Consider the following 109,440-nt stretch of genomic DNA (forward strand, 5'->3'; position numbering starts at 1 on the left):
GTGTTTGAGCGAAGCGAGTTTGCGCGGACCCCGCCTGAAGCGAGCACTGCAGGGCAGCCCGAAGGGCCGGTGTAGCGGGGTCGACCGGCCCGCACCGCCTACCGGGCGCCCCCACCAAAGGGCACGATCCCCCTAAGCCCCCGCCCAAACATCCAACACATACCGCTTCGCAGAAATCATCCCGTCCATCCAAGCGGCCCCATCCTGCCCGTGCTCCCGCGCAATATCCGAGAGTGCACGCCGCACATCAGGCTCCATGCGCGACCCATCCCCGCACACATAGACGATCGCACCGTCGTCAAGAAGCCGCCAGACATGCGCCCCGTGTTCGCGAATCAAGTCCTGCACATAGACCTTCCGCTCGCCCGCACGCGAGAACGCAGTGTGGAGTTGCGTCACCCCGCTTCCCGCCCAGCCCTTGAGTTCGTCGGCGTAGATGAAATCCTGCTCCGGGTGACGGCATCCGAAGAAGAGCATGGCCTCGCCCGGTGCCGTGCCGTTCGCGATCATCGCGGCGCGTTCCTGCAGAAACCCCCGGAAGGGCGCGAGCCCCGTGCCCGGCCCCACCATGATGACCGGGCGCGCCGGATCGTCCGGCAGGCGGAAGCCCTCCGCCGTAGTTTCCCGCACCACCCCATGCACCATCTCGCCGGCCTGCGCGCGCGAGAGGAAGTTGGAGCAGACGCCTTCGAACTGCCCAAGCCCCGAACGCGCAGGACCTGTCACCACCCCCACCGTCACGCTGCAACGTCCTCCATTGACCACCGGTGACGAAGAGATCGAGTAATAGCGCGGCGTGAGCGGCGACAGCATTTCGAGGAACTGCGCGAACGGCAACTGGCAAGCCGGAAACTCCTCCAGCAGATCGAGAACCGACTTGCGCTTCTGCAACACCTCGCTCTTGTAGAGCTGCGCCGAACTCTCGTCCGCGCCCGACAGCGCCACGAGCTTCGGCTTCGTGAAAGGACACTCCGTGTGCGCTGCAAGCTGCGCGATCTGCTTGCGCGTGGCAACGTCCTGCAGCTCCACATAGTCCCCCAGCAGGCGATCCACAGCGATCACTTCATCGACCGGCAATGCCGCCTTGCGCCCCGTCGCCGCATGCAGCCGCACATGCGCATTGCGATCGAAGCCGAATCGTGCCATCGCACGCTCCACCTGCGCCGGGCCGTTGCGCGGCACCACGCTCAGATGGTCCCCGGCACGGTAGCTGACGCCTTCCGGCAACTGCAATTCGACATGACGCGTCGACCGCGCTTCACCGGCATCACTGCCCGTGCTCTGCAACTCCCGGTTCTCGATCACGCGCATCGGCACTGCGCCGAGCGCGTCGACCAGGGCGTTCTTCTGCGGCGGCGGCAGCTCTTCCAGCGTGTAGAGCGGCTCGCTTTGCGCGGGCGTGTCCGCGCCCAGCTTGAGGTCGAAGGCAGACGCCAGCGTCGGCCACAGCGCATCGCTCCAGTCCTGGAAGGCGCCGTCCATGTCCTCGCGCGCATCACCCTCGCCACGCGGATGCACGCGTGTCGCGCCGAGTGCGGCCAGACGCTCGTCGATGCGGCGCGGCACCGATTGATAGGTCGACGCCCAATCGGTATTGCCGCAGCCGAAGACCGTGAAGCGCACGCCGTTGAGCGAATCGTCCGCCTTGTCGAGCCAGCGATGGAACTCCGCCGCGTTGTCGGGCGCCGCGCCGTTGTACGACGCGCAGACGATCGCGACCGCACCACTGGCAGGCAGGCGCTCGGCATAGTCGTCGAGCGAGGCGAGCTGGGTCGAGAAGCCGCGCATCTCGCCAGCCTCGGCCAACTGGCGGGCCAGATCCTCTGCCGTGCCCAGATTGGAGCCCTGCAGCACCAGCAGCGAAGTGCCGTGACGCGCGGCATGCGGCCTGGCAACCGCCGGCTTCTCCGCAGTGGCCTGCGCCGGTTGCACCGCTCCTTCGCTGCGCGACCGCGTCGCAGGGTCGCGCAGCACCGCCTTGATCCTGAAGCCTTCCGGCTTGATCGTCAGCGCTTCCTTGATCTTGAGCTGGTAGGCCGTGTGATCGACCAGCGTGAAGCGCTGCAGGATCATCCCCAGCGTCAGCACCGCCTCCTGCAGCGCAAACTGCCGCCCGATGCACGCACGCTGCCCGTTGCCGAAAGGCTTGAAGGCATTGACCGGCCGCTCCCGCTCGGCCTCGCGGCTGAAGTGGTCGGGGTTGAACCGGTCGGCGTCCTCGCCCCACACCGCCTTGTCGCGGTGCAGCGCCAGCGCATGCAGGATCACCATGTTGCGCCGCTTGATCGTGAACTGCCCGCCGATCGTCGTGTCCTCCCTCGCGGCCAACGCGATCGCCGGTGCGGTCGGGAACATGCGCAGCGATTCCTTCAGCACCTGCAGCATGTAGGTCAGCCGGTTCACCTGCGCATAGGTCGGCTTCACCGAAGGGTCGGGCCCCAGCACGTTGTCGACCTCGGCCTGCGCCTTGGCCATCGCTTCGGGGTTGTTCAGCAGGAAATAGATGGCAAAGGACAGCAGCCCGCTCGTCGTCTCATGCCCCGCGATCAGGAACTCGATGCACTCGTCGCGGATCTGCCGGTCGTCCAGCCGCTCGCCGGTCTTCTTGTCGACGCCGGCGATCATGTAGCTCAGCAGGTCGGGCTTGGTCGCGATGTCGGCGCCGCTCTCGCGCCGCTCGCGCACGATGTCCTCCACCATCTTGTGCATGTAGCGCACGTCCTTGCGCTGCTGGGCCAGCTCCTTCTTGAGCATGAACTCCTCCAGCGGAATGCCGCGCCGGTTCTGCACCGTCTCCAGCGTGCGCACCATCGCATCCACGAAAGGATGGAAGCCCTCGCGGTAGAAGGAATTGAAGCGGTAACCGAAGCCGCACAGGCCGATGGTGTCGAGCGTGAGCGCCGTCATGTCGCGCACCACGTCGATCTCCTCGTCGAAGTTCAGCCGCTCCCACTTGGTCACCAGCTGCTCCGCGATGTCCAGCATCATCGGGTGGTAGGCCTGCATCGCGCGCTGGCTGAAGTTCGCCAGCAGGATGTTGTGCGGCTTCGACCAGGTCGACTCGTGTGTGTCTGAGGTGAAGAGCCCGTGCGACAGCGCGCGCAGCCGGCGCAGCGTGCCCTTGGTGCTCTTGTCGAAGCGCTTCTCGTCGCACAGCTCGTCGGCCAGTGCGGCGGACGACACCACGATCACCGGCATGCCCGGCATGTCGAGCCAGTAGATGGCGCCGAGCTCCTGCGCGATCCGCCACATGTCCAGCACGGGCGATTCGGACCCGATCGACAGGATGTTGCCGACGAAGGGCTTCTTCGCCGGATGCGGAATCGGATACAGCGCGTTCTTGCCTGCCATGGTCATGCCCCTTGCTCGTGCCGATTGCGGACCGCGGGTGCGGGTCCCGCAGTATCTCGACGGCAGAGGGGGGCGGCAGGCCGGGGTATTCCCTTATCAGGGACGCGGCATCTTGCAGTCCGTGCCTTGCGCGAGTTCGTTGCCGGTGTAGATCGCGTCGGTTCGGAAGCCGTAGTTCGTGCCTTCCCAGCCGACCTTCACCGTCTTGCCGTCGACCGGCGCGATGGTGTTGACCACCTGCGGCAGCAGCAGCTGATGGTCTTCGGCACGCATGCGGACCGGGCCGACCACGGAGTCGAAGCTCAGGTCCTCGAGTGCGAGGGCCACCTTGGGCGTGTCGGTGCTGCCGGCCTTGTTGATGGCGGCGGCCAGCAGGCGCGGCGTCATGTCGATGCGCGGCGCGAGGAAGTCCTTGCCGGTCTTGGCCTTGTAGCTCTTCGCGAGGGCATCGACCTTGGGCGAATCGGCCTGGCCGGGATGCCATTCGGCGACCCAGGTCAACTGGCCGGTCTTGGCCTGCGACACGGCGAGCACCGTGCCCGGCACCGCGCCCGCGCTGTGGTTGAAGTAGCGCAGGTTGTAGCCCGCGTCGCCCGCTGCCTTGAGCAGCAGGGTCATGTCCTGGCCCCAGTTGCCGGTGATCACCGAGTCGGCGCCCGACTGCTTGACGTTGGCGAGGTAGGGAGCGAAGTCCTTCACCTTGCCGATGGGGTGCAGCGTCTCGCCGACGAACTGGATGTCGGGCCGCGCGAGGCCGACCAGTTGCCGGCCGTAGGTGGCCCATTGCTTGCCGTGGGCGTAGTCCTGGTTGAGCAGGTACACCTTCTTCACGTCCGGCGTCTTCTTGATGTAGTTGGCGATCGCCTTCATCTTCATCGCCGTGTTCGCATCGGTCTGGAAGTGCCAGAAGCTGCACGACTTGCCCGTGAGCTCGGGGTCGATCGACGAATGGTTCAGCACCAGCAGTTCCTTGCCGGGGTTGCGCTGGTTCCAGCGGTTCACTGCCTGCACCAGCGCACTCACCACCGACGAGCCGGAGCCGCCCGTGACGATGGCACGCGCGCCCTGGTCGATGGCCGCCTGCAGCGCGCTCTGGCTCTCCTGTGCCGAGAGCTTGCTGTCGAACTGCAGCAACTGGAGCTTGGTGCCGCCGAGCACGCCGCCCTTGGCGTTGATGTCCTCGATGGCGTATTGCGTGTGCGTGAGCATCAGCTCGCCCACGTTCGCGAAGGGGCCGGAGAGCGGGTCGATGTAGGCGATCTTGTAGGTCTGCTGGGCGTGAGCGGCACCGGCCGAGAGGAGGACGGCGGCCGCGACGGGCGCGAGCAGGCTGGGGAACTTCATGGACTGTCTCCGTAAGGGTGAGGGGAGGGATGAAGGATGGGCGGCGCTCAGCTGCCGCGCTCGCGCAGGCCCAGCACGCGCCAGGCCAGGCGCGACAACTCGGCCACCACTTCGTCGGGCGAGAGGCGGCCGTCGGGCCGATACCAGCTGTAGAGGAAGCCCGGCAGGCTCAGAGCGGCAAAGGCCGTGATCTTGGTTTCGCCGAAGTCCAGGTCGCCATCGCGCCGTGCCTCTTCGAGCAGCGGAAAGAGCTGGTCGTAGAAGTGATGCGCGAGCTTCTTCTGCGCGTCGAGGTACTCCGGGCGGTAGACCTGCGGCTCCTTGTAGGCAAAGAAGGCGCAAGGATGGTGCGCCACTGTCGCGCGGATCAGCCGCTCGATGCCTTCCTTGACCTTCTCCACCGCGGGGCGCGTGTCGCCGGCGGCGAAGTCCATCGCGGTGAAGCAGTCGACCGCCGGGCGCCACGACAGGGTCTCGAAGATCTCCTGCTTGTCGCGGAAGTAGTAGTAGACGAAGGGCTTCGTGGCATCGAGCGCGCGCACGATCTGCGCCATCGTCGTGTTGGCGTAGCCCTGTGCCGCGAAGAGCTGTGCGGCGGCCTGCAGGATGCGCTCCCGCTGCACGTCGGTGCCGGCCGTGGCTGCGCGCTGGCGGCCCGTGCCTTGCGGCAGATCGGTCCTCGTGAAGTGCGTATCGCCGAGCCCAGAGGGTTTGTGCGGTGTCGCCGAAGTTATACCCATGGGTAGGATTGTTGGTGCACCATGCGGCGATGGCAAGCGGCCAGCCCTATCGATAACCCTGTGAGAGTGACGCCATGGAGACAACCCAGCTTCCCGACCGCCCCCAGCAACCGCTGCACGAGTACCTGCGCACGCATGCGCGCGAGCGGGGCGACCATCCGGCCTGCGTCTGGTACGGACGATCCCTCAGCTACGCCGAGCTGGACGCCGCCAGCGATGCCTTCGCTGCCAGGCTGCAGGCCATCGGCGTGCGCAAGGGTGATCCGGTGGTGCTCTTCCTCAACAACTGCCCGCAGTACCTGGCGGCCCACTACGGCATCCAGAAGATCGGTGCCATCGTGTGCCCGAGCGGCCCGCTCAACAAGGAGCATGAGCTGGCCTACCAGGTCAATGACCTGAAGGCGCGCGTGATCGTCGCCGCCTCGTCGCTGATGCCGGTGGTCGACAAGGTTCGCGCGGCGAGCGCGCTCGAACACGTGTTCGTCGTGCACTACGCCGACCTGCTGCCGGCGACGACGACGATCGACATGCCCGCCGATCTCGCCGCAGCGCAGCGCGAACCACGCAACGTGCCCTCGGATTGCGAAGACTTCCTGGCCGTCACGAAGACCGGCCAGCGCCCGACGCCGGTCGAAGTCTCCCTCGACGACGTGGCGTTGATGACCTACACCTCCGGCACCACTGGCTTGCCCAAGGGCGCGATGCTGAGCTACGGCAACGCGCTCTTCAAGACGCGCGCCGCCGCCGATTGCAATGGCGTGACCGGCAGCGACGTGCTGTTGTCGATCGCGCCGCTCTATCACATCGCCGGCATGCTGATGGGCGTCAACGTGCCGGTGTTCACCGGCGCGACCTCGGTGCTGCTGCATCGCTTCGAGCCCCGCGCCGCGCTGCAGGCGATCGACCGCTACAAGGTGAGCTGGTGGTACAGCATCGCACCGATGAACGTGGCCTGCATGCAGGTGGAAGGCATCGCGGGCTTCGATCTGTCGAGCCTGCGCATGAACCCCGTCACGAGCTTCGGCATCACCTTCACCGAGCCGCTGGCGCAGCAATGGCGTGGCTTCGCGAACAACTGCAGCTCCTTCGAAGCGGCCTACGGCCTCAGCGAGACACACACCTGCGATACCTACACCCCGCACCATGCGCCGCGCTGGGGAACGCAGGGCATCGCGGTGCCGGGCGTGACGATCCGCATCATCGACACCGACACGGGCGAGGACAAGCCGGTGGGCGAGGTGGGCGAGATCGTGCTCACGAGCGCGGGCTCCTTTAAGGGCTACTGGAACAAGCCCGAAGCCACTGCCGCAACCCTGCGCAATGGCTGGGTGCACACCGGCGACATGGGCAAGCTGGATGCTGACGGCTACCTCACCTTCATCGGCCGCTTCAAGGAAATGATCAAGGTCTCGGGCTACAGCGTGTTCCCCGAGGAAGTGGAGACCATCCTCATCAAGCATCCCGCCGTGGCGCAGGCCGCGGTCATTGCGCAGCCCGATGCGGACAAGGGCGAGGTGGTCAAGGCCTTCATCGTGAGGAAGCCGGGCGCCGAACTCGATGCCGATGCATTGGTCGCCTGGTCGCGCGAGAACATGGCCAGCTACAAGGCGCCGCGCGCGGTGCGCTTCATCGACGCACTGCCCACCACCGGCGCCGGCAAGGTACTGCGCCGCCTTTTGAAAGATTGAACGGATGATGAAGAAGGTCCTGATTGCCAACCGCGGCGAGATCGCGGTGCGGCTGGTGCGCGCGCTGCGCGATCTCGGCATCGCGAGCGTTGCCGTCCATGCGAAGGACGATGCCGCCGCCCTGCACGTGCAGTTGGCCGATACGGCCGTCGCGCTAGACGCGACCGGCCCTTCCGCTTACCTCGACACGGCAGCGCTCATTGCGATTGCACGCGATCACGGATGCGATGCGGTGCACCCTGGCTATGGCTTCCTGAGCGAGCGTGCCGACTTCGCGCAGGCCTGCGCGGATGCGGGCCTGCGCTTCATCGGCCCGACGCCGGAGCAGCTTGCGCTGTTCGGCGACAAGGCGCGTGCGCGTGCGCTCGCCCAGAAGTGCGATGTGCCGGTGATGCCGGGCAGCGCCGGTGCGGTGACCCTGGCCGAGGCGCAGGCATTCTTCGCCGTGCAGCAGGCAGAAGGTGCCGGCGTGATGGTCAAGGCCATCGGCGGTGGCGGCGGGCGCGGCATGCGGGCCGTGCTGAACGCGGCCGACCTGCCCGAAGCGCACGCGCGCTGCATGTCCGAAGCCAAGGCGGCCTTTGGCGTCGAAGGCGTCTACGTCGAGCGCCTGATGCGCAATGCGCGGCACATCGAAGTGCAGGTGTTGGGCGACGGTCATGCGGTGGCGAGCCTTGGCGAGCGCGAGTGCACGTTGCAGCGGCGCTTCCAGAAGCTGGTCGAGATCGCGCCGAGTCCTTCGTTGCCCGACGCGCTGCGCGAGCAGGTCACGCAAGCGGCGCTGCGCATGGCAAAGGCCGTGGGCTATCAAAGCCTGGGCACTTTCGAATTCCTGGTCGACGAACATTCGACGACGCTGCCCTACGTGTTCATCGAGGCCAATCCGCGCCTGCAGGTCGAGCACACGGTGACGGAGGCCGTCACGGGGCTGGACCTCGTCCAGCTCCAGATCGGCGTCGCGAACGGCCAGACGCTGGCGGACCTGGGCATCGACACGCAACGCACTGCGGCGCAGCGCGGCTTCGCGGTGCAGTGGCGCATCAATGCCGAGACTCTGGATGCGCAAGGCAATGCACGGCCTTCGGGCGGGTCGCTGGCGCGCTTCGACCTGCCGGCGGGGCCGGGTGTGCGTGTCGACTCGCACGGCTACGCGGGCCTCGCACCCTCGCCGCATTACGACACGCTGCTGGCCAAGTTGATCGTTCATTCGTCGTCGCCGCGCTTCGCGGACGTGGTGCGGCGTTCGCTGCGCGCGCTGGAGGAATGCCACATCGACGGCATCGCGACCAACCTGGCATTGCTGCGTGCGATCGGCACGCGGCCCGAGTTCGAGACGCAGGCGGTGCATACGCGCTTCGTGGAGGCGCATCTCGCCGATCTGCTGGCGGCTGCCGCGCACATCGACGACGCGGCGTTGAAGGTCGCCCGACCCTCCGCATTCCGGAGCGAGGCACCGGCAGCATCGCAGGACGACGAGGACGGACTCGTCGTCAAGGCGCCGATGCCCGCCAAGCTGGTGCAGCTCGAAGTGGATGTCGGCGACATCGTGCCGGCGGGGGCGCAGCTCGGGGTGCTCGAAGCGATGAAGATGGAGCATCTGCTGCATGCGCCGGCCGCGGGTCGCGTGGTCGCCTTGATGGCGCAGCCCGGCGACTATCTGGTCGAAGGGCAGTCGCTGGTGAAGCTGGAGGCGGTCGACGCGCACGCGGTCGAAGCCGAGGCGCATGCCGAACGTGACCTCGACGAGATCCGCCCCGATCTCCAGAAGGTCATCGACCGCCACGCCCCGACGCTCGATGCGAACCGGCCCGCTGCGGTGGCTAAGCGCAACGCGCAGGGCGGCCGCACCGCACGCGCCAACATCGCCGACCTGTGCGAACTGGCCGACGATCCCGGCAACTTCACTGAATACGGCGCGCTCGCCATCGCCGCGCAGACTCGCCGCCGCACGCTGGAGGATCTGATCGCCAACACGCCGGCCGACGGCATGGTGACCGGCATCGGCAGCATCAACGCGAAGCAGTTCGGCCCCGAGAAGTCGCGCTGCGTGGTCATGTCCTACGACTACACCGTGCTCGCGGGCACGCAGGGCATGCGCAACCATCACAAGACCGATCGCATGCTGGGCATCGCGCACCAGCTGCAATTGCCGGTGGTGCTGTTCGCCGAAGGCGGCGGCGGCCGGCCCGGCGATACCGACATGCCGATCGTCGCGGGACTCAACAACCACACCTTCAGCCAGTTCGCGGCGCTGTCGGGCAAGGTGCCGGTGGTCGGCATCGTGCATGGGCGCTGCTTCGCGGGCAACGCGGCGCTGCTGGGTTGCACGGACGTGATCATCGCGACCGAGGCCAGCAACATCGGCATGAGCGGCCCGGCGATGATCGAGGGCGGCGGCCTCGGCACCTTTGCGCCGGAGCAGATCGGCCCCAGCAGCGTGCAGTCGCGCAATGGCGTGATCGACATCCTCGTGAAGGACGAGGCGCATGCCGTCGCTGCCGCCAAACAGTACATCTCGTACTTCCAGGGACCGACGACGGATTGGGAATGTGCCGACCAGCGCGCCTTGCGGCACGCGGTGCCCGAGAACCGGCTGCGCGTCTACGACGTGCGCGCCGCGATGCGGGGCGTCGTCGACACGGGCTCGATGCTCGAACTGCGCGCGGGCTTCGGCGCCGGCATCGTGACGGCGCTGGCCCGCATCGAAGGCAAGCCTGTGGGCCTGCTCGCGAACAACCCGCACCATCTCGGCGGCGCGATCGACGTGGAGGCTGCCGACAAGGCCGCGCGCTTCATGCAGCTCTGCAACGCGCACGGCCTGCCGCTGGTGTCGCTCTGCGACACGCCGGGCTTCATGGTCGGCCCCGAGATCGAGGCGCAGGCGCAGGTGCGCCATGTGTGCCGCATGTTCATGGTCGCATCGCACCTGCGAGTGCCGTACTTCGCGGTGGTGCTGCGCAAGGGCTACGGGCTCGGCGCGCAGGCGATGACGGCGGGCGGCTTCGATGCGCCGGTGTTCACCGTGGCATGGCCCACGGGCGAGTTCGGCGCGATGGGGCTCGAAGGCGCGGTGCGTCTGGGCTTTCGCAAGGAACTCGAAGCCGCAGCCGAGGGTGCCGAGCGCGATGCGCTGTTCAAGAAGCTGGTCGCGCAGCAGTACGCCAACGGCGAGGCGATCCACATGGCGCAGACGCTGGAGATCGACGCGGTGATCGATCCTGCCGACACACGCGCATGGCTGGTGCGAGGGCTCGCTTCGTCCGCAGCTGCCCAGCGGCCGGCCACGGCGTACGTCGACACCTGGTAAGGCGCCGCAAGAAGGGTCGACACAGCTCTACACAACACTTCGCTCGCGGCTTACAAGGAGTTCACATGGGGCAGGGAGGATGAAGCTTCCAACAACTCAAAGGAGTTACCCATGAAAAAACTTGCAGTCACTTTCGCGATGGGCGCCGCTTCCCTGTTGTCTCTGGGCGCCGTGATGGCGCCGACCGTGGCACAGGCACAGGCCGTGGTCTCGGTCCGGGTGGCACCGCCGCCGGCGCGCTATGAGCGCGTTCCGCCGCCGCGTCCGGGCTACGTCTGGGCTCCCGGCCATTACGAGTGGAACCATGGCCGCTATGTCTGGAACCGCGGCAACTGGATGCGCGCAAGGGAAGGCTATGCCTACCGCGCCCCGCAATGGCAAGAGCGTGGTGGTCACTGGGAATACCAGGCCGGCCGCTGGGATAACGATCACGACGGCGTGCCGAACCGGTACGACCGGAAGCCGAACAATCCCTCGCGAAGCTGAGTTTCGGCCTGAGGCGATATCGAGGTGGAAGTCCTGACTGTTTCAGTTTCGTGAACGGGGTTGTTCGGGAAGCCTAGGGTAATTACCTAGATTTCAGGCGCACAATTCTTTTCACAGAACAGCGACAGCAAGCCAGTTCTGGGTGAACAGGGCACCGAGCGAGGTGGCCGCCCCAACCAAGGGGCGGCACCCACCCAAGACCGGTTCGACATCATCCAAAGCAAGTCAAAGGACATCCAAATGAAGACCTCGAAGATCATCGCCGCCGCCGCCCTCACGCTCCTCGCCGCAGCCGGCGCCCAAGCAGAAACCTATGAAGGCGTGCATCCCCTGGTGTCGGCCAACAGCCGCGCCACTGTGAATGCCGAAGCCGTGGCTGCCGCGCACAGCGCCAACCCTTACGCTGACGGCGCCGAATCGGGCGCTCCGGCCATCGTCGCGAGCACCGCCGATCGCGCCACCATCCGCAACCAGGCCGTGGCCGCAGCGCACAGTGCCGATCCGTATGCCGAAGGCGCAACCGCAGGCGTGGCACCGATCATCGCCAGCACCGTGAACCGCGACGCCGTGCGTGCCGAAGCCCGTGCGGCTGCACGCGGCAATGCACTCGCGCTGTAATCCGGACGCTTCGCGCTCCTGAAATAAAAGCCGGCCATGCGTCATGCATGGGCCGGCTTTTTCAATGGATCGGCTCAGAAGAGCTTGAACACCAGCGGCATCAGCAGTGCCGCCAGCACCACCTGCATGCCTAGCGCGAGACCGGCATAGGCGCCGGCATCCGCGTTGACATGAAGCGCCCGCGCAGCGCCGATGCCGTGCGCGGCGGTGCCAAGGCCGAAGCCGCGCGCCGCATAGCCTTGCGCACTGGTGCCGATGCGAAGCGCGTCGAAAAGGTATTTGCCCGACAGCGCGCCGATCATGCCGGTGAGCACCGCGAACACCGCCGAGAGTGCCGGGATGCCGCCGATCTTCTCCGCGATGCCCATCGCGACCGGCGCCGTCACCGACTTCGGCGCGAGCGACAGCACCACGTCATGCGGCAGGCCCATGGCCCATCCCAGCGCCACGGCCGAGCCGCCCGCCGCCGCGCCGCCGAGCAATGACGCGAGCAGCAGCCTCCCGAAGCGCGCACGCAACTCCGCGCGACGCTGCCACAGCGGCCACGCGAGCGCGACGACGGCCGGGCCGAGCAGGAAGTGAATGAACTGCGCGCCGGCAAAGTAGGTCTGGTAGTCCACGTGCGTGAGCAGCAGGCCGCTCGCCAGCACGACCACCGACCAGAGCACCGGATTGGCCCAGGGCGCGCCGCCGGCCCTCGTGTATGCCGCGTTCGCGAGCAGGTACACCACCAGCGTGGCGGTGAGCCCGAACAGCGGCGTCGCGGAAAGATAGATCCAGAGTTCGACGAAGCGTGGCATGCGGTCAGGCCTCGCGCTTGCGGTCGGGCCAGTAGAGCACCAGCGCAGTGACGGCCAGTCCGATCCACGTCGACAGCGCGATGATGACCAGCATGCGCCCGCCGTACTGGCCGAGCAGCGCGAGGTGCGTCATCACGCCCACGCCGACCGGCACGAAGAGCAGCGAGAGATGCGTGAGCAGAAAGGTCGCGCATTCGGCCACCGGTTTGCGCACGACTTCGAAGCGAAGGCCCGCAAGCATGAGCATCATCCCGAGCACCGGGCCGGGCAAGGGAAGAGAAAGACCCCTCGAAAGCAGTTCCCCTACCGACTGGAACACCAGCAACCAGGCCATGCCGCGCAAGCCATTCATCGAGTGAGACCTTTCAGAAGCGGGGGAGGTCGGCGAAGGGCTGTGCCTGTCCGCCACGGAACACCTGCTTGCCGTACTCCGCACAGCGTTGCAGCGTGGGGATGACCTTGCCGGGGTTCAGCAAGCCTGCTGGATCGAAGGCGCGCTTGACGCCGAACATCTGCTCGTTCTCGGCGGCGGTGAATTGCACGCACATGCTGTTGAGCTTCTCGACGCCCACGCCGTGCTCGCCCGAAACGGTGCCGCCCATGGCGACGCTGGTCTCCAGGATGTCCGCACCGAAGAGTTCGCAGCGGTGCAATTCGTCGGGGTCGTTGGCATCGAACAGCACCAGCGGGTGCAGGTTGCCGTCGCCCGCGTGGAACACGTTGCAGCAGCGCAAGTTGTACTTCTTCTCCATCTCCTGGATAGCGAGCAGGATGTCGGCCAGGCGCTTGCGCGGGATGGTCGAGTCCAGGCACATGTAGTCGGGGCTGATGCGGCCTGAGGCCGGGAAGGCGTTCTTGCGGCCGCTCCAGAACTTGAGGCGCTCGTCCTCGTTCTCGCTCACCGCGATGGCGGTGGCGCCGCAGCCGCGAAGCACGTCGGTCATGCGGCCGATCTCCTCCTCGACCTCCTCGGGCGTGCCGTCGGATTCGCACAGCAGGATCGCGGCCGCGTCGAGGTCGTAGCCCGCGCGCACGAAGTCCTCGACCGCGGCGGTCATCGGCTTGTCCATCATCTCCAGGCCCGCGGGGATGATGCCGGCGGCGATCACCGCAGCCACGGCGTCGCCGGCTTTGCGCACGTCGTCGAAGCTGGCCATGATGCAGCGCGCCAGTTGCGGCTTGGGCACGAGCTTGACCGTGACTTCGGTCGTCACCGCCAGCATGCCTTCGCTGCCGATCACCAGCGCCAGCAGGTCGAGGCCCGCGCAGTCGAGCGCCTCGCTGCCGAACTCGATCGGGTCGCCCTCGGCGGTGAAGCCTCGCACGCGCAGCACGTTGTGCAGGGTCAGCCCGTACTTCAGGCAGTGCACGCCGCCCGAGTTCTCTGCGACGTTGCCGCCGATGGTGCAGGCGATCTGGCTCGAAGGGTCGGGCGCGTAGTAGAGGCCGAAGGGGGCCGCCGCCTCGCTGATCGCGAGATTGCGAACGCCGCATTGCACGACCGCCGTGCGGCTGACCGGGTCGACCTTGAGGATGCGGTTGAACTTGGCGAGCGAGAGCGTCACGCCCACGGCATTCGGCATCGCGCCGCCCGACAGCCCGGTGCCCGCGCCGCGCGCCACGACCGGCACGCCGAGCGCATGGCAGGCCTTGAGCACGGCCTGCACCTGCGCCTCGTCCTCAGGCAGCGCGACCACCAGGGGCCGTTGCCGGTAGGCGGTGAGGCCGTCGCATTCGTAGGGCGTGGTGTCCTCGTCGTTGGACAGCACCGCATGCGATGGCAGCCGGGCCCGCAAGGCACTCACGACCCTGGCTCGAAGCTCCGTGCGGGAGGGCGAAGCGACCGGGGGTTCGACCGTCTCAGTGTTCATGCCGCCATTGTGTACGTCTTGATCGTCGACGGCGCCGATCCGGGCGAACAACATCAAGGCCGACTGAGCGGACCGGCTTAGCGGAAGACCACCGTCCGGTGGCCGTTCAGCAGCACGCGGTGCTCGCTGTGCCACTTGACGGCGCGTGCCAGCACCTGGCTCTCGGTGTCGCGGCCGCGTGCGGTCAGGTCCTCGACCGTGTCGGTGTGGTCTGCGCGCTCCACGTCCTGCTCGATGATCGGGCCTTCGTCGAGGTCCGCCGTCACGTAGTGGGCGGTGGCGCCGATCAGCTTCACGCCCCGGTCATGCGCCTGGTAGTAGGGCTTGGCGCCCTTGAAGCTGGGCAGGAAGGAGTGGTGGATGTTGATGGCGCGGCCCGCGAGCTGGGTGCAGAGGTCGTTGCTCAGGATCTGCATGTAGCGCGCCAGCACGACCAGTTCGGCGCCTTCGGCCTCGATGATCTCCAGCTGCTTCGCCTCGCCCTGCGCCTTGGTCGCCGCCGTCACCGGGATGTGGTGGAAGGGCACGTTGTAGCTGGCGGCGAGCTGATAGAAGTCGCGGTGGTTCGAGATGATGGCGCGCACGTCGATGGCCAGCAGGCCGCTCTTCCAGCGGAACAGCAGGTCGTTGAGGCAGTGGCCTTCCTTGCTGACCAGGATGACGGTCTTCATCGGCTCGGCGGCTGCATGCAGCTTCCAGCGCATGCCGAACTTCGAGGCGAGGTCGGCGATCTGCTCGCGCAGGGCGGTTTCGCTCTGGTCGCACGCGAAGCGCACGCGCATGAAGAACAGGCCCGTGCCGTGGTCGTTGTACTGCGCCGCTTCTTCGATATTGCCGCCGCGCTCGAGCAGGAAGCCGGAAACGGCATGGACGATGCCGGTGCGGTCGGGGCAGGAAAGGGTGAGGATGTACGCGGGATTCATAAGGGCGGCCATTGTCGCAGGCCCATCGGCGGGCGTCGCCGGTGCCAAAATGCCCTTTCCCAGCAAGAACGAACCCGCAGGAGCGATTCATGGCCTTCAACGACTTCAGCATGGACAACCAGTGGTTGCCCTTCACCCCCAACCGCCACTTCAAGAAGGACCCGCGGGTCTTCGTGGCCGCGGACGGGATGGAGTTCACCACGCACGACGGGCGCAAGGTGATCGACGGGATCTCCTCGCTGTGGTGCGTGGGTGCGGGCCATAACCGCAAGCCCATCAACGAGGCGATCAAGAAGCAGCTCGACACGCTTGACTACGCGACGGCCTTCCAGGTCAGCAACGACCAGGCATTCAAGGCCGCCGAGATGATCGCGGCAATGGCGCCTGGCGACCTCAACAAGGTGCTGTTCTGCAATTCGGGCAGCGAAGCGGCCGACACCTCGCTGAAGGTCGCGCTGGCCTACCACCGCGCGCGCGGCGAAGGCCATCGCAATCTCTTCATCGGCCGCGAGAAGGGCTACCACGGCGTCGGCTTCGGCGGCATGTCGGTGGGCGGCATTCCGGGCAACCGCAAGGTGTTCGGCTCGGCCTTCCTGCCGCGCGTGGACCACATGCGCTTCATCCACGACCCGGCGAACCACGCCTACATCCACAACCAGGAGCCGGTGTGGGCCGAGGATCCGCTGGCCGACCTGGAGCAGCGCATCCTGCCGCTGCACGACCCGAGCAACGTGGCGGCGATCATCGTCGAGCCCATCGCGGGCTCGGCCGGCTGGTACGTGCCGCCCAAGGGCTATCTGCAGAAGCTGCGCGAGATCTGCGACAAGCACGGCATCCTGCTGATCTTCGACGAGGTCATCACCGGCTTCGGGCGCATGGGCACCAACTTCGCGTCGGACTACTACGGCGTGGTGCCCGACATGCTGAACTTCGCCAAGTGCGTGACCAACGGCGTGATTCCGCTGGGCGGCGTGATCTGCCGCGACAAGCTCTACGACGAGATGATGAACACCTCGGCGCCGGAGCACGTCGTCGAATTCTTCCACGGCTACACCTATTCGGGCCACCCGGTGGCTTGCGCGGCCGCGATCGCGACGCTGGAACTGTTCCAGAAGGAACAGCTTTTCTCGCGCGCCGGCGAGATGGGCAAGGTGCTGGGCGATGCTTTCCACAGCACCTTCAAGGGGCTACCGAACGTCGTCGGCATTCGCAGCCTGGGGCTTGCGGCGGCGGTCGAACTCGCGCCGATCGCCGGGTCACCGGGCAAGCGCGCCTACGACGTCTTCCTGGACTGCTATCACAAGGGTGCGCTGGTGCGGCCGGCGGGCGACGTGCTGGTGATCGCGCCGCCGTACATCGTCGAGAAGTCGCACATCGACACCTTGGTCAACACGCTGGCCGACTCGATCAAGAAGTTCGCTTGACGCCGGCGCAGTAGTCCTTCTCGGGCAGCGCTGGAGTCGCCCAGACGACGTCGAAGGCGCCGTCGGTGGCATCCGCCGCCCCGGCCCGCATCCGCACCACCTTCACCGACACATCGGTCGGCAGGTGCTGCGGCACGCCCAGCCGCTTGTTGCTGTGGCCGGCACCGCTCACCAGCAGCACGGTCTTGCCCGGCTGCTTCGCCTTGACGACCGCTTGCGCCATCGCGCGGTCGCGGGCGACCTGGATGCGGGTCATCGGGATGACCTGCGATTCGGGCAGCAGGTTGCAGTGGCCGCTGCGGACAGCCTCGCGCTGCGTGGCGCGGGAGTCGTCGTTCAACTGCGCGTCGAGCGATACGTCGGACATCGCGTCCTTCATGTGGGCACGCTCGAGGTTGGCGCCGACCACGGGCACGCCTGCGCGCACCGCCGCCATCACCACGGGTCCGTAGGCGGCCCAGGGCCACCCCTTGTCGTTCCAGCTCAGCGCGGCCTGGACCTGCGCTTCGCTCGCATCGGCCGGCAGATGGGCGGTGCTGTTGCCTTCCTCCGCCATCTCGATCGCCAGCGCGGCCAGCCGGCCGCGTCCGGCCAGCGCCTGGACGGTTTCGCGCTCGATCACCTGGTGTTCGGATGCGTCGTGCTGTTCGCCCAGCAGCAATGCGTCGACCGGCAGCAGCACGGCGACGCGGCGATCGATCGGTGAATCGGCAGTGGGCGCGGCGCAGCCGGAGAGCATCGCGGCGCCGAGCAAGGGCGCCATGCAGGACAGGGTGAAAGCGCGTCGAAAAAGCATGCAGCCATACTAATGCCCCGACCTCGGCGCTACGCCGTGGTCTCATTCCGATTCTTCCTGTCCGTGTCCTCCCGTTTTCCGATTCGTGTTCTTGCCACGCTCCTGCTCGCATTCGTGGCGGCCAGCGTGTGCGTGGTGCTGCATACGCCGCTGCCCTGGATGATCGGTCCGCTGCTCGCGGTGTCCATCGCGTCCATCGCCGGAGTGCCGACCGCGAGCCATACCCCGTTGCGCAACGCGGGGCAGTGGGTCATCGGCGTCGCGCTCGGACTCTATTTCACGCCGCAGGTGGTTTCGCTGGTCGCGAGCGTGTGGTGGGCGATCGCGTTGGCCATCGCCTGGGCGCTGGTCATGGGCTGGGTGTTCGGGCTCTGGCTGCATCGCCTGCATGTGGAGCGCATGCCGCACATTCCGGTGCGCTCCATGAGAGCCACGACTTACTTCTCGGGTGCGATCGGCGGTGCATCGGAAATGACCTTGCTGGCGGAACGCGCCGGCGCCCGGACGGACCTGGTGGCTGCCGCGCACAGCCTGCGGGTGGTGCTGGTGACGATCCTGGTCCCGTTCGGGATGCAGTGGAGCGGCATGCACGGTCTTGTGATCAATGCGTCCAGCACCCGCGAGGTGCACGGGGGCGGGCTGGTCCTGCTGGCGATGGCGACCGGCATCGGCGGCCTCGCCCTGCGCGCGACGGGGCGCACCAACCCCTGGTTCATGGGGCCCTTGCTGGTGGCGATGGGGCTCACCATGGCCGGGCAGCAGGTGTCGGGCATACCCACCTGGCTGTCGAATGCGGCGCAACTGGTGATCGCCGTGAGCCTCGGGGCCCGTTTCAGCCGGGAGTTCCTGCAGACGGCGCCGCGCTGGATGGCGACGGTGGCGGTCGGGACACTGGGGTTGATCGCGCTGTGCGGCGCGTTCGCATGGGGCTTGTCGCGGATGACGGGCCTGCATCCCGCCACGATGATCCTGGGAACTTCACCGGGAGGCATCGCCGAGATGTCGATCACCGCGAAGGTGCTTCAACTCGGCGTGCCGGTGGTCACGGCATTCCAGGTCTGCCGCTTGGTGGCCGTGCTGCTGATCGTCGGCCCGCTGTATGGGTGGCTGTTTCGCCGGGAGCGCCGCGGCGCTCAGTGAACCAGAACGGGCGTGTGCGCCAGCTCGGCGTAGCCCTCGAGGGTGTCCTCGACTTCTTCCTGCGTGGGTGTATTGATCTGCCACGCGGCAATCTGCTGCTGGAAGAGTTCTGCCCATGAGCCATCGAGGTAAACCTCTTTACCCGAGCGCTTGTCGACGATCTCGAAGCCGTGGCGCGCCAGCACGGGCAGGTGGGGCGCCACGGGCGCTTCGCCTTCCGTCGGCTGCACGTGCACGACGACGAACGAGTCGGAGTCGTAGAGCATTTGCATTTCGGGTCCTGTGAGGATGTCGATGGCGTTCATGGTGGTTAGATAGCAATCAACGCGCCAGTTTCAATATCGATCGTTGCGTTGTAGGCACTTGGCTGTATCTTTTTGTTTCTCCAATGCTAGTTGCTAGTTAGCGGGCCGTAACGGCACTTGTTCACGCAATTGCATATCGGCGAAGTCGCCGCCGGCCTGGGTGAGCTTGAGGCGCACGGGGAGGTAGCCCAACTCGGGCGCCAGCCAGACTTCCACCTTGTCGTCGAAGGGGAGGCGCGGGTTCCGGGTGAGTTTCCGTACGGTGAAATTGCCGGCGGGCACGCTCAGCTGCTCCTCCTCGCCAACGTGGAAGGTCCAGATTTCGGCATCGCGCGGGCCGACCGTCTGGACGGCGATCACCGACCCCGGCGGGTAGCGCGGCGGGTCTCCGGCCAGCAGGGCGCCCAGTTGCATCAATACGCTCAGCCGGTCCTGCGCGCCCGCCAGGAGCATCACGCTCGGCGTGTTGTTGCTGAAGACCACCAGGCCCTGGTCCCGCGCGAAATGCGAGGCGACTTCGGTCTTGCGCTTGTCCGCATAGCGCAGCGGCTCGATGCCGGTCTTGCCGATGCCGCCGTTGCTCTGCCAGCTGCGGATGGTCTTGAACAGGAATTTCAGCGACAAGCGCGCGTCGTAGTGCTCCCCGTCCTGCAGCCAGACCAGCTCGCCGAAGACGCCCGACATCGGTGTGGTTCCCTGCTGGGCGGTGGCGGCAAAGGCGAGGCGCACGGAGCCGGGGATGCGCAGCGGAACCGCGCCGGGCATGTTGGCGGCGGCTGCGTCGTTGGCGGCCGATGCGGCGCTGTCGGAGGATTCCGGAGCTGGCGTTCCGGCTTGCGCGGCGTCAGTCGCCGGCGCGTCCGTGCTGCCCTCGTCGATGGCGTTCTGCGAGATGAGGTCCTGTGCGGCGGTGTCGTGGGGCGGCGGGGCTTCAGGCGCCGGCGCCTCCGGATGAGGCCGGGCCACCGGGCGAGGGCGCGCAGGTGCAGCAGGCGGCTTGGCAACTGCCGCAGGTGCCTGCGCCGGCTGCGATGGCGCTGCCGCCGGCGGAGGTGCGACGACGATGGTCCGCGTGGTGAATTTGCTGATTGGCGGCGGGGGCCTGGACCCGACGGTCAACGGCGCGAGACCCAGCACGGCCAGATGCGCGGCCACCACCGCCACCGTCAGCAACGCCAGCGCCCGCCACGGCAGGCGCGGGGCGTCGGGAAGGGCGGGGGGAGCAAGCGTCGGCATCAGAGGTGGATCAGGCGACGCCCGCGAGGTTCATCTCGGTACACTGCCGCCCGTCCAACCAGTTTAGTAGCGATGCCGCGCCGGCATCCGCCGCCACCATGAAACTCGCCACCCTCAAAGACGGTTCGCGCGACGGCCAGCTCGTCGTCGTCTCGCGCGATCTCGCCAGCGCCCACTACGCCACCGGCATCGCCAGCCGCATGCAGCAGGTGCTCGACGACTGGGGCTTCATGAGCCCGCAGCTGCAGGATCTGTACGACGGACTCAATGCCGGGCGCGCCCGCCACGCCTTTCCTTTCGACCCCGTCCAATGCATGGCGCCGCTGCCGCGCGCCTACCAGTGGGCCGACGGCTCGGCCTACATCAATCACGTGGAACTGGTGCGCAAGGCGCGCAACGCCGAAGTGCCCGACAGCTTCTACGTCGACCCGCTGATGTACCAGGGCGGCAGCGACGACTTCATCGGCCCCTGCGACCCGGTCGTGGTCGCCAGCGAAGCCTTCGGCATCGACTTCGAGGCCGAGATCGCCGTCATCACCGGCGACGTGCGGATGGGTGCCACGCCCGCCCAGGCGCTGGATGGCATTCGCCTCGTGATGCTCGCCAACGACGTGAGCCTGCGCAACCTGATCCCGGCCGAGCTGGCCAAGGGCTTCGGCTTCTTCCAGAGCAAGCCCGCCACGGCGTTCAGCCCCGTGGCCGTCACGATCGACGAGCTGGGCGATGCCTGGCAGGGCGGCCGCGTGCACCTCACCCTGCAAAGCACCTGGAACGGCCGCAAGGTCGGCATGTGCGACGCAGGCGACGAGATGACCTTCCACTTCGGCCAGCTCGTGGCGCACATCGCCAAGACGCGCAACGTGCGCGCCGGCAGCATCGTCGGCAGCGGCACGGTGAGCAACAAGGGTTACGAGCAGAAGGGCGGACGCATGGAATGGCCCAAGGGCTACAGCTGCATCGCCGAGAAGCGCTGCATCGAGACCATCCAGGACGGCCAGCCCAGCACCGAGTTCATGAAGTACGGCGACACCATCCGGATCGAGATGAAGGGGAAGGACGGGCAGACGGTCTTCGGCGCGATCGATCAGGAAGTGGTGGCGCCCGGGGCGGTCAAGTAGCGCGCTACTCACGGACGCCGCGCAACAGGTCTTTCAGGCTTCCGATCCCCAGCCGCCGAAACGCGCGGTACTGATGCGTCCGCACGGTGGTGAGTTCGATGCCGATCTCGCGCGCCGCCTCCTTGGCGGTCTTGCCCGCCAGGAGATGGCCGATCACTTCGCGTTCGCGCAGGCTCAGGCCCAGGAGTCGCGACGCCAGGGTTGGCTCCACCGCCTCGCGCGCCGCAACGGCGATGCGGCCGTGCGCGGCGGTGGCGTCCGCCAGCAGCGCGGCGTGCGTCTCCAGCAAGCTGAAATCCGTCGGGCCGAAGTCGGGCTGTGCGAGGCTGCGGTAGAAACTCACCGCTGCGCGCTGCCCGGTCGGCAGCAGGAGCAGCACCGAAGCGCGCTCGCGGATGCCGACATCGCCATAGCAGGCCGCGCGGTAGGCAGGGTCGGCCACCTCCTCGGCGTGCTGGTGGCCGAGCCAGAGTTGCGGGCGCTTCGGCAGCTTGCGCGCGGCAAGCCAGGCCATGTTGGGATCGAGCAGGTCGAAGCGCTGGGCCACATAGCGCTCGGCGGTGCGCTCCGCGGTGTTGCCGTAGGTGCTGGCGGCTGAAACGGTTTCGATGCGGCCGGTCGCGCTAACCGCGAACACGGTACAGAAGGTCACCGGCAGCACGCCATGCATGGCGATGAGGTAGCTGGCCGCCAGGTGCGATGTGCCGATGCCCGCCAGCACGCCGCTGACGACAGGGGATGCCACGGCATGCTCGGCGCCACGGATGGGCCAGCGCTTCATCGAGTTCCTAGGGTTATCACTTCGTATGAAGTTACGACATCGGCCGCAAGGCCGCATCGGGACAATCCTGCCCATGACTACCGCTGTGACCCCACCCGCCGCACGCGCAGGCGACGCCGCCACAGGCCCGCTGCCGCCGGCCGCCGGTGAACTGCCGCCCTCGGTCGGCGACTTTCACTACACGCAGTTCAAGCCCTGGTTGCCGCCGCTGGAAGAGGGCGTCGAGCCCGGCCGCCACCCGGTCGTGATCGCGGGCGGCGGCCCCGTCGGCATGTCGCTGGCGCTCGGGCTCGCGAACCACGGCGTGCGCTGCGTCATCCTCGAAGCGGACGACACGGTCTGCGTCGGCAGCCGCGCGGCCTGCATTTCGCGCCGGAGCCTGGAGATCATCGAGCGCCTCGGCGCGCTACCGGCCTTCCTGGCGAAGGGCCTGCCCTGGACGGGCGGGCGCAGCTTCTACAAGACCGACGAGGTGTTTCGCTTCGAGATGCCGCACGACGCGCAGCAGAAGCTGCCGCCGATGATCAACCTCGAGCAGTACTACATCGAGCAGTACCTGCTGGACGAGATCTTCCGCCGCAACGAAGCCACGCCGGGCCTGATCGACATCCGCTGGGGCACCGAGCTCACCGGCTTCACCGAAGACGCCGACGGCCTCACGCTGGAGGCGCGCAATGCGCTGGGCGCGTACGCGCTGCGCACGCAATGGCTGGTCGGCTGCGATGGCGGACAAAGCTTCGTGCGCAAGTCGCTCGGCCTCAATCTCGAAGGCACGGGCTACGAAGGCCGCTACGTGATCATCGATATCGAGCTGCACAGCAAGCATCCGACCGAGCGGCGCGCCTGGTTCGATCCGCCGTGGAACCCGGGCTCGACCGTGCTGATGCACCGCCAGCCCGATGACATCTGGCGCATCGACTACCAGTTGCGCGCCGGGCAGAGCACCGAGGCAGCACTCCAGCCCGCCGCGGTGCAGGAGTTCGTGCAGCGGCACCTGGAGGCGATCGGCGAGGGCCACCTGCCGTGGAAGACGGTCTGGACCTCGGTCTATCGCGCCGGCGCGATGACGCTGGAGAGCTACCGCCATGGCCGCGTGCTGTTCGCCGGCAATGCGGCGCACGCGATGCCGATCTTCGGTGTGCGCGGGCTGAACTCGGGCTTCGACGACGCCGACAACCTGGCGTGGAAGCTGGCCCTGGTGGTGCGCGGCGTGTCCGCCGCCGCCTTGCTCGACAGCTATTCGCAGGAGCGCATCGCGGCTTTCCACATCAACGCCGAGAGCGCGATGCGCAGCACCGAGTTCATGTCGCCGCCCTCGCGGGGCTTCGACCTGCTGCGCGAAGCGGCGCTGTCGCTGTCGGGCGCGCACCGCGAGATCGCGAACCTCATCAATCCACGCCAGACGCAGGCGGTGCGCTACGACGATTCGGCGCTGTCCAGCGATAGCGACGAGCTGGCGGCCGGCCCCCGGCCCGGCGAAGTGATGCCCGATCGGCCCCTGACGCGCGACCTGCATCTCACCGACTGGTTGCGCCCGAACTTCACCGTGCTCGTGCTGAACATGGCGGGCATGGACGCCGCGCTCGCCGCCGACATCGCCATGGCACAGGCCGGGCCGGTGCCTATCGTGATGCACGAGCTGCCGCCGGGCTGCGTCGAAGAGTCCGTCTTCGAGGCCCTCGGGGCCGGGCAGGGCGCCATCTATTTGTTGCGCCCCGACGGCCACGTGGCCGCACGGTGGCGCCGCGTGCCGCAGGGCGCGCTGTTGCGGGCGCTGGCGCGAGCCGCCGCGCTCGCCGGAAAGGAGTCGGCATGACCGCATTGACCCACGACGCACGCGACCGCGTCTACGCCGAATGCGCCCGCGCCATCAGCGAGGCCGGCGCGGAGCGAGAATCGCTCTTCCTCGCGCGGCTTGCCCTGCTGCTGTTCGAGCAGGTCGGCGACGAGACGCGTTGCCGCGCCGCGCTGGCGCATGCGCTGGATGGCTTGCCCATGCCGTCCCTGTCCGCGGCGCCGGCCGATGCATCGCCGGCCTGAAGCTTTCATTTCGATTCGCAAAAAACCAGGAGACTTCCAGATGGATCGCAGAACCCTGCTCACCACCCTCGCTGCCACCGCGGCCGCCAGTGCCGCCCCATGGGCGCGCGCCCAGGGATTCCCGGAGCAGCTCATCAAGTGGGTGGTGCCGTACCCGGCAGGGGGCGGGACGGACGTGATTGCGCGCACGCTGGCCGAGGCGATGCGCCAGCCGCTGGGGCAACAGATCATCATCGACAACCGTCCGGGCGCGTCGACCAACATCGGTGCGGAACTGGTCGCCAAGGCGAAGCCCGACGGCTACACCATCCTGTCGGCCGACAACGCGGTGCTGGCCTTCAACGAGCATCTGTTCAGCAAGCTGCCTTTCAACCCCGAAAAGGACTTCACCTACATCGGCGCCATCGGCAAGTTCCCGCTCGCGCTGGTGGTGCATCCGGACTTCCCGGCGCAGGACTTCAAGGCTTTCCTCGCCTACGTGAAGGCCAACCCTGGCAAGGTCAACTACGCATCGCCCGGCAATGGTTCGCCGCACCACCTGGCGATGGAGATGTTCAAGAGCCGCACCGGCACCTTCATCACGCACATCCCCTACCGCGGCGCCGCGCCGGCGATGGCCGACGTGATGGGCGGTCAGGTGCCATGCATGTTCCTCGACCTGGCCTCGGGCCTGTCGATCATCCAGGGCAAGAAGGTGCGCGTGCTCGCCATCGGGACCGGCGCCCGCTCGAAGCTCCTGCCCGACGTGCCGACGCTGGCCGAAGTGGGCGTGCCCAACTCCGAGGTGTTCGCGTTCCAGGGCATCCTCGGCCCGGCCGGCATGCCGCCTGCGGTGGTCACCCGGCTCAATAGCGAACTCAACCGTTCGTTCAGCACGCCCGCGGTGATGAAGCGCTTCAGCGATTTCGGCATGGAGGCGATGCCGGGCACGCCGCAGCAGTTCGCCGCGCTGTCGCGTGCGGAATCGAAGCGCTGGGGGCCGATCATCAAGGCCGCCGGCATCAAACTCGACTGATGACCAGCCGGTTCGCCCTGGCCTACTTCGCGTAGGCCTTGCGCGAACCGTCCTCGAACACCTCGTCGTCGCGTTCCAGTTTGCCGTTGGCATCCCAGGCGCGTTCGCGGGTGATGCGGCCCTTGTCGTCGTAGATCGATTCGGCGATCAGCGTGCCGGTGTCGCTGAAGCGCTGGTGCGTGCCGATGGCGGTCTGGCGGAAGCGGTCGGTTGCTACGTAGCGTCCGACGGCCGCCCGCTGGCCGTTGTCGTGGAACTCGGTGATCTCGATCTGGCGCGGGTCGCCGCCCACGCCATAGGCCGCTTTGCTCAGCGGCTGGCCGTTCAGATAGAAACTCTCGTCGCTGACGGGTTCGCCGGCCGGATTCCAGCGCTGGTCGCGCACGAGCGTGCCCTTTTCCGAGAACTCTTGCTCCCGCTGCTTGGTCGCGCCGCGCTCGCCCAGCAGCGAGACCACCTCCCGCCGCTTGACGCCTTCGGATGAGAAACGTCGCTCGGTGCGCTGGTTGCCCGAGATCTCGTCGAGCGCCGCGGGCTTGCCGTTGTCGTACAGCTCCTCGCTTCGCACGCGCTTGCCGGCCAGGTAGGAGAGCCGCGAACGCAGTATTCCCTTGCTGTCGAACAACTCGACTTGCGACGGCCCGACGCCGAAGCCGCAGAGCTTCGCGTCGTCGGCCGCCGGCGCCAGCACGGGCTTGTCGCCGCAGCGCAGTGCGGACAGCTGGCCGCGCTCGGTGAACTCGACGGAGGCGCGCTCGCCCACCGTATCGGCGAAATAGGTGACCCGGCGCAGCTGGCCCGACGGGTAGTAGCTGCGCACCAGGCCCATCTCGTGGCCGTCGTCGTAGGTCGCGTCGCGCACCACCTGGCCGCCCGGCGTGAACTCGCGGGCGCGGCCTTCCATGTTGCCGCGTGCGTTCACGCTGTACTCCTTCACGAGCTTGCCGTTCTCGTAGAGGCGCACCGGCCCCTGGAACGTGCCGCTCTGGATCTGCTGCTCGCGCACCAGCGCGCGGGTGTCGCGGTCCCTGCAGCGCATCAGTCCCGTCTTGCCGGCGGTCGTGTTGCCATTGGCCGGGTTCACGGCGATGCCGTTGATCTCGCAGTCCTGCACCGCCTGCGCGGGCGAGTGGAAGAAAACCGGAAACAGCGCTGCCAGCCCGGCCATGCGCCAGGACGTCGACCTCACGCCAGGGACCGAAGAGGAGTTCATGCGTTGTAGACGGTGTCGAGGGACCGGAATCCCTTCGCCTCGATCGGGTTGCCGAAGGGGTCGCAGAAGAACATGGTCCATTGCTCGCCGGGCTGGCCTTCGAAGCGCACCTGGGGCTTGAGCACGAAGTCGACACCGGCGGCCTCCAGGCGGTCGGCCATGGTCCGCCAGGCCGGCAGTTCGAGGACGATGCCGAAATGCGGCATCGGCACCATCACGTCGCCGACGCGGCCGGTGCGCGAGGTCGCGAAGGGTTCGCCGAGGTGCAGGGAAATCTGGTGGCCGAAGAAATCGAAATCGACCCACGTGTCGGTGCTGCGGCCCTCGGCGCAGCCGAGCACGCCCCCGTAGAAGCGCCGGGCTTCGTCGAGATCGCGGACGTGAAATGCAAGGTGAAAGATGGACATGTGACTTTCTGTGTCGAATTGATCATTTTCCACAAGCCGGGGCGCCATGGCGAGCGGGTTGATAATCGCGGTCCATGTCCGCCCTGCGCCACGCCCACCGACTCGTCAGCTTCGTGCTGATGTGGTTCGTGCTGTCGCTGGGCGTGGCGGTCGCTTCGCCGGTCGTCCAGCCCAAGGCCGTGGAGCTGGTCTGTTCCGCCAGCGGGGCGGTCAAGGTGGTCGTCCAGACCGACGACGGCGCCCAGGAGATGGGCGCCTCGCACCTGGACTGCCCGCTGTGCGTGCTGACCGGCGCGCCGCCGCCGACGCCCGTCGTCGCCCTGCCTGCGGTCCAGCCGCTGGCGCATGCCGTCCAATCGATCCCTGCCGCGCGCATCGCCGCGGCCACCGCTGCGCCGCTGCCGGCGCGCGGGCCTCCGCGCTTCCTCTGAGCTGCATCCGCTGATCTCGCTGTGCGCCTGCCGGGCGCATGCGCGTTGATCCTCCCCAGCCATGCACCGGTGCCCTGAAGGGGCCGAGGAGCGCTTTTCCAGTGAACAAGAAGACCCTGCTGTCGCTCGCCATGGGCGCAGCTTTTCCGTGGCTGGCCGGCCCTGCGGCCGCCCAAGCCCCATCGCCGGAGGCTGCAAGCGCGGCGGACGACAGCCCGGAGCGCGTCAAGTCGCTCGGCATCGTGACCGTCACCGGCGGGCAGCCGACCTCGCTTCCCACGCAGATCCCGACCACCATCGAGAGCGTGACCCGCGAGGAGATCGAGACCCGCATCAACGCCACCGACAGCGAGGACGCACTGAAGTACCTGCCCAGCCTGCTGGTGCGCAAGCGCTACATCGGCGACTACAACCACGCCATCCTGTCCACCCGGGCATCGGGCACCGGCAACAGCGCACGCTCGGCGGTGTATGCGGACGGCATCCTGCTGTCGAACTACCTCGGCAACGGCATCGCCAACGGCACCAACTACGCGCCGCGCTGGGGCCTGGTGACGCCGGAGGAAATCGAGCGCGTGGACGTCATGTACGGGCCCTTCTCGGCCGCGTACCCCGGCAATTCGGCCGGAGCGGTGGTGGACTACGTCACCCGCATGCCGACGAAGCTGGAGGCGCACGTCAAGGCGGGTTATTCGTCGCAGCCCTTCGACCTGTACAACACGAACCAGACCTTCAACAGCTGGCAGACGAGTGCGTCGCTCGGAAGCCGCAGCGGCGACTGGTCGTGGTGGATCGACGTCTCCCGTACGGACAGCCAGGGACAGCCGCTGACCTTCAGCACCGCGACGCTGGCATCCGGCACGCGGGGCAGCGCGGGCACGCCGGTGGCGGGCTTCGTGCCGGGACTGAACACCACCAACATGCCCTGGTACATCCTCGGCACCGGCACCCAGTACCACACGGTGCAGGACCACGCCAAGCTGAAGCTGGCCTACGATTTCTCGTCCACGGTGCGCGCGACCTACACGCTGGGCTGGTGGCAGAACACATCCGAAGGACGGCCGGAAACCTATCTGAGCAACAGCGCCGGCGCGCCCGTGTATGCCGGGCCGATCAACATCCAGGGCCGCAGCTTCACGCTGGCGCCCACCGCCTTCCCCCTGACCAATGACGAGCAGACGCACACCATGCACGGGCTGTCGGTCAAGAGCAATACCAAGGGAGAGTGGGACTGGGAAGTGGCGGCGAGCCTGTACGACTACGCGACCGACCAGCAGCGTCAGCCGACGATCGCGCTGCCGTTGGCGGCCTTCGGTGGCGCAGGCACCTTGCAGGATCAAGGTGGCAGCACCGGGTGGAACACGCTGGCGGCCAAGGGCACCTGGCGTCCGCAGGGCATCGGCGGCGCGCACATCGTCGACTTCGGCGTCGGCCGCGATGCCTACGAACTCGGAATCCTGAAGCGGAACGTCCTCGGCAACTGGCTGAACGGCCCGCCGACCACCCTCGTGAGCAACGTCGGCGGCGACAGCGAGACGCTCAGCGCGTGGGTGCAGGACGCATGGTCCTTCGCGCCCCGATGGAAAGCGGTGCTCGGCCTGCGCTACGAGGACTGGAAGGCCGACAACGGCTTCACGCAGATCGCGACCAGCGCCATCGACTATGCCCCGCGCAGCCAGTCCGACGTGTCGCCCAAGGCGGCACTGGCCTACCAGCTCACCGACGACACGGTGCTCAAGGGCTCGCTGGGGCGCGCCGTGCGCTTTCCGACCGTGGGCGAGTTGTACGGTGCCACGACGGGCGGGGCACTGTCGTTCATCAACGATCCCTTCCTGAAGCCGGAGAAGTCCTGGACCAGCGAACTCTCGGCCGAGAAGGACCTGGGCAACGGCCTGGCCCGCGCCACCGTGTTCCACGAGACCACGGACGATGCGATCTTCAGCCAGCTCGTTCCCGGATCGACCACGGGGTCGCGCGTGCAGAACATTGCCAAGGTGCGCACGACCGGCTTCGAGCTGGCGTACACCGGGCAGGACGTGGTCATGCGCGGGCTCGATCTGGGCGGCAGCCTGACTTTCGCGGACTCCAAGACCGTGGAGAACCCGGGCAATCCGGCCAGCGTCGGCAAGTGGCAGCCGCGTGTACCGCGCTGGCGCTCCACGGTGTTCGCCACGTACAAGCCCGACGACCGCTGGGCCTTCACGGTGGCGGCGCGCTACAGCGGCAAGCAGTATTCCACCCTCGACAACAGCGACGTCAACGGCTTCGCCTACACCGGGGTCAGCAAGTACTTCACCGTCGACTTGCGCGTGCGCTACCAGATCGCCCGGCAGTGGTCGGCTGCTTTTGGCATCGACAACGCCAACAACTACCAGTACTGGAACTTCCACCCGTATCCGCAGCGCACCTACACCGCTGAACTCCGTTTCGACCTCTGACTCCACCATCACGAAGGACTTGCCATGAACGCCACATTCACCCTCCGACACGTTGCCGCCTGCATCCTCCTGACCGGCGCCGGCAGCGCCTTCGCCCACGTGACCCTGCCGCCCGGCGGGGCTACCGCCGGCAGCGAGTACGAAGCCGCATTCCGCGTCGGCCACCCCTGCAAGGACGCCAAGAGCACCACCGGCATCACCGTGCGCCTGCCCAAGGGCTTTGCCTTCAGCGACGCGCAGGCCCGCAAGGGCTGGAAGCTCGACGTGCAGAAGCCGGCGGGGGACAACGCCGGTGAAGTCCGCTGGACGGCCGAATCCGCTCAAACCGCGCTTCCAGGTAGCGAGCGCGCCGAGTTCGTGGTGCGCGGCAAGCTGCCGGCAACGCCGGGCGTGCTGTGGTTCAAGGTGCTGCAGACCTGCGACACCGGCAGCGCCGATTGGGCGCAGATCCCCGCCAGCGGCAGCTCGACCGAGGGCCTGAGCAGTCCCGCGGCGCGCCTCGACGTGCTGGCGCCCGGCGTGGCGGCGGTCGACGTGCGCGACCCATGGATCCGCGCATCCGTGCCGGGCCAGAGCGGCACGGGCGCCTTCATGAAGCTCAACGCGCCGTCGGGCACGCGGCTGGTCGGCGCGTCGACGCCGGCGGCCGGCGTGGCCGAAGTGCACGAGATGAAGATGGAAGGCGACACCATGCGCATGCGCGCCGCCGGCGCCATCGAGTTGCCGGCGCGGCAGACCGTCGAGCTCAAGCCGGGCGGCTATCACCTCATGCTCATGGACTTGAAGAAAGCGCTTGCCGATGGCACCACCGTCCCGCTCACGCTCCAGTTCGAGGACGCGAAAGGGCAGAAGAGCACGAAGGAATTGAACGTTCCGGTTCTCGCCGGAGCGGCCGCGCCCGCCGGTGGCGAACACAAGCATTGACGGCCCGAACCGAGCCCAAACCCATCCGCTTGGAGTAAGCTGCCCGGACAAGAACCACACCACCGGAGACCGCCCATGAGCGACGCGAGCAAGCCTTTCGCCTTCAGCCAGTTCGTCCCGGGCTTCGACTTTCTCCGGAACCTGGCGAGCGGCAGCGCGTCGGCCGGGGCAAGCTCGGTGCCCGGCATGCCCAGCCTCTCGAACTGGGTGGCGCCGACGCTCAGCGTCGAGGAAGTCGACAAGCGCATCCAGGAACTCAAGACCGTGCAGTACTGGCTCGAGCAGAACGGCCATGCGCTCAAGGCGACCATCCAGGCGCTCGAGGTGCAGAAGATGACGCTCTCCACGCTGCGCGGCATGAACGTCCGCATGGAGGATCTGGCGAGCGTCTTCACGCGGCCGCCGAGTGCTCCGGCGCCGGCTCCCGCGCCTTCGTTCCGCGCCGCGCCACCGGCGCCTGAACCGGAGCCGGAAGTCGAAGAGGAAGAACAGGAAGAAGAGGAAGAAGTCGAGGAGGCGCCGACCGCAAGGGCGAAGCCGTCGAAGGCTTCCGCAGGCGCGGCGGCGGATGCCGCTGGCGTCATCGACCCGATGCAGTGGTGGGGCGCACTCACCCAGCAGTTCCAGCAGATCGCCAGTTCGGCAATGCAGGACGCCTCCCAGCTGAAGGTGCCCGCGATGGCGCAGCCGCTGGCCGACGCGGTCGGCAAGGCCATGACGACAGCGGCGCCGGCCAAGTCGGCGGCGCGCAAGCCTGCCACGGCTGCCGCCAAGAAGACGGCACAGAAGAAGGCATCTCCCGCCGGCAAATCATCGGCCCCCGCGCGCAAGCGCGCGCGCGGGCGCTGACTCCCCGCAACGAACCCAGACTGAAAGCCGCGCGCATGAAGCTGTTCCCCTCCGGTCACGCCACCCATCCGCAATGGCGCATGGCGGCCGGGCTCGTGCTCGCCCAACTCCGGGCGCAGATGGCGCTGCCCGACTACGCCCGTTCGCCCTCCCTGGGCCTGCTCTACATCACCGACCACTACGCGGCCGACGCACAGGAAATCCTCGACCACCTGGGCGCCGAGCTGCCCGAGATCACCGACTGGTCCGGCACCGTCGGCGTGGGCGTGGCCGCCAACAACGCCGAGTATTTCGACGAGCCGGCGCTCAGCGTGATGCTGTGCGAGCTGTCGAGCGACCAGTACCGCGTGTTCTCGGGCGTGGCGCCGCTCGCCAGCTCGGAGATGAGCGGATTTGCCGCTCACACGGCGCTCGTGCATGCCGACCCGCGAACGCCCGAGCTGGGCGAGCTGATCGCCGAGATGGCCGATCGCACCGACACCGGCTACCTCTTCGGCGGGTTGTCTTCAGGGCGCGCCGGATCACTGCAGTTCGCCATCGGCGGCAACGGCAACATCCGGGGGCATGGCGCCGTGGGCGGCGTGTTCTCGGGCGGCTTGTCGGGCGTGGTGTTCGGCGAAGGCGTGCGCCTGGTGTCGCGCGTCACGCAAGGCTGCCAGCCGGTATCGGTCGAACGCGAAATCACCGAGGCCGATGGCAACCTGCTGCTCAAGCTCGATGGCGAGCCGGCGCTCGATGTGCTGCTCGACGACCTGAAGGTGTCGCTCGATGCGCCGGAACAGGCGGTCGAAGCCGTGCGCGCCACGCTCGTCGGCCTGTCCGAACCCGGCAGCGACGGCTTCCGCCGCACGCGCGATCTCGGTGCCGACGTGCGGGTGCGCCACATCATCGGTCTCGACCCGACGCGTCGCGGCGTGGCGATTGCGGACAACGCCGAAGTCGGCATGCGCATGAGCTTCTGCCGGCGCAACGCGCAGGCCGCGCGCGCCGATCTCATGCGCGTGTGCGCCGAAATCCGCGAGGAACTGGAGCCGGAAGAGCAGACGCTCGCCACCGCACGCGCGGTGGCCGCCGGCGAGGCCGAGGCCGCGCCGCATCCGGCCCGCCGCATCGCGGGCGCCGTGTATGTGAGCTGCTCCGGCCGCGGTGGTCCGCACTTCGGGGCACCGGGTGCGGAGCTGCAGATCGTGCGCCACGCGCTGGGCGATGTGCCGCTGGTCGGCTTCTTCGCGGCCGGCGAGATCGCGCGGAACCACCTGTACGGCTACACCGGCGTCCTCACCGTCTTCACAGGCAACAACTGAGCCGCAGCGCTCTCACGCCGGCTGAAGCGCCGGCGAAGCGTTCGCGCGCGAGCCGGTGAAGGCGAAGTCCACCTCGGGCTGCAGCCCGCTCACGATGCGGGCGATCGACTTGCCCGAGCCGCACGCATGCGTCCAGCCGAGCGTGCCGTGGCCGGTGTTGAGGAACAGGTTCGGCAGCTTCGTCCCTCCGATCAGCGGCACATTGCTTGGCGTCGCGGGGCGAAGGCCGGTCCAGAACTGGGCCTGTTCGGCGTCGCCGGCGCCGGGGAACAGTTCTTCGACGCGCCGCACGATCGCCTCGCAGCGCACGCGGTTCAGGTCACGGTCATAGCCGTTGAGTTCGGCCGTGCCGGCGATGCGAAGGCGGTCGCCCGAAGCCGACGTGTAGCGCGAGAACACGAGCTTGAATTCGTCGTCCGTCAGCGAGACCTGGTGCGCCTTGGAGGCGTCCTTCACGGGCAGCGTGACCGAGTAGCCCTTGGCCGGGTAGATGGGCAGGCGGATGCCCAGCGGCGCGGCATAGAGCGGGCTCAGCGAACCCATTGCCAGCACGAAGGCATCGCCGCGGATGCGCTGGAAGCGGCCTTCGTTGTCGGTGGCTTCGACGTGATCGATGCGGCCGCCGGCTTCGCGCAGCGCCGTCACCGTGTGGCTCATGAGGAACTTCACGCCCGCCGCCGTCGCCAGTGCCACGAGCTCGCGTGCGAAGCGGTTGGCATCACCGGATTCGTCCTCGGCCGTGTAGGTGGCGCCGGCCAGTTGGGGGCGGATGTGCGCCAGCGCGGGTTCGATCTTCACGGCCTCGTCGGCTGAAATCACCTGGCGGTCGCAGCCCAGCGCGCGCATCTGCTCGGCGGGGGCGAGGGCGGCGTCGAACTCCTTCTGCGTCGTATAGAAGTGCAGGATGCCCTGCGTGCGCTGCTCGTAGCCGATGCCGGTGTCGCGGCGCAGTTGCTGCAGCGTGTCGCGGCTGTAGGTGCCGAGCCGCACGATCTGCTCGATGTTGTGGCGGGTGCGCGCCGGCGTGCATTCGCGCAGGAATTGCAGGCCCCAGAGCCATTGGCGCATGTCGGCACGAATGCGAAAGAGCAGGGGGGCATCTTCCTTGCCAAGCCATTGCAGCACCTTGAGTGGAGCGCCCGGATTGGCCCAGGGCTCGGCATGGCTCACCGAGATCTGCCCGCCGTTGGCGAAGCTGGTTTCGGCGGCCGGCGTGGCCTGCCGGTCGATGACGGTCACTTCGTGGCCGAGTTGCTGGAGGTAGTAAGCCGAGGTCACGCCGAGCAGGCCGGCGCCAAGAACGATCACGCGCATATCAGAACCCTTGAAGGTTGCAGCGCTTGAACGACACGGAAACGGAAGCTGGAAAAGAAAAAGCAACCGGACCGGACGTCCAAGTTGCCGCTCCCCCTGTCCTCGGTACCTGAGAGATTCACCCGTTGCGCCCGCAACGGGTTTGCTCCTTCGGTGCATCACGCGCACATGCGAGTGGCGTGATGGCTCTCCAGACGGCTATGACAGTTGGTGCAGTACAGGCTCGTCTTGCGAGCCGACCTGAGCGTTTATGGGAGTTTGCGCCTTCGGTGGAGCCGCTTGCGCGGCCCGCTCTCCTGCAGTGCGGCGATTGTAGGGGGCCGCCGCCCTTTGCGCTACAGGCCCCTGAAGGCGAACTGGAGTTCGGGCCTCAGGCCGCTGACGATGCGGGCGATCGACTTGCCCGCGCCGAGGGCGTTGATCCAGCTTGGCGTGCCGGGGGCCGTGTTGATGAAGAGGTTGGGCAGTCGCGTCTTGCCGATCATCGGCAGGCGCGTCGTGCTCACGGCGTGCATCTCGGTGGCGAGGGAGGCGTGTGCCATGTCCGCCGCGCCGGGGAGCAGCATCTCGACGCGCGCCAGGATGGCGTTGAAGCGATCCGAATCCGGTTCGCAATCTTCGTCGAGGCCGGCGCGCACGGTGGCGGTGACGCGCAGCTGGTCGCCTTCGGGTGATTCGACGCGGGTGATGCGCAGCTTGCCTTGCACGTCGCGCAACGCGACGCGCGGTGCACGGGCTGCATCCTTGACCGGTATCGTGACGATGTACTCGCGCACGAAACGCAACGGCATGTCGACGCCGAGATACTCCGCATGCGGAACGCTCGATGCGCCCAGCGCCAGCACGTAGGCCTGCGCGCGGAGCGTCATGGGCTGGCCGGCGGGGTCGAGCAACTCGACGCGGTCGATGCGGCCGTCGCGGTCCTTCAGCGACACGACGGTGTGCTTCGTCAGGAAGCGCACGCCCGCTGCGCGGCACAGGAAGACCAGGCTGGCCGCGACCTGCGAAGGATCGCGCGCCGGGTCTTCGACCGAATAGGTGGCTCCGGCGAACCTGGTGCGGATGGCTTGAAGCGCGGGCTCCATGCGGATCGCATCGTCGGGTGAGAACAGCTGCTCTTCGCAGCCCAGCCCGGACCAGTGCGGAGCGCGCGCCAGGCGGGCGTTGAAGGCTTCGACGTCGGTGAAGACGTTCAACAGGCCTCCGATGCGCGAACCCTGGGGCAGGCCGGCTTCGTCGCGCAGCACCCGAGCGCTCTTGCGGCTGTAGGCAGCAAGACGCACGAGGTGTTCGCGGGGATCGCGCGGCGCTCGCGCGCCGATGGCGTGATCGAGCAGCTTGGCGACGCGGCGGCGCATGCCTGCACGCAGCCGGGCCCATCCGCCCTGCGCACGACCGGCGGTGTGCGCCAGACCGGTTCCGGCACGCTGCAGCGTCGCTGCGCCGCCAGCCGGCGCCACGCGACCGCGAGCCTTGGCAGCGGGAGTCGCATGCCGGTCGACCACGATCACTTCGTGACCGAGCTGTTGAAGGTAGTAGGCCGATGTAACGCCGAGCAAACCGGCGCCGAGCACAACCACGCGCATGTCCAGATCCTTGTGGGATGACATGAACGGCGGGTGTTGGTGCTCACTGTGCGGAGCGGCCGAGACCCGAGGTTCAGGCTGCCGCTCCCCCTGTCTCTGTTACCTGAGAGATTCACCCGATGCGACCTGCAGCGGGCTTGCTCCTTCGGTGCGCCACATGGCGTGGCGTCTCTCCAGTCGGCGATTGATCAAAAGAAGCAGTGACTGAACCGCTTGTGCGGTTCACCTGAGCGTTCATGGGAGTTTGCGCCATCGGTGGGACCCGTTCGTCCACTTTTCTGCAGCCCTCGATTTTATAGAAGAAACCGGTTTCTGTGTATTTCAGGCCCGGCGCAGGCGCGTGAAGAGCTCGAACTCCCAGTTGCGCATGCCCAGCAGCAGGGTGTAGCCCTCACGCTCCTTGGGCGACAGCTTCTGGTCGGTCTGGTGCTGCTGCGCGAAGTCCTGGGCCACGCGCTGCAGGCGGTCCAGGAAGGCGGGCGCGAGCGACTTGCTGATCGATCCGTGCACCAGCAGGAGCCCCTCGGCCGGGCCGTCGAAGCCGCCGCGGTAGTAGTCGAGGACCACGTTCTCGCGAAAGAAGTCCATCACCGGGCCGTGCGGGCGCCAGCGGAAGGTCTTCGCCAGCTTCAGGCGATACCGGTTCAGCGGGCGCAGTTCGATGATGCCGATGCGGTCCAGTTGCGCCAGGTAGCCGATGCACTCGGCCTCGGTGATGCGGTAGGCGCCGACGATCTGCTCCAGCGTCCACTGGCTCAGCACGCAGATCGCCAGCAGCAGGAGCTTCTTGTCCTTGACCACCGCCTTTTCCTGCTCGAGCGTCAGTTCCTTGAGCAGCGGCTGCGCGTCGGCCACGCGACGGGCGAGTTCGGCGAAGTCGATCTTGAGAGCCCGGCAGATCGCGTCGACCCGGGTGAGCGGCATGTCGCCCTTGGCGAGCATCCGCTTGACGCTGGATTCGGCCATGTCCAGCGACTTGGCGAGATCCGCGTAGGTCATGCGGGCGTTCTTGAGTTCGTTCTTGAGGGCCTGGACCAGGTCGACAGTGGTGCTCATGGGATGGGCGGGTATTGCCGGTTGATACCGGAAGTGGTGGATAAGTAGGCCGTATCGATTTTCGATGCCGGATGGTGTGTTGACAACCTAGATTCCACCCCAAGCCAACCCACCGGAGCCCGCCATGTCCCTCTCGTCCCTTTCCCACCGCGAACGATGCCTGCTGTCGCTGTTCGTGCTGCTCGTGCTGACAGCGGTCGTGGGCCCGGCGGTTCCCGCGTCCGGCCTCGGCGCGGCGCCCTTTGCCGACAGCCACGCCTGGCGCGGGCTGCCGAACGCGATGGACGTGCTGAGCAACCTGCCTTTTGCCGTCATCGGTATCTGGGGCCTGCGCTGGCTGCATTGGCTCGACCGCACGAACGAGAAGGCCCAGGATGCGGCACCGCTGCCCCAGGCCGCCTTCCAGCCGCCCGTCAACTCGCTGGATTGCGCCTGGATGTTCTTCGCGGGCCTGATCCTTACGGCCCTGGGGTCGGCTTTCTATCACCTGGAGCCCGACAGCATGCGCCTGGCGGCCGACCGCGCCGGCATGGCCGTGGCCTTTGCCGGACTGGTCGGTTTCGCGGTGTGCGAGCGGGTGAGCTCTCGCGCCGGCTGGCCCGCCGCCTGGTTCACGCTGGCGGGCGGGCTGCTGGCGGCCGCCATCTGCCACGCGACGGGGAACGCGCTGCCGTGGGTGCTGGTGCAGTTCGGCGGCATGGCACTGATCGCGGCACTGGCGCTGACCAAGCCGATCAAGGGCGCGATCGGCCTCAAGCTGGGCTGGGTGATCTTCTTCTACGTGCTCGCCAAGACGTTCGAACTGGCGGACCACGCGATCTTCGAAGCGACGCAGCAGTTCGTGTCCGGGCACAGCCTCAAGCACCTGACCGCGGCGCTGGCGGCCTTGCCCGTGTTGCATGCCTTGCAGGCGATGGAGCGGCAAGCCCTGCGGCACAATCCGGGCGCCGCCACCGTGACGGCGTGAGAAATCCTCCCAGCAAGGCTCTCTACGAATGACAACATCGGCCGACTCGTCTTCCTCCAGCGTGCCTGACCTGCATGGGCACGCCAATCAATTCGCCCTTCTGGGGCAGCGGCGCTTCGCGCCTTTCTTCTGGACCCAGTTCGCCGGCGCGGCCAACGACAACCTCTTCAAGTTCGCCTTCACCGTGATGGTGACGTACCAGCTGCAGATCAGCTGGATGCCGCCCGCCATGGCGGGGCTGGCGATTGGCGCGTTGTTCATCCTGCCCTTCCTGCTGTTCTCCGCCACGGCGGGGCAGCTCACGGACAAGTACGACAAGACGAAGATGATCCGCTTCGTCAAGAACCTCGAGATCGCGATCATGCTGGTCGCCGCCTGGGGGTTCTTCCGGGCGGATGCCGCTGTGCTGCTGGGCTGCGTGTTCCTGATGGGGCTGCATTCAACCCTGTTCGGCCCGGTCAAGTTCGCGTATCTCCCGCAGGTCCTCGATTCCCGCGAGCTCACGGGCGGCAACGGCATGGTCGAGATGGGGACCTTCGTCGCCATCCTGCTCGGTCAGGTCGCAGGCGGCCTGCTGGTCGCGCTGCCGCAGGTCGGCCACGCGACCGTGGCCGTCGCATGCGTGCTGCTGGCCCTGGCCGGACGCGGCGTCGCGCAGGCGATTCCGCCGGCACCGGCCACCGATCCGGGCCTCACGATCAACTGGAACCCGGTCAGCGAGACCTGGCGCAACCTCCGGTTGGCCCACGGCAACCTCGTCGTGTTCCGTTCGCTGCTCGGCATCTCCTGGATGTGGTTCTTCGGAGCCGTGTTCCTGAGCCAGTTCCCCAGCTTCGCCAAGGAAGTGCTGCACGGCAACGAGCAGGTCGCCTCCCTCCTGCTGGTGGTCTTCTCGGTTGGTATCGGCATCGGCTCGCTGCTGTGCGAGACGCTCAGCCGCCGCCAGGTCGAAATCGGCCTGGTGCCGCTCGGCGCCATCGGCATGAGCGTGTTCGCCATCGACCTGTACTTCGCATCGCGTGCGCTTCCCGCCCTGGGCGACATGGGGCTGGGCAGCTTCGTGCGACAGCCAGCCCATTGGCGCGTGATGGCCGACCTCGGCCTGCTGTCGCTGTTTGCGGGCCTGTACAGCGTCCCGATGTATGCGCTGATCCAGCTGCGCAGCCAGCCCACGCACCGGGCGCGCATCATCGCCGCCAACAACATCCTCAACGCGCTGTTCATGATCGGCAGCTCGATCATTGCGGGCGCGCTGCTGAAGGCCGGCTTCACGATCCCGCAGATCTTCCTGTTCACCGGCATCGCCAACGCGGTGGTGGCGTTCTACATCTTCATGCTGGTGCCGGAGTACCTGCTGCGCTTCGTGGCCTGGGTGCTCTCCCGCTTCGTCTACCGCTTCGACGTGAAGGGCGACGAGCACATTCCGGCCGAGGGTGCGGCCGTGCTGGTCTGCAACCACGTGAGCTTCATCGATGCGGTGCTGCTGATGGCGGCCAGCCCGCGCCCGATCCGCTTCATCATGGACCACCGCATCTTCCGCGTGCCGGTGCTCGGATGGCTGTTCAAGCTGGCCAAGGCCATTCCCATCGCGCCGCAGAAGGAAGACCCGGCGGCCTACGAAGAGGCGTTCGCGCAAGCCGTGCAGGTGCTGCGCGAGGGCGACCTGCTTGCGATCTTTCCTGAGGGCGCGATCACGCGCGATGGCAGCCTGCAGCCCTTCAAGGGCGGGGTGATGAAGATCCTGGAGTCCGCGCGTGCCGAGGGGATCGAAGTGCCGGTGATCCCGATGGCGTTGACCAATCTCTGGGGCTCGTACTTCAGCCGGATCGAAGTGCGCGAGGGGCAGAACGTCGCGATGGTGCGTCCGTTCCGACGCGGATTCTTCAGCCGGGTCGGGCTCAACGTCGGCGATGCGATGGCCCAGGCCGACGTGCAGCCCGAAGCCTTGCAGCGGCGGGTGAGCGGGTTGCTGAGTGCATGATGCCCGCCTGATGGACTTGCCCCTCTCTGAAGCGTTCTGGTACTCGGTCACCTGGTTCGGTGACAGCGGTTTCCTCCTGCCCGCTGCACTCTGGATCGCGGTGTGGCTCAGCACCCGCAGCGGCACGCGGCCATCCGCGCTGTTGTGGGTCGTGCTGTTCGGCATCGGCGCCAGCCTGATCGCGACGACCAAGATCGCCTTCCTCGGCTGGGGTATCGGGAACGCCACCCTCAACTTCACGGGCTTCAGTGGCCACACGGCGCTTTCGGCCAGCGTCTGGCCGGTCGCGTGCTGGCTGACGGTCTCGCGCTGGGAACATCGCGTGCGGGTGGCCGCTGCCGCGCTCGGCCTGCTGTTTGCCGCGCTCATCGGTGCATCGCGGCTGGCGATCTACGCGCATTCCAAGTCGGAGGTGGTGGCCGGCTTCGCGCTCGGCGTGGCCATCAGCGGCATCTTTCTCTGGCAGCAGCACCGCTTGCCGCATCCGCGCGTGAACTGGACGCTGGTGCTGCTCAGTCTCGCGACGCCCATCCTCTTTCTCCGGCCCGGCAACCCGGCGCCGACGCAGGGCGCGCTCGAGGTGATCGCGATGCGCCTGGCTGGTACCGACCGTACCTACACGCGCGCCGACTTGCTCGCGCGCCGCCACAAGGCGTCTGGTATCGAATAGAGATACCGGTGGCGCTGCAAGTCGCCACCGGTGCATTAGTTCACGCTTTGCGGCGGGAGTGCGAAACATCATTCGCGCACTTTCACTTCGCCGCGAGGCCTCCATGCACCCCTTCTCCTCCAACGTCTCCATCCAGCGCGACACGCGTGCCTGGCAAATGCAGGTCTGGATCTCGTTCGGGCTGGCCGTGTTCCTGTGCGCCACCGGCCTGACCTGGCTGCCGGGACAGGCGCTGGATCGCGCCTTCATGGTGATGGGCTATGTGTTCTGCCTGTCGGCGGCATTCGTGCTCGCGAAGTTCGTGCGCGACAGCCAGCGCGGCGGCGCCCTGACCGCCGGCGACACGCCGATGTGGAAGCTGGTCGTCTGGGGCGGTTTCTTCACCGCGATGGGGCTGACGGGCTGGGGCCTGCTGCGCATGGACATCAGCGAGACCTACAAGGCCTTCCTCGGCGTGAGCTGGCTGTTCCTCATCAGCTCGGCCTTCACGCTGGCCAAGACGCTGCGCGACCGCCATGAGGCCGATCTCGCCGAAGCGCGACTGCAGGAACGGCGTGAAGCCCGTGCTGAAGCAGGCGCCGACCAATGACCGAGCAACCCGTTCGCGACCTTTCTCAAGGAGTGCCCATCATGAAGCAGTATTTCTTCACTGTTCTTCTCGCCGTCTGCGCGGCCGCGGCGAACGTGCTGGTTCCAGGCGAGGCTCATGCCCAGAGCGAAGCGTCCGCCCTGTCGATGTTGCCGGTGGCGTCCGTCGTCGGGGCGGCTTCGGCCACCGGTGCCGCAGCGAGCGCGGTGGTGGCCGTGCCGGCAGCCCTGTCGGTGGGCGGCGCCGTGCTGACCGTGATCGCCGTCGAGGCATCGGTCGACGGCACGGTCTTCCTGCTCGAAAGGGCGTCCGACGGTGCCCGGGCCAGCGTGAAGGTGCTGGGCCGGGTTGCCAACGGGGCTTCGGTCGTCGTTGGCTCGACCGTCACGGTCAGCGTGATCGGCAGCGGCGTCATCCTGTCGGCGGCAGGCGAAGTGCTGGCTTTCGTGCCCAACGCCATCGGCCGCGCGCTGCTCTACAACGAGAAGCTGTCATGAAGCGCACGTCCACCAACTTCGGGCCTTACGAAAGCGAGCACCGGGCCCGCGTGTCGCGCACGCGGCGCGTGTTGAGGACCGCGTTGCAAATGGTCCTGACGGCGACTGCCGTCGCGCTGGCGGGCGTGTTCCTGTTCCCGCTGAATGCGCACGCGGGCCGCTCATGCGAGCAATCGAAGCCGGACGCCGCGGCGGTGGTCAAGGGAATGCAGCTCGCGGAACGCACGGCCAGGGAGCTCGACGCGAGCGGCGCGCGGGTCGTGCTGCTCGCCCGCGCAGGGCAGGATCTGGGCAAGTACGGGCTGCGCTACTCCCACCTCGGGCTGGCCTACAAGACCGAAGCGGGCAACTGGCGCGTCGTGCACAAGCTCAACCAGTGCGGCACGGCAGTCGCGACGGTGTACCGGCAAGGCCTGGGCGACTTCTTCCTCGACGATCTCTGGCGCTACGAAGCGGCCTGGGTCGTGCCGAACCCCGCCGTCCAGGCGCAGTTGCTGGTGGCGCTGAGAGAGCCGCCCGCGCGCCTCACCCGGCTGCACACCGCGCCCTACAGCATCGTGAGCTATGCCTGGGGCCACAAGTACCAGCAGTCGAACCAATGGGCCGTCGAGACGCTGGCCGGCGCCATGGAACCGGCGACCATCCGGACCCGCGACCAGGCCCAGGCCTGGCTGCATTTCAAGGGCTATGAGCCGACGACGCTCCGGCTCGGGCCGCTCACCCGGCTCGGTGGGCGGGTCGGTTCGGCCAACGTGGCTTTCGACGATCACCCCAACGAGAAACGCTTCACCGATCGCATCGAGACGGTGACGGTGGACTCGGTCTTCGCCTGGCTGCCTCGCGCCGGACTCGGCGCGGCGCCGGTGGTGCTCAAGCTCTAGACCAGAATCGCGCGAAGCACGAACAGAACCTGCAACACGAAAAAGGAAAGCGATGAGCAAATCCCTGCGCCTGTCCGAAAAATGGTTTCGCCGCGGCCTCTGGCTCGTCGCGGTGATTTTTGCGAGCTTCCTGATCGGACTGGGCAGCACGATCGTCGGCGACCTGCCGCGCGTCGAGCACAGGCTCGAGCTGGATGACTTCATCGACCGGGCCGCCGCGGAGCCCTTGCGCAACACGATCCGCGACGCCAACCTCACGGAGCAGCAGGCGACGCGCGAACGCGAGCAGGCCGACCTCAAGCTCCTCACTGCGCAGCAGGCGAGCCGCGCAGCGCGCGAGACCTTTGCGAACTGGCTTGCCACGCGACGCGCCACGGCGCAGCCTGACCAGGACACCGAACTTGTCGCCCGCACCAAGGCACTGGATGCCTTGAAGGTCAAGGAGGACGAAGCGCAGCGTGCGGTGGGCGCTCAACGCCAGATCGCGCTGGACGCCGGCCAGTCACGCCAGCGCGCGCAGCAGCAACTCGCGGAGCTGGAGAAGGATGCGCGCACCAGGCTGGATGCCGAGAACCGCCGCGTCGAGCTGCGCGTGTTCGGCTACCGCCTGGCCCTGACGCTGCCGCTGCTGGTGATCGCTGGCTGGCTGTTCGTGAAGAAGCGCAAGAGCACGTGGTGGCCTTTCGTCTGGGGCTTCATCTACTTTGCGCTGTTCGCGTTCTTCGTCGAACTCGTGCCTTACCTGCCGAGCTACGGCGGCTACGTGCGCTACGCGGTGGGCATCGTGGTGACGGTGCTGGTGGGGCGCTACGCGATCATTGCGCTCAACCGCTACCTGGCGCGCCAGAAGCTCGCCGAGGCTCAGCCGGACACGGTGCGCCGCAACGAGCTGAGCTACGACACGGCGTTGGCGCGGCTTGCGAAGAGCGTGTGCCCGGGATGCGAACGCCCGGTGGACCTGAAGAATGCCGAGATCGACTTCTGCCCGCACTGCGGCATCGGTCTCTTCGACCATTGCCACGTGTGCGAGGCGCGCAAGAGTGCGTTCGCCAAGTTCTGCCACGCCTGCGGCACGGGAGCGGCTGTGCCGAGTCCTCAGGTCCAGCCGGCGTCCACCACGTAGTTTTGCGCGGTACACATCTTCGAATCATCCGCGGCAAGGAAGAGTGCCATGCTGGCAATGTCCTCTGCCATCACGCGGCCGGGGAGGCACTGGGCGGCATCGATCTCCGCGCCGGACTCAGGCTTGACCCAGAGCCGCAACTGGCGCTCGGTCATCACCCAGCCCGGCACGATCGTGTTGACGCGGATGTTCTGCTTGCCAAGGTCGCGCGCCAGCGAGCGCGTGAGTCCCTGGATGGCCGACTTGCAGGCCTGATAGACCGGGTAGCCGGCGCCTTTGATCATCCAGCTCACCGAGCCGAAATTGATGATCGAGCCGCTCCCGAGGGCACGCATGTCGTCCGCCACCGCCTGCGCAGCAAAGAACTGGTGCTTGAAGTTGACCGCCATGAGCCGGTCGAAGTCCTCGCTGGTGACATCGGCCATGTCGTGGCGGCGGTCGTTGGCCGCGTTGTTGAGGAGCACCTGGATGGGGCCGAATCGCCCGCGCACCGCGGCGATCGTGGCGCGCAACGCGTCCACGTCGGTGACGTCGCATTCGCTGAAGAACGCCTCGTTGTCGGTGCCCAGCTGAGCTGCCAACGCCTGGCCGGCCTTGGCGTCGAGATCGCAGAAGCCGACGCGGGCGCCCTGCCCGTGGAAGGCGCGGACCAGCGCCTCGCCGATGCCGGTGGCGCCACCGGAAATGAAGACGGTACGGCCGGCGAGCGAGGGGTATCGGGCAGAAGGTGCAGGGGAGGTCGATTCGGTCATGAATGGATCCAAACGGGAGGAGGTCGGCCGGGCGACTGCGCGGCCGGCGCGATTTTGACCCTCAACCGTGTCGCATGCCACCCGTGTGAACGAGAATGCCGCGACCGCAACGATCCGTGGCGCATGGAATGAACGAGACCCAGACTTTCTCAGCGTCCGAAGCCCTGCTGCAGCTCTCGGCCGGCTCCCTGCGCCTGATGCTCGCGCCGGAGATCGGCGGTGCGGTGGCCGCGTTCTACGACGAGCAGGCCGATGGGCGCTTCGACTGGCTGCGACCTGCGACCGACGATGCGCTGCGTCGGCGCGATCTGTTCGCGATGGCGAGCTTTCCGCTCGTGCCCTGGTGCAACCGCATCCGCGATGGCCGGGCCCGTTTCGGCGGCCGGGACATCGCGATCGCGCCCGGTCACCCGGCGGGTCCTTCGGGCAAGCACCCGCTTCACGGCATCGGATGGATGCGGCCCTGGCAGGTGGCGCAAGCCTCGTCCGCCCAGGCCAAGCTGGTGGTGACGGTCGAAGCTGATGCGCAGTGGCCGTGGCGCTTCGAGGCTTCGCAACAGTTCGAACTCGACCCGACCGGGCTCCGCTGCACCGTCACGCTGACGAATTGCGATACGCAGCCCATGCCGGCCGGCATCGGCCATCACCCTTACTTCCCGCACCGCGAGGGCACGCGCCTGCAAGCGTCCACTGCGGCCATGTGGCGCGGCGATGCGGAGGTGATGCCGCTTGCGCTGGAACCGACAGCGGAAGTGGCGCGACTGCGCGAAGGCGTGTTGCTTGCCGAACTGGATCTGGACAACAACTTCACCGGCTGGCAGCGTCAGGCTCGCATCGAGTGGCCGGCGTCATCCCGCACGCTGGTGATGGCGGCCGAGTCGCCGCTCGATTTCTTCGTGCTGTATTGCCCGCGTGGTGCCGATCACTTCTGCGCCGAGCCGGTGAGCCAGTGCACCGATGCAATCAACCTGTCGGACCGTCATGGGCCCGAAGAAGTCGGCGGCGCGGTGCTCGCGCCGGGCGAGACCTTGACCGGGTGCTGGACGCTGCGGTCGGCCTAGGCGCGAATCAGACGCCGCGCGCGCGGTCCGCCTTGAACCCGGCCCGGAATTCCGCAAAGCGCCCCGCTTCGAGCGACTCGCGAATCTCGCGCATGAGGTTCAGGTAGTAGTGCAGGTTGTGGATGGTCGTCAGCATCGGCCCCAGCATTTCGCCGCACCGGTCGAGGTGGTGCAGGTAGGCGCGGCTGAAGCCGTCGCGACCGCCGTCGTTCCACGGCACGCCCGAAGCGCCTGCGCAGGCATGGCAGGTGCAGCTCGGGTCGATGGGCTGCGGGTCGCTCTTGTGGCGCGCATTGCGCATCTTGAGGTCGCCATAGCGCGAGAACAGCGTGCCGTTGCGCGCGTTGCGCGTCGGCATCACGCAGTCGAACATGTCGACGCCCTGTGCCACGCCTTCGACCAGATCCTCGGGTGTTCCGACGCCCATCAGGTAGCGCGGCTTGTGGGCCGGCAGCTTGTGCGGCGTGTGCGCCATGATGCGCAGCATCTCGTCCTTGGGCTCGCCCACGCTCACGCCGCCGATCGCGTAGCCGGGGAAATCCATCTCTACCAGCTGGGCCAGGGATTCCTCGCGGAGGTTCTCGAACATGCCGCCCTGCACGATGCCGAAGAGGGCGTTGGGGTTTTCCAGCTTCGCGAATTCAGCCTGGCAGCGACGGGCCCAGCGCAGGCTGAGCTCCATCGATTTGCGTGCTTCGGCCTCGGTCGTCACGTGGCCTTGCGTGTCGTAGGGCGTGCACTCGTCGAACTGCATGACGATGTCGCTGTTGAGGATGGTCTGGATCTGCATCGAGACCTCCGGCGTGAGGAACAGCTTGTCGCCATTGACCGGGGACGCGAACTTCACGCCTTCCTCGCTGATCTTGCGCATCGCGCCCAGCGACCAGACCTGGAAGCCGCCCGAGTCGGTGAGGATCGGCTTGTTCCACTTCTCGAACTGATGCAGGCCGCCGAAGCTCGCCATGACATCGAGGCCCGGACGCATCCACAGGTGGAAGGTGTTGCCAAGGATGATCTGCGCGCCCATCTCCTCGAGGCTGCGCGGCATCACGCCCTTGACCGTGCCGTAGGTGCCCACCGGCATGAAGATCGGAGTCTGCACCACGCCGTGGTTCAGCGTGAGCGTGCCGCGCCGGGCGTGACTTGCCGGATCGGTGGCGAGGAGTTCGAAGTTCAGCATGGTGGTTCTTACTTTCTTGCAAGCAGCATGGCGTCGCCGTAGCTGAAGAAGCGGTAGCGCTCGCGGATCGCGTGGCCGTACAGCGCCATCACGCTTTCGTAGCCCGCGAAGGCGCTGACCAGCATCATGAGCGTGCTCTTGGGCAGGTGGAAGTTGGTGACGAGCAGGTCGACGTGCTCGAAGGCGAAGCCCGGCGTGATGAAGATGCGGGTGTCGCCCGTCGCCTCGCCGCTCTTGGCCCAGGATTCGAGCGTGCGAACGGTGGTCGTGCCCACGGCGACGATGCGACCGCCGCGTGCTTTCGCATCGGCGATGGCGCGCTGCGTGGACGCCGGCACCTCGTAGCGTTCGGCATGCATCGTGTGCTCGGCGATGTTCTCGGTCTTGACGGGCTGGAAGGTGCCGGCGCCGACATGGAGCGTGACATTGGCACGCAGCACGCCGCGCGCTTCGAGTTCGCCCAGCAGCGCCTCGTCGAAATGCAGGGCCGCCGTCGGTGCGGCGACCGCGCCCGGCACGCGCGCGAACACGGTCTGGTAGCGGCTCTCGTCGTCCGATGAATCGGTGTGCGTGATGTACGGCGGCAGCGGCACGTGGCCACAGCGGGCCATCAGCGCGTAGGGGTCTTCGCCGGATGGGCTCTCGAAGCGGAAGCGGAAGAGGGCGCCGTCTTCCTCGGGCCAGCGGCCGAGCAGCGTTGCACTGAAGCCACCGACCATCGCGAGGGTGGTGCCGACGGGTGGCTTCTTGCTGACCTTCATGTGCGCGACGACTTCATCGCCTTGCAGCACGCGCTCCACGAGCAGTTCGAGCTTGCCGCCGGTGGGCTTTTCGCCGAAGAGGCGTGCCTTGACGACGCGCGTGTCGTTGAAGACGAGCAGGTCGCCGGCGCGCAGCAAGGAGGGCAGTTCCCGGAAGATCCGGTCGACCGTCGGGTCGGCGGAGCCATCGAGCAATCGGGAGGCGCTGCGTTCGGTGGCGGGATGCTGGGCCACCAGTTCAGGCGGCAGGTCGAAATCGAAATCGGAAAGCGTGAAGGCGCGCATGGTGCTTGAGGGCCGGACGGGCCCGTGCCAAGGAGGCGTAAGGGATGAAGGTCGAAGAGGCGGGCAGAATTGTCCCATGCCCGCCGCCGCCAAGTCCCCGCCACCGCAAAAGCCCGTACCCGAGGCCCCGCCTGCCCGGGCGCCCGGCACGGGCCTCAGCGTGGTGCAGCGCGCGCTGCGCAAGCTCGGCCTGCTTCGGGATATCGACTTCGCGCTCTACTTGCCGATGCGCTACGAGGACGAAACGCGCGTCGTGCGGCTCGCGGACGTGCGCGACGGCGAAATGGCGCAGATCGAAGCCGTCGTGACCGACAGCGAGGTGGTCTTTCGCCCCCGGCGCCAGCTGATCGTGACGGTGGACGACGGCAGCGACACCTGCCAGCTGCGCTTCTTCAACTTCTATCCGTCGCAGCAGAAACAGCTGGCGGTTGGTGCGCGCGTGCGCGTGCGTGGCGAGGTGCGCGGCGGATTCCTCGGCCGGCAGATGATGCATCCCGCCGTCAAGGCCGCGGGCACCGCGCTGCCGGAGGCGCTCACGCCGGTCTATTCGACGATTGCGGGACTGGCCCAGCCGGTGTTGCGGCGCGAGGTGCGATCGGGCCTCGCGCGGGCGGTGCTCGACGAAACCTTGCCCGCGGGCGCCGCACCGCACGGCGCATGGGATCTGCGGCGCGCGCTCTCGTTCCTCCACTACCCCGCACCCGATGTCGCGATAGCCACGCTGGAAGACCACAGCCACCCGGCCTGGCAACGGCTCAAGGCCGATGAACTCCTGGCGCAGCAGCTCTCGCAACTGCAGGCGCGGCGCGCCCGCGCCGCGCAACGCGCGCCCGTGCTCGACACGGCGGCGTCCGGCGGACCGTTGCACACCGAACTGCTGGCCGCGCTGCCGTTCGCACTGACCGGCGCGCAGCAACGGGTCGGCGTCGAGATCACGCGCGATCTGGCGCGTGACATCCCGATGCACCGCCTGCTGCAGGGCGACGTGGGGTCGGGCAAGACCGTGGTCGCGGCACTGGCGGCCGCGCGCAGCATCGATGCGGGATTTCAGTGCGCGCTGATGGCACCGACCGAAATCCTCGCGGCGCAGCACTTCGGCAAGCTGGTCGGCTGGCTCGATCCCCTGCTGGCCGAGCGCGGCCTGCGCGTCGCCTGGCTCACCGGCAGCCAGAAGAAGAAGGAGCGGGACGCGATGTCGGCCGCCGTCGAGAGCGGCGAGGCCGCGCTCGTGATCGGCACGCATGCCGTCATCTCGGAGAAGGTGCGCTTCAGGAACCTGGCGCTGGCGATCATCGACGAGCAGCACCGATTCGGCGTGGCGCAGCGTCTGGCGTTGCGCGGCAAGGCCGGCGGCGAACTGGAGCCGCACCTTCTGATGATGAGCGCCACGCCGATCCCGCGGACGCTCGCGATGAGCTACTACGCCGACCTCGATGTGTCGACGCTCGACGAGCTGCCGCCAGGACGCACGCCCATCGTCACCAAGCTCGTGGCGGAGCATCGGCGCGATGAAGTCATCGATCGCATCCGCTTCCAGGTCGAGCAGGGGCGGCAGGTCTACTGGGTGTGTCCGCTGATCGAGGAGAGCGAGGCGGTCGATTTGCGCAACGCCACCGCGACGCGCGACGAACTGGCCGATGCGCTGGGCGACAAGGTCAGCGTCGGGCTGTTGCATTCGCGCATGCCCACGGCAGAGAAGCAGGCGGTGATGGAAAGCTTCACGGCCAACCAGCTCCAGGTGCTGGTGAGCACCACTGTGATCGAGGTGGGCGTCGACGTGCCCAACGCCTCATTGATGGTCATCGAGCATGCGGAGCGATTCGGGCTCTCGCAGCTGCATCAATTGCGCGGCCGTGTCGGGCGCGGCGCGGCGGCGTCGGCATGCGTGCTGCTGTATGCGCCCAACGAAGGCGGGCGGGTCGGAGAAGCCGCGCGCGCCCGCTTGAAGGCGATGGCGGAAACCGGTGACGGCTTCGAGATCGCGCGCCGCGACCTGGAGATTCGCGGCCCCGGCGAATTCCTTGGCGCTCGCCAGTCCGGCGCGCCCTTGCTGCGCTTCGCGGACTTGAGCACGGACGTGATGCTGCTGGACTGGGCGCGCGAGCTGGCGCCCCAAATGCTCGACCGCCATCCCGAACTGGCCCACAAGCACGTCGATCGCTGGCTGGGCAGCAAGGCCGAATACCTGAAGGCTTGAGGGCTGGAGTTCCCTGGCGTGCCTGCTCAGTCGTCGAAGCCGGCAGCCGAGTCGGCCATCGCGGTCGGCGCTGATCCGCCATCCCGGCGGGTCAACTTGCCGTCGACCGTCGCACCGGCATCCATGCGCAGCTGCTGATAGTCGATGTTGCCGGTGACGTGGGCGTTGGCCTGCAGTTCGACGAAATGTTCGGCAATGACGTCGCCGATGATCTTGCCGTTGATGATGACGTCATAGCCGTGCACGTTGCCGCTGACCGAGCCGCGGTCGCTCAGCACCAGCAGTGTCTCGCTGCCGGGCTTGCCGCTGATGTTGCCCTGCACGTGGCCGTCCAGGCGCAGGCCCTCGCTGAAGGCGACGTTGCCGGTGAGGTGCACATCGTGCGCGATCAGGGTTGCGAACTTCGCTTGGCGGATGCCCGCCGGTTTCTTCTTGCTGCCGAACATGGTCGATCCTTGGATGAGGAAGGGTGGGCGATGCGGATTCAGCGCTTGGGGCGCTGGCCGCGCAGGAATCGAAGTTCCGTATCGAGCCGGCTGACTTCCGCGGCGGAAGCGGTCGCGGTTTTCTGCAGCGCGGTGCGCGCCGCTGCTTCCTGTGCCAGGGCCAGTTTGGTTCGCTCCAGCTCCGCCCGGACCAGATCTTCGGAAGGAAGGGGCGCGCATGGCGCTGCATCAGTGGCATCGCGTTGCACGTGCCACATCGCCGCCGCGGCTCCGCCCGCGAGGCATGCGGCACAGAGGACCACCGAGGTCGCCGCGCGTGCGGCGATGGAGCGGACGGGCTGCGGCGCATAGCGGCGCGTCGCAAGGTGGCTCACGCTGCTGTCTTGGCGCGGATCAGCCATGCTTGCCCTCGACGAACAGGGTCAGGTAGTGGGCGGGATCCATCGGCTCTCCGTTCTCCAGCACCTCGAAATGCAGGTGCGGGCCGGTGGAGCGGCCGGTCGAGCCGACGTCGGCGATGTGCTGCTTGGGCAGCACCAGATCGCCCTCGCGCACGATCAGGCGCGAGGCATGTCCGTAGCGGGTGACGAGCTGGTTGCCGTGATCGATCTCGACCACCTGGCCGTAGCCCGGCTTCTGTCCGGAGAACACCACGCGGCCGCCGGCCGTCGCGAGAATCGGCGTTCCGGTCTGGGCGGCGATGTCGATGCCCGAGTGAAAGCTCAGCCGACGGTCGAAGGGATCGAGGCGGTTGCCGAAAGGCGAGCCGAAGCGGCCGCCCCTGACGGGTAGGCGTCCTGGCAGCGCCGACCAGGCGACCGTATGCATGATGGCTTCCTGCTCGAGTTGCTCCAGTGTCTGGGCAATGCAGGCAAGCTGGGCGCGCGTGTCGTCGACTTCCGCCTTCGACGCGGCCGTCGTCGTCTCGGCGCATTGCCGCGGCGGCAAGGCCGGGCCGCCGACGCCATCGCGGGAAGAGCCGCGATCCGTGCCGGCTTTCGACAGCGGCTTCGGCGCCTTCAGCCGCGCCTGCAGACTGCGCAGTTCGCCCATGTGCGTCGTCAGGCGGGCGATGCGCGGCTCCATCTGCGCGAGGGATGCGTTCAGCTTGCCGAGTTCGTCGACCACGTACGTACGCTCGACGCCGTTCGCGCCCTGGCTTTCGGCGGCCCTGTGTTCGGCCCAGTGAATGCCGATGGCGGCGCCCGCGGCGAGCGCGATGGCCGCTGCTGCTGCGGCAGCTGCGCACGCAATCATCAGCGTCGTGCGGCGGGTCACGAACTGGACGGACCCGTTGCTGAGATGGCGACCCGGGCTGAACATGAGCAAGTGGCGTATTCGCATAGAAGTGTCGAGATCAGGCGCCATCCAGCCGTCATGGACGGCTCGACCACAAAGGTGGTCATGCGCGTGGGAGAGAAGCCCCTGATCTCGGCATGCGGTGTGCCCGAAATCTCCAGGAGCCCAGGATTCAAGCGCTGGGCCAGCGGGACATCCCATCGGGGCCAGGACACTGAACGCGTGGACGCGTCATCAGTTGCTCGATGGCCTGAATTGTCCCCGTTGGCTTCCATGAGTCCCATGGGAAAAATCCGAAAGGGACCGGAGATGTCGCCCGTCCCACCGCGTGCGCATAATTGACGAAAACTATGACGCTTACGGAACTCAAATACATCGTCGCCGTGGCACGCGAGCGGCATTTCGGCAAGGCTGCGGAAGCCTGCTATGTCTCGCAGCCCACCCTGTCTGTCGCGATCAAGAAACTCGAGGACGAACTCGAGGTCAAGCTGTTCGAACGCAGTGCGGGCGAGGTGACGGTCACGCCGCTGGGCGAGCAGATCGTGCAGCAGGCGCAGAGCGTGCTGGACCAGGCCGCCAGCATCAAGGAAATTGCCAAGCGCGGGAAGGACCCGCTGTCCGGTCCGCTCAATCTGGGCGTGATCTACACCATCGGCCCCTACCTCCTGCCCGACCTGGTGCGCCAGAACATCGCACGCACGCCGCAGATGCCGCTGGTGCTGCAGGAAAACTTCACCGCCAAGCTGCTCGAGATGCTGCGCGCCGGCGAGATCGATTGCGCCATCATGGCCGAGCCTTTTCCCGACACGGGCCTGGCGATGGCCCCGCTCTACGACGAACCCTTCGTGGCGGCCTTGCCGGTCCACCACCCGTTGGCGGACCGCGAGTCCGTGACCTCCGACGAGCTCAAGAAGGAGACGATGCTCCTGCTGGGCACCGGCCACTGCTTTCGCGACCACGTGCTGGAGGTGTGCCCGGAGTTCGCCCGTTTTTCGAGCAACGCCGAAGGCATTCGCAAGAGCTTCGAGGGCTCGTCGCTGGAGACCATCAAGCACATGGTCGCCTCCGGCATGGGCGTGACGCTGGTGCCGCGCCTCTCAGTGCCGGCCGATGCGCTCAAGCCCAAAAGCAAGAGCCGCAAGGAGCCCGAGCAGATCGTGCGCTATCTGCCGGTGCGCGACACGCAGGGCGGTGAGCCGCCGACGCGGCGCGTGGTGCTGGCGTGGCGGCGCAGCTTCACGCGCTACGAAGCCATCGCGGCACTGCGCAACGCGATCTACGCGTGCGAACTGCCGGGCGTCAAGCGCCTCTCGTAGCAAATGCGGTATCGGCCTACGAGCCTGACGCGTGCCGGCCGCAACAGCTGCGATAGAGTGCGGCTTTTGCGGAGCCCGCCTCCGGCTTTCCTGCGGTTCTTGCCGTCAATCCACTGAAGAAAGAGCTCATCACCATGGCCAAAGTCGTGAAGAAACCCAAGTCCCCCGTCGCAGCTGCGCCGTCGGCATCCGCTGGCAAGGTGCCCAAGAAGGGCGGCGTGGTGGTCGCGGAGGAGTCCGGCAGCCGCAATGCCCCGATCATCAACATCGGCATCGACCGGCAGGACCGCGCAGCCATTGCCGAAGGCCTGAGCCGCGTGCTGGCGGACACGTACACGCTGTACCTGACCACGCACAACTTCCACTGGAACGTGACGGGCCCGCACTTCAACTCGCTGCATGCGATGTTCATGACCCAGTACACCGAACTCTGGGGCTCCACGGACGTCATCGCCGAGCGCATCCGGGCCCTGGGCCACTACGCACCGGGTTCGTATGCCGAGTTCAGCAAGATCGCGACCGTGCCCGACGTGCCGCAGACCCCGCCCAAGGCCATGGAGATGGTCCGCATCCTGGTGAAGGGACACGAGACCGTCTCGCGCATTGCGCGTGAATTCATCCCCGTGGCCGAAGAGGCGGGCGACGACCCGACCGCCGACATGCTGACCGCGCGCTGCACGGTGCACGACCAGACGGCCTGGATGCTGCGTTCGCTGCTTGAAGACTGATCCCGCCACCGGCCCCGCCACGAGCGCGGCAGAGCCTGCGCCCGCGCCGCACCGCGGGCGTTTTGCGTTGTATCTCGACCTGATCCGCTGGAATCGCCCCGCGGGCTGGTTGCTGCTGCTCTGGCCCACGCTGGGCGCGCTCTGGTTTGCGGCCGACGGATGGCCGGGCTGGCACCTGCTCGTCGTGTTCGTCCTCGGCACCATCCTCATGCGCAGCGCGGGCTGCTGTGTCAACGACGTGGCCGATCGTGACTTCGACCGCCACGTCAAGCGCACGGCGCAGCGGCCGGTCACGAGCGGCGCGATCTCCGTGACGGAGGCGCTGGTCGTTGGCGCCGTGCTCGCGCTGGCTGCGTTCGGGCTGGTGCTCACGACCAATCGCGTCACGGTGCTGTGGTCCTTTGCGGCCTTGGCCGTGACCCTGGTCTACCCGTTCGCGAAACGCTTCGTGTCGATTCCGCAGGCGGTGCTCGGCATTGCCTTCAGCTTCGGCATCCCGATGGCCTTTGCGGCGGTGCAAGGCAGCGTGCCGCTGCTGGCCTGGTGGCTGCTCGCGGGCAACCTGTTCTGGGTGCTGGCTTACGACACCGAGTACGCAATGGTCGACCGCGACGACGACCTCAAGATCGGCATTAAGACTTCGGCCATCACCTTCGGGCGTCTGGACGTCCCGATCGTCATGGCGAGCTACGCGATCTTCCTCGCCATCTGGGCAGGCGCGGGTGCGGGCAAGTCGCTGGGCGCGCTCTTCTTCATCGCGATCGGAATTGCCGCAGCGCAGGCGCTATGGCACTGGCGGCTGATTCGCGACCGGACGCGCGACGGCTGCTTCAAGGCCTTCCGGCTCAACCACTGGCTCGGCTTCACCGTGTTCGCCGGCGTCGTGGCCGGCTACGCCTTGCGCTGAGTGCGGCCGGCGCTTTCCTCAGCCGCGCCCGAACTCCTGGCCGAGTTCGGCGGCGCGCTGGTGCGCGGCACGGATGGCGGCCTTGAATTGGGTCTTGATGTCGGCGCTCTCCATGGCCGTGATGGCAGCGTAGGTGGTGCCACCCTTGGACGTCACGCGTTCGCGCAGGACGGCCGGTGGCTCGGTCGCGCTGCTGGCCAGGGCGGACGCACCGGTGAAGGTGCCGACGGCCAGCTGGTGCGCCTGTTCCGGCGTCAGCCCCAGGTCCACACCCGCTTCCGTCATCGCCTCGATGAAATAGAAGACGTAGGCCGGACCGGAGCCCGACATTGCCGTGACGGCGTCGAGCGCCGTTTCGGCGTCGACCCAGATCAGGTCGCCGGTGGGGGCGAGCACCTGCTCCGCCAGCTTCCGGCCATCGCTGTCCACAGCCTCGCGCGCATAGAGGCCGGTCATGCCCTGCCCGACGAGGGCAGGCGTATTGGGCATCGCGCGAACCACGCGCTCCGTGCCGAGCCAGCGGGCAATGCTGTCCGACGGGATCCCCGCGGCCACCGAAAGGTGCAGGGCGTCGGGCGCCAGACCGCGCACCGGCTTGGCTGCCTCCGCAAAGCTCTGCGGCTTGACGGCCCAGACCACGACCTCGCAGCGCGCCAGGGCGCTGCCGGCCTCGGCCTGCGCCGTGATGCCGAAATCGTGGGCCAGCCTGGCGCGCGCTTCGGCGAAAGGCTCGACGACTTCGATGGATTCCGCGGGGACGTCCTGCTTGATCAGCCCGCCGATGATGGCGCTGGCCATGTTGCCGCCCCCGATGAACGCGATGGGTGGCAAGGGTGTCGGCTCCCGGCGGGGCAGGAAAGTGACTGCGATGTTCATGACTTATCCGGTGAATTCGAATGCTGCGAACTGGGTGATCTGCAGCGGATTGAAATTGTCGTCGCTCACCGCGACCAGCAGGCGGCTGCCATTCGGCAGATCGGGGCCCCAGCAAAGGCCCTCGCTGTTGTCCAGGCGGGACAGGCCAAGAGCGGCGAAGTCGGCGACCAGCTTCTTGGGCGCGGCAGTGTGATTGTCCGGGCTCAGCGCTTCCAGGGCCAGGGTGTCGGTCGCGGCGCGGGTATCGATCTCGTACAGCCTCAGCGAGTTGCCGACCCCGGTGGCGTAGGCGCGCTCCAGAACCAGCATGCGGTGGGCGTCGATCATCAGCACCTCGCTGACCCCGTTGTCGGCGGGCATGCCGGGTATCAGCGGACGCAGGGGGATCGCGTCCGGGACGTAGGCAATCTGGCGGGTGGCCGTGCCGGTCGCCAGATCGATCTGCGTGAACCGGCAAGGTCCGCCTGCCGCGGCCACGGTGGGAATGGGGCCGTCCTGAACGAGCGCGTTTTCCATCGCCAGCCAGGCGTGGCGTGCATCCGGTGTCAGCGCCAAGCCCTCCAGCCCGAGGTTGTCCCTGGTGCCCCACCGGCCGGTGGAATCGGGCTGGAACAGGGCGGGGAGCGGAATTTCGCGGATCAGCGTGCCGTCGCGTCTTGATTCGTACAGTGCGGGGCCGAAGCTGCGCGGCACGTCGCCCTCGCTGGTCCAGAGGATCGTGTCGGTGTCCGGGCGGATCCGGAGTGCTTCAGGATCGGGAACAGGTGTGCCCGGGCGCGCGCGCCGCCGCGACGGCCACGGTGTGCCGTCGGCTTGCTTGAGCAGTGCGACATCGCCGAGCCGGGGCGGCTCGGCGCCGGATGCGGCGGACCACTGGGCACTATATAAGCGTGCTGGCGCCAGGTCCGACCGATCATCGCTGAGAAGCAGGTACTCACCTCTCTTCGGGTCGTAGTCGATGCCGGATAATCCTCCGGCGGTCGTCCCCCGAAATTCCGGGCGGTGAGGCCATCGTGCTTCGGCAACAAGCCGCAGCCGCTGTGGGTCCGGCGCAACAGCGATTCCGCTCTTGCATCCCGCGATTGCGCTTGCGAGGGGAATCGCCGCTGCAACCAGCATTTGCCGACGGGAAACCAGTGTTGAAAGTGTGGGTGAGCGCTCGTGCACGGCCCGAAGTCTACGGTTTCACAAAATTGCGTGAGGCAGGTAGTTGACGAGGCCCGCAGACTATGTGACAATCGCAGGCTTCGCTTGAAAAGGCGAAAGCTTCTGCCCAGCGGAAGCGCACTGAAGTGGTTTCGGTGCGTGGACGACGGGCCCAAGACTGACCGCAGATCTGTTCCGGAGTGTCCGGGGCGGCAAACGGTACAAGTTGGGAATATCACAAAATGATCCAAACTGAATCCCGGCTCGATGTGGCCGACAACACGGGCGCGAAATCCGTCCTGTGTATCAAGGTGCTCGGTGGCTCCAAGCGGCGTTACGCCAGCGTGGGCGACGTCATCAAGGTCAGCGTCAAGGAAGCCGCTCCGCGGGGTCGCGTCAAGAAGGGCGAGATCTACAGCGCAGTGGTGGTCCGCACCGCCAAGGGCATCCGTCGTGCTGACGGTTCGCTCGTCAAGTTCGACGGCAACGCAGCTGTGTTGCTCAACGCCAAGCTGGAGCCCATCGGCACCCGCATCTTCGGACCGGTCACGCGCGAACTGCGCACCGAGAAGTTCATGAAGATCGTGTCGCTGGCCCCCGAAGTTCTGTAAGGACAACAACGCCATGAACAAGATTCGCAAAGGCGACCAGGTCATCGTGTTGGCCGGGCGCGACAAGGGCAAGCGCGGCACTGTGTCGCTGCGCAAGGATGATTCGCATCTGATCATCGACGGCATCAACATCGTCAAGAAGCACACCAAGCCGAACCCCCTCAAGGGTACGACCGGTGGCATCGTCGAGAAGGCCATGCCGATTCACCAATCCAACGTGGCGATCTTCAATGCCGCGACCGGCAAGGCCGATCGCGTCGGCATCAAGGTCACGGACGGCAAGCGCGTGCGCGTCTTCAAGTCCAGCGGCGAAGAAATCAAGGCCGCGTAAGGGGTACTCACATGGCACGTCTCCAACAACACTATCGCGAAAAGATCGCGAAAGACCTGACCGAAAAGTTCGGCTACACCTCGCCGATGCAGGTTCCGCGTCTGACCAAGATCACGCTCAACATGGGTGTGGGCGAAGCAGTCGCCGACAAGAAGGTTCTCGACAACGCTGTCGCCGACCTGACCAAGATCGCCGGCCAGAAGCCCGTCGTGACCAAGTCGAAGAAGGCTATCGCCGGCTTCAAGATTCGCGAGAACCAGCCGATCGGCTGCATGGTCACGCTGCGCGGTGTGCAGATGTATGAATTCCTGGATCGTTTCGTGACCGTGGCACTGCCGCGCGTCCGTGACTTCCGCGGGATTTCCGGCCGCGCCTTCGACGGCCGTGGCAACTACAACATCGGCGTCAAAGAGCAGATCATTTTCCCTGAGATCGAATACGACAAGGTCGATGCCCTGCGCGGTCTCAATATCAGCATCACGACGACGGCCAAGACCGACGAAGAAGCCAAGGCGCTTCTCGCTGGCTTCCGTTTCCCGTTCAAGAACTGAGGTGGTTTGTGGCTAAAGTAGCTTTGATCGAGCGCGAGCTCAAGCGAGAAAAACTGGTCGCAAAGTACGCCGCCAAGCATGCGGAACTGAAGGCGATCGCCAACGACGCGAAGAAGAGCGACGAAGAGCGCGCAGCTGCCCGCCTGGGTCTGCAGAAGCTCCCGCGTAACGCCAACCCGACGCGCCAGCGCAACCGTTGCGAAATCACCGGTCGTCCGCGTGGCACCTTCCGCCAATTCGGTCTGGCACGCGCCAAGATCCGCGAACTGGCTTTCAATGGCGACATCCCCGGTGTCACCAAGGCCAGCTGGTAAGCCAGGCAGGAGCAAACAACATGAGCATGAGTGATCCCATTGCCGACCTGCTGACGCGTATTCGTAACGCGCAGATGGTGGCGAAGCCCACCGTGTCGGTCCCGTCTTCCAAGGTGAAGATCGCGATCGCACAGGTGTTGAAGGACGAGGGCTACATCGACGGCTTCAAGGTCAAGACCGAAGCCGGCAAGAGCGAACTCGAAATCGCGCTGAAGTACTACGCTGGCCGTCCGGTCATCGAGCGTATCGAGCGCGTGAGCCGTCCTGGCCTGCGTGTCTACAAGGCCAGCGCAGCCATTCCGCAAGTCCAGAACGGCCTCGGCGTTGCCATCGTCACGACCCCCAAGGGCGTGATGACCGACCGCAAGGCGCGCGCTACCGGTGTCGGTGGCGAAGTGCTGTGCTACGTCGCCTAACCGAGACATCGAGGAGAAACTGAAATGTCCCGAGTAGGAAAAATGCCGGTCGCCATCCCCGCAGGCGTGGATGTGTCGATCAAGGAAGACCAGATCAACGTCAAGGGCACGGGCGGCACGCTCAGCCTGCAGCGCAATGCACTGGTCAATGTCGCCAGCAATGACGGCAAGCTGAGTTTTGAGCCCGCCAACGATTCGCGTGAAGCGAACGCGATGAGCGGCACGTTCCGTCAGCTGGTGAACAACATGGTCGTCGGCGTGACCAAGGGCTTCGAAAAGAAGCTCACCCTCGTCGGCGTGGGCTACAAGGCTGCCGCTCAAGGCGCCAAGCTCAACCTGCAAGTCGGTTATTCGCATCCGGTCAACTTCGACATGCCCCAGGGCGTGACGGTGGCGACCCCGACGCCGACCGAAATCATCATCAAGGGTGCCGACCGCCAACGTGTTGGCCAAGTGGCCGCTGAGATCCGCGCTGTTCGTCCGCCTGAGCCCTATAAGGGCAAGGGCATCAAGTACTCGGACGAGAAGATCGTGATCAAAGAGACCAAGAAGAAATAAGGGGCAGCAAAATGATGTTGACCAAAAAAGCACAGCGTCTTCGCCGCTCGCGCCAGACCCGTATCCGCATTGCAACGCAAGGCGTGGCGCGTCTGACGGTGAACCGCACCAATCTGCACATCTACGCCACCGTCATCTCCGACGACGGCTCCAAGGTGATTGCCACCGCATCGACGGCCGAAGCCGAAGTGCGTTCCGCGCTGGGTGGTTCCGGCAAGGGCGGCAACACCGCTGCGGCAACCGCCATCGGCAAGCGCATCGCTGAAAAGGCGAAGGCTGCCGGCGTCGAGAAGGTTGCTTTCGATCGCGCAGGTTTCGCGTACCACGGCCGCGTCAAGGCGCTGGCCGATGCTGCCCGCGAAGCTGGCCTGCAGTTCTAACCGGACACGAGATTCAAAATGGCAAAGATTCAGGCAAGAACGCAGAACGAAGGCCCCGAAGACGGTTTGCGCGAGAAGATGATCGCGATCAACCGCGTCACCAAGGTGGTGAAGGGTGGCCGTATCCTCGGTTTCGCAGCACTCACCGTGGTGGGTGACGGCGACGGTCGCGTCGGCATGGGCAAGGGCAAGTCGAAGGAAGTGCCGGCCGCAGTGCAGAAGGCGATGGAAGAAGCACGTCGCAACCTGGCGAAGATTTCGATCAAGAACGGTACGCTGCATCACCGCGTGACGGGCCACCATGGCGCCGCCTCGGTGGTCATGATCCCGGCTCCCAAGGGTACCGGCATCATCGCCGGCGGCCCGATGCGCGCCGTGTTCGAAGTGATGGGCATCACCGACATCGTGGCGAAGAGCCATGGTTCGTCGAACCCCTACAACATGGTTCGCGCCACGCTCGACGGGTTGAAGAACTCGACGACGGCATCCGAAGTGGCTGCCAAGCGTGGTCTGACCGTCGAAGAACTCTTCGCCTAAACCGGGAGTATCGAGATGACGACGCAACAACAAACCCTCAAGGTGCAACTGGTCAAGAGCCCGATCGGCACCAAGGAATCGCATCGCGCCACCGTGCGCGGTCTGGGTCTGCGCAAGCTCAATAGCGTGAGCGAGCTGCAGGACACGCCCGCGGTGCGCGGCATGATCAACAAGATCAGTTATCTGGTCAAAGTGCTCTAAACAGAGCCGCTGAGAGAGACGTATATGGAACTCAATGGCATCAAGCCGGCTGCCGGCGCCAAGCACGCCAAGCGCCGCGTCGGCCGTGGTATCGGCTCCGGCCTCGGCAAGACCGCGGGTCGCGGTCACAAGGGTCAGAAGTCGCGCGCAGGCGGTTTCCACAAGGTCGGCTTCGAAGGCGGTCAAATGCCGCTGCAGCGTCGCCTGCCGAAGCGTGGCTTCAAGTCGCACCTGCTGAAATACAACGCCGAAGTGACGCTGGCTTCGCTCGAACAGCTCGGCCTGGCCGAAGTCGACGTGCTGGCGCTGAAGCAAGCCGGTTTGGTCGGCCAGATCGCCAAGGTGGTCAAGGTCATCAAGTCGGGTGAGCTCACCAAGGCCGTCAAGCTGACGGGCATCGGCGCGACCGCCGGCGCCAAGGCTGCGATCGAAGCCGCTGGCGGCAGCGTCGCCTAAACAGCACACGGACTGAAAGAAGTACTTCGTGGCAACCAACGCGGCAACGCTCGCAAAAACAGGCAAGTTCGGTGACCTCCGTCGCCGGCTCGTCTTTTTGCTGCTCGCGCTCGTGGTCTATCGCATCGGGGCTCACATCCCGGTGCCGGGTATCAATCCGGACCAACTCGCGCAGCTGTTCCAAGGCCAGCAAGGCGGCATCCTGAGCCTGTTCAACATGTTCTCGGGCGGCGCCCTGTCGCGCTTTACCGTGTTCGCGTTGGGCATCATGCCGTACATCTCCGCGTCGATCATCATGCAATTGATGACCTACGTGGTGCCGACCTTCGAGCAGTTGAAGAAGGAAGGCGAGGCCGGCCGGCGCAAGATCACGCAGTACACCCGTTACGGCACCCTGGCGCTGGCCTTGTTCCAGTCGTTCAGCATCGCCGTGGCGCTCGAATCCTCGGCCGGGCTGGTGATTGCCCCCGGTTTCGGCTTCCGCATCACGGCCATGGTCAGCCTCACCGCTGGGTCGATGTTCCTGATGTGGCTCGGCGAGCAGATCACTGAGCGTGGCCTGGGGAACGGGATCTCGATCCTGATCTTCGCAGGCATCGCGGCAGGCTTGCCGAATGCGATCGGTGGATTGCTGGAACTCGTCCGCACCGGCGCCATGAACGTGCTCGTCGCACTGTTCATCGTTGCGGTGGTCGTGCTGGTGACCTACTTCGTGGTGTTCGTCGAACGCGGTCAGCGCAAGATCCTCGTGAACTATGCGCGGCGCCAGGTCGGCAACAAGGTCTACGGTGGCCAGTCGTCGCACCTGCCCTTGAAGCTCAACATGGCTGGCGTGATCCCGCCGATCTTCGCGTCGTCGATCATCCTGTTGCCGACGACGGTGGTGGGTTGGTTCAGCACTGGCGAGAGCATGCGCTGGATCAAGGACATTGCCGGTGCACTTCGGCCGGGTCAACCGATCTACGTTCTGCTGTATGCCAGCGCCATCGTGTTCTTCTGCTTCTTCTACACGGCGCTCGTGTTCAACAGCCGCGAAACGGCCGACAACCTGAAGAAGAGCGGTGCGTTCATTCCGGGCATTCGCCCTGGTGACCAGACCGCGCGCTACATCGACAAGATCCTGGTTCGCCTGACGTTGGCTGGCGCGGTGTACATCACCTTCGTCTGCCTGCTGCCGGAGTTCCTGATCCTCAAATACAACGTGCCGTTCTATTTCGGCGGCACTTCCCTGTTGATCATCGTGGTTGTCACGATGGACTTCATGGCCCAGGTACAGAACTACATGATGTCTCAGCAGTACGAGTCACTGCTAAAGAAAGCCAATTTCAAGACTTCGTAGGTGTAGATGTCGAGGGACGATGTCATCCAGCTGCAGGGTGAGGTTCTGGAAAACCTTCCCAACGCAACATTCCGGGTGAAGCTGGAAAATGGCCACATCGTCCTCGGACATATTTCTGGAAAGATGCGGATGCACTACATCCGGATCCTTCCTGGTGACAAAGTCACCGTTGAGTTGACGCCCTACGACTTGAGCCGGGCGCGCATTGTGTTTCGGGCGAAATGAGTCGCCGGGTTGAAAGAGTTTTAGGAGAATGAAATGAGAGTTTCGGCTTCGGTCAAAACCATTTGCCGTAATTGCAAGATCATCCGCCGCAAGGGTGTGGTGCGTGTGATCTGTACCGACCCGCGCCACAAGCAGCGCCAGGGTTGATTGAACGAGTATTAGAGGACGCACATGGCACGTATTGCTGGCATCAACATTCCGCCGCACAAGCACGCTGAAATCGGCCTGACCGCCATTTTCGGCATCGGTCGCACCCGCGCCCGCAAGATCTGCGAAGCGAGCGGCATCGAGTATTCGAAGAAGATCAAGGATCTGACCGACGCCGATCTGGAGAAGATCCGCGACCAGATCGCGCTCTTCACCATCGAAGGTGACCTGCGTCGCGAAACGACGATGAACATCAAGCGCTTGATGGACATCGGTTGCTATCGCGGCTTCCGTCACCGTCGCGGCCTGCCGATGCGCGGCCAGCGTACGCGCACCAATGCTCGCACTCGCAAGGGTCCGCGCAAGGCAGCGCAGTCCCTGAAGAAATAAGGATAGACCAGCATGGCTAAAGCTCCTGCCAACAACGCGGCACAACGCGTTCGCAAGAAGGTCCGCAAGAACGTTGCGGACGGCATCGCACACGTGCACGCTTCGTTCAACAACACGATCATCACGATCACCGACCGCCAGGGCAACGCCTTGTCGTGGGCGTCTTCGGGTGGTCAGGGCTTCAAGGGCTCGCGCAAGTCGACGCCGTTCGCTGCGCAGGTCGCTTCTGAAGTCGCCGGTCGCGCTGCGGTCGAGCAAGGCATCAAGAACCTCGACGTCGAGATTAAGGGCCCCGGTCCTGGTCGCGAATCGTCGGTGCGCGCGCTGGCCGCGCTCGGCATCCGGATCAACTCCATTGCCGACGTGACCCCGGTGCCGCACAACGGCTGCCGTCCGCAAAAGCGTCGTCGCATCTAAGGCGAAGACGCTCGGCGCAGCCCGCTTCACAGCGGCTGCGCATTTTGTTTTTTCAACAAGCCCACCGCTGTCGGCACGCCGCTGACGGCTCCCGCACCCAAGTGCGGTAGATGACACAGAAGGAAGATCAAGTGGCACGCTATCTCGGCCCCAAGGCCAAACTCTCCCGCCGCGAAGGCACCGACCTGTTCCTGAAGAGCGCCCGTCGCTCGATCCAGGACAAGGCCAAGTTCGACTCCAAGCCCGGTCAGCACGGCCGCACCTCGGGTCAGCGCACGTCTGACTTCGGTCTGCAACTGCGCGAAAAGCAGAAGGTCAAGCGCATGTACGGCGTGCTCGAGAAGCAGTTCCGCCGCTACTTCGAAGAAGCCGATCGCCGCCGTGGCAACACCGGCGCGAATCTGCTGTTCATCCTCGAATCGCGCCTGGACAACGTCGTCTATCGCATGGGCTTCGGCTCGACCCGCGCTGAAGCACGCCAGCTGGTGTCGCACAAGGCGATCACGGTGAACGGCCAGTCGGTCAACATCCCGTCGTACCTGGTCAAGACCGGCGACGTGATCGCCGTGCGCGACAAGTCGAAGAAGCAGACCCGCATTGCCGAGGCGCTTCAACTGGCCCAGCAAGTCGGTATCCCGGCTTGGGTCGAAGTGAATGCCGACAAGGCCGAAGGCACCTTCAAGAAGGTTCCTGATCGCGACGAATTCGCAGCCGACATCAACGAATCGCTGATCGTCGAACTGTATTCGCGTTGATTTTTCAGCTCGCACCCATGGGTGCGGGCCGATATTTTTGTTCACGTTCCTGCCCCGCACTTTGCTGCGGGTCAGGTGCTTCACCAGCCTTACCGGTGTAACGAGCCGGGGGTATTGAGAGGAAGTCTGCATGCAAACCACCCTGCTGAAACCCAAGACCATCCAGGTCGAGCAACTCGCGGCCAACAAGGCCAAGGTGACGCTCGAGCCGTTCGAGCGCGGCTACGGCCACACGCTTGGCAATGCACTGCGTCGCGTTCTGCTGTCGTCGATGGTCGGCTATTCGGCCACCGAAGTCACGATCGCCGGCGTTCTGCACGAGTACTCGTCGATCGATGGGGTGCAGGAAGACGTCGTCAACATTCTGCTGAACCTCAAGGGCGTGGTGTTCAAGCTCCACAACCGCGATGAAGTCACGCTGAGCCTGCGCAAGGACGGCGAAGGCGCGGTCACGGCATCGGACATCCAGACGCCGCACGACGTCGAGATCATCAATCCGGACCACGTGATTGCCCACCTGTCGCAAGGCGGCAAGCTGGACATGCAGATCAAGGTCGAAAAGGGTCGTGGCTACGTGCCCGGCACGATGCGCCGCTATGCGGACGAGCCGACCAAGTCGATCGGCCGTATCGTCCTGGACGCTTCGTTCTCGCCCGTCAAGCGCGTGAGCTACACGGTTGAAAGCGCCCGCGTCGAGCAGCGCACCGACCTGGACAAGCTGCTGGTCGAAATCGAAACCAACGGCGCGATCACGGCTGAAGACGCAGTCCGCGCTTCGGCTAAAATCCTGGTTGAGCAACTGGCTGTGTTCGCGCAGCTCGAAGGCGGCGAACTCGCTGCGTTCGACGCTCCCGCACCGCGTAGCGCCCAGCAATTCGATCCGATCCTGCTGCGCCCGGTCGACGAACTCGAACTCACGGTCCGTTCTGCGAACTGCCTGAAGGCCGAGAACATCTATTACATCGGTGATCTGATCCAGCGCACCGAAAACGAGCTGCTCAAGACCCCGAACCTGGGTCGCAAGTCGCTCAACGAAATCAAGGAAGTGCTCGCCTCCCGCGGCCTGACCTTGGGCATGAAGCTCGAAAGCTGGCCGCCGGCCGGCCTCGACAAGCGTTGATTTTTTAGCGGCTCGCGAGGGCCGCAGTGCACCAGGCAGTACCTGACACGGCTGCCTGTTTTTATAAAGTAAAGGAAAGCACCATGCGTCACGGACACGGACTCCGCAAACTCAACCGCACCAGCTCGCACCGCCTTGCGATGCTGCAAAACATGATGAATTCGCTCATCGAGCACGAAGTCATCAAGACCACGGTCCCCAAGGCCAAGGAACTGCGCCGCGTCATCGAACCGATGATCACGCTGGCCAAGAAGCCCACGGTTGCCAACAAGCGCCTCGCATTCGACCGCCTGCGCGACCGCGACAGCGTCGTGAAGCTCTTCGGCGAACTCGGCCCGCGCTTCCAGGCACGTCCGGGCGGCTACACCCGCATCCTGAAAATGGGTTTCCGCGTCGGCGACAACGCACCGATGGCTCTGGTCGAACTGGTCGACCGTCCTGAAGTGACAGAAATTTCTGCCGACGAGCAAAACGCCGCAGAATAAGCTATAATTCCATCTTGCCGCGCGATGGAGCAGCCTGGTAGCTCGTTGGGCTCATAACCCAAAGGTCGCAAGTTCAAATCTTGCTCGCGCAACCAAATTCACGGCGATAAAAAGTCGTCGATTAAAAAAAGCCCACTTCGGTGGGCTTTTTTGTTTTTCACTCCACCCAAAAGTCGCCCCGCCGATTTCCCTATTCAGAAATGCCGCGGATCCGGCTTCGCCGGCCCGCCAGCATTGCCCCCGGCAAGGGGGTGGGCGCGGCGACACGAAGTGCGCGAAGCCTGGGGGTTAGTCCGGATCCGGAACCACCGCGGTAACCTCGATCTCGACCTTGGCCCGCGCTTCCACCAGCGCCGCCACCTGCACGCACGTCATCGCCGGGAAGTTCTTTCCCATGGCCTCGCGGTAGACACCGCCAAGCTCGCCCAGACGCCGGTTGTATTCATCGCGATCCACGATGTACCACGTCATGCGGACCATGTGCTCAGGTCCCGCGCCGGCTTCACGCAACACCTCGACGATATTGCGCAGGGCTTGGCCCGTCTGTTCGATGAAATCGTCGGATTCGAACTGCTGCTGCCCGTTCCACCCGATCTGGCCTCCGACGAACACCATCGTGCCGCGCGCTGCAACACCGTTTGCGTAGCCCTTGGGGGGCATCCAGCCAGGGGGCTGCAAGAATTTCATCATGTCAATTGCCTCAGTTTGAATCGTTGGAGTTTCCCGGTTTCGGTGCGCGGCAGGCTGGCTACGAATGCAACTTCACGGGGGTATTTGAAAGGGGCGATGGTCGCCTTGACGTGATCCTGCAGCGCCTTGACGAGTACGGCATCGCCGGTGTGGCCGGGCTTGAGGACGCAGAACGCCTTGACGATCATCCCGCGCTCTTCGTCGGGCTTGCCGATCACGCCGCATTCGGCGACAGCCGGGTGCTTCAGCAGCGCATCCTCGACCTCGGGGCCGCCCACGTTGTAGCCCGCCGTGACGATCATGTCGTCGGCGCGCGACTGGTAGAAGAAATAGCCGTCCTCGTCCTCAACGAACGCATCGCCGGGGTAGTTCCAGCCGTTGCGGACGTAGTCGGCTTGCCTCGGGTCGTCGAGGTAGCGGCAACCGACCGGCCCGACGATGGCGAGCCTGCCGACCGTGCCACGCGGCACCTCGTTGCCCTCGTCGTCCACGATCTTCGCGGTGAAGCCCGGCACCGCCTTGCCTACGGCGCCCCGGCGGACGTCGTCGCCGGCCGCCGAGATGTAGATATGGAACACCTCGGTCCCGCCGATGCCGTCCAGCATCTCGATCCCGGTGGCCTGTTTCCAGAGCTGGCGTGTCGCATCGGGCAGGGCTTCGCCGGCGCTCACGCTGATGCGCAGGCTCGGCACGCCGGCAGCCTTCGCGAAGGCCGCCATCTGCCGGTAGAACGTGGGTGCCGTGTAGCAAATGGTGGCGCCGATGTCGCGGATGACGTTGACCATGGTCTCCGGCGTGTACGGCGCGTTGTGAAAATACACTGAGGCACCAGCCCACATCGGGAAGATCAGCAGCCCGCCCAGCCCGAAGGTGAACGCCAGCGGCGGCGAACCGATCACGATGTCGTCGCTGCGGGCCCGCAGGATATGGCGCGGCCAGGTCTGGCACATCGCGAGCACGTCGCGGTGCGTCGTCACCGGCGCCTTGGGCTTGCCGGTGGTGCCCGAGGTGAAGGCCAGGAGCGCAATGTCGTCGGCCGCTGTCGGGCAGGCCTTGAAGACACCGCTCTTGGCGGCAGCGCGTGCTTCCAATGCGTCGGAAGCTTCCGGCAGATTGAACGCCACGATCGTCGCGAGCACCGGATGCGCCTGTTGCGCCGTCCGCAGTTCGTCGAGCAGCTTGCCCTCGCACAGCGCGACCACCGGCTGCGACTTCTCGATGATGTCGCCCAGTTCCTTGGCGCGCAGCAGCGGCATGGTGGCGACCGCAATCAGCCCGGCCTTGACCACCGCGAGCCACGCCAGCGCCATCGCGATCGAGTTGCCGCCGCGCAGCAGCACGCGGTTGCCGGGAACGAGGCCCAGGTCTTCGGTCAGCACCTGGGCGATGCGGTCGACTTCCACCGCGGCCTCGGCGTAGGTGAGCGTCCGGCCCGGCGAGCGCAGCATCAGCTTGTCGCCGAAGCCCTTCGACGGGGCCTTGTCGAGCAATTCCTCCACCAGGTTCAGCTGGTCCGGCAAGCGGAGCTCAGGCAGGTCGTACCGGAAGATCGGCAACTGATCCGCCGGCGGCAGCCGGTCATGCACGAAGCGATCGATCTGCGCGCTTGGGGTCATTTGTTCCTCAGGACGGCCTTGCCAATGATCAGTTGCTGGACTTCCGTTGCGCCTTCGTAGATGCGCAACGAGCGGATATCGCGGTAAAGGCTCTCGACCTTGGTCCCGACCTTCACGCCGAGGCCGCCGTGCATCTGCAGCGCCATGTCGATCACGCGGCTAGCGTTCTCGGTGGCGCACATCTTGGCCATGGCCGCGGCAGCAGTGAGGTCGCCGACGGCGGGCTCGCCACGCCGTTCGCTGTCGTCGCGCATCCAGGCGGCGCGGTAGGTCAGGAGCGCGGCGCTGTCGATCAGCGCGGCCATCTCGCCGAGCTTGGCTTGCGTGAGCTGGAAGTCGGCCAGCGTCTGGCCGAACATCTTGCGCTTCTGCGCGTGCTGGATGGCTTCGGACAACGCGCGCCGGGCCATGCCGAGCGCGGCGCCGGCGACGGAGGCGCGGAAGATGTCGAGCGTGCGCATCGCCAGCTTGAAGCCGCCGTTCAACTCGCCCAGCTGCGCGCTGCGCGGCACGGTGCAGCCGTCGAAGCGCAGGGTCGCCAGCGGGTGCGGCGCCATCACCTCGATGTGGCCGGAGGTGTCGAGTCCCGGCGTCGTCGCATCGACGATGAAGGCCGTGATGCCGCGCGATCCGGCTCCGGGATCGGTCTTTGCGAACACGCAGTAGAAGTCGGCGATGCCGCCATTGCTGATCCAGGTCTTCTCGCCCGTCAGGCGCCAACCGTCCGCAGTGGCTTCGGCGCGCATCGCCATCGCGCCGACGTCTGACCCCGCATCGGGTTCGCTGAGCGCGAAAGCCGCGATCTTCTCGCCGCGACCCACCGGTGCGAGGTAGCCGGAATGCTGTTCCGGCGTGCCTGCCAGCGTGATCGCCCCGCTGCCCAGACCCTGCATCGCAAACGCGAAGTCCGCCAGTGGCGAGTGAAAGGCGAGGGTTTCGCGAAGCAGCACCAGGGCGCGCGAATCGAGCCGGTCCAGCGCACCGCCCGACGCGGCCGGCACGCAATAGCGCAGCCAGCCGCCCTGGCCGAGGCGCCGGACCCAGTCGCGGCAAGCGGCACGGTCGTCGCGCTCGTCGACCGACTGCGCAGAGGCCCAGGGCAACAGGTCACGTGCGAGCGCGCGATGCGCGTCGTCGAAGAAGGGCAGCGCGAGATGCGCCGTGGAGGGGTCGACAGCAGATGCAGCCATGGATCAGTCCCCCCCGAACACAGGCTTGCGCTTGGCGGCGAAAGCTTCGTAGGCGCGCTTGAAGTCCTCGGTCTGCATGCAGATCGCCTGGGCCTGCGCTTCGGCTTCGATGGCCTGGTCGATGGTCATGGACCACTCCTGCGACAGCATGGTCTTGGTCATGCCGTGCGCAAAGCTCGGGCCTTCCGCGAGATCGCGGGCCGTCGCCGTGGCTGCGGCCAGCAGTGCGTCGCTCTCGTGCAGCGCATTGAAGAAGCCCCAGGCGTGGCCTTCCTGCGCCGTCATAGCGCGGCCGGTGAAGAGCAGCTCGGACGCACGGCCCTGGCCGATCATGCGAGGCAGCAGCGCACAGGCGCCCATGTCGGCGCCCGCCAGCCCGACGCGCGTGAAGAGAAACGCGGTGCGCGTCGAGGGCGTTCCGTAGCGCAGGTCGCAGGCCAGCGCAATCATCGCGCCGGCGCCGGCACACACGCCGTCGATCGCACCGACGATCGGCTGCGGGCAGTGGCGAATGGCCTTCACCAGATCACCCGTCATGCGCGTGAACTCCAGCAGTTCGGGCATGCGCATGCGCGTGAGCGGGCCGATGATTTCATGCACGTCGCCGCCGGAGCAGAAGTTGCCGCCGGCGCCGGTGACGACGATGGCCTTCACGTCGGTCGCGAAGCTCAGCGCGCGGAACAGGTCGCGCAGCTCGGCGTACGAATCGAAAGTCAGCGGATTCTTGCGCTCGGGCCGGTTCAGCGTGATCGTGCCGACGCCAGCGTCGAAGGACCACGAGAAATGCTCGGCCACGTAGCCGGCCTTGGGTTCGAACTGCGCGCGCATAGGACTGTCCGCGCCGATATAGTGCTTCATAGGGTCTCCGCCATTTGTTGATGTGAGTGTTGCTTGACCTTGCCGAGCAGCTTGTGCAGCTGGGCGATTTCCTTCGGATTCAGCGCCGAGAACGCATCGCAGATCCACGCCTCGTGCTGCTGCGCCATGTCATTGAAGAGCTTGCGGCCGCGCGCCGTGAGGCGCACGCGCCAGGCGCGCCGGTCGCCTGCGACATTCACGCGCTCCACGAGTCCTTCGATCACCAGTTGATCGGTGATGCCGGTGACGTTGCCGCCCGTGACCATCATGCGGCGCGACAGCTCGTTCATCTTCAGGCCGTCGGGCGAACGCTCCAGCTGCGACAGGAGATCGAAGCGGGGGAGGGTGGTCGCGAACTGCTCGCGCAATTCGTTGCGCACCTGCTTCTCGATCAGCTGCGTGCAGGTCAGCAGGCGCAGCCAGAGCCGCAACTCGTCCGGGTGTTCGCTGTGGGCGCGCGCTTCGAGGTCCATGCTATTGCTCCTCTTCGGGAACGCGCGGTGCGGCTGCCAGGGCTGCCGCGAGTTGCTGCTGCTTGGCAATCTCGCGGTACATCTGGTCGCGGCCGCTCAGGTATTGCTTGGGCCAGTCGACGTCGCGGTTCTGCAGCTTGGCGGCTTCGTGCAGCGTCCACGCCGGGTCGGCCAGGTGCGGGCGGGCGATCGCGCACAGGTCGGCGCGCCCGGCCGCGATGATGCTGTTGGCCTGGTCGGCATCCGTGATGGCGCCGACCGCGATCGTGGAGATGCCGACCTCGTTGCGGATGCGGTCCGCAAAGGGCGTCTGGTACATGCGCCCGTACACGGGCTTTGCTGCCCGCGTCGTCTGGCCGGACGACACGTCGATGAAGTCGCAGCCTGCGTCCTTGAAGGCGCGCGCAACGGCCACCGCATCGGCATCGGTATTGCCGCCCGGCGCCCAGTCGTGGGCCGAGATGCGCACGCTCATCGGCCGGTCCGCGGGCCACGCGGCACGCATCGCCCGGAAGACTTCGAGCGGATAGCTGCAGCGGTTGTCGATGTCGCCGCCGTACTCATCGGTTCGCAGGTTGGTGAGCGGGCTGATGAAGGACGACAGCAGGTAGCCGTGCGCGCAGTGCAGCTCCAGCCAGTCGAATCCGGCCTCGGCGGCGCGCCGGGTGGATTCGACGAACTGGTCGCGCATTCGGTCCATGTCGGCGCGCGTCATCTGCGCGGGCAGCTGGTTCTGCTCGCCGTAGGCCAGCGCACTGGCGGCCAGCAGCGGCCAGTTGCCTTCCGGCAGCGGCTCGTCCGTGCCTTCCCAGCCCACTTGCGTGGAACCCTTGGGCCCGCTGTGGCCGAGCTGCATGCCGATCTTCGCGCTCGACTGCGTGTGCACGAAATCGACGATGCGCTTGAAGGCCGCGGACTGCGCGTCGTTGTAGAGCCCGGTGCAGGCCGGCGTGATGCGGCCTTCGGGCGTTGGGCTGGTCATCTCGACGAAGACCATGCCCGCGCCGCCGAGTGCGCGCGCGCCGAGGTGCACGAGCAGGAAGTCCTGAGGCACGCCGTCGACCGCGCTGTAGGTTGCCATGGGCGACACGACGATTCGGTTCTTGAGCGTCAGGCCGCGCACGGTCAGCGGCATGAGCATGGGGGGCAACGCCTTGCCGCCGGACAGCCATTGCTCGTAGCCGCCCAGCCATTCGGTGTCGCGCAGACGCAGGTTCTCATGGCTGATGCGCTGCGAGCGCGTGAGCAGCGAGTAGGCGAACTGCTCGATCTCCATGCCGGTGTAGCGCGGCACGTTCTCGAACCATTCGGTCGAGTTGCGCGCTGCATTCTGGATCTTCAACACCTCGACGCTGCGGCGTGCCTCGTAGGCCTCGAGCACGTGGTCGATGTCGCCGCCGCCGGCGAACTCGTTCGCCAGGTCGATCGCATCCTCCAGGGCGAGCTTGGTGCCCGAGCCGATCGAGAAGTGCGCGGTGTGTGCCGCATCGCCCATCAGCACCACCGGCACGGTCTTGCCGTTGACGCTGACGCGGTGTGTCCAGTGCTTGCAGACGACGCGCGGAAAGCGGATCCAGTTGGCCGAGCCGCGCAGGTGCGTGGCGTTGCTGATGAGCGAATGGCCGTCCAGGTATTTCGCGAAGAGCTTCTCGCAGAAGGCAATCGCTTCCGGCTGCTCCATCTTGTCGAGGCCGTGTGCCTGCCAGACCGCCTCCGGCGTTTCGACGATGAAGGTCGATGTCTTGTCGTCGAACTGGTAGGCGTGGGCCTGGAACCAGCCGTGCTCGGTCTGCTCGAAGGCGAAGGTGAAGGCGTCGAAGGTCTGGTTCGTGCCGAGCCAGACGAAGCGGCATTGCCGCAGGTCGACGTCGGGCTCGAACACCTCCGCGTAGCGCTGGCGGATGCGGCTGTTGAGGCCGTCGCTGGCGATCACGAGGTCGGCGTTGTATTGCTCGGCCAGCGCCTGGTCGTCCGTGGCGTCGGTTTCGAACACGAGCTTCACGCCGAGCGCGAGGCAGCGCTCCTGCAGGATGTTCAGCAGCCGCTTGCGCCCGATGCCGCAGAAGCCATGGCCGCCGGAGCGCACCTGCCGGCCCTTGAAGAACACCTGGATGTCGTCCCAGTGGTGGAACTCCCGCCCGATGATGGCGGCCGTGTCGGCATCTGCCGCGGCCAGGTTGGCCAGCGTCTGATCGCTGAGCACCACGCCCCAGCCGAAGGTGTCGAACGGGCGGTTGCGCTCGATCACGGTGACTTCGAGACCCGGCTGGCGGGCCTTCATCAGCAATGCGAAGTACAGCCCCGCAGGGCCGCCGCCAATGCACAGGATGCGCTGAAGGTTCGGAGTGAAGCTATTCATGGATAAATAGTTTAGACATAAACAATCTGATGTCAACCCGGGCGAGCCCTGGATTGCGCGGCGGGGGCCAGTTGACGGGGGCTGTCCGCGGTGGCAAAAATGAACCCATGCAAAGCCTGATTCCGAAGATCGAGTCCCAGCTTTCCTCTCTGTCTGTGCCCATCACGCTGCAATTGCCCGACGGCCGGCAGGTGGCGAAGCCCGGATCACGCGTCACACTTGCTTTCAATGAATGGTCGGCGCTCGCCAAGCTGGCGGGGCGACAGATCGGCGCCATCGGCGAGGCCTACGTCGAAGGCCGCGTCCAGATCGAGGGGGCCATGCGCGACCTCTTCGACGCAGCGGCCGGCCTGCTGCCCGGCAATCCCGCGGAGACCAACACCGGCTGGTGGAGCCGGATGCAGCGTCGTGCCAAGTCACGCGGGTCGCACTCGCTGGGCAAGGACGCGGCGCAGATCGAGTTCCACTACGACGTCTCCGACGACTTCTATGCGCTGTGGCTCGATCCGCGGCGCGTGTACTCCTGCGCCTACTTCCGCGAGCTGGACATGACGCTCGCGCAGGCGCAGGAGGCCAAGCTCGACCACATCTGCCGCAAGCTCATGCTGAAGCCGGGCGAGCGCTATCTCGACATCGGCTCAGGCTGGGGCGCACTGCTGATGTGGGCGGCGGAACACTACGGCGTCGACGCGACCGGCATCACGCTGTCGAAGAACCAGCATGCTCACGTTCAGCGCCTGATCGAGGAAAAAGGGCTGCAGGGTCGCGTGCGCGTGGAACTGCGCGACTACCGCAAGCTCGAGACCGACAGGCCCTACGACAAGATCTCGTCGATCGGCATGTTCGAGCATGTGGGTAGCGCCAACATGCCGACCTACTTCCGCACGATCCATGCGCTGCTGGCGCCCGGCGGTCTGGTGATGAACCACGGCATCACTTCGGGCCAGCTCAACTACCAGCAACTCGGCGCCGGCATGGGCGACTTCATCGAGAAGTACATCTTCCCGGGCGGTGAACTCCTGCACGTGACCCATGTCCTGCGCGAGACCGCGGCGGCGGGCCTCGAAATGGTCGATACCGAAAACCTGCGGCCGCACTATGCGCGAACGCTGTGGGCCTGGTCCGACGCGCTCGAATCGCAGCTCGATGCGGCGCGCGACGTGCTCAAGCGCAGTGGCGGCCGGCAGGGCGAGAACGCCGAGCGCATCCTGCGCGCGTACCGGCTCTACCTGGCCGGGTCGGCGATGAGCTTCGAGCAGGGCTGGATCTCGCTGCACCAGATGCTGGCCACCCGGCCGGACGGCGCAGTCGAGGGCCGTCCGATGCGTGGCTCACAATCGGAGTACCCTTTTGTTCGCGACCACATCTACAAGTGAGTGAGGCACCATGCTGTATCGATTCCAATCTCGGGCGACTCCCCCTTTCGTGATGCTCGAGGTGCATGCGCGCCAGCTGTTCGACATCATCGGCAAGACGCCGGCGCCCAAGGGCGTCATCACCGGCGAGCAAATGCCGGCAGCCATCGCGGCGCTGGAAGCGGCCATGGCGAACGAAGGCCGCAACGCGCACAACGCGGATTCCTATGCGGTCGAAGGGCATGACGAGGATGCCGAGAAGCAGCACATCGGCCTGCGCCAGCGTGCGGCCCCCTTGCTGCACATGCTCAAGGACTCCCTGGCCGACGGCAAGGATGTCGTCTGGGAGGTTTGAGCCCACCCCCAGGCTTCGCGCACTTCGTGTCGCTTCGCCTACCCCCTTGCAGGGGGCGCCGCGGGCGGCCCGGCTGAGCCGGTTCCGCTGCGGCTCACGAATTGGGGCGCTCGGTGCGCCGCGGGTTTAGTCGACCTTTGCTCCGGACGCCTTGACCACTTTTGCCCACTTGGCGTGTTCGCTGTCGATCAGCTTGGCGAATTCGGCGGGGGTGTTGCCGCTGGGGATGGCGCCCTGGGCGACCATCTTTTCCTTGATCGCTGGCGTGCCCAGCGACTTCGCGACTTCCTGCTGGATGCGGTTGATGATGTCCGGCGGGGTGCCTGCGGGGGCCAGGAGGCCGAACCACGAGCTGGCCTCGTAGCCCTTGAGGGTGGGGCCGCCGGCTTCTTCGACCGTCGGCACATCAGGCAGCGCCGGTGAGCGTTGCGAGCTGGTCACCGCCAGCGCCTTGAGCTTGCCGCCCTTGATCTGCTGCATCGACGACGGCAGGTTGTCGAACATCACGTCGGCGTTGCCGCCCACCAGGTCCAGCAGCGCCGGGCCCGATCCGCGGTAGGGGATGTGCGTCATGTAGCTGCCGGTCATTGTCTTGAAGAGTTCGCCGGCCAGGTGGATGGAGGTGCCGCTGCCGCTCGACGCCATGTTGAGCTTGCCGGGGTTGGCCTTGGCGTACTTCACGAAGTCGGCGACGTTGTTGATGCCGAGCGCCTTGGCCTTGTCGACGTTCATTTCCATCACGTTCGGCACGGCGGCGACCAGGGTGATCGGCGCGAAGTCCTTGATGGGGTCGAAGGGCAGCTTGGGGTACAGCGCGCGGTTGATGCCATGCGTGCCGACCGTGCCCATGAGCAGCGTGTAGCCGTCGTTGGGCGATTTCGCCACGATCTCGGCGCCCACGTTGCCGCCGGCGCCGGCGCGGTTGTCGACGATGAACTGCTGGCCGAAGGCCTTGGACAGTTCGGGCGCGATGGCGCGCGCAAGGATGTCGGTCGTACCGCCCGGCGCAAATGGCACGACGATGCGAACGGGCTTGGTCGGCCAACTGGTCTGCGCCGCCGCCTGCCCCGCGGCAAGGGCCAGGGCCGCGATTGCGGCGAGGGTCAGCGCGGTGCGGCGACGGACGAGGGGGGAGTGGGTCATGCTGGAATTCCTGTGAATGAGGCGGCCGGGCGCCGGCTCGGTGCGTCTGTTTTTACAGGTGAAGCGTACCGCGCGGCGCGGGTGGAAACCCCGGGCGCGCCCCGCTCAGGCCGGCGCGCCGCACTCGACCGTCCCGGCCACCGACGAGATCAGCTTGTCGAGCGTGGCGTTCATCGCCTCCAGCTCCGCCGGATCGACGCCGGCGAAAAGCTCCGACTCGCGCTCCCGTGCCTGCAGGCTGACCGTCGCGTACAGCGCCTTGCCGATGCTGCTCAGGTAGAGCCTGCTGCGGCGCAGGTCGGTCGGGTCCTCGTGGCGGTGCAGACGCTTGTGGCGCTGCAACCCGGCCAGCGCGCGGCTGACCGCCATCTTGTCCAGCCCGGTGAGATCGGCGACCTGCGTGGCCGTGAGCCCGGGCTGCGCGCCCAGCGCGGCCATCGCCCGCCACTCGTTGAGCGTGAGCTGGTGCTGCCGGCCCACGCGCTGCCGGAAGGGGCGCGCCGTCAGGTTGACGACGCGGACCAGCTTGAAGAAGACCGAGTCTTCCAGCCCCGTGTTCATCCCCGCAGCGCCCTGGCGCCCTTCATGATCTGTTCGATGCTCACGCGCGATTGCGCCTCCAGCACCGGCGCATAGCCGACGGGAATGCGCGGCGCCCCCAGCCGGGCGACGCGGCAGCCCGTCGCCTCGGCCGCGGTCGCGGCGATTTCCGCACCGAAGCCGGCCGCCTGCACTGCTTCATGGACCACCAGCAGGCGCCCGGTGCGGCTGCAGGATGCGAGCACCGTCTCGCGGTCCCAGGGCCAGAGCGTGCGGAGGTCGATGAGGTCGACTGCAATGCCTTCGGCCGCCAGCGCGTCGCAGGCGGCGATGCACGTGTGCATCTGCTTGCCCCAGCTCACCAGCGTGAGCGCGTCGCCCCGGCGGACATGCGCCGCCTTGCCCAGGGCGACCTCCACGCCTTCATCCACCTCGCCGCGCACGCCCCACAGCGTCTTGTGCTCGATGTAGACCACCGGATCGCCGCACCGCAGCGCCGCGCGCAGCAGCGCGTAGTTGTCCTGCGGCGTCGACGGGCACACCACCACCACGCCCGGCAAATGGGCGAACCAGGCTTCGAGCGATTGCGAATGCTGCGCCGCCGAAGAGTCCCAGATGCCACCGGGCATGCGGGCCACCAGCGGCACGCGCCCCTGGCCGCCGAACATGAAGCGGTTCTTGGCGGCCTGGTTGACCAGTTCGTCCATGCCGCACAGCGCGAAGTCGACCACGCGCATCTCGACCACCGGACGCAGGCCCGCGAGCGCCATGCCGACCCCGGCGCCCATGATCGCGGCCTCGGAGATCGGCGTGTCGATCACGCGCTCCGCGCCAAAGGCGTCCTGCAGGCCCTTGTATTGCCCGAAGATGCCGCCTCGGCCGACGTCCTCGCCCAGCACGACCACATTCGGATCGGCTTCCATCTCGCGCCGTACCGCCAGCACGGCGGCCTCCGCGTAGCTGAGTTCCTGCGTGACGGTCGGTGCGGGTGCCGCGCGGCCGCCCGCCATGTCGGTGGTCATATCCATTGGCCGGCTCCGGTGGTCTGCACGTCGGTGAATGCGGCGCTGGCGTCGGGCCAGGGCGCGGCGTCCGCGGCGGCGAGCGCGGCCTCGACTTCCGCATGCGCCTCGTTCTCGATTGCCGCGAGCGTGGCGGCGGCGATGCCATCGGCCATCAGTTGCGCGCGGGCATGCGCGATCGGATCGGTTTCGAGCGCCGCTGCCAGTTCGGCCGGATCGCGGTAGGCGGCCGGGTCGACCGACACATGCCCCTTCACGCGGTAGGTGAGGGCGTGCAACAGGCGCGGTCCGCTGCCGGCGCGCACTTCGGCGACCAGCCTGCCGGCCGCGGCATGCACCGCGAACACATCGTTGCCGTCGACCTGCGTCGCCGCGATGTCCATGGCCTCGGCGCGTGCCGACGCGCCATCGCCGGCGGTCATCGGGCCGCTCGCGGTGGTGGCGCTCCAGCGGTTGTCCTCGCAGACGAAGAGCACCGGCAACTCGTACACGCGGGCCCAGTTGAGCGCTTCGAGGAAAGGCCCACGGTTGATCGCCCCGTCGCCGAAGAAGCAGACTGTGATCGCGTCCTTCTTCTGGAGCTTCTGCGCGTGCGCCGCGCCCACGGCGATCGGCAGCCCGGCCGCGACCACCCCGTTGGCGCCCAGCATCCCGACCGAGAAGTCGGCGATGTGCATCGAGCCGCCCTTGCCGCCGTTGAAGCCGGTCGCCTTGCCGAAGAGCTCGCCCATCATCCGGCCCAGGTCGGCGCCCTTGGCCAGCGTGTGGCCGTGGCCGCGATGGGTGGAGGTGAGGTAGTCGGCCGGGGCGAGGTGGGCGCAGACGCCGGCCGGCACGGCCTCCTGGCCGGTGGAAAGGTGCAGCGGCCCACGCACCTTGGCAGCGCCGGCGGCCTGCTGGCCATAGGCGCTCACGCCGCCCTGGCTGGCCGTCTCGGCAGCGTTCTCGAAGGCGCGGATGCGCACCATCGTGCGGTAGAGCGCCGTGCGCGCTGCCGCTGAATTCGCAAAGTCCATGTTGTCTCCAGCACTGATACAGCGTGCATTCGAAGCGAAATCGTATCGGTTGTGACCAATCACGATGTAGCGCATTTACCCGCAGGGAATGTCCCGATGCCACTGCAAAGGGTCCGCTGCGATAGTTAGTTCGTGGCTCGAACTAATTCAAGCCGACGATTCATCACAAGCCTGGAGACCCGCACATGAAGCTCGCACGCACCCTCACCACCCTGGCCTTCGGGCTGACCGCCATTGGCGCCTGCGCCCAGACCGTGGTGGGAGTGAGCTGGTCCAATTTCCAGGAAGAGCGCTGGAAGACCGACGAGGCCGCGATCAAGGCGCAGCTCGAGAAGCTGGGTGCCAAGTACATCAGCGCCGACGCCGGCGGTTCGCCCGAAAAGCAGCTCGGCGACATCGAGGGGCTGATGTCCAAGGGCGCCAAGGCGCTGATCGTGCTGGCCATGGACAAGGACGCCATCCTGCCCGCGGTCAACAAGGCCATGAAGCAGAAGGTGCCGGTGGTGGCCTATGACCGGCTGATCGAAACGCCGGGCGTCTTCTACATCACCTTCGACAACGTCGAGGTCGGCCGCATGCAGGCGCGCGCGGTCTACAAGGTCCAGCCCAAGGGCAACTACGTGATGATCAAGGGCTCGCCCACCGATCCCAACGCCAATTTCCTGCGCGCCGGCCAGCAGGAGGTGATCGCCGACGCGGTGAAGAAGGGCGACATCAAGATCGTCGGCGACGAATACACCGACGGCTGGAAGCCCGAAGTGGCGCAGAAGAACATGGAGCAGATCCTCACCAAGGTCGGCAACAAGGTCGATGCGGTCGTGGCGGCGAACGACGGCACGGCCGGCGGCGCGGTGGCTGCGCTCACGGCCAAGGGCATCCGCGGCATCCCGGTGTCGGGCCAGGACGCCGACTTCGCCGCGCTCAACCGCGTCGCGCTCGGCACGCAGACCGTCACGGTGTGGAAGGACTCGCGCGAACTCGGCCGCGAAGCCGCCTCCGCCGCCGTTGCGCTGGCGCAAGGCAAGCCGGCGGAGAAGGCGGCCAACTGGAGCGGTGGCGAGAAGAAGCTCGCGATCTCCTCGCGCTTTCTGACGCCGGTGCCCATCACGCGCGACAACCTCGATGTCGTTGTCAAGGAAGGCTGGATCAAGAAGGATGAACTCTGCAAGGGTGTCTCTGGGGACAAGGCCCCGTCAGCTTGTAAATGAGGCACACCCCCAGGCTTGCCCACTTCGTGTGGCCGCCCACCCCCTTGCAGGGGGCAACACCTGCAGCCCGGCAGAGCCGGTTCTGCGGTGTTTCTGGAATGGAGACATGAGATGAGTTCGTCCCCGGGCTTGTGGCGCCGCAGCGGCGTCGACCTCCGGCTGATGCTCATGAGCGTGCTGCTGGTGGTGATGGCGATCGTGTTCCACGTCATGTCGGGCGGGGTGTTCCTGTCGCCCGAGAACCTCTACAACATTGCGCAGCAGACGGCGGTGGTCGGCATCGTGTCGACGGTGATGGTGCTCATCATCGTGGCGCGCCACATCGACCTGTCGGTGGGCTCGGTGATGGGTTTCGTCGGCGTGCTGGTCGCGTACCTGCAATACACCGCCGGCTGGTCGTGGCCGGCGGCGAGCCTCGCCGGGTTGGCCGTGGCGCTGCTGGTGTCGCTCTACCAGGGTGGGCTGACCGCCGTGCTGGGCGTGCCGTCGTTCGTGGTCACGCTGGGCGGGCTCATGTCGTTCCGGGGGGCCGCGTTCCTCGTGGCCGACGGCAAGACGCAGCCGGTCAACGACGAATTCTTCCAGCGACTCGGCGGCGGCTATGACGGCGGCATCGGCACCACGGCGACGTGGGTGCTGGCGGCGTTCGTCGGCGTCGTGCTGTTTGCGCGCATGCTGCAGAAGCGGCGCGCGCGGCAGCGCCATGACATGCCGGTCGAGCCTTTGTGGCTGGACCTCCTGCTCACGGTGGTGCCCGTGATCGTCGTCTTCGCCTTCGCGGCGACCATGAACAGCTACCAGATCTCGTCGAAGACCGAGGCGCAGGGCATGCCGATCCCGGTGCTGATCTGGGCCGTGGTGGCGGTGGTGCTGTCGTTCATCGTGCATCGCACGCGCTTCGGCCGCTATGTGTTCGCCATGGGCGGCAATCCCGATGCTGCCGCGCTGGTCGGCATCCCGGTCAAGCGGGTCACGCTGATGCTCTTCGCATTGCTCGCGGTGCTGGTGACCATCGCGGCGATCGTCTCCATCGCGCGGCTCAATGCCGGCACCAACTCGCTGGGCAGCGGCATGGAGCTCTACGTGATCGCCGCCGCGGTGATCGGCGGCACGGCGCTCGCCGGTGGCAGCGGGTCGATCTTCGGCTCGGTGCTCGGCGCGCTGATCATGCAATCGCTCGACAGCGGCATGCTGCTGCTGGACGTGCCGATCGGCAAGCGCATGGTGATCATCGGGCAGGTGCTGATCATCGCGGTCGTCTTCGACGTGCTCTACCGCAAGAAATTCGGGGAGAACTAGATGACGACCAATCCACCCCTGGTCGAACTGCGCGACATCCACAAGGCCTTCGGCGGCGTGAAGGCGGTCGACGGCGTCAGCGTCAACCTCTACCCCGGCGAAGTGGTCGCGCTGCTCGGCCACAACGGCGCGGGCAAGTCGACGCTGATGAAGATGCTCGCCGGCGCCTACCCGATCGACTCCGGCGACACGCTCATCGCGGGCGAGAAGGTCAGCATCCGCACGCCCTCCGAAGCGCAGGCGCAAGGCATCGAGACCATCTACCAGACGCTCGCGCTGGCGGACAACCTCGATTCGGTCGCCAACCTGTTCCTCGGCCGCGAAAAGCTCACGCCCTGGCGCACGCTCGACGACCACTTCATGGAAGGCCAGGCGCGCAAGGTGTTCCAGCGCCTCAACAAGAACTTCACCAACATCCGCGTGCCGGTGCGTCGCCTCTCCGGCGGCCAGCGGCAGGTGGTGGCGATCTCGCGGGCGCTGTACTTCAACGCCCGCATCCTGATCATGGACGAGCCCTGCGCGGCGCTCGGGCCGGAGGAGACGGCAATGGTCGGCGCGCTGGTGAGGCAACTCAAGGCCGACGGCGTCGGCATCTTCCTCATCACGCACGACATGCCCGATGTGTTCGGCCTGAGCGACCGGCTGGCCGTGATGAAGAACGGCCGCCTCGTCGGCACCTATCGCACGGACGATGTCACCGAGGACGAGGTGCTGGGAATGATCATTGCCGGCAAGCGGCCGGAGGGCAAGGAGCAGGCCCCCCGGTGATCGCACGAGCCAATCCGGGGATGCCGCGGAACCGGCTTCGCCGGGCCGCAGGCATCGCCCCCTGCAAGGGGGTGGGCGAAGCGACACGAAGTGCGCGAAGCCTGGGGGTGCCTCCATGATCGGTGACCAGCAACTGGTCCGTCGCATCAATCGCAGCGTCTTGCTGCGCTTGCTTCGCGCGCAACCGGGCCTTTCGCGCGCACGATTGGCGGCCGAGAGCGGCCTCACGAAATCGACGGTGAGCCTGCTGGTGCGCGAGCTGCTCGACGACGGCTGGCTCGACGAGGCCGGTGCGCCGGTCGTCGACGGGCTCGGCAGACCTTCGACACCGCTGCGTATCAACGTCGGCGTTCGCGCGCTGATCGGCGTGGAGATCGCCGTCGAGGTAGTGCGCGTCGTGTGTGTCTCGCTGCTCGGCGATGTGCTCTATTCCGATGCGCAACCGCTCGGCGACCATGCGCCGCCCGTGGTGTGCGCGCAGGTCGCGCGCATGGTGGCTCCTGCCCATCGGCACCTGCTCGCGTCGGGGCTGAGCCTGTCGGGCATCGGCGTGGGCGTTCCCGGCGCCGTGCACGATGCGACCGGCGTGGTGCGCTTTGCGCCCAACCTTGGCTGGCGCAATGTCAGCCTGTTGCCGGGGCTGACCGAAGCGCTCGCCCGCGAGGGCATTTCGGGCATCGCCGTGCAACTGCAGAACGACGCCGACACGGGCGCGCTCGGCGAATTCGAGTTCTCGGACGGCGAGGGCGAGGACCCGTTGATCTTCGTGAGCTGCGACGTCGGCGTCGGCGCCGGCATCGTGCTGAACGATCGGCTTTTCATCGGCGCGCAAGGCATGGCGGGCGAGATCGGCCACACGGTGCTGCAGATCGACGGGCCGCGATGTTCATGCGGGCGGCTGGGCTGCGCCGAAGTCTTTCTCGGCTCGCGGGTGCTCGACCGCGATGCGAGCGACCTGCGCCGTGCGGCCGGCTTCCTCGGGGTGCTGCTCCAGAACCTGTGGGTGACCTTCGAGCCGCGCGCGATCGTCGTCGGAGGGAAGTCGTGCGACGCGCACCCCGATTTCCTGCGGCTGGCCATCGAAACGGTTGGGCGCTACGCCGAAAGCGCCGGCATGCCGCCGCCCGTGGTGCGCGCTGCGCGCTATGGCGAATGGGCGTCGGCGGTCGGTGCGGCGGCGTTGGCGTTGCACGAGTACCTTCGGCCCCTGCATCCGAATTCCGAAGCGCGACGCGAGCGCGCGGCAGCGGCCGAATCGGCGGCGTAGCGCCTCACCCGGCCTCGTCGGGCCGCCAGCTCTTGAGACGGCGGTACAGCGTGCCGCGCGACACGCGCAATTGCCTCGCGGCATGCGAGATGTTTCCGCCGTGAGCGGCCAGAGTTTCTTCGATTAGCTTGCGACTGTGCCCACGCAGAGTGCTGTCCCCTTCGACGAGTGAATCCGGTTCTGCCGCAGGTTGCTGCGCCGGATCCGTTGCCGCCGACTCCGTGCTCACCTCGGACACGACGGATTGCGCGGCCGGCGCCATGCTCACCGCATGCCCGAAATCCAGTCCGTCGCGCGCCTGCAGCCGAGCCTGCAACCACACGCCGAGCCCACTCGCGAGCCGCACGGGCTGCGCTGCTTCGCGGCCGCCCATGCACAGCAAACCGTCGAGGTCGAGGCCGAACAGCATCTCGACATCGCACGGCCCCGCCTCCGGCACGCCGCCGATCAGGCGTGAGCCGGCCGCGTTCAACCACGCGACGGTGCCGTCCGGCGCAATGCCCGCGAGCGCTTCCAGTGGCGTGCCGAGCAGCGTCGGGCTGGCCTGGAAGCGCAGCACCAGCCGGTCTTTCGACTGGGCCAGCAGGAGGCGGTTCTCGATGGTGGTGGCGTAGAGCGCGACCATGGAGGCCGCATCGAAGCCGAAGCGTCGCGATTCCACGGTGAGATCGAGCACGCCCGCCAGCCGCCCGTGCACGTCGCGGATCGGCGCCGCCGCGCACTGCATCTCGCGCAGGTATTCGAAGTAGTGCTCGGCGCCAGCCACCGTGCAGGCCAGGCCGGTGGTGGCGACGATGCCCGGCGCCGTGGTGCCGACCACGCTCTCGGCGATGTTGACGCCGAGCCGCGCCGTCTTTTGCAGGATCGGTTGCCCGGTGGTCGACGGATGCTGTGTGACATGGACGATCACCCCTTGCGCATCGGTCAGCAGCACGCGGCAATCGGTGCCGGCCAGCGAGCTTTCCATGCCCATCAGCTCCTGGCGCGCGGCGTCGAGCAACTCGCGGTTGCGGCCCAGCGTCGCATGCAGGCGGCTCGGCGTGACCGCATCGAAGGCCACGACGCGCCGCCGGTCCGCGTGGGTGCGGGTGCAGCGCATCCACGACTGGATCACCGCCTCGCCGATCAGCCCCGAAGGGCGCACGCCCTCCTCGAAGAACTGCTGCCGGGCCAGTGCCACGCGCTCTGCGGACGTCTTCGCGAACAACTGCCGAGGACCACCCGCCGGATTGCGTGTTGACAGGGGCATGCCGTCTCCAGAGTGGGGAAAGACGTCGAATCTGTTCCGCAATGGAACAGTCGGGGTCTAGGGAAATCCCGAGGATGAACAAAGCCGCCGAGGCGGCGATCCTTCGCCACACAACGACAGGAGACGACACGATGACCAAGACCCACGCCGCGCTGGCGCTCGGCGCGTTGCTGTGCCTGGGGGCCGCGACCGCTGCGGCCCAACCCGCGAAGGGCTCGCCCGAGCACATCAAGGCGGCCACCCAGCGCGTGGATGGCTCCTTCATCCGCGCCAACACCGCGAAGACGCCGGACTGGCCGAGCTACGGCCTCGACTATGCGGAGACGCGCTTCAGCAAGCTCGACCAGGTCAACGCGGGCAACGTGAAGGATCTCGGCCTCGTATGGTCGTACGACCTGCAGTCCACGCGCGGTGTGGAGGCCACCCCGCTGGTGGTGGACGGCATCATGTACGTCACCGCCTCGTGGAGCGTGGTGCACGCGATCGATGCGCGCACCGGCAAGAAGATCTGGACCTACGACCCGAAGGTCGACCGCTCCAAGGGCTACAAGGGCTGCTGCGACGTGGTCAACCGCGGCGTGGCGCTCTACCAGGGCAAGGTGTTCGTCGCTTCGTACGACGGCCGCCTGATCGCGCTCGACGCGGCCACGGGACACCCGGTCTGGGAGAAGGACACCCTCATCGACCACGCGAGGTCCTACACCATCACCGGTGCGCCGCGCGTGTTCAAGGGCAAGGTCATCATCGGCAACGGCGGCGCGGAGTACGGCGTGCGCGGCTACGTCACGGCCTACGACGCTGCCACGGGCGACCAGAAATGGCGCTGGTTCACCGTGCCGGGCGATCCGTCCAAGCCCTTCGAGGACGCGTCGATGGCCAAGGCCGCGAAGACCTGGGACCCGAGCGGCAAGTACTGGGAAGCGGGCGGCGGCGGCACGGCGTGGGACACGCTGACCTTCGACCCCGAACTCAACCTCATGTACGTGGGCACCGGCAACGGCTCGCCGTGGGCCCACAGCAAGCGCAGCCCGAAGGGCGGCGACAACCTCTACCTGGCGTCGATCGTCGCGCTCAACCCGGACACCGGCAAGTACGTCTGGCACTACCAGGAGACGCCCGGCGACAACTGGGACTACACCTCCACGCAGCCGATGATCCTGGCCGACATCAAGATCGACAACAAGCCGCGCAAGGTGATCCTGCATGCGCCGAAGAACGGCTTCTTCTTCGTCATCGACCGGACCAACGGCAAGTTCATCTCGGCGAAGAACTTCGTCGACGTGAACTGGGCCAGCGGCTTCGACAAGAACGGCCGGCCGATCGAGATTGCGGCCGCACGGCAGAACACGAAGCCCGGCGACAGCATCCCCGGCCCCTTCGGCGCGCACAACTGGCATCCGATGTCCTTCAACCCGCAGACGGGGCTGGCTTATCTGCCGGCGCAGAACGTGCCGCTCAACCTGATGGACGACAAGGACTGGAAGTTCAACGAGAACGCGCCCGGCCGTCCGCATGCGGCGCTGGGCTGGAACACCGCCATGTTCGCCAACGCGCAGCCGCCCGCGAGCAAGCCGATGGGCCGCCTCATCGCGTGGGACCCGGTCGCGCAGAAGGAAGCGTGGGGTGTCGAGCACGCGTCGCCCTGGAACGGCGGCACGCTCACCACCGCCGGCAATCTCGTGTTCCAGGGCACCGCGGATGGCCGCCTGGTCGCTTACAACGCCAAGACCGGCGAAAAACTCTGGGAAACACCCACTGGCACCGGCGTGGTGGCCGCGCCCGCCACCTTCATGGTCGACGGCAAGCAGTACGTGTCGGTGGCGGTCGGCTGGGGCGGCGTCTACGGCCTCGCCCAGCGCGCGACCGACCGGCAAGGGCCCGGCACCGTCTACACCTTCGCGGTCGGCGGCAACGCACCCAAGCCGGACTTCGTGCAGTACCGCATGGACAAGCTCCTGCAGGGCGTCAAGTACGACCCCGCCAAGGTCGAGGCCGGCACCATGCTCTACGTGAGCAACTGCGTCTTCTGCCACGGCGTGCCGGGCGTCGACCGCGGCGGCAACATCCCGAACCTCGGCTACATGAACTCGTCCTACATCGAGAACCTCGACAAGTTCGTCTTCAAGGGCCCGGCGATGGAACGCGGCATGCCCGACTTCAGCGGCAAGCTGACCCCGGATGACGTGGAGAAGCTCAAGGCCTTCATCCAAGGCACTGCGGACGCAATAAGACCGAAATAGTTGCTCGCCCCCAGGCTCCGCGCACTTCGTGTCGCTTCGCCCACCCCCTGCCGGGGGCAACACCGGCGGCCCGGCGGAGCCGGTTCCGCGGTGTTCCACCAACTCAAAAGCCCCGCATGCGGGGCTTTTGCTTTTTGATCTACGGCTGCCCCGGAACTGGCTTCGCCAGGCCGGAGGCGGCGCCCCCGGCAGGGGGTAGGCGGCTACACGAAGTGAGCAAGCCTGGGGGCGAGCCCTTTAATCAGCGTAAACGCCAGCCGCCTTGATGATGGGGCTCCACTTGGCGATTTCGGCTGCGACGAACTTCTTGTGGCCGTCCGGCTCGATCCGGCCGTCATTCGCCACCACGGCGCCCAGGCCTTCCTGCTTCTTGATGAAGTCCGGGTCCTTCAGCGCGACCTTCAGCGCGTCGTTGATCTTCTTGGTGACAGCCGCCGGCGTGCCCTTCGGTGCATAGAGGCCGTGCCAGATCGTGACCTGGAAGTCCTTCAGGCCCGACTCCTGGAGCGTCGGCAGGTCCTTGAGCAACGGCGTCGTCAGCCGCTTGTTGGTCGTCACCGCGAAGGCCTTGACCTTCTTGGCCTCGATCTGCGGCGAGGTGTTGGTCGTCTGGTCGCACAGCAGGTCGATCTGGCCGCCGATCAGGTCGGTGATGGCGGGCGCCGTGCCCTTGTACGGCACGGGCGTCATCTCGGTCTTCGTGGCGGTCTGGAAGAGCAGGCCGCACAGGTGCGAGGCGGAGCCGACGCCGGCATTGCCGAGGTTGATCTTGCCCTTGTTGGCGGCGATCCAGGCGGACAGTTCCTTGTAGTTGTTCGCCTGCATGCTGGGCTTGGAGATCAGCGTCATCGGCACGTCGTTGACGATGCCGAGGTATTCGAAGTCCGTCTCGACCTTGAAGGGCACATTGCGCACCAGGGTCGGAATGGTCGACATGCCGATGTGGTTGAGGAGCAGCGTGTAGCCGTCCGGATTGGCACGCGCCACCTTGGCCGCACCGATCGAGCTGCCGGCGCCCGGCACGTTGTCGACGACGATGCTGACGCCGCCCAGGGGCTTGCGCAGCGCTTCGGCCAGGTCGCGCGCGACGCGGTCGGTCGGGCCGCCGGCTGCGAAAGGCACCACGATGTTGATGGGCTTGCTTGGGAAGTCCTGGGCATGTGCGCCCACCACCGCTGCGGCGATGGCCGTCAAGGCGAGTAGTTTCTTCATGATCTCTCCGAATTGAAAATCGGCCGCGATCTTATCGGCTGACCGCGCCCTGACCACAGCTGATTTTCCCGAAGACCTTGATGAAGGCCAAGAAATGCGCGCGACCGGTGGTTTTCGCCGCGCCCGATGTGGGCCGGCGCCATCGCGGGTATCGTGCCTCCTCTCTATCCACGGAGTGCGAGACATGTTGAAACTGAAGGATCCGACCCTGCTGCGCCAGCAGGTTTTCATCGCCGGCGAATGGGTGGATGCGGACAACCGCGAAACCGTTCCGGTCACCAATCCGGCCAATGGAGAGCAGATCGGCACCGTGCCGATGTGCGGCACCGAGGAGACCGTGCGCGCCATCGCCGCGGCCGAGGTCGCACAGCGCGCCTGGGCGCAGCGGCCGGCCAAGGAGCGTTCGGCCATCCTGCGCAAGCTCAATGACCTGATGCTCGCCAACCAGGACGATCTCGCGCTCATCATGACCACGGAGCAGGGCAAGCCGCTTGCCGAGAGCAAGGGCGAGATCGCCTATGCGGCGTCCTTCATCGAGTGGTTCGCCGAAGAAGCGCGCCGCGTGTACGGCGACACCATCCCGGCGCCGCAGGCCGACCGCCGCATCCTGGCGCTGAAGCAGCCGGTGGGCGTGACGGCGGCGATCACGCCCTGGAACTTCCCGACCGCGATGCTCACGCGCAAGGCCGGGCCGGCATTGGCGGCCGGGTGCTCCATGGTGGTCAAGCCCGCGACGCAGACGCCGTTCTCGGCGCTCGCCTTCGCCGAACTGGCCGACCGCGCCGGACTGCCCAAAGGGCTGCTGTCGGTGCTGACCGGCTCGGCCTCGAAGATCGGCGGCGAGATGACGCGCAGCCCCATCGTGCGCAAACTGACCTTCACCGGCTCGACCGAGGTCGGCCGCACGCTGATGAAGCAATCCGCCGACACCATCAAGAAGCTATCGCTCGAACTCGGCGGCAACGCGCCATTCATCGTGTTCGACGACGCCGACGTCGATGCGGCCGTCGAGGGCGCGATGGTCTCCAAGTACCGCAACACCGGCCAGACCTGCGTCTGCGCCAACCGCATCTATGTGCAGCGCGGCGTGCTCGAAGCTTTCACGCAGAAGCTGGTTGCCAAGGTCAACGCCCTGAAGGTCGGCGAGGGCACCGAGCCCGGCGTGAACCAGGGGCCGCTGATCGACGACAAGGCCGTGGCCAAGATCGAGCAGCACGTGGCCGACGCCGTCGCCAAGGGCGGCAAGGTGCTGGCGGGCGGCCAGCGTCATGCACTGGGCGGGCGCTTCTACCAGCCCACGGTGATCGGCGGCGCGACGGCGGACATGCTGGTCGCGCACGAGGAAAGCTTCGGTCCGCTGGCGCCCATCTTCGCCTTCGACACCGAAGCCGAAGCGATCGCGCTGGCCAACGACACCGAGTTCGGCCTCGCCTCGTACTTCTACAGCCGCGACATCGGCCGCATCATGCGCGTCGCCGAGGCGCTCGAATGCGGCATCGTCGGCGTCAACACCGGGCTGATCTCGACGGCGGAGGCGCCCTTTGGCGGCGTCAAGCAGTCGGGGCTGGGCCGCGAAGGATCGAAGTACGGGCTCGACGACTTCCTGGAGATCAAGTACGTGTGCCTTGCCGGGTTGGACATGTAGCTCGCCCCCAGGCTTCGCGCACTTCGTGTCGCTTCGCCTACCCCCTACCGGGGGCAATACCAGTGGCCCGGCGGAGCCGGTTCCACGGTATTTCTGGGATCGGGCCTCGATCGGCTGGAGCGTCTCTGGGGTGGGGTTGAGGGCAAAATTGGGGGTTTCCTGTACGAAAGCGATCCCGCAACTCCGATCGATGACTGAAAGCAACGAGGCGCTCGACGCCGCCATCGAACTGTTGCGCACCGCACGGCGCATCGTCGTTTTTTCCGGCGCCGGCCTGTCCAAGGCGTCCGGCATTCCGACCTACCGCGATGCCGACGGACTGTGGATGACCCAGAACGCCGTCCAGTTCTCGCATGCCGACGACCTCGCGCGGGATCCGGCCGGGTTCTCGAAGTTCTGGGCGCATCGCCTGGCCGTCGTCGAGGCCGCCAAGCCCAACCCCGGGCACCTCGCGCTGGCGCATCTGCAGCGGCTGCGCCCTTCGACGCGGCTCGTCACGCAGAACGTGGACGGCCTCCTGACGCTCGCCGGCGGCATGGACGTGCTGGAACTGCACGGATCGCTGCGGCGCTGGCGATGCGACCGCTGCGGCAACCGCCGCGGCCCCTGGCTCTTCCAGCGGTGCACGCGTTGCGGCTCGCGCGCACGGCCGGACGTCGTGATGTTCGGCGAGATGCTCAATCAGGGCGTGCTGCTGGACGCCCAGACAGCGGCGCAGGAGGCGGACGTCTTCGTCGTGGTCGGCAGTACCGCCGTGGTCTATCCGGCTGCGGACCTGCCGCTGCAGTCGCTTTCCGGCGGCGGCAGGCTCATCACGCTCAACATGGAGCCGCTGCATCTGGACGCCCTGGCGTCCGTCGTGCTCAGGGGCGCTTCGGAAGACCTCTTGCCCCGCCTGATGGCGGGCTTGGGCTATTCCAGCACCACCCTCGGAAAGTAGAACGAGACCACCCAGTTCGGCACATCGACGATCGAACTGATGCGCAGGTCGGCACACACGCTGCACAGCATGTAGGCATCGATCGGCTCGTAGCCGTAGCGCCGGCTCAGAAGCTCGACCATCTCGGAGACCGCCATGCGGGCGCCGGCCATCAGGTCGGGGCCGATGCCGGTCGTCACTTCGTAGCCCTTCGTGTCGAAATGGCGGCTGACCGGACCGGGCGTGACGTAGCGCGGCGAGCGCAGGCGGGCGTCCTTCACCAGTTCGAACTTGAGGGCGACGTCGATGGCGCTTTCGATCGCCGTGCCGCAGACTTCGCCGTCGCCCTGCGCCGCATGGGTGTCGCCGACCGAGAAGATCGCGCCGTCGACCTCGATCGGGAGATAGAGTTCCGTGCCCTCCGCGATGTCGCGGGCATCCATGTTGCCGCCGACATTGCGCGGCGGAATGATGCTGTGCAGGCCAGGCTCGGCCGGGGCCACGCCGATGGTTCCCGTGAAGGGCCGAAGCGGCACGCGCCCGCCGGGTCCGTACATCGCGGGCGTCAATCCGGGGTCGTAGTTCCAGTGATGAAGCCTCGCCTTTGGAAACTGGTCGGTGAGCAGCCCGAAGCCTGGGATGTTCCCGGTCCAGCCCCAGCCCGACGGACGCAGCGACAGCACGGTGACCTTGAGCGCGTCGCCCGGCTTCGCGCCGTCGATGAAGACCGGTCCGGTGACCGGGTTGACGTGGGCCAGGTCGAGTTTCTCGAGGTCGGCGGCCGTCGAGGTGCGCGAGAGCTGGCCGGAGGACGCATCGATGGTCTCGAACTCCACGGTCTCGCCCGGCGCGATCGTCAGGCAGGGCGGGAACGCGTTGTTCCAGCCGTGGTGGAAGTGGTCCTTGTGGATCGTGTGACGGGTGCTGAGATCGCTCATGGCCCTATCCCCCTAGACCGCGACGGTGAGCGCGCCGTCGATCACCAGGTTGGTACCGGAGATGCGGCTGGCCGCCGGGCTCGAAATGAACACCACGCCGCGCGCCACTTCGTTCGGCGTGCCGAACTTGCCGGTGGGGTTGACCTTGAGCGTCGAGGCGTAGAGGTCGGGCATGTTCTTCTCGATGGTCTGCCAGATGCCGCCGTCGAAGTAGGTGTTGCCCGGCGAGACGCAGTTCACGCGGATGCCCTTGCCGACGAGTTGCCGGCTCAGCCCCTTGGCGTAGTGGATCAGCGCCGCCTTGATCGCGCCGTAGGAGCCGGCGGCAAAGTCGACTTCGAAGCCGGAGACGCTCGATATCAGCACGATCGAAGCGCTGTCGGACTTCTCCAGGAACGGAACTGCCGCGGCCACCGCGTTGACGGTGTGCATCATGTCGGTCCGGAAGGATTTCTCCCAGGAGTCCGCCGTGTCGCCGACCGCAAGTGCGCTCACGTTGCACACCAGCGCATCGATGCCGCCCAGCACATCGGCGCTCGATGTGATCCAGGCGCCCAATGCCGCTGCGTCGGCGACGTCCAGCGCGCGCCCGAACGACTTGACGCCCCTGGCCTGCAGTGCGGCCGCCGCCTCGCCCACCTCGTCTTCCTTGCGCGCGCAGATCGAGACGTCCGCGCCTTCGTCGGCGAAACACTCGGCGACGGCCCTGCCGATGCCCCGGCTGCCGCCGGTGACGACAGCCCGCTTGCCCTTGAGTCCGAGGTCCATGGCAACTCTCCTTTTGGGGGGACTGAATTCTGAGCGCCTGCGAAGGGGCTGTAAATGTCGGCACGCGCGTCGTTGCCTCCGCTTGTGGCACTCGTGCGGGCCGCGCAGAATGACAGGCACCTGCCCCTTCCTGGAGGAACAACCCATGAAATCCGTGGCGGAAATTCTCAAGGCCAAAGGCGATTCGACGGTCTATTCCATCGAGCCCACGGCCTCGGTCTTCGATGCCGTCAAGCTGATGGCGCAGAAGAACGTCGGCGCGCTCCTCGTCATGGAGCGCGATCGCATCGTCGGCGTGGTGACCGAACGCGACTACGCACGCAAGGTCGTGCTGATGGCGCGCTCATCCAAGGACACGCCACTGCGCGACGTGATGACCGCGGCCGTGATCTACGTGCGGCCCAACCAGACCAGCGAGGAATGCATGGCGCTGATGACGGAGAACCGCGTGCGCCATCTGCCGGTGATGGACGGCGGCAAGCTGATCGGGCTGATCTCGATCGGCGACATCGTGAAGGGGATCATCTCCGAGCAGAACTTCATCATCGAGCAGCTGCAGCACTACATCTCGGGAGAGCATCGTTGAGCTGCTGCACTTCGCCATCCGCGACCTGATGCCGCCGTGGCTGGCGAGCGTGTGGCGCAAGCTGGCGATCTAGGCCCGCGAAGGCCTCAATCCGCCCCGTCGTCACCCCGCATGCCGGTTTCCCCAGCCCCGCGCACCAGCAACTGGCGCAGCCGGTCCCGCAGCGCCGGGATGGCCGTGGCATGGCTCGCCGGGGCCTCCCACTGCCGATAGATCTCGCGCTCCCTCGCCAGGCATTCACCGAGCGAGGCGAGATTCCGCTCGTTGTAGGCCCAGACGCCCTCCACCACGAAGTTGCCCGGCGTCTCGTGATCGGGCCGCGGCGTGATGGTGACGCCTTCGGCGCCGATGTCCTGCAGCAGCGCCGAGCGTGCCGAGGCGACCTTCATGCCGTCGCCGTGCATCTCGATTTCGCGGCTGAGCGAGTAGCTCACGGTCTGGATGCCGTGGAAGTGCTCGGCAAGATAGGCCGTGACCTCGAGCAGCACCAGCGGACCGAAATTCCGCTTCTTTTCCTTCACGAACCGGGAGGGCAGGAAGCGCTCGATGTGCACTTCCGTCCCGTCGCGGCTGACCCTGACGGGGTCGACCGTTCCCAGGTGGACGCTGCCGTCGTGCACGTGCATGGGCTCGCCGAGCTCATAGCGCTTGCCGTCGCGTCCCGTGATGCGGAGGCTCTCGAAAGTCATCGGTCGAGAATGCCATGCGCATCCTGACGCGAGGCCCAAGGCGATGCGAGGCAATCCCCGTACACCACGAAGACCGCACGAAATGGCGAGAAAAATACGCCCTCAGGCGCGCATGAGATCGTCAAGAAGCCGGTAGTCGGGCAGGGTGGTGTCGATCGCACGGCCGGCGCGCAGCACGGTGCGGTCGAACTGCGCACGCGCAAGCATCTCCGAATAGTCGCGCGCCTTGAGCACGATCAGGTCGGCGGGCGTCCCGGGCTTCAGCACGCCGCGCTCGATGCCCATGATCGCGGCCGGCGTCTCCGTGGCCGCGCGGATCCAGTCGCCGAGCGGGTGGTCCAGGTGCAGGATCTTCACGGCCTGCGTGAAGGTGTCGAGCATGTCGTGGTCGCCATACGCGTAGAACGGGTCGCGGCAGTTGTCGCCCGCCACCGCCACGCGCAGGCCGCGCGCCTTCATCTCGTGCAGCACCGTCACGCCGCGCCAGCGGGGCGTGCGCGCCTCCTGGCTGCGGTCCTGCAGGTACATGTTGACGGTGGGCAGGCTGACGATGTCGATGCCCGCGTCCTTGCAGGCGGCGATCGTTTCCTCGATGAACTCGTCGGTCTGCAAGGCGAGGGAGGTCACGTGGCCGCAGAGGATGCGGCCGGTGAAATCCTGCGCCATCGCCGTGCGCGCGACCCGGATGAGCGCGCGAGCGTTCGGATCGGTCGATTCGTCGACATGCAGGTCGAGGTGGAGTCCGCGCTCGGCCGCGAGCGTGAACACACGAACCAGCGCCTCGTCCAAGTCTGGCGGCATGGTCTCGCCCGGGAAGCGGGCCGAGCGCGTCACGCAGCCGAGCTTGCCGCCGCTCTCGGCCACGATGTCGGCGAGCTGGCGGCCTTCGTCCGTCAGGAAGATGTCCAACGGCGCGATGGAGGACACCTGCAGGTCGATGCGTCCGGCCCAGCGTTCGCGCATTTCGCGGAACACGGGAAACGAGATCGATGCCTGTGGGGCGAGCGAGTCCAGGTGCGTGCTGATCGCGACCACGCCCTTGGCGTAGGCGGTGCAGAGGCCGAACTCCATGCGGCGGCGCACGTCGTCGGCATTCCAGCGTGCGGTGCGGTCGCGCATCGTCGCCATGGAGGCGCCCGCGCCGTCGCCGGTGGGATTGGGCTGGCGCGGCCAGATATGGCCCTTGTCGAGGTGGGTGTGGCAGTCGACCATGCCCGGCAGCACCATCGACGCATCGAGATCGGGGCCGAGTTCGGCGGGCATGGCGCCTGCGGCCTCGATGGCCGCGATGCGGCCGTTGTCGATCAGCAGGTCGATCGCGGCGAGTTCGCCGGCGGGGTTGCCCGGCAGATCGGTGGCGACGAGGCAGCGGGGAGCGCGTAGGTTGCGCAGGGCGAAGCGGGACGCGGCGGGCGGCTGGAAGAAGGCGTGGGTCATTGCGGAGGGACTGAAAGCAGGTTCCGCGCCCGGCCCGCTACTTGTAGCTGCGCGCGTCCTCGATCACCTTGCCGTCGTTCGGCAGGCTTCCCGGTGCGACCAGCTCCACCGTGCCGCGCAGCTTGGTCACGTCGCGGATCGCCTCGCCGATGCGCTCGGCCAGGCCCTCGGCCGCCGTGGGGCATTCGAGCCGCAGCGTCATGCGGTCGTCGGCCATCTCGCCTTCGACCACCAGCCGTGCGCGCTGCACCTCCGGAAAGCGTCGCGCGATCTCCGCGATCTGGCCCGGGTGCACGAACATGCCGCGCACCTTGGTCGTCTGGTCCGCACGGCCGAGCCAGCCCCTGATGCGTGCGTTGGTGCGGCCCGTGGGGCATGGCCCCGGCAGCACGGCGGAGAGGTCGCCCGTGCCGAAGCGGATCAGCGGGTAGTCGGGGTTCAGCGTGGTGACGACGATCTCGCCGACTTCGCCTTCCCGCACCGGGTCGCCGGTGCCGGGCCGCACGATCTCCACGATCACGCCTTCGTCCAGCACCAGCCCTTCGCGTGCGCGGGTCTCGTAGGCAATCAGGCCCAGGTCGGCGGTGGCATAGCACTGCATGCCGGTCACGCCGCGCTCGGCGATCCAGTCGCGCAAGCTCGGCGGAAAGGCTTCGCCGGACACCAGTGCCTTGGTGAGCGATGGCAGCGGCACGTTCTTCTCCGCGGCCTTTTCGATGATGATCTTCAGGAAGCTCGGCGTGCCCGCGTAGCCCGCGGGCCGCAGGTCGGCGATGGCTTCCACCTGCTGCTCGGTCTGCCCGGTGCCGCCCGCGAAGACGGTGCAGCCCAGCGCACGCGCGCCGCTTTCCATGATCGCGCCGGCCGGCGTCATGTGATAGCTGAAGCAGTTGTGCACCAGCTCGCCGTTGCGAAAGCCCGCTGCGTACAGGGCACGCGCGGTGCGCCAGTAGTCGCGTGCCTCTCCTTCGGGCTCGTAGATGGTGCCGGGGCTGGCGAACACGCGCGTCATCCTTGGCCCGAAGCGGATCGCCGAGAAGCCGCCGAACGGATCGCTCGCGCGGCGCGCCTGCTGCAACGCCAGCAGCTCGGACTTCCGCGTGACCGGCAGCTTCGCCAGCGCCGCGCGGCTCGTGATGTCCGCCGGCTTGACGCCGTCGAGGATCTTCGCAAACGCCGATGCGGCAGTCTGGGCCTGCATGATCTGGCGAGGCAGTGCGGCAAGCAGATCCCGCTCGCGTTCCGCCGGATCGCGGATCTCGAGTTCGTCGTAATAGTCCTTCGTCATGCCAGCCACCGTTTCCTGCGCTTGTAGCTCTTGACGTCGCGGAAGCTCTTGCGGTCGGCGCCGCCGACGCCGAGGTAGAACTCCTTCACGTCCTCGTTCTCCCGCAGGCTCTTCGCTTCGCCGTCCATCACGATGCGGCCGTTCTCGAGGATGTAGCCGTAGTCGGCGAAGCGCAGCGCCATGTTCGTGTTCTGCTCGGCGAGCAGGAAGGTCACGCGCTCCTTCTCGTTCAGGTCCTTCACGATGCTGAACACTTCTTCCACGATCTGCGGCGCGAGGCCCATCGATGGTTCGTCGAGCAACACCATGTTCGGGTTCGCCATCAGCGCTCGGCCGATGGCGCACATCTGCTGCTCGCCGCCGGAGGTGTAGGCGGCCTGCGAGGTCCGCCGTGTCTTGAGGCGCGGGAAGTAGGCATAGACCTTTTCCAGCGTCTGCGCGATCGCCGCCTTGCCGTCGGTGCGCGTGTAGGCGCCCGTCATCAGGTTGTCCTCGATCGTGAGGTGCGCGAAACAGTGGCGCCCCTCCATCACCTGGATCAGCCCGCGCTTGACCAACTCGGCCGGCGACAGCGCCTCGATGCGCTCCCCGCGCAGCTCGATCGTGCCCTTGGTCACCGCGCCGCGCTCCCCGGCAAGCAGGTTCGACACCGCGCGCAGCGTGGTCGTCTTGCCTGCGCCGTTGCCGCCGAGCAGCGCCACGATGCCGCCCTCCGGCACCACGAGCGAAACGCCCTTCAGCACGAGGATCACGTGGTTGTAGATGACCTCGATGCCGTTGACGTTGAGAAGAATGTTGGTTTCGCTCATTGAAGCTCTTTCAAACCCCGCCTCTTGCACGCCCTTTCGGGAAACACCGCGGACCCGGCTCCGCCGGTCCGCAGGTGTTGCCCCCTGCAAGGGGGTAGGCGAAGCGACACGAAGTGCGCGCAGCCTGGGGGTGTACTCAGCTACTGCAATCCGCTACGTCGCGGCGCGTGAGTTTTTTCTCGCCTGCGTATTTCTCGCCAGCCACCTTCACCATCGGCTTGATGATCTGCTCGTCAGCCTCGTACCACTCGGGTGCGATGTTCCACTTGCTGCCGTCCCAGGTCTCGATGCGCGCCCAGGTCGAGCCCATGTGGTCCTGGCACGAGGTGCTGATCGGGCGCATCACGCCGGCGAAGCCCAGCGCGTCCAGCTTCTTCTGGTCGAGCGCGAGGTTCTCCAGGCCCCAGCGCACCTGCTCGCCGGTCATGACCTTGCCCTTGCCGAAGCGCTCCTGCGCGCGCCGGACGGCCTCGACGCCCAGCATCTGGATGATCACGCCGCGCGTGTAGAGCACCGAGCCGACCTCGTCCTTCGGTCCCGTGCCCTGGCCCTTGTCGTGCACGTTCTTCAGGATGTCCTGGATTACCTTCGGCTGCGTGCCCGAGCCGTTCAGCGCGAGCGCGTTGTAGCCCTTGGCATTGGCGCCCACGTCCTTCACGTCGGGTTCGGCGCCGGCCCACCACACGCCGTACATCTTCTCGCGCGGGTAACCGGTGGCGACGGCTTCCTTGAGCGCGGTGGAGTTCATCACGCCCCAGCCCCAGAGCAGCACGTAGTCGGGACGCGACTGGCGCACCTGCAGCCAGGCGGATTTCTGCTCGATGCCGGGCGCCGCGACAGGGATCAGCGACAGCTCGAAGCCATTCATCTTCGCGCGCTCCTGCAGCAGCGGAATCGGTTCCTTGCCGAAAGGCGAGTCGTGATAGACCAGCGCGATCTTCTTGCCCTTGAGCTTGTCGGCGCCGCCTTCCTTCTTGGCGATGTGCTGGATCAGGATGTCCGCCGCGGTCCAGTAGCTGCCCATCAGCGGGAAATTCCACTTGAACACGTTGCCGTCCTGCGAGGCCGACAGGCCATAGCCCAGCGTGATCAGCGGGATCTTGTCGACGGGCGCCTTGTCGGTCAGCGCGAAGGTGATGCCGGTCGCCTGCGGATCGATCAGCGAAGCGCCCTTGCCCTTCAGGCGCTCGTAGCATTCCACGCCCTTGTCGGTGGCGTAGCCCGTTTCGCATTCCTCGTAGCTGATCTTCACGCCGTTGATGCCGCCGGTCGCGTTGATGAGCTTGATGTAGTCCTGCTTGCCGTTGGCCCAGGGCGTGCCGTTAGGCGCGTAGGGGCCGGTGCGGTACACCAGCAGCGGAAAGAACTGCTCCTTGGCCTGCGCCTGCACGAGCGATGGCGCAAGCATCGCGCCGAGGGTGCTGGCCGCCAGGGCGGCGGTCACAGCGAGCGATTTCAGTTTCATGCCAGTCTCCTTGGGGGCACTCCAGTGCCGGTTTGCGAACGAACTAATGGGGGAAGGGCCAGAGGCGAAGTTTTTCTTTCGCCGTCGACCAGAGTCGTGCGAGCCCATGCGGCTCGACGATCAGGAAGAAGACGATGAGCGCGCCGAAGATCATGAATTCAAGGTGCGACGCCAGCGCCGTCGAGATCGAGATGCCGAACCACCCGGGCAGCTGGTTGAGCAGGATCGGGAGCAGCACGATGAAGGCCGCGCCGAAGAAGCTGCCCATGATCGAGCCGAGCCCGCCGATGATCACCATGAAGAGCAGCTGGAACGAGCGGTCGATGTTGAAAGCCGCCGGCTCCCACGTGCCCAGATGCACGAAGCCCCACAGCGCACCCGCCACGCCGACGATGAACGAACTCACCGCGAAGGCCGAGAGCTTGGCGTAGACCGGACGGATGCCGATCACCGCGGCGGCCACGTCCATGTCGCGCATCGCCATCCATTCGCGGCCGATCGCGCTGCGCACCAGGTTCTTGGCGAGCACCGCGAAGACCACCAGCAACGTGAGGCACAGCAGGTATTTCTGTACGGCAGTCTCGACCGGGAGCCCGAACAGGCTGAGGCCCGAGGCAGTCACCGAGCCGGACGAGGAATTGTTGGTGAGCCAGTTGATCCGCAGGAAAGCCCAGTCGACGAAGAACTGTGCGGCCAGCGTAGCCACCGCGAGGTACAGCCCCTTGATGCGCAGGCTCGGGATGCCGAAGAGCACACCGACAGCGGTCGAGCACAGTCCGCCGAGCAGCAGCGAGAGGATCAGCGGCATGCCCTCGATGCGAACGTGGAAGTTGTAGGCCGCGTAAGCGCCCACCGCCATGAAGGCCCCGGTGCCGAGCGAGATCTGACCGCAGTAGCCCACCAGGATGTTGAGTCCCAGCGCGGCGAGCGCGAGGATGAGGAAGGGAATCAGGATCGCCCGGAACCAGTACTCCGGCGCGGTCAGCGGCACCACGGCGAAAGCGAAGACCAGCAGCGCGAGCATCAGCACGCGGTCCTGCAGGATCGGAAAGATCTGCTGGTCGGCGCGGTAGCTCGACTTGAATTGCCCATTCTCGCGATAGAACATCTCAGCAGCTCCAATGCGCCATTCGGGGAATACCGCGGACCCGGCTCCGCCGGTCCGCCGGTATTGCCCCCTGCAAGGGGGTGGGCGGCCACACGAAGTGGGCAAGCCTGGGGGTGAGCTTCATACCCGATCGATGATTTTTTCGCCGAACAAGCCTTGCGGCCTGACGAGAAGGAAAACAAGCGCCAGCACGTAGGCGAACCAGATCTCGATCCCGCCGCCCAGCATCGGGCCGAGGTAGATCTCCGACAGCTTCTCGCCGACGCCGATGAGCAGGCCGCCGATGATGGCGCCCGGTATCGACGTGAGCCCGCCGAGGATCACCACCGGCAGCGCCTTCAGCGCCACCAGCGACAGCGAGAACTGCACACCCAGCTTCGATCCCCAGATGATCCCGGCCACCAGCGCCGCGAAGCCGGCGACGGACCACACGATGACCCAGATGCGGTTGAGCGGAATGCCGATCGATTGCGCGGCCTGGTGGTCGTCGGCCACCGCGCGCAGCGCACGGCCGGTCGATGTCTTCTGGAAGAACAGCGCCAGCACCACCACCAGCGCGGCGGCGACCAGCGCCGCGATCAGGTCCTCGCGGCTCAGCAGCAGGCCGCCCTGGAAGGTGTTCTCCAGAACCATCATCGGTTCCTTGGGCATGCCGACGTCGATCTTGTAGATGTCGTTGCCGAAGAGGGTCTGGCCCAGGCCGTCGAGGAAGTAGGCGATCCCGAGCGTCGCCATCAGCAGCGTGATGCCTTCCTGGTTGACCAGCTTGCTCAGCACGAGCCGCTCGATCAGCCAGGCGACCGCGATCATCACGGCCATCGCGGCGACGAAGGCCAGCACATTGGCGAGCACCAGGCTCTCGAAGCCGAGCCATCGAGGAATCCATTCGGCGAAGCGCGCCATCGCCAGCGCGGCGAACAGCACCATCGCGCCCTGCGCGAAGTTGAAGACGCCCGAGGCCTTGTAGATGAGCACGAAGCCGATCGCGATCAGCGAATAGAGCATGCCGACCATCAAGCCGCCAAAGAGTGTCTCTAGAAAGAATCCCATCTCAATGCTCCGTTCCAAGGTAGGCGCGGATCACATCGGGATTGCCGCGCACCTCGTCCGGTGTCCCGTCGCCGATCTTCTTGCCGTAGTCGAGCACCACCACGCGGTCGGAGATGTCCATCACCACGCCCATGTCGTGTTCGATCAGCACGATGGTGGTGCCGAACTCGTCGTTCACGTCCAGGATGAAGCGACTCATGTCCTGCTTCTCCTCCACGTTCATGCCGGCCATCGGCTCGTCGAGCAGCAGCACCTGCGGCTCCATCGCGAGCGCGCGGCCGAGGTCGACGCGCTTCTGCAGCCCGTAGGGCAGGCGCCCCACCGGCGTCTTGCGATGGAGCTGGATCTCGAGGAAATCGATGATGCGTTCGACGAACTCGCGCTGCGCCAGCTCCTCGCGTTCGGCCGGGCCCCAGCGCAGCGCCTGGGCGAGCAGGCCGCTCTTCATCTTGAGGTTGCGACCCGTCATGATGTTGTCGAGCACGCTCATGCCCTTGAACAGCGCCAGGTTCTGGAAGGTGCGCGCCACGCCCATCTCGGCCACCTGGCGCGAGTTCATGTGCTTGAAGTACTGGCCGCGGAAGGTGACGGAGCCCTGCTGCGGCTGGTAGACGCCGTTGATGCAATTGAGCATCGAGCTCTTGCCCGCGCCGTTGGGCCCGATGATGGCGCGCACCTCGTGCTCGCGCACGTTGAAGCTGATGTCCGTCAGCGCCTTCACGCCGCCGAAGCTCAGGCTGATGTTCTGCACGTCGAGGATGACCTCGCCAGTTTTCCTGCCGGTCATGCTGCCGCCTTCATCGGGGCGAAGCACTTGGCCTCGACGATGCTGAGCGTGGCGCTCACCACACCGGTGCGCCCATCCTCGAACTTGACCTGCGTCTCGATGTACTGCTCCGACTTGCCGCCGTAGAGCGCATCCACCAGCACCGCGTACTTGCCAGCGATGAAGCCACGCCGCACCTTGCGCGTGCGGGTGAGTTCATCGTCGTCGGGGTCCAGCTCCTTGTGGAGCACCATGAAGCGCGCGATCTGTGTGTCGGCCATGCCTTCTTCCGCCGCGAGGTCGGCATTCACCTTGCCGATGCAGTCGGCCACCAGCGCCAGCACGTCCGGCTTGCCCGCGAGGTCGACATAGCCGCCGTAGGCCAGCCCGCGCCGCTCGGCCCAGTTGCCCACCGCCTCGTAGTCGATGTTGATGAACGCGCAGACCTGGTCGCGCTCGTGGCCGAAGCACACGGCCTCCTTGATCTGCGGAAAGAACTTCAGCTTGTTCTCGATGTAGTTGGGCGCGAACATCGCACCCGCCGCGGCGCCGCCCGGCGCGGCCATGCGGCCCACGTCCTTGGCGCGGTCGATGATGCGCAGGTGGCCTTCGGCATCGAGCACGCCGGCGTCGCCGGTATGGAAGTAGCCGTCGGCATCGAGCACCTCGGCGGTCGCGTCGGGGCGCTTGTAGTACTCCTTGAGCACCGACACGCCACGCACGAGCACCTCGCCGTCCGGCGCGATCTTGAGTTCGATGCCGGGCGCCGCGCTGCCCACGGTCTGCAGCTTGACCTTTCCGTCCTGCTGCAGGCACACATAGGCGCAGGTTTCGGTCTGCCCGTAGAACTGCTTGAGGTTGACGCCGATGGAGCGGTAGAAGCGGAAGAGGTCGGGTCCGATCGCAGCGCCCGCCGTGTAGGCCACGCGGATGCGGCTCATGCCGAGCACGTTGCGCAGCGGCCCGTAGATCATCAGATTGCCGATGCCGTACATCAGCCGGTCGCCGAAGCCGACGGGCGCGCCGTTGAGGATGTCGGCGCCCACGCGTCGCGCCAGCGCCATGAACTTCGCATACAGCCAGCGCTTGGGCGCGGCCGCGTCTTCTATGCGGATCGACACCGCCGTCAGCAGTCCTTCGAAGGTGCGCGGCGGGCCGAAGTAGTAGCTCGGCCCGATCTCGCGCATGTCGTTCATCACCGTCTCTGCCGATTCGGGACAGTTCAGCGTGAAGCCGCCGACCAGCCATTGGGCGACCGAGAAGAGATGGTCGCCGACCCAGGCCATGGGCAGGTAGCTCATGATGTTGTCGCCGGGGCCGAGTTTGTCGGTCTCCACGCCGCCGCGGCCCGCCGCGATGAAGCTCGCATGGGTCTGGCACACGCCCTTGGGCCGGCCGGTGGTGCCGGAGGTGTAGAGGATCACGGCGACGTCGCCGGGCTCGCCGGCGGCCACGCTCTGGTCGAAGGCGCCCGGATGCGCGGCATCCCAGGCGCGGCCCAGTTCGCGCAGCTTCTCGTAGCTCATGAGGCCGGGCTGGTCGTAGTGGCGCAGCCCGCGCGGATCGTCATAGATGATGTGGCGGATGGCCGGGCGGGTTTCGCGGCATTCGAGCAGCTTGTCCACCTGCTCCTGGTCCTCGGCGATCACGAACTCGACCGAGGCGTCTTCCAGCATGAAGACCATCTCGCCGGCCACTGCGTCCTGGTAGAGCGGCACGGGCACGCCGCGCAGGCATTGCGCAGCGACCACCGCCATATAGAGATGCGGCCGGTTGGCGCCGACGATCGCGAGGTTGTCGCCTGCCTTGAAGCCGAGGCTCGCCAGTCCGCAGGCGAACTCCCGCACTTCGCGCGCGACCGCTGCCCAACTCCAGGTCTGCCAGATGCCCAGATCCTTTTCGCGCACGGCCGGCGCGTCGGGCTGCTGCTTCGAATGCTCCAGCAACAGGCGAGGAAAGGTGTTGGCTGTGGTCTGCACGATGGGGCGGACTGTAGAACCAACTTTGACGCCAACTTGTCGTTCCGACGACAATCCTAGGGACACTACTCCCCGGAGTTTCCCGATGCCGATCGGCAGTGACAGCAGCGCCTCATCGATCCGCGACCGTGTGCGTCCGGCCACCGCCGACGAACTCGACAACATTCCCTGGCTGCGCACCCTGGCGCCCATCGAACGCCGTCGCGCCGAGGTGGCGGTGGTGGTCGGCGACGCCGAGCCCGGCGATCTGGTCTGCCGCATCGGCCGACCGCCCACCTACTGGTTCGGCGTGGTCGAAGGCCTGCTCAAGATGAGCAACGACAACGCCGACGGCACCTCGATGACCTACAGCGGCCTGCCCCCCGGCGGCTGGTTCGGCGAGGGCACGGCGCTCAAGCGCGAGCCCTACCGCTACAACATCCAGGCGCTGCGGCGCAGCGTGGTGGCGGGGCTGCCGGTGGACGATTTCCATTGGCTGCTCGACCACTCGATCGGCTTCAACCGCTTCGTGATGAACCAGCTCAACGAGCGGCTGGCCCAGTTCATCGCGGCGCGCGAGACCGACCGGTTGAACAACCCCGATGCGCGGGTGGCGCGCAATCTGGCGGCACTGTTCAATCCGGTGCTGTTCCCCGGCGTGGGCGAGTTGCTGCGCATCACGCAACAGGAGTTGGCCTATCTCATCGGGCTGTCGCGCCAGCGTGTCAACGAGGCCTTGCGCACCTTGCAGGCGCAGGGCGCGATCCGCGTCGAGTACGGCGGCCTGCGCGTGACCGACCTCGAAGCGCTGCGCGCGAATGGAATGGCGGGAAAGGGTGCGGGCTAGCAGCTACGCGTCGACCGCCACGGCTTCGCGCAACAGCTTGTCGTCGGCATAGGGCCGGAAGTAGGCGGCCGTTTCCTCGACCGGGCAGTGCAGCCAGTCGTCGATCCATGCGTCGCGCAGGATGATGGTGCGGCGCCGCTCGGGCTGTTCGGGCGCAGCCAGGGTCAGCAGGGCAAAACTCTCGACGCACTCGCCGGCCGGCGATCGCCAGCCGTTCCACAGGCCGGCGAGCGCGAGGGGCTCGCCATCGGCGCGCGATACGCGCACGGCCGAGTCTCCGGTGTCACCGGGCTGGTACAGGCAAGTCGCCAGGATCACGCAGCGGTGGCCGCGCTTCCACGGCTGGTAGAAATTGCGTTCGGCGGAGGCGGTCTCGCCGCGGGCCTCGTACGTGTCCTGGTCCTGGCCGTCCTTCGAGAACAGCGGGATCAGCCCCCAGCGCCCGGGGGCGATCTCGAAGCGCGCGGGCGGCGTCTGCTGGCCGACGCCATCGGCGCGGGGACGCCGCACGAAAAGACCTTGTTGCCCCGGCCGGACGATCGACCCATCGGGGTCGCATGCAATACCGAAGCGCTGCGCGAAGTGGCTTGGCTCGCTCGCTGCTTGGTAGTGGGTGGGCATGGCGGGCAATGTAAGAAGAGTGAATGATTTTAGTCAACACGCCGATACCATCGGGTCGGTGCGGCACCCTCGCCCGCACGACCTTTCTCACGAAAACGCCCATGACTTCATCTCATCTCACCGTCATCACCGGTGCATCCCGCGGCCTGGGCCGCGCCATGGCCGAGCAATTGCTGCAGCCCGGCCGGCGCCTGCTGTGCATTTCGCGCCAGAGCGACGACCAGCTCGCCGCGCTGGCCCGCGAGGCCGGCGCCGAGCTGGAGCAGTGGCAGCAAGACCTGGCCGACCCGGTCGCGGCGGCCGCGCGCCTTGCGGCATGGCTGCAGGGGCTGGACGCGGAGGGCTTCGACAGCGCAACGCTCATCAACAATGCCGGCACCGTCGGCCGCCCGCGACCCTTGTCGGAAGCGGTGGCCACTGAACTGGCGCAGGCGCTTCGCGTGGGCCTGGAGGCGCCGATGCTTCTGACCTCCGCCTTCCTCGGCGCGACCAAGGGCTGGCGTGCCGAGCGCAAGGTGCTCAACATCTCGTCGGGCCTCGGCCGCAACGCGATGGGCAGCCAGGCGCCGTATTGCGCTGCCAAGGCCGGCATGGACCATTTCTCGCGCGCTGTGGCGCTCGAAGAGAAGGGCGAGGGCGGCGCCCGCATCGTGTCGCTCGCGCCCGGCGTGATCGACACCGACATGCAGGTGCAACTGCGCGAGAGCGAGCCCGGCATGTTCCCTGACTACGTTCGCTTCCAGAAGCTCAAGGCCGAAGGCCTGCTCGACTCGCCGGCCTCTGCTGCGGCCAAGATCCTCAAGTACCTGGACCGCGCGGACTTCGGCAGCAACCCCGTGGCGGACGTGCGCGACCCGGCCTGACTCCGGCCTGACCCCGGGCTATTGCAGCGTGAAGCGGTCGCGCTGCGCGCGCGCGCATTCGTTCATGACGGTCAGCCCGCGCAGCACCGCCTCGTTGCCGATGACGAAGGGATTCGGCTGCAACCCGGGCTGCTGTCGAAGCGCCTCGAGCCGGGGCAGCGCGTTGTCGTAACCCGCGTGGTTCGACAGCAGCACATCGACTTTCTGCTCTTTCGCCACCGTGCTCATGCGCTGGGTCGACTGGATGTAGCTGTCGAGCCGCGGGATGTCCTTGCCGAAATTGAAGGCCGTGCCGCCCCAGAGCAAGGTGCGGTAGGTCCGGTTGCCCGACTTCACGTCGAACACCGGCGTGATGGTGCCCATCGTGTGGCCCGGCGTGAGGTAGAGCGTGACGGTGGTGTCGCCCAGCGTGATGCGGTCGCCGTCCTTCACGGCCATGTCGCGCTGCGGCGGCGCACCCCACAGCGGCGTGGTGAACTCGAGCTGGGTTTCGGTCATCTTCCAGTCGACTTCGCTCATGACGATGCGCGGCCGGTACTTCTGCACGAGGTACTTGGCGCCGCCGTAGTGGTCGCCGTGCCCGTGCGTGACGATCACGTACTTGATCTGCGCCGGATCGAGCCCGAGCTTGCGCATGCCGCCATCGATCAGTGCGGTCGCCTCCGCCTCGTTGTTGAGCGCGTCGATGAGGATGATGCCGTCCGAGGTCTTGATGGCCCAGGCGCTGACCCAATCGGCGCCGACGTAGTAGAGATTGTCGAAAGCCTGCCCCTGCGGCGGTGGCGGCTTGTTCATGAGGGCCGCGATGCCCCGGTCCGACTCGGCCTGCGGCGGCCTGGTGGCGGGTGCCGGCTTGCAGAGCACCAGCAAGGGCTGGAGGTCGGTGCCCGCCGCCTGCGTGGCGGCGGCGACGTGCGCTGAAACCGTGGACTGCGAAGCCGGCTGGGCGCAACCCGAGAGGATCGCGGCAAGGGCACATGCGCCGGCCAGGGGCCGGATGCTGGATCTGTTCGTCAAGAGCGGTCTCCTCGCCGGTGCCCGGCTTGATGCAAGACCGCGATTCTGCGACGTCTACTCTATCGTTGCACCCGAGTCGTGCACGATGCTGCGCCACTTCTGGTAGTCGGTCTTCAGGAGCGTGCCGAACTGCTCTGGTGTCATGCTCTGCGGCTCCGCGCCCTGGGCGATGATCGCGGCCTTCATCTCGGGGGTCGCGAGCAGCTTGTTGACCTCCGCGTTCACCGTCATGACGATGTCCTTCGGCGTGCCCGCGGGCATGAAGAGGCCATACCAGGTGCTGACGTCGAAGTCCTTGTAGCCCAGCTCGGCCACGCTGGGCACGTCGGGCAGCGAACTGCTGCGGCGCAGCGAGGTCACGGCCAGCGGACGCAGCTTGCCCGCCTTGATCTGGCTCATGGCCGATGGCAGCGAAGACACCATCAGGTCCACGTTGCCGGCCAGCACGTCCATCATCGCGGCGTTCGAGCCCTTGTAGGGCACATGGCGCATCTTGATGTTGGCGGCCGTCTTGAAGATCTCGCCGGCCAGGTGGATGGTCGTGCCGTTGCCGGGCGAACCGTAGGTGATCGAGTCGGGCGCCGCACGCGCGGCGTTGACGACGTCGGCCAGCGTCTTGAACTTCGATTCGGTGCGGGTGACGATCACCACCGGCGTGTAGGCCACGTGCGCCACGGCGGTCAGGTCCTTGGTGGGGTCGTAGCTCAGGTTCTTGTAGAGCCAGGGCGCGACGACCATGTTGTCCTTCTGGCCCATCACCATGTCGTAGCCGGTGGGCGCGGAGCGCACGGCTTCGGCGATGCCGATGGTGCCGCCCGCGCCGGCGCGGTTGTCGGGCACCACGGTCCACTTGCTGGTTTCGGTGAGCTTGTTGGCGACCAGGCGCGAGAGGATGTCGGTCCCGCCGCCGGGCGGGAAGGGCACGACCATGCGGATCGGCTTGGCGGGGTAGGGCTGGGCCTGGGCGGCGGCGGCAAATGCCAGCCCCAGGGCGACGGAGGTGATGAGCTTTCGGATCATGGGATGTCTCGTTGTGGCGAGGCGCCGCCGAGGTGCGGCGCTATGCGCCGGCAGTGTGCCGGAACGAAACAGCCCGGGTGCTCGCAATTCGAGATGGCTGCCGTATCGAATGACGAGTCCCGCGGGCGCGCGGGCGTTCAGTGGATGGTGGGCGGACCCAGGTCCTCGGAGGGGTCCACGTAGGCCGTCACGATGGGGGCGCTGCCGGCACCCGGCCCGCGGTCGTCGGCGCGGCGCTGCAACGCCGCGATGCCGGCCATCATGGCCGCGCCGTAGGTTGGCATCGGCCCGGCGGCGGCATCGATCGGGCGGCAGTCGCAGCCGTCCTGCTTCTGCAGCACCCAGTAGAAGTGGCCGGCGATCGGTTCGTCGACGACCAGTGCGATTGCTTCGGTGTCCATGGCGGTGATCCCTTTTCGTCACTTCGATGGAGGGGTTGTACGCATCGCGCGGACGGCCGGATAGCAACGAATTCACGGCGTCGGGGCCGTCAGTGCAAAAGCGCCGGCATGTGTGCAAAACGCACACCTTGCAGGGGGCGCCGGGCAGGCAAAGGGACGGCATTTACGCTTTCTTTACGGCCTCTCCGCGACTCTCTTCCCCCTTTTTACGCACGTCTGCCGAGACTGGATGCCTTGTCTTGCATGCAGGAGTGATAGATGGACATCGTGTGGATTGCCGCCCTCGCGGCACTGTGGGTCGTGATGGCCGCAATGGTGGCCGGCCTCTTCAGGCTCGCAGCACCCAAGGGAGAACGTTCGTGATCAGCCTCGAAATCCTCTACGGATTCGGCGGCCTGCTCACCGTGATCCTGTTCGCGTACCTCGTGTTCGCGCTGATCTGCGCCGAGGAGTTCTGAAGTGAACACCTCTGCCTGGGCCCTACTGGCCCTTTTCCTCGTCGTGCTGGGCGTGCTCGCCTGGCCGCTCGGACGTTTCATCGCCGCACTCTGCGAAGGCCGCGTGCCGCGCTGGATGCAACGTGTCGAAGCACCGATCTACAGGCTGGCGGGTGCATCGCCCGAGGCTTCGATGCACTGGCGCAGCTACGCCGTGGCGCTGCTCGCGTTCAATGCGATCGGCGCGCTGTTCGTCTATGGCCTGCAGCGGCTGCAATCGCTGTTGCCGCTCAACCCCGAGGGCATGGCGGCGGTGTCGCCGGATTCGGCCTTCAACACCGCCGTGAGCTTCGTCGCCAACACCAACTGGCAGGGCTATGCCGGCGAATCGACGATGAGCTATCTCACGCAGATGCTCGGGCTCACGGTGCAGAACTTCCTCTCCGGTGCCACCGGCATCGCGGTCGCGTTCGCACTGGCACGCGGCTTCGCGGCGCGCAGCACGGACGGCAAGGGCCTCGTCGGCAACTTCTGGGTGGACGTGACGCGGATCACGGCCTGGCTGCTGCTGCCGATCTCCTTCGTGCTCGCGATGTTTCTTGCGGGCCAGGGTGTGATCCAGAACCTCGACGCCTACAAGACCGTGAACACGGTGGAGACCACGGCTTTTCAGCAGCCGAAGCTCGACGCTGGCGGGCAGCCCGTCAAGGACGCATCCGGCAGCCCCGTGCTCGAGGACGCGAGCACGACGACGCAGACGCTGGCCATGGGCCCGGTCGCCTCGCAGGAGGCGATCAAGATGCTCGGCACCAACGGTGGCGGCTTCTTCAACGCCAACTCGGCGCATCCCTACGAGAACCCGACCGCGCTTACCAACTTCGCGGAGATGCTGGCGATCTTCCTGATCCCCGCCGCGTTGTGCTTCGCCTTCGGCCGCGTGGTTGGCGATCTGCGCCAGGGCTGGGCGGTGCTTGCGGCGATGACGGTGATCTTCGTCGTCGCGGTGGCCGTGGTCATTCCCGCCGAGCAGGTCGGCAATCCGCTGATCGGCAGTCTGGGCGTGGACCAGGCGGCCAGTGCCATGCAGTCCGGCGGCAACATGGAGGGCAAGGAAGTGCGCTTCGGCATCGCCGCGTCGGGCCTGTTCGCGGCGGTCACGACGGCCGCGTCCTGCGGCGCCGTCAACGCGATGCACGACGCCTTCACGCCGCTCGGCGGCATGGTGCCCCTGGTGCTGATGCAGTTGGGCGAGGTTGTCTTCGGCGGTGTCGGCACGGGCCTCTACAGCATGCTGATCTTCGCGATCCTCGCGGTCTTCATCGCGGGTCTGATGATCGGCCGCACGCCGGAGTACCTCGGCAAGAAGATCGAAGTCCACGAGATGAAGCTGACCTCGATCGCCATCCTGGTCACGCCCATCCTGGTGCTGGCCGGCACGGCCGTCGCGGTGGTCGCGGACGCGGGCAGGGCGGGCATTGCCAATCCGGGCGCGCATGGATTCTCGGAAATCCTCTATGCGTTCACCTCGGCCGCCAACAACAACGGCAG

At 66.7% G+C, this 109,440-nt stretch carries 110 protein-coding genes, 1 tRNA gene and 3 riboswitches (1 of these 114 only partly in view); of the genes, 60 read left to right on the top strand and 51 right to left on the bottom strand.

Annotated elements, in window-relative coordinates:
- Positions 1–132 precede the first annotated feature (132 nt).
- From QTH90_RS28105 to QTH90_RS28115, 3 genes are all read right to left on the bottom strand, one after another.
- Positions 133–3,357, bottom strand: a complete 3,225-nt coding sequence (locus tag QTH90_RS28105; RefSeq protein WP_286667873.1) for a bifunctional cytochrome P450/NADPH--P450 reductase — start codon at positions 3,355–3,357, stop codon at positions 133–135.
- Positions 3,358–3,447: 90 nt separating this feature from the next.
- The gene (locus QTH90_RS28110; RefSeq protein ID WP_286667874.1) at positions 3,448–4,695 is read right to left on the bottom strand and encodes a branched-chain amino acid ABC transporter substrate-binding protein; all 1,248 of its coding nucleotides are present in this window, start codon (positions 4,693–4,695) and stop codon (positions 3,448–3,450) included.
- A gap of 47 nt (positions 4,696–4,742) precedes the next feature.
- A complete protein-coding gene (locus QTH90_RS28115; RefSeq protein WP_286667875.1) occupies positions 4,743–5,435 on the bottom strand; it encodes a TetR/AcrR family transcriptional regulator in 693 nt (230 codons plus the stop codon).
- A 74-nt stretch (positions 5,436–5,509) separates the two neighbouring features.
- On the opposite strand from QTH90_RS28115, the gene QTH90_RS28120 reads away from it, so the two are divergent.
- The 4 genes from QTH90_RS28120 (at position 5,510) to QTH90_RS28135 (ending at position 11,534) form a co-directional block, all read left to right on the top strand.
- Positions 5,510–7,123, top strand: coding sequence for an AMP-binding protein (locus tag QTH90_RS28120; protein ID WP_286667876.1), 1,614 nt, complete (start codon positions 5,510–5,512; stop codon positions 7,121–7,123).
- Positions 7,124–7,127: 4 nt separating this feature from the next.
- Positions 7,128–10,430 carry a carboxyl transferase domain-containing protein gene (locus QTH90_RS28125; RefSeq protein WP_286667877.1) on the top strand — a complete coding sequence of 1,101 codons (3,303 nt, stop codon included), beginning with the start codon at positions 7,128–7,130 and terminating at the stop codon, positions 10,428–10,430.
- Between the two features lie 111 nt (positions 10,431–10,541).
- Positions 10,542–10,916, top strand: coding sequence for a YXWGXW repeat-containing protein (locus tag QTH90_RS28130; protein WP_286667878.1), 375 nt, complete (start codon positions 10,542–10,544; stop codon positions 10,914–10,916).
- Positions 10,917–11,156: 240 nt separating this feature from the next.
- Entirely contained in the window at positions 11,157–11,534 is a 378-nt protein-coding gene (locus tag QTH90_RS28135; RefSeq protein WP_286667879.1) for a helicase SNF2, read from the top strand.
- 74 nt (positions 11,535–11,608) lie between these two features.
- Here QTH90_RS28135 and QTH90_RS28140 read toward each other — a convergent pair whose 3' ends face one another.
- The 4 genes from QTH90_RS28140 to purU all read right to left on the bottom strand — a co-directional run bounded on the left by QTH90_RS28140 (position 11,609) and on the right by purU (position 15,128).
- Positions 11,609–12,334, bottom strand: coding sequence for an LrgB family protein (locus QTH90_RS28140; RefSeq protein WP_286667880.1), 726 nt, complete (start codon positions 12,332–12,334; stop codon positions 11,609–11,611).
- A gap of 4 nt (positions 12,335–12,338) precedes the next feature.
- Positions 12,339–12,686, bottom strand: a complete 348-nt coding sequence (locus tag QTH90_RS28145) for a CidA/LrgA family protein (RefSeq protein ID WP_286667881.1) — start codon at positions 12,684–12,686, stop codon at positions 12,339–12,341.
- 13 nt (positions 12,687–12,699) lie between these two features.
- The gene (locus QTH90_RS28150; RefSeq protein ID WP_286667882.1) at positions 12,700–14,205 is read right to left on the bottom strand and encodes an FAD-linked oxidase C-terminal domain-containing protein; all 1,506 of its coding nucleotides are present in this window, start codon (positions 14,203–14,205) and stop codon (positions 12,700–12,702) included.
- A gap of 77 nt (positions 14,206–14,282) precedes the next feature.
- Entirely contained in the window at positions 14,283–15,128 is an 846-nt protein-coding gene (purU, locus tag QTH90_RS28155; protein WP_286667883.1) for a formyltetrahydrofolate deformylase, read from the bottom strand.
- An 89-nt stretch (positions 15,129–15,217) separates the two neighbouring features.
- Here purU and aptA point away from each other — a divergent pair, with 89 nt between their 5' ends.
- Positions 15,218–16,552: an omega-aminotransferase AptA gene (gene aptA, locus QTH90_RS28160; RefSeq protein WP_286667884.1), complete on the top strand. Its 1,335-nt coding sequence runs from the start codon at positions 15,218–15,220 to the stop codon at positions 16,550–16,552.
- Here the strand turns inward: aptA and QTH90_RS28165 are convergent.
- Complete coding sequence (locus QTH90_RS28165) at positions 16,536–17,348, bottom strand: ChaN family lipoprotein (protein WP_286667885.1); 813 nt, start codon at positions 17,346–17,348, stop codon at positions 16,536–16,538. The two genes, aptA and QTH90_RS28165, sit on opposite strands and share 17 nt — an antisense overlap.
- Positions 17,349–17,411: 63 nt before the next feature.
- On the opposite strand from QTH90_RS28165, the gene QTH90_RS28170 reads away from it, so the two are divergent.
- Positions 17,412–18,488 carry an AbrB family transcriptional regulator gene (locus QTH90_RS28170; RefSeq protein ID WP_286667969.1) on the top strand — a complete coding sequence of 359 codons (1,077 nt, stop codon included), beginning with the start codon at positions 17,412–17,414 and terminating at the stop codon, positions 18,486–18,488.
- On the opposite strand, the gene QTH90_RS28175 is transcribed toward QTH90_RS28170, so the two are convergent.
- The gene (locus QTH90_RS28175) at positions 18,482–18,793 is read right to left on the bottom strand and encodes a BTH_I0359 family protein (RefSeq protein ID WP_286667886.1); all 312 of its coding nucleotides are present in this window, start codon (positions 18,791–18,793) and stop codon (positions 18,482–18,484) included. The two genes, QTH90_RS28170 and QTH90_RS28175, sit on opposite strands and share 7 nt — an antisense overlap.
- Before the next feature lie 93 nt (positions 18,794–18,886).
- Positions 18,887–20,029: a DUF3108 domain-containing protein gene (locus tag QTH90_RS28180; protein WP_286667887.1), complete on the bottom strand. Its 1,143-nt coding sequence runs from the start codon at positions 20,027–20,029 to the stop codon at positions 18,887–18,889.
- 98 nt (positions 20,030–20,127) lie between these two features.
- Between QTH90_RS28180 and QTH90_RS28185 the strand changes: the two genes are divergently transcribed.
- Entirely contained in the window at positions 20,128–21,147 is a 1,020-nt protein-coding gene (locus QTH90_RS28185) for a fumarylacetoacetate hydrolase family protein (RefSeq protein WP_286667888.1), read from the top strand.
- A gap of 4 nt (positions 21,148–21,151) precedes the next feature.
- Here QTH90_RS28185 and QTH90_RS28190 read toward each other — a convergent pair whose 3' ends face one another.
- Positions 21,152–21,928, bottom strand: coding sequence for a helix-turn-helix domain-containing protein (locus tag QTH90_RS28190; protein ID WP_286667889.1), 777 nt, complete (start codon positions 21,926–21,928; stop codon positions 21,152–21,154).
- 73 nt (positions 21,929–22,001) lie between these two features.
- Between QTH90_RS28190 and QTH90_RS28195 the strand changes: the two genes are divergently transcribed.
- Genes QTH90_RS28195 through QTH90_RS28205 form a run of 3 tightly spaced genes read left to right on the top strand, consistent with a single transcriptional unit; the run spans position 22,002 to position 24,983 of the window.
- Positions 22,002–23,744 (top strand): FAD-dependent monooxygenase, encoded by a 1,743-nt coding sequence (locus QTH90_RS28195; protein ID WP_286667890.1) that lies wholly within the window; start codon positions 22,002–22,004, stop codon positions 23,742–23,744.
- Entirely contained in the window at positions 23,741–23,968 is a 228-nt protein-coding gene (locus QTH90_RS28200) for a hypothetical protein (protein WP_286569654.1), read from the top strand. The genes QTH90_RS28195 and QTH90_RS28200 overlap by 4 nt, the downstream gene beginning before the upstream one ends.
- 40 nt (positions 23,969–24,008) lie before the next feature.
- Complete coding sequence (locus tag QTH90_RS28205) at positions 24,009–24,983, top strand: Bug family tripartite tricarboxylate transporter substrate binding protein (RefSeq protein WP_286667891.1); 975 nt, start codon at positions 24,009–24,011, stop codon at positions 24,981–24,983.
- Positions 24,984–25,005: 22 nt separating this feature from the next.
- Here the strand turns inward: QTH90_RS28205 and QTH90_RS28210 are convergent, their stop codons facing one another.
- Together QTH90_RS28210 and QTH90_RS28215 are read right to left on the bottom strand one after the other, a co-directional pair.
- Positions 25,006–26,196: a toxin-antitoxin system YwqK family antitoxin gene (locus QTH90_RS28210; RefSeq protein WP_353506643.1), complete on the bottom strand. Its 1,191-nt coding sequence runs from the start codon at positions 26,194–26,196 to the stop codon at positions 25,006–25,008.
- On the bottom strand, positions 26,193–26,603 hold the full coding sequence (locus QTH90_RS28215) for a VOC family protein (protein ID WP_286667892.1): 411 nt from the start codon (positions 26,601–26,603) through the stop codon (positions 26,193–26,195). The genes QTH90_RS28210 and QTH90_RS28215 overlap by 4 nt, the downstream gene beginning before the upstream one ends.
- Before the next feature lie 74 nt (positions 26,604–26,677).
- Between QTH90_RS28215 and QTH90_RS28220 the strand changes: the two genes are divergently transcribed.
- From QTH90_RS28220 to QTH90_RS28240, 5 genes are all read left to right on the top strand, one after another.
- Complete coding sequence (locus tag QTH90_RS28220; RefSeq protein WP_286667893.1) at positions 26,678–27,034, top strand: DUF2946 family protein; 357 nt, start codon at positions 26,678–26,680, stop codon at positions 27,032–27,034.
- Between the two features lie 131 nt (positions 27,035–27,165).
- Positions 27,166–29,472, top strand: coding sequence for a TonB-dependent receptor (locus tag QTH90_RS28225; RefSeq protein ID WP_286667971.1), 2,307 nt, complete (start codon positions 27,166–27,168; stop codon positions 29,470–29,472).
- 24 nt (positions 29,473–29,496) lie between these two features.
- A complete protein-coding gene (locus QTH90_RS28230) occupies positions 29,497–30,396 on the top strand; it encodes a copper chaperone PCu(A)C domain-containing protein (RefSeq protein ID WP_286667894.1) in 900 nt (299 codons plus the stop codon).
- A gap of 75 nt (positions 30,397–30,471) precedes the next feature.
- On the top strand, positions 30,472–31,245 hold the full coding sequence (locus tag QTH90_RS28235; protein ID WP_286667895.1) for a PhaM family polyhydroxyalkanoate granule multifunctional regulatory protein: 774 nt from the start codon (positions 30,472–30,474) through the stop codon (positions 31,243–31,245).
- A gap of 35 nt (positions 31,246–31,280) precedes the next feature.
- Positions 31,281–32,549 carry an FIST signal transduction protein gene (locus QTH90_RS28240; protein ID WP_286667896.1) on the top strand — a complete coding sequence of 423 codons (1,269 nt, stop codon included), beginning with the start codon at positions 31,281–31,283 and terminating at the stop codon, positions 32,547–32,549.
- Between the two features lie 12 nt (positions 32,550–32,561).
- Here the strand turns inward: QTH90_RS28240 and QTH90_RS28245 are convergent, their stop codons facing one another.
- The 3 genes from QTH90_RS28245 to QTH90_RS28255 all read right to left on the bottom strand — a co-directional run bounded on the left by QTH90_RS28245 (position 32,562) and on the right by QTH90_RS28255 (position 36,505).
- Complete coding sequence (locus QTH90_RS28245) at positions 32,562–33,863, bottom strand: D-amino acid dehydrogenase (RefSeq protein ID WP_286667897.1); 1,302 nt, start codon at positions 33,861–33,863, stop codon at positions 32,562–32,564.
- An 86-nt stretch (positions 33,864–33,949) separates the two neighbouring features.
- Positions 33,950–34,067: riboswitch (glycine riboswitch) on the bottom strand.
- Between the two features lie 8 nt (positions 34,068–34,075).
- A riboswitch (glycine riboswitch) is annotated at positions 34,076–34,172 on the bottom strand.
- 26 nt (positions 34,173–34,198) lie between these two features.
- Positions 34,199–35,449, bottom strand: coding sequence for an FAD-dependent oxidoreductase (locus tag QTH90_RS28250; protein ID WP_286667898.1), 1,251 nt, complete (start codon positions 35,447–35,449; stop codon positions 34,199–34,201).
- 80 nt (positions 35,450–35,529) lie between these two features.
- Positions 35,530–35,636: riboswitch (glycine riboswitch) on the bottom strand.
- A gap of 134 nt (positions 35,637–35,770) precedes the next feature.
- Positions 35,771–36,505: a helix-turn-helix domain-containing protein gene (locus tag QTH90_RS28255; protein WP_286667899.1), complete on the bottom strand. Its 735-nt coding sequence runs from the start codon at positions 36,503–36,505 to the stop codon at positions 35,771–35,773.
- Positions 36,506–36,629: 124 nt separating this feature from the next.
- On the opposite strand from QTH90_RS28255, the gene QTH90_RS28260 reads away from it, so the two are divergent.
- The 7 genes from QTH90_RS28260 to QTH90_RS28290 all read left to right on the top strand — a co-directional run bounded on the left by QTH90_RS28260 (position 36,630) and on the right by QTH90_RS28290 (position 43,213).
- The gene (locus QTH90_RS28260) at positions 36,630–37,472 is read left to right on the top strand and encodes a hypothetical protein (protein ID WP_286667900.1); all 843 of its coding nucleotides are present in this window, start codon (positions 36,630–36,632) and stop codon (positions 37,470–37,472) included.
- 28 nt (positions 37,473–37,500) lie between these two features.
- A complete protein-coding gene (locus tag QTH90_RS28265; RefSeq protein ID WP_286667901.1) occupies positions 37,501–39,453 on the top strand; it encodes an MFS transporter in 1,953 nt (650 codons plus the stop codon).
- Positions 39,454–39,463: 10 nt separating this feature from the next.
- Positions 39,464–40,123, top strand: coding sequence for a phosphatase PAP2 family protein (locus QTH90_RS28270; RefSeq protein WP_286667902.1), 660 nt, complete (start codon positions 39,464–39,466; stop codon positions 40,121–40,123).
- A gap of 103 nt (positions 40,124–40,226) precedes the next feature.
- Positions 40,227–40,712: a YiaA/YiaB family inner membrane protein gene (locus tag QTH90_RS28275; protein ID WP_286667903.1), complete on the top strand. Its 486-nt coding sequence runs from the start codon at positions 40,227–40,229 to the stop codon at positions 40,710–40,712.
- A 41-nt stretch (positions 40,713–40,753) separates the two neighbouring features.
- On the top strand, positions 40,754–41,209 hold the full coding sequence (locus QTH90_RS28280; protein ID WP_286667904.1) for a hypothetical protein: 456 nt from the start codon (positions 40,754–40,756) through the stop codon (positions 41,207–41,209).
- Between the two features lie 89 nt (positions 41,210–41,298).
- The gene (locus QTH90_RS28285; RefSeq protein WP_286667972.1) at positions 41,299–42,090 is read left to right on the top strand and encodes a DUF2145 domain-containing protein; all 792 of its coding nucleotides are present in this window, start codon (positions 41,299–41,301) and stop codon (positions 42,088–42,090) included.
- 52 nt (positions 42,091–42,142) lie between these two features.
- Positions 42,143–43,213 carry a serine endopeptidase gene (locus QTH90_RS28290; RefSeq protein WP_286667905.1) on the top strand — a complete coding sequence of 357 codons (1,071 nt, stop codon included), beginning with the start codon at positions 42,143–42,145 and terminating at the stop codon, positions 43,211–43,213.
- Here the strand turns inward: QTH90_RS28290 and QTH90_RS28295 are convergent.
- A complete protein-coding gene (locus QTH90_RS28295; protein ID WP_286667906.1) occupies positions 43,186–43,965 on the bottom strand; it encodes an SDR family NAD(P)-dependent oxidoreductase in 780 nt (259 codons plus the stop codon). The genes QTH90_RS28290 and QTH90_RS28295 overlap by 28 nt on opposite strands.
- A gap of 128 nt (positions 43,966–44,093) precedes the next feature.
- Here QTH90_RS28295 and QTH90_RS28300 point away from each other — a divergent pair, with 128 nt between their 5' ends.
- Positions 44,094–45,026, top strand: a complete 933-nt coding sequence (locus QTH90_RS28300; RefSeq protein WP_286667907.1) for an aldose 1-epimerase — start codon at positions 44,094–44,096, stop codon at positions 45,024–45,026.
- A 7-nt stretch (positions 45,027–45,033) separates the two neighbouring features.
- On the opposite strand, the gene tgt is transcribed toward QTH90_RS28300, so the two are convergent.
- On the bottom strand, positions 45,034–46,206 hold the full coding sequence (tgt, locus tag QTH90_RS28305) for a tRNA guanosine(34) transglycosylase Tgt (RefSeq protein WP_286667908.1): 1,173 nt from the start codon (positions 46,204–46,206) through the stop codon (positions 45,034–45,036).
- Between the two features lie 8 nt (positions 46,207–46,214).
- On the bottom strand, positions 46,215–47,252 hold the full coding sequence (gene queA, locus QTH90_RS28310; protein ID WP_286667909.1) for a tRNA preQ1(34) S-adenosylmethionine ribosyltransferase-isomerase QueA: 1,038 nt from the start codon (positions 47,250–47,252) through the stop codon (positions 46,215–46,217).
- Between the two features lie 76 nt (positions 47,253–47,328).
- On the opposite strand from queA, the gene recG reads away from it, so the two are divergent.
- On the top strand, positions 47,329–49,449 hold the full coding sequence (recG, locus tag QTH90_RS28315) for an ATP-dependent DNA helicase RecG (protein ID WP_286667910.1): 2,121 nt from the start codon (positions 47,329–47,331) through the stop codon (positions 49,447–49,449).
- Between the two features lie 26 nt (positions 49,450–49,475).
- Here recG and QTH90_RS28320 read toward each other — a convergent pair whose 3' ends face one another.
- From QTH90_RS28320 to QTH90_RS28330, 3 genes are read right to left on the bottom strand one after another with little or no spacing between them, the layout of a single operon-like run.
- Positions 49,476–49,895 carry a bactofilin family protein gene (locus QTH90_RS28320; RefSeq protein ID WP_286667911.1) on the bottom strand — a complete coding sequence of 140 codons (420 nt, stop codon included), beginning with the start codon at positions 49,893–49,895 and terminating at the stop codon, positions 49,476–49,478.
- A gap of 38 nt (positions 49,896–49,933) precedes the next feature.
- On the bottom strand, positions 49,934–50,296 hold the full coding sequence (locus QTH90_RS28325; protein ID WP_286667912.1) for a hypothetical protein: 363 nt from the start codon (positions 50,294–50,296) through the stop codon (positions 49,934–49,936).
- On the bottom strand, positions 50,289–51,239 hold the full coding sequence (locus tag QTH90_RS28330; RefSeq protein WP_286667913.1) for a M23 family metallopeptidase: 951 nt from the start codon (positions 51,237–51,239) through the stop codon (positions 50,289–50,291). The genes QTH90_RS28325 and QTH90_RS28330 overlap by 8 nt, the downstream gene beginning before the upstream one ends.
- A 305-nt stretch (positions 51,240–51,544) precedes the next feature.
- Between QTH90_RS28330 and QTH90_RS28335 the strand changes: the two genes are divergently transcribed.
- From QTH90_RS28335 to ubiA, 3 genes are all read left to right on the top strand, one after another.
- A complete protein-coding gene (locus QTH90_RS28335) occupies positions 51,545–52,510 on the top strand; it encodes a LysR substrate-binding domain-containing protein (RefSeq protein WP_286667914.1) in 966 nt (321 codons plus the stop codon).
- A gap of 134 nt (positions 52,511–52,644) precedes the next feature.
- On the top strand, positions 52,645–53,238 hold the full coding sequence (locus QTH90_RS28340; RefSeq protein ID WP_286667915.1) for a Dps family protein: 594 nt from the start codon (positions 52,645–52,647) through the stop codon (positions 53,236–53,238).
- Positions 53,239–53,305: 67 nt separating this feature from the next.
- On the top strand, positions 53,306–54,145 hold the full coding sequence (ubiA, locus tag QTH90_RS28345; protein WP_286667973.1) for a 4-hydroxybenzoate octaprenyltransferase: 840 nt from the start codon (positions 53,306–53,308) through the stop codon (positions 54,143–54,145).
- Between the two features lie 18 nt (positions 54,146–54,163).
- On the opposite strand, the gene proC is transcribed toward ubiA, so the two are convergent.
- Both proC and QTH90_RS28355 read right to left on the bottom strand, forming a co-directional pair.
- Positions 54,164–55,021: a pyrroline-5-carboxylate reductase gene (proC, locus tag QTH90_RS28350; RefSeq protein ID WP_286667916.1), complete on the bottom strand. Its 858-nt coding sequence runs from the start codon at positions 55,019–55,021 to the stop codon at positions 54,164–54,166.
- Positions 55,022–55,024: 3 nt separating this feature from the next.
- The gene (locus tag QTH90_RS28355) at positions 55,025–56,140 is read right to left on the bottom strand and encodes an esterase-like activity of phytase family protein (protein WP_286667917.1); all 1,116 of its coding nucleotides are present in this window, start codon (positions 56,138–56,140) and stop codon (positions 55,025–55,027) included.
- Positions 56,141–56,409: 269 nt separating this feature from the next.
- Here QTH90_RS28355 and rplN point away from each other — a divergent pair, with 269 nt between their 5' ends.
- From rplN to QTH90_RS28450, 19 genes are all read left to right on the top strand, one after another.
- A complete protein-coding gene (rplN, locus tag QTH90_RS28360) occupies positions 56,410–56,778 on the top strand; it encodes a 50S ribosomal protein L14 (RefSeq protein ID WP_028250829.1) in 369 nt (122 codons plus the stop codon).
- Between the two features lie 13 nt (positions 56,779–56,791).
- Positions 56,792–57,109 (top strand): 50S ribosomal protein L24, encoded by a 318-nt coding sequence (rplX, locus tag QTH90_RS28365; protein WP_286667918.1) that lies wholly within the window; start codon positions 56,792–56,794, stop codon positions 57,107–57,109.
- A gap of 11 nt (positions 57,110–57,120) precedes the next feature.
- Complete coding sequence (rplE, locus tag QTH90_RS28370) at positions 57,121–57,660, top strand: 50S ribosomal protein L5 (protein ID WP_286371087.1); 540 nt, start codon at positions 57,121–57,123, stop codon at positions 57,658–57,660.
- An 8-nt stretch (positions 57,661–57,668) separates the two neighbouring features.
- Entirely contained in the window at positions 57,669–57,974 is a 306-nt protein-coding gene (gene rpsN, locus QTH90_RS28375) for a 30S ribosomal protein S14 (RefSeq protein WP_068674578.1), read from the top strand.
- A 20-nt stretch (positions 57,975–57,994) separates the two neighbouring features.
- Complete coding sequence (gene rpsH / locus QTH90_RS28380; RefSeq protein ID WP_286569689.1) at positions 57,995–58,390, top strand: 30S ribosomal protein S8; 396 nt, start codon at positions 57,995–57,997, stop codon at positions 58,388–58,390.
- Between the two features lie 24 nt (positions 58,391–58,414).
- On the top strand, positions 58,415–58,948 hold the full coding sequence (gene rplF / locus QTH90_RS28385) for a 50S ribosomal protein L6 (protein ID WP_286667920.1): 534 nt from the start codon (positions 58,415–58,417) through the stop codon (positions 58,946–58,948).
- Positions 58,949–58,962: 14 nt separating this feature from the next.
- Positions 58,963–59,328, top strand: coding sequence for a 50S ribosomal protein L18 (rplR, locus tag QTH90_RS28390; protein WP_286569831.1), 366 nt, complete (start codon positions 58,963–58,965; stop codon positions 59,326–59,328).
- Between the two features lie 18 nt (positions 59,329–59,346).
- On the top strand, positions 59,347–59,865 hold the full coding sequence (gene rpsE, locus QTH90_RS28395) for a 30S ribosomal protein S5 (RefSeq protein ID WP_028250822.1): 519 nt from the start codon (positions 59,347–59,349) through the stop codon (positions 59,863–59,865).
- A gap of 15 nt (positions 59,866–59,880) precedes the next feature.
- Positions 59,881–60,066 carry a 50S ribosomal protein L30 gene (gene rpmD, locus QTH90_RS28400; RefSeq protein ID WP_009124818.1) on the top strand — a complete coding sequence of 62 codons (186 nt, stop codon included), beginning with the start codon at positions 59,881–59,883 and terminating at the stop codon, positions 60,064–60,066.
- A gap of 24 nt (positions 60,067–60,090) precedes the next feature.
- Positions 60,091–60,522, top strand: coding sequence for a 50S ribosomal protein L15 (gene rplO / locus QTH90_RS28405; protein ID WP_286601602.1), 432 nt, complete (start codon positions 60,091–60,093; stop codon positions 60,520–60,522).
- 28 nt (positions 60,523–60,550) lie between these two features.
- Positions 60,551–61,861, top strand: a complete 1,311-nt coding sequence (secY, locus tag QTH90_RS28410) for a preprotein translocase subunit SecY (RefSeq protein WP_286667921.1) — start codon at positions 60,551–60,553, stop codon at positions 61,859–61,861.
- A 6-nt stretch (positions 61,862–61,867) separates the two neighbouring features.
- Positions 61,868–62,086 carry a translation initiation factor IF-1 gene (gene infA, locus QTH90_RS28415; protein ID WP_286667922.1) on the top strand — a complete coding sequence of 73 codons (219 nt, stop codon included), beginning with the start codon at positions 61,868–61,870 and terminating at the stop codon, positions 62,084–62,086.
- Between the two features lie 33 nt (positions 62,087–62,119).
- The gene (gene rpmJ, locus QTH90_RS28420; protein WP_038201958.1) at positions 62,120–62,233 is read left to right on the top strand and encodes a 50S ribosomal protein L36; all 114 of its coding nucleotides are present in this window, start codon (positions 62,120–62,122) and stop codon (positions 62,231–62,233) included.
- Between the two features lie 24 nt (positions 62,234–62,257).
- Positions 62,258–62,623, top strand: coding sequence for a 30S ribosomal protein S13 (gene rpsM / locus QTH90_RS28425; protein ID WP_019653977.1), 366 nt, complete (start codon positions 62,258–62,260; stop codon positions 62,621–62,623).
- A 12-nt stretch (positions 62,624–62,635) separates the two neighbouring features.
- A complete protein-coding gene (gene rpsK, locus QTH90_RS28430) occupies positions 62,636–63,040 on the top strand; it encodes a 30S ribosomal protein S11 (protein ID WP_009124825.1) in 405 nt (134 codons plus the stop codon).
- Between the two features lie 131 nt (positions 63,041–63,171).
- A complete protein-coding gene (rpsD, locus tag QTH90_RS28435) occupies positions 63,172–63,795 on the top strand; it encodes a 30S ribosomal protein S4 (RefSeq protein WP_126838170.1) in 624 nt (207 codons plus the stop codon).
- A gap of 130 nt (positions 63,796–63,925) precedes the next feature.
- Positions 63,926–64,915 (top strand): DNA-directed RNA polymerase subunit alpha, encoded by a 990-nt coding sequence (locus QTH90_RS28440; RefSeq protein ID WP_028250818.1) that lies wholly within the window; start codon positions 63,926–63,928, stop codon positions 64,913–64,915.
- An 83-nt stretch (positions 64,916–64,998) separates the two neighbouring features.
- The gene (gene rplQ, locus QTH90_RS28445; protein WP_286667974.1) at positions 64,999–65,400 is read left to right on the top strand and encodes a 50S ribosomal protein L17; all 402 of its coding nucleotides are present in this window, start codon (positions 64,999–65,001) and stop codon (positions 65,398–65,400) included.
- Between the two features lie 18 nt (positions 65,401–65,418).
- A tRNA-Met gene (locus QTH90_RS28450) sits at positions 65,419–65,495 on the top strand.
- 193 nt (positions 65,496–65,688) lie between these two features.
- On the opposite strand, the gene QTH90_RS28455 is transcribed toward QTH90_RS28450, so the two are convergent.
- Genes QTH90_RS28455 through QTH90_RS28480 form a run of 6 tightly spaced genes read right to left on the bottom strand, consistent with a single transcriptional unit; the run spans position 65,689 to position 72,586 of the window.
- Complete coding sequence (locus QTH90_RS28455) at positions 65,689–66,090, bottom strand: RidA family protein (protein ID WP_286667923.1); 402 nt, start codon at positions 66,088–66,090, stop codon at positions 65,689–65,691.
- Positions 66,087–67,706: an AMP-binding protein gene (locus QTH90_RS28460; protein WP_286667924.1), complete on the bottom strand. Its 1,620-nt coding sequence runs from the start codon at positions 67,704–67,706 to the stop codon at positions 66,087–66,089. The genes QTH90_RS28455 and QTH90_RS28460 overlap by 4 nt, the downstream gene beginning before the upstream one ends.
- On the bottom strand, positions 67,703–68,896 hold the full coding sequence (locus tag QTH90_RS28465) for an acyl-CoA dehydrogenase family protein (protein ID WP_286667925.1): 1,194 nt from the start codon (positions 68,894–68,896) through the stop codon (positions 67,703–67,705). The genes QTH90_RS28460 and QTH90_RS28465 overlap by 4 nt, the downstream gene beginning before the upstream one ends.
- Before the next feature lie 3 nt (positions 68,897–68,899).
- Positions 68,900–69,754 carry an enoyl-CoA hydratase family protein gene (locus QTH90_RS28470; RefSeq protein ID WP_286667926.1) on the bottom strand — a complete coding sequence of 285 codons (855 nt, stop codon included), beginning with the start codon at positions 69,752–69,754 and terminating at the stop codon, positions 68,900–68,902.
- Positions 69,751–70,227: a MarR family winged helix-turn-helix transcriptional regulator gene (locus tag QTH90_RS28475; protein WP_286667927.1), complete on the bottom strand. Its 477-nt coding sequence runs from the start codon at positions 70,225–70,227 to the stop codon at positions 69,751–69,753. Before QTH90_RS28475 ends, QTH90_RS28470 begins: the two co-directional genes overlap by 4 nt.
- A 1-nt stretch (position 70,228) precedes the next feature.
- Positions 70,229–72,586, bottom strand: coding sequence for a bifunctional salicylyl-CoA 5-hydroxylase/oxidoreductase (locus QTH90_RS28480; RefSeq protein WP_286667928.1), 2,358 nt, complete (start codon positions 72,584–72,586; stop codon positions 70,229–70,231).
- 107 nt (positions 72,587–72,693) lie between these two features.
- Here QTH90_RS28480 and QTH90_RS28485 point away from each other — a divergent pair, with 107 nt between their 5' ends.
- Together QTH90_RS28485 and QTH90_RS28490 are read left to right on the top strand one after the other, a co-directional pair.
- Positions 72,694–73,962, top strand: coding sequence for a class I SAM-dependent methyltransferase (locus QTH90_RS28485; RefSeq protein ID WP_286667929.1), 1,269 nt, complete (start codon positions 72,694–72,696; stop codon positions 73,960–73,962).
- A gap of 10 nt (positions 73,963–73,972) precedes the next feature.
- Entirely contained in the window at positions 73,973–74,296 is a 324-nt protein-coding gene (locus tag QTH90_RS28490; protein WP_286667930.1) for a DUF1840 domain-containing protein, read from the top strand.
- Positions 74,297–74,422: 126 nt separating this feature from the next.
- On the opposite strand, the gene QTH90_RS28495 is transcribed toward QTH90_RS28490, so the two are convergent.
- The 4 genes from QTH90_RS28495 to QTH90_RS28510 form a co-directional block, all read right to left on the bottom strand.
- The gene (locus QTH90_RS28495) at positions 74,423–75,439 is read right to left on the bottom strand and encodes a Bug family tripartite tricarboxylate transporter substrate binding protein (RefSeq protein ID WP_286667931.1); all 1,017 of its coding nucleotides are present in this window, start codon (positions 75,437–75,439) and stop codon (positions 74,423–74,425) included.
- Positions 75,440–75,544: 105 nt separating this feature from the next.
- Positions 75,545–76,000 (bottom strand): MarR family winged helix-turn-helix transcriptional regulator, encoded by a 456-nt coding sequence (locus QTH90_RS28500; RefSeq protein ID WP_286667932.1) that lies wholly within the window; start codon positions 75,998–76,000, stop codon positions 75,545–75,547.
- On the bottom strand, positions 75,997–77,001 hold the full coding sequence (locus QTH90_RS28505; protein WP_286667975.1) for an alpha-ketoacid dehydrogenase subunit beta: 1,005 nt from the start codon (positions 76,999–77,001) through the stop codon (positions 75,997–75,999). The genes QTH90_RS28500 and QTH90_RS28505 overlap by 4 nt, the downstream gene beginning before the upstream one ends.
- Entirely contained in the window at positions 76,998–78,017 is a 1,020-nt protein-coding gene (locus QTH90_RS28510; RefSeq protein ID WP_286667933.1) for a thiamine pyrophosphate-dependent dehydrogenase E1 component subunit alpha, read from the bottom strand. Before QTH90_RS28510 ends, QTH90_RS28505 begins: the two co-directional genes overlap by 4 nt.
- 185 nt (positions 78,018–78,202) lie before the next feature.
- Here QTH90_RS28510 and xylF point away from each other — a divergent pair, with 185 nt between their 5' ends.
- From xylF to QTH90_RS28530, 4 genes are all read left to right on the top strand, one after another.
- On the top strand, positions 78,203–79,225 hold the full coding sequence (gene xylF / locus QTH90_RS28515) for a D-xylose ABC transporter substrate-binding protein (protein ID WP_286667934.1): 1,023 nt from the start codon (positions 78,203–78,205) through the stop codon (positions 79,223–79,225).
- A gap of 111 nt (positions 79,226–79,336) precedes the next feature.
- Positions 79,337–80,524, top strand: a complete 1,188-nt coding sequence (locus QTH90_RS28520; RefSeq protein ID WP_286667935.1) for a sugar ABC transporter permease — start codon at positions 79,337–79,339, stop codon at positions 80,522–80,524.
- Positions 80,525–81,292 carry an ATP-binding cassette domain-containing protein gene (locus tag QTH90_RS28525; RefSeq protein WP_286667936.1) on the top strand — a complete coding sequence of 256 codons (768 nt, stop codon included), beginning with the start codon at positions 80,525–80,527 and terminating at the stop codon, positions 81,290–81,292.
- A 115-nt stretch (positions 81,293–81,407) separates the two neighbouring features.
- Positions 81,408–82,559 (top strand): ROK family transcriptional regulator, encoded by a 1,152-nt coding sequence (locus tag QTH90_RS28530; protein ID WP_286667937.1) that lies wholly within the window; start codon positions 81,408–81,410, stop codon positions 82,557–82,559.
- 4 nt (positions 82,560–82,563) lie between these two features.
- Here the strand turns inward: QTH90_RS28530 and QTH90_RS28535 are convergent, their stop codons facing one another.
- Positions 82,564–83,808 carry a helix-turn-helix domain-containing protein gene (locus tag QTH90_RS28535; protein WP_286667938.1) on the bottom strand — a complete coding sequence of 415 codons (1,245 nt, stop codon included), beginning with the start codon at positions 83,806–83,808 and terminating at the stop codon, positions 82,564–82,566.
- A gap of 131 nt (positions 83,809–83,939) precedes the next feature.
- Here QTH90_RS28535 and QTH90_RS28540 point away from each other — a divergent pair, with 131 nt between their 5' ends.
- Entirely contained in the window at positions 83,940–86,048 is a 2,109-nt protein-coding gene (locus tag QTH90_RS28540; protein WP_286667939.1) for a PQQ-dependent dehydrogenase, methanol/ethanol family, read from the top strand.
- 237 nt (positions 86,049–86,285) lie between these two features.
- Here the strand turns inward: QTH90_RS28540 and QTH90_RS28545 are convergent, their stop codons facing one another.
- A complete protein-coding gene (locus QTH90_RS28545) occupies positions 86,286–87,260 on the bottom strand; it encodes a tripartite tricarboxylate transporter substrate-binding protein (RefSeq protein ID WP_286667940.1) in 975 nt (324 codons plus the stop codon).
- Positions 87,261–87,444: 184 nt separating this feature from the next.
- Here QTH90_RS28545 and QTH90_RS28550 point away from each other — a divergent pair, with 184 nt between their 5' ends.
- Together QTH90_RS28550 and QTH90_RS28555 are read left to right on the top strand one after the other, a co-directional pair.
- The gene (locus QTH90_RS28550; protein WP_286667941.1) at positions 87,445–88,905 is read left to right on the top strand and encodes an NAD-dependent succinate-semialdehyde dehydrogenase; all 1,461 of its coding nucleotides are present in this window, start codon (positions 87,445–87,447) and stop codon (positions 88,903–88,905) included.
- Positions 88,906–89,095: 190 nt separating this feature from the next.
- Positions 89,096–89,845 (top strand): SIR2 family NAD-dependent protein deacylase, encoded by a 750-nt coding sequence (locus tag QTH90_RS28555; RefSeq protein WP_286667942.1) that lies wholly within the window; start codon positions 89,096–89,098, stop codon positions 89,843–89,845.
- Here the strand turns inward: QTH90_RS28555 and QTH90_RS28560 are convergent.
- Positions 89,818–90,762 (bottom strand): acetamidase/formamidase family protein, encoded by a 945-nt coding sequence (locus QTH90_RS28560; protein ID WP_286667943.1) that lies wholly within the window; start codon positions 90,760–90,762, stop codon positions 89,818–89,820. The two genes, QTH90_RS28555 and QTH90_RS28560, sit on opposite strands and share 28 nt — an antisense overlap.
- Before the next feature lie 12 nt (positions 90,763–90,774).
- Positions 90,775–91,530 carry an SDR family NAD(P)-dependent oxidoreductase gene (locus tag QTH90_RS28565; RefSeq protein WP_286667944.1) on the bottom strand — a complete coding sequence of 252 codons (756 nt, stop codon included), beginning with the start codon at positions 91,528–91,530 and terminating at the stop codon, positions 90,775–90,777.
- 145 nt (positions 91,531–91,675) lie between these two features.
- On the opposite strand from QTH90_RS28565, the gene QTH90_RS28570 reads away from it, so the two are divergent.
- On the top strand, positions 91,676–92,116 hold the full coding sequence (locus QTH90_RS28570) for a CBS domain-containing protein (RefSeq protein WP_286569717.1): 441 nt from the start codon (positions 91,676–91,678) through the stop codon (positions 92,114–92,116).
- Between the two features lie 86 nt (positions 92,117–92,202).
- Here the strand turns inward: QTH90_RS28570 and QTH90_RS28575 are convergent, their stop codons facing one another.
- From QTH90_RS28575 to QTH90_RS28615, 9 genes are all read right to left on the bottom strand, one after another.
- Positions 92,203–92,805, bottom strand: a complete 603-nt coding sequence (locus QTH90_RS28575) for a hypothetical protein (protein WP_286667945.1) — start codon at positions 92,803–92,805, stop codon at positions 92,203–92,205.
- A 102-nt stretch (positions 92,806–92,907) separates the two neighbouring features.
- Entirely contained in the window at positions 92,908–94,242 is a 1,335-nt protein-coding gene (locus tag QTH90_RS28580) for a cytosine deaminase (protein ID WP_286667946.1), read from the bottom strand.
- Positions 94,243–94,279: 37 nt separating this feature from the next.
- Positions 94,280–95,530 (bottom strand): phenylacetate--CoA ligase family protein, encoded by a 1,251-nt coding sequence (locus tag QTH90_RS28585; RefSeq protein WP_286667947.1) that lies wholly within the window; start codon positions 95,528–95,530, stop codon positions 94,280–94,282.
- The gene (locus QTH90_RS28590) at positions 95,527–96,339 is read right to left on the bottom strand and encodes an ABC transporter ATP-binding protein (RefSeq protein WP_286667948.1); all 813 of its coding nucleotides are present in this window, start codon (positions 96,337–96,339) and stop codon (positions 95,527–95,529) included. The genes QTH90_RS28585 and QTH90_RS28590 overlap by 4 nt, the downstream gene beginning before the upstream one ends.
- Before the next feature lie 136 nt (positions 96,340–96,475).
- Positions 96,476–97,804 carry an ABC transporter substrate-binding protein gene (locus tag QTH90_RS28595; protein WP_286667949.1) on the bottom strand — a complete coding sequence of 443 codons (1,329 nt, stop codon included), beginning with the start codon at positions 97,802–97,804 and terminating at the stop codon, positions 96,476–96,478.
- 43 nt (positions 97,805–97,847) lie between these two features.
- On the bottom strand, positions 97,848–98,912 hold the full coding sequence (locus QTH90_RS28600) for a branched-chain amino acid ABC transporter permease (protein ID WP_286667950.1): 1,065 nt from the start codon (positions 98,910–98,912) through the stop codon (positions 97,848–97,850).
- A gap of 120 nt (positions 98,913–99,032) precedes the next feature.
- Entirely contained in the window at positions 99,033–99,962 is a 930-nt protein-coding gene (locus QTH90_RS28605; RefSeq protein WP_286667951.1) for a branched-chain amino acid ABC transporter permease, read from the bottom strand.
- 1 nt (position 99,963) lies between these two features.
- The gene (locus tag QTH90_RS28610; RefSeq protein WP_286667952.1) at positions 99,964–100,749 is read right to left on the bottom strand and encodes an ABC transporter ATP-binding protein; all 786 of its coding nucleotides are present in this window, start codon (positions 100,747–100,749) and stop codon (positions 99,964–99,966) included.
- Complete coding sequence (locus tag QTH90_RS28615) at positions 100,746–102,707, bottom strand: AMP-dependent synthetase/ligase (RefSeq protein ID WP_286667953.1); 1,962 nt, start codon at positions 102,705–102,707, stop codon at positions 100,746–100,748. Before QTH90_RS28615 ends, QTH90_RS28610 begins: the two co-directional genes overlap by 4 nt.
- 85 nt (positions 102,708–102,792) lie before the next feature.
- Here QTH90_RS28615 and QTH90_RS28620 point away from each other — a divergent pair, with 85 nt between their 5' ends.
- Positions 102,793–103,533 carry a Crp/Fnr family transcriptional regulator gene (locus tag QTH90_RS28620; protein WP_286667954.1) on the top strand — a complete coding sequence of 247 codons (741 nt, stop codon included), beginning with the start codon at positions 102,793–102,795 and terminating at the stop codon, positions 103,531–103,533.
- A 3-nt stretch (positions 103,534–103,536) separates the two neighbouring features.
- On the opposite strand, the gene QTH90_RS28625 is transcribed toward QTH90_RS28620, so the two are convergent.
- Complete coding sequence (locus QTH90_RS28625; protein ID WP_286667955.1) at positions 103,537–104,154, bottom strand: SOS response-associated peptidase family protein; 618 nt, start codon at positions 104,152–104,154, stop codon at positions 103,537–103,539.
- Positions 104,155–104,255: 101 nt separating this feature from the next.
- On the opposite strand from QTH90_RS28625, the gene QTH90_RS28630 reads away from it, so the two are divergent.
- Positions 104,256–105,017, top strand: coding sequence for an SDR family NAD(P)-dependent oxidoreductase (locus QTH90_RS28630; protein WP_286667956.1), 762 nt, complete (start codon positions 104,256–104,258; stop codon positions 105,015–105,017).
- Positions 105,018–105,035: 18 nt separating this feature from the next.
- Here the strand turns inward: QTH90_RS28630 and QTH90_RS28635 are convergent, their stop codons facing one another.
- From QTH90_RS28635 to QTH90_RS28645, 3 genes are all read right to left on the bottom strand, one after another.
- Positions 105,036–106,034, bottom strand: a complete 999-nt coding sequence (locus tag QTH90_RS28635; RefSeq protein WP_286667957.1) for an MBL fold metallo-hydrolase — start codon at positions 106,032–106,034, stop codon at positions 105,036–105,038.
- Positions 106,035–106,088: 54 nt separating this feature from the next.
- The gene (locus QTH90_RS28640; protein WP_286667958.1) at positions 106,089–107,054 is read right to left on the bottom strand and encodes a Bug family tripartite tricarboxylate transporter substrate binding protein; all 966 of its coding nucleotides are present in this window, start codon (positions 107,052–107,054) and stop codon (positions 106,089–106,091) included.
- A 137-nt stretch (positions 107,055–107,191) separates the two neighbouring features.
- The gene (locus QTH90_RS28645) at positions 107,192–107,455 is read right to left on the bottom strand and encodes a hypothetical protein (protein WP_286667959.1); all 264 of its coding nucleotides are present in this window, start codon (positions 107,453–107,455) and stop codon (positions 107,192–107,194) included.
- A gap of 359 nt (positions 107,456–107,814) precedes the next feature.
- Between QTH90_RS28645 and kdpF the strand changes: the two genes are divergently transcribed.
- On the top strand, positions 107,815–107,913 hold the full coding sequence (gene kdpF / locus QTH90_RS28650) for a K(+)-transporting ATPase subunit F (protein WP_286667960.1): 99 nt from the start codon (positions 107,815–107,817) through the stop codon (positions 107,911–107,913).
- 1 nt (position 107,914) lies between these two features.
- Positions 107,915–109,440, top strand: the 5' portion of a protein-coding gene (gene kdpA / locus QTH90_RS28655; RefSeq protein WP_286667961.1) for a potassium-transporting ATPase subunit KdpA. It continues 277 nt past the right edge of the window; the window shows 1,526 of its 1,803 coding nt (coding positions 1–1,526); its start codon is at positions 107,915–107,917; its stop codon lies off the right edge, out of view.

Source organism: Variovorax flavidus (assembly GCF_030317145.1).
Taxonomy (GTDB): domain Bacteria; phylum Pseudomonadota; class Gammaproteobacteria; order Burkholderiales; family Burkholderiaceae_C; genus Variovorax; species Variovorax flavidus.

Excerpts from the sequence above, each read along its gene's own strand:
- QTH90_RS28105 (WP_286667873.1), bottom strand. The coding sequence starts at position 3,357 with ATGACCATGGCAGGCAAGAACGCGCTGTATCCGATTCCGCATCCGGCG.
- QTH90_RS28110 (WP_286667874.1), bottom strand. The coding sequence starts at position 4,695 with ATGAAGTTCCCCAGCCTGCTCGCGCCCGTCGCGGCCGCCGTCCTCCTC.
- QTH90_RS28115 (WP_286667875.1), bottom strand. The coding sequence starts at position 5,435 with ATGGGTATAACTTCGGCGACACCGCACAAACCCTCTGGGCTCGGCGAT.
- QTH90_RS28120 (WP_286667876.1), top strand. The coding sequence starts at position 5,510 with ATGGAGACAACCCAGCTTCCCGACCGCCCCCAGCAACCGCTGCACGAG.
- QTH90_RS28125 (WP_286667877.1), top strand. The coding sequence starts at position 7,128 with ATGATGAAGAAGGTCCTGATTGCCAACCGCGGCGAGATCGCGGTGCGG.
- QTH90_RS28130 (WP_286667878.1), top strand. The coding sequence starts at position 10,542 with ATGAAAAAACTTGCAGTCACTTTCGCGATGGGCGCCGCTTCCCTGTTG.
- QTH90_RS28135 (WP_286667879.1), top strand. The coding sequence starts at position 11,157 with ATGAAGACCTCGAAGATCATCGCCGCCGCCGCCCTCACGCTCCTCGCC.
- QTH90_RS28140 (WP_286667880.1), bottom strand. The coding sequence starts at position 12,334 with ATGCCACGCTTCGTCGAACTCTGGATCTATCTTTCCGCGACGCCGCTG.
- QTH90_RS28145 (WP_286667881.1), bottom strand. The coding sequence starts at position 12,686 with ATGAATGGCTTGCGCGGCATGGCCTGGTTGCTGGTGTTCCAGTCGGTA.
- QTH90_RS28150 (WP_286667882.1), bottom strand. The coding sequence starts at position 14,205 with ATGAACACTGAGACGGTCGAACCCCCGGTCGCTTCGCCCTCCCGCACG.
- purU (WP_286667883.1), bottom strand. The coding sequence starts at position 15,128 with ATGAATCCCGCGTACATCCTCACCCTTTCCTGCCCCGACCGCACCGGC.
- aptA (WP_286667884.1), top strand. The coding sequence starts at position 15,218 with ATGGCCTTCAACGACTTCAGCATGGACAACCAGTGGTTGCCCTTCACC.
- QTH90_RS28165 (WP_286667885.1), bottom strand. The coding sequence starts at position 17,348 with ATGCTTTTTCGACGCGCTTTCACCCTGTCCTGCATGGCGCCCTTGCTC.
- QTH90_RS28175 (WP_286667886.1), bottom strand. The coding sequence starts at position 18,793 with ATGAACGCCATCGACATCCTCACAGGACCCGAAATGCAAATGCTCTAC.
- QTH90_RS28180 (WP_286667887.1), bottom strand. The coding sequence starts at position 20,029 with ATGCCGACGCTTGCTCCCCCCGCCCTTCCCGACGCCCCGCGCCTGCCG.
- QTH90_RS28185 (WP_286667888.1), top strand. The coding sequence starts at position 20,128 with ATGAAACTCGCCACCCTCAAAGACGGTTCGCGCGACGGCCAGCTCGTC.
- QTH90_RS28190 (WP_286667889.1), bottom strand. The coding sequence starts at position 21,928 with ATGAAGCGCTGGCCCATCCGTGGCGCCGAGCATGCCGTGGCATCCCCT.
- QTH90_RS28195 (WP_286667890.1), top strand. The coding sequence starts at position 22,002 with ATGACTACCGCTGTGACCCCACCCGCCGCACGCGCAGGCGACGCCGCC.
- QTH90_RS28200 (WP_286569654.1), top strand. The coding sequence starts at position 23,741 with ATGACCGCATTGACCCACGACGCACGCGACCGCGTCTACGCCGAATGC.
- QTH90_RS28205 (WP_286667891.1), top strand. The coding sequence starts at position 24,009 with ATGGATCGCAGAACCCTGCTCACCACCCTCGCTGCCACCGCGGCCGCC.
- QTH90_RS28210 (WP_353506643.1), bottom strand. The coding sequence starts at position 26,196 with ATGAACTCCTCTTCGGTCCCTGGCGTGAGGTCGACGTCCTGGCGCATG.
- QTH90_RS28215 (WP_286667892.1), bottom strand. The coding sequence starts at position 26,603 with ATGTCCATCTTTCACCTTGCATTTCACGTCCGCGATCTCGACGAAGCC.
- QTH90_RS28220 (WP_286667893.1), top strand. The coding sequence starts at position 26,678 with ATGTCCGCCCTGCGCCACGCCCACCGACTCGTCAGCTTCGTGCTGATG.
- QTH90_RS28225 (WP_286667971.1), top strand. The coding sequence starts at position 27,166 with ATGGGCGCAGCTTTTCCGTGGCTGGCCGGCCCTGCGGCCGCCCAAGCC.
- QTH90_RS28230 (WP_286667894.1), top strand. The coding sequence starts at position 29,497 with ATGAACGCCACATTCACCCTCCGACACGTTGCCGCCTGCATCCTCCTG.
- QTH90_RS28235 (WP_286667895.1), top strand. The coding sequence starts at position 30,472 with ATGAGCGACGCGAGCAAGCCTTTCGCCTTCAGCCAGTTCGTCCCGGGC.
- QTH90_RS28240 (WP_286667896.1), top strand. The coding sequence starts at position 31,281 with ATGAAGCTGTTCCCCTCCGGTCACGCCACCCATCCGCAATGGCGCATG.
- QTH90_RS28245 (WP_286667897.1), bottom strand. The coding sequence starts at position 33,863 with ATGCGCGTGATCGTTCTTGGCGCCGGCCTGCTCGGCGTGACCTCGGCT.
- QTH90_RS28250 (WP_286667898.1), bottom strand. The coding sequence starts at position 35,449 with ATGCGCGTGGTTGTGCTCGGCGCCGGTTTGCTCGGCGTTACATCGGCC.
- QTH90_RS28255 (WP_286667899.1), bottom strand. The coding sequence starts at position 36,505 with ATGAGCACCACTGTCGACCTGGTCCAGGCCCTCAAGAACGAACTCAAG.
- QTH90_RS28260 (WP_286667900.1), top strand. The coding sequence starts at position 36,630 with ATGTCCCTCTCGTCCCTTTCCCACCGCGAACGATGCCTGCTGTCGCTG.
- QTH90_RS28265 (WP_286667901.1), top strand. The coding sequence starts at position 37,501 with ATGACAACATCGGCCGACTCGTCTTCCTCCAGCGTGCCTGACCTGCAT.
- QTH90_RS28270 (WP_286667902.1), top strand. The coding sequence starts at position 39,464 with ATGGACTTGCCCCTCTCTGAAGCGTTCTGGTACTCGGTCACCTGGTTC.
- QTH90_RS28275 (WP_286667903.1), top strand. The coding sequence starts at position 40,227 with ATGCACCCCTTCTCCTCCAACGTCTCCATCCAGCGCGACACGCGTGCC.
- QTH90_RS28280 (WP_286667904.1), top strand. The coding sequence starts at position 40,754 with ATGAAGCAGTATTTCTTCACTGTTCTTCTCGCCGTCTGCGCGGCCGCG.
- QTH90_RS28285 (WP_286667972.1), top strand. The coding sequence starts at position 41,299 with ATGGTCCTGACGGCGACTGCCGTCGCGCTGGCGGGCGTGTTCCTGTTC.
- QTH90_RS28290 (WP_286667905.1), top strand. The coding sequence starts at position 42,143 with ATGAGCAAATCCCTGCGCCTGTCCGAAAAATGGTTTCGCCGCGGCCTC.
- QTH90_RS28295 (WP_286667906.1), bottom strand. The coding sequence starts at position 43,965 with ATGACCGAATCGACCTCCCCTGCACCTTCTGCCCGATACCCCTCGCTC.
- QTH90_RS28300 (WP_286667907.1), top strand. The coding sequence starts at position 44,094 with ATGAACGAGACCCAGACTTTCTCAGCGTCCGAAGCCCTGCTGCAGCTC.
- tgt (WP_286667908.1), bottom strand. The coding sequence starts at position 46,206 with ATGCTGAACTTCGAACTCCTCGCCACCGATCCGGCAAGTCACGCCCGG.
- queA (WP_286667909.1), bottom strand. The coding sequence starts at position 47,252 with ATGCGCGCCTTCACGCTTTCCGATTTCGATTTCGACCTGCCGCCTGAA.
- recG (WP_286667910.1), top strand. The coding sequence starts at position 47,329 with ATGCCCGCCGCCGCCAAGTCCCCGCCACCGCAAAAGCCCGTACCCGAG.
- QTH90_RS28320 (WP_286667911.1), bottom strand. The coding sequence starts at position 49,895 with ATGTTCGGCAGCAAGAAGAAACCGGCGGGCATCCGCCAAGCGAAGTTC.
- QTH90_RS28325 (WP_286667912.1), bottom strand. The coding sequence starts at position 50,296 with ATGGCTGATCCGCGCCAAGACAGCAGCGTGAGCCACCTTGCGACGCGC.
- QTH90_RS28330 (WP_286667913.1), bottom strand. The coding sequence starts at position 51,239 with ATGCGAATACGCCACTTGCTCATGTTCAGCCCGGGTCGCCATCTCAGC.
- QTH90_RS28335 (WP_286667914.1), top strand. The coding sequence starts at position 51,545 with ATGACGCTTACGGAACTCAAATACATCGTCGCCGTGGCACGCGAGCGG.
- QTH90_RS28340 (WP_286667915.1), top strand. The coding sequence starts at position 52,645 with ATGGCCAAAGTCGTGAAGAAACCCAAGTCCCCCGTCGCAGCTGCGCCG.
- proC (WP_286667916.1), bottom strand. The coding sequence starts at position 55,021 with ATGAACATCGCAGTCACTTTCCTGCCCCGCCGGGAGCCGACACCCTTG.
- QTH90_RS28355 (WP_286667917.1), bottom strand. The coding sequence starts at position 56,140 with ATGCTGGTTGCAGCGGCGATTCCCCTCGCAAGCGCAATCGCGGGATGC.
- rplN (WP_028250829.1), top strand. The coding sequence starts at position 56,410 with ATGATCCAAACTGAATCCCGGCTCGATGTGGCCGACAACACGGGCGCG.
- rplX (WP_286667918.1), top strand. The coding sequence starts at position 56,792 with ATGAACAAGATTCGCAAAGGCGACCAGGTCATCGTGTTGGCCGGGCGC.
- rplE (WP_286371087.1), top strand. The coding sequence starts at position 57,121 with ATGGCACGTCTCCAACAACACTATCGCGAAAAGATCGCGAAAGACCTG.
- rpsH (WP_286569689.1), top strand. The coding sequence starts at position 57,995 with ATGAGCATGAGTGATCCCATTGCCGACCTGCTGACGCGTATTCGTAAC.
- rplF (WP_286667920.1), top strand. The coding sequence starts at position 58,415 with ATGTCCCGAGTAGGAAAAATGCCGGTCGCCATCCCCGCAGGCGTGGAT.
- rplR (WP_286569831.1), top strand. The coding sequence starts at position 58,963 with ATGTTGACCAAAAAAGCACAGCGTCTTCGCCGCTCGCGCCAGACCCGT.
- rpsE (WP_028250822.1), top strand. The coding sequence starts at position 59,347 with ATGGCAAAGATTCAGGCAAGAACGCAGAACGAAGGCCCCGAAGACGGT.
- rpmD (WP_009124818.1), top strand. The coding sequence starts at position 59,881 with ATGACGACGCAACAACAAACCCTCAAGGTGCAACTGGTCAAGAGCCCG.
- rplO (WP_286601602.1), top strand. The coding sequence starts at position 60,091 with ATGGAACTCAATGGCATCAAGCCGGCTGCCGGCGCCAAGCACGCCAAG.
- infA (WP_286667922.1), top strand. The coding sequence starts at position 61,868 with ATGTCGAGGGACGATGTCATCCAGCTGCAGGGTGAGGTTCTGGAAAAC.
- rpmJ (WP_038201958.1), top strand. The coding sequence starts at position 62,120 with ATGAGAGTTTCGGCTTCGGTCAAAACCATTTGCCGTAATTGCAAGATC.
- rpsM (WP_019653977.1), top strand. The coding sequence starts at position 62,258 with ATGGCACGTATTGCTGGCATCAACATTCCGCCGCACAAGCACGCTGAA.
- rpsK (WP_009124825.1), top strand. The coding sequence starts at position 62,636 with ATGGCTAAAGCTCCTGCCAACAACGCGGCACAACGCGTTCGCAAGAAG.
- QTH90_RS28440 (WP_028250818.1), top strand. The coding sequence starts at position 63,926 with ATGCAAACCACCCTGCTGAAACCCAAGACCATCCAGGTCGAGCAACTC.
- rplQ (WP_286667974.1), top strand. The coding sequence starts at position 64,999 with ATGCGTCACGGACACGGACTCCGCAAACTCAACCGCACCAGCTCGCAC.
- QTH90_RS28455 (WP_286667923.1), bottom strand. The coding sequence starts at position 66,090 with ATGATGAAATTCTTGCAGCCCCCTGGCTGGATGCCCCCCAAGGGCTAC.
- QTH90_RS28460 (WP_286667924.1), bottom strand. The coding sequence starts at position 67,706 with ATGACCCCAAGCGCGCAGATCGATCGCTTCGTGCATGACCGGCTGCCG.
- QTH90_RS28465 (WP_286667925.1), bottom strand. The coding sequence starts at position 68,896 with ATGGCTGCATCTGCTGTCGACCCCTCCACGGCGCATCTCGCGCTGCCC.
- QTH90_RS28470 (WP_286667926.1), bottom strand. The coding sequence starts at position 69,754 with ATGAAGCACTATATCGGCGCGGACAGTCCTATGCGCGCGCAGTTCGAA.
- QTH90_RS28475 (WP_286667927.1), bottom strand. The coding sequence starts at position 70,227 with ATGGACCTCGAAGCGCGCGCCCACAGCGAACACCCGGACGAGTTGCGG.
- QTH90_RS28480 (WP_286667928.1), bottom strand. The coding sequence starts at position 72,586 with ATGAATAGCTTCACTCCGAACCTTCAGCGCATCCTGTGCATTGGCGGC.
- QTH90_RS28485 (WP_286667929.1), top strand. The coding sequence starts at position 72,694 with ATGCAAAGCCTGATTCCGAAGATCGAGTCCCAGCTTTCCTCTCTGTCT.
- QTH90_RS28490 (WP_286667930.1), top strand. The coding sequence starts at position 73,973 with ATGCTGTATCGATTCCAATCTCGGGCGACTCCCCCTTTCGTGATGCTC.
- QTH90_RS28495 (WP_286667931.1), bottom strand. The coding sequence starts at position 75,439 with ATGACCCACTCCCCCCTCGTCCGTCGCCGCACCGCGCTGACCCTCGCC.
- QTH90_RS28500 (WP_286667932.1), bottom strand. The coding sequence starts at position 76,000 with ATGAACACGGGGCTGGAAGACTCGGTCTTCTTCAAGCTGGTCCGCGTC.
- QTH90_RS28505 (WP_286667975.1), bottom strand. The coding sequence starts at position 77,001 with ATGACCACCGACATGGCGGGCGGCCGCGCGGCACCCGCACCGACCGTC.
- QTH90_RS28510 (WP_286667933.1), bottom strand. The coding sequence starts at position 78,017 with ATGGACTTTGCGAATTCAGCGGCAGCGCGCACGGCGCTCTACCGCACG.
- xylF (WP_286667934.1), top strand. The coding sequence starts at position 78,203 with ATGAAGCTCGCACGCACCCTCACCACCCTGGCCTTCGGGCTGACCGCC.
- QTH90_RS28520 (WP_286667935.1), top strand. The coding sequence starts at position 79,337 with ATGAGTTCGTCCCCGGGCTTGTGGCGCCGCAGCGGCGTCGACCTCCGG.
- QTH90_RS28525 (WP_286667936.1), top strand. The coding sequence starts at position 80,525 with ATGACGACCAATCCACCCCTGGTCGAACTGCGCGACATCCACAAGGCC.
- QTH90_RS28530 (WP_286667937.1), top strand. The coding sequence starts at position 81,408 with ATGATCGGTGACCAGCAACTGGTCCGTCGCATCAATCGCAGCGTCTTG.
- QTH90_RS28535 (WP_286667938.1), bottom strand. The coding sequence starts at position 83,808 with ATGCCCCTGTCAACACGCAATCCGGCGGGTGGTCCTCGGCAGTTGTTC.
- QTH90_RS28540 (WP_286667939.1), top strand. The coding sequence starts at position 83,940 with ATGACCAAGACCCACGCCGCGCTGGCGCTCGGCGCGTTGCTGTGCCTG.
- QTH90_RS28545 (WP_286667940.1), bottom strand. The coding sequence starts at position 87,260 with ATGAAGAAACTACTCGCCTTGACGGCCATCGCCGCAGCGGTGGTGGGC.
- QTH90_RS28550 (WP_286667941.1), top strand. The coding sequence starts at position 87,445 with ATGTTGAAACTGAAGGATCCGACCCTGCTGCGCCAGCAGGTTTTCATC.
- QTH90_RS28555 (WP_286667942.1), top strand. The coding sequence starts at position 89,096 with ATGACTGAAAGCAACGAGGCGCTCGACGCCGCCATCGAACTGTTGCGC.
- QTH90_RS28560 (WP_286667943.1), bottom strand. The coding sequence starts at position 90,762 with ATGAGCGATCTCAGCACCCGTCACACGATCCACAAGGACCACTTCCAC.
- QTH90_RS28565 (WP_286667944.1), bottom strand. The coding sequence starts at position 91,530 with ATGGACCTCGGACTCAAGGGCAAGCGGGCTGTCGTCACCGGCGGCAGC.
- QTH90_RS28570 (WP_286569717.1), top strand. The coding sequence starts at position 91,676 with ATGAAATCCGTGGCGGAAATTCTCAAGGCCAAAGGCGATTCGACGGTC.
- QTH90_RS28575 (WP_286667945.1), bottom strand. The coding sequence starts at position 92,805 with ATGACTTTCGAGAGCCTCCGCATCACGGGACGCGACGGCAAGCGCTAT.
- QTH90_RS28580 (WP_286667946.1), bottom strand. The coding sequence starts at position 94,242 with ATGACCCACGCCTTCTTCCAGCCGCCCGCCGCGTCCCGCTTCGCCCTG.
- QTH90_RS28585 (WP_286667947.1), bottom strand. The coding sequence starts at position 95,530 with ATGACGAAGGACTATTACGACGAACTCGAGATCCGCGATCCGGCGGAA.
- QTH90_RS28590 (WP_286667948.1), bottom strand. The coding sequence starts at position 96,339 with ATGAGCGAAACCAACATTCTTCTCAACGTCAACGGCATCGAGGTCATC.
- QTH90_RS28595 (WP_286667949.1), bottom strand. The coding sequence starts at position 97,804 with ATGAAACTGAAATCGCTCGCTGTGACCGCCGCCCTGGCGGCCAGCACC.
- QTH90_RS28600 (WP_286667950.1), bottom strand. The coding sequence starts at position 98,912 with ATGTTCTATCGCGAGAATGGGCAATTCAAGTCGAGCTACCGCGCCGAC.
- QTH90_RS28605 (WP_286667951.1), bottom strand. The coding sequence starts at position 99,962 with ATGGGATTCTTTCTAGAGACACTCTTTGGCGGCTTGATGGTCGGCATG.
- QTH90_RS28610 (WP_286667952.1), bottom strand. The coding sequence starts at position 100,749 with ATGACCGGCAGGAAAACTGGCGAGGTCATCCTCGACGTGCAGAACATC.
- QTH90_RS28620 (WP_286667954.1), top strand. The coding sequence starts at position 102,793 with ATGCCGATCGGCAGTGACAGCAGCGCCTCATCGATCCGCGACCGTGTG.
- QTH90_RS28625 (WP_286667955.1), bottom strand. The coding sequence starts at position 104,154 with ATGCCCACCCACTACCAAGCAGCGAGCGAGCCAAGCCACTTCGCGCAG.
- QTH90_RS28630 (WP_286667956.1), top strand. The coding sequence starts at position 104,256 with ATGACTTCATCTCATCTCACCGTCATCACCGGTGCATCCCGCGGCCTG.
- QTH90_RS28640 (WP_286667958.1), bottom strand. The coding sequence starts at position 107,054 with ATGATCCGAAAGCTCATCACCTCCGTCGCCCTGGGGCTGGCATTTGCC.
- QTH90_RS28645 (WP_286667959.1), bottom strand. The coding sequence starts at position 107,455 with ATGGACACCGAAGCAATCGCACTGGTCGTCGACGAACCGATCGCCGGC.